Origin of the sequence: Leuconostoc sp. BM2, assembly GCF_002095565.1 — a bacterium.
Lineage (GTDB): Bacteria > Bacillota > Bacilli > Lactobacillales > Lactobacillaceae > Leuconostoc > Leuconostoc falkenbergense.
The window spans coordinates 1-110,665 of sequence record NZ_MOWQ01000003.1 but is presented as its reverse complement, the minus strand read 5'-3'; the positions used below and the strand labels follow the sequence as shown (position 1 = coordinate 110,665).

The following is a 110,665-nucleotide window of genomic DNA, read 5'->3' as shown; positions in this document are numbered from 1 at the left end:
ATAGAGGACACACCTGTTCCCATACCGAACACAGAAGTTAAGCTCTATAGCGCCGAAAGTAGTTGGAGGATCGCTTCCTGCGAGGATAGGACGATGCGGTGCCGTACATAAGAAGAACGAGAGCAGTCAATTTAATTTGATTGCTCTTTTTGCTATACTATAGTCAATGTACTTTAGTAAGTAAATACGGTATAATGGATGTATCTTATGAATTTTGAGGGCAACGATGTATGGTTACACTTTTTTCATCGCCTAGTTGCACCTCTTGCAGAAAAGCTAAGCAATGGTTAGAAGATCACAATATTCCCTATATTGAGAGAAACCTGAACAAAAACCCCATTAATGCTAATGAGGTGAAAGAAATGCTTCGTTTGACTGAAGATGGTACTGAAGAATTAATTTCGACCAGATCCAAAATTTTTTCAAAATTAGCGGTTAATTTGGATGATATATCAATTAATACATTAATTGATTTAATTGTGGCATACCCTTCACTTTTGAAAAGACCAATAATTATGGATGACCGAAGGATACAAGTAGGCTATAATGAAGATGAGATTCGCCGTTTCTTGCCTCGAGACGTTCGTCAACGTGAACTTTTTCGTGCAACCTACAAAGCGGATTTTGAAGAAGCAGCAAAAGATTTAGTTGTTGAGGAGAGTTAATGTCTATTTTCCTTAAAACTATTATTTAAAATTTTAATTAGAAAGGTAGTGTGAATATGGAACGAGAGCGTATCAATGAAAACACAATTCGTGTAATGATCAATAATTCTGATCTTGAAGATCGTGGTATTTCTGTAATGGAATTGCTTGGCAATCATGATAAAATCGAGTCCTTCTTTTACAACATTCTTTCTGAAGTTGATACAGAGCATGATTTTGATGATGATGATCAAGTTTCATTTCAGATATTACCCAATCGTAATGGACTGGAACTATTTATTTCCAGATTAGATTCCGAAAATCAAGTTGGTGATATTCTTAATAACATTATGGATTTTGCAAATAAGAAAAATTCAGACATTGATGATATTTCAGATGAGCGTCGCACTGAATTGCGTCAATCTGACGACGGAAGTGTTAAACACCCAGTGATACCCAAAAAATCGGTTACAAAAAGTTCTAACAGCTTTGAGAAAACAATTACGATTAAATTATTTAGTTTTGAATCAGCTATTGCAATTGCCAAAACTTTTGACGCTAAAAATTTCATATCAGATCTGTACCGATATGATAACACCTTTTTCTTACAATTAACGCCTAAAAACGATGACTTTAGCTGGGAAGAACTGAAAGATAAATTGGCAATTGTCTTTGAATATGGTAATTTAAGTGATGTTAATAATGACGTGCTTAAAGAACATGGTGAACCAGTCATGGTAAAGAATGCTGTAGATCAATTAAATCAGTTATTTTAATTAGGCGCTTGCGCCTTTTTTTGATACAATAGTATAAGATTGATTTAGAGGAAGTATTATGACGAATATTTTAATGATGATGGCAACCGTTGTTGTGTTATGGATTTTGTTTGCATTTGGTGGATGGTTTTGGGTATTTGTGTCAGCCAAACAAAATGGCAAACTTTTAAAGCCGGAAGACTTTGCTGCTAAAATTGATGCGGACAACGGTCAAATAATTGATGTTCGTGAGAGCGAGCCGTATAAGCGCTCTCATATTATGGGTGCGCGCAATATCAGTGCCATGAATTTTTTGCAGGGTAAATCCGGCTTACGGCAGGATCGTGATATTTTTCTTTATGACGATAATTTGCGAAATGTGGTTCGTGTTGCCAAGTCACTAAAAAAACAGGGCTATGATAAGGAAAAAATCTTCATACTACGTGGTGGCTTTAGCCGTTATGAGGGAAAAAAGACGAAATAAAAAGAACCGCTTGCTAAGCGCGGTTCTTTTTAGTAACGTGATTGATGCGCAGCAACGCTACGACGAATAGCAGCTTTTGACACTTGATTATATGTCTCTTCCGCTTTCTCCTGTGGCTTAATCACAGTTTGACGATATCCCAATGCTGTACCTGCGGCAACGATGGCAGAACCAATTACGCCAACAATAACACCTAATCTAAATGATTTCATATTCTAAACACTTCCTTAAATTCTTAAGACTTCTTAAATACTATTATCGACTATTTTCTTTAATTTGTAAATAAAAAAGATTGGATAAATGATGACAGAAATTATTGCACATCGTGGCTATCGTCTAGTCGCACCCGAAAATACACTCCCTGCCTTTGAGGCAGCCTTAGCTTTTCACCCTGATATGCTTGAAATGGATGTTCATAGAACGCTGGATGGTAAATTAGTGATTATTCATGATGAGAAGGTAGACAGAACAACTAATGGAACAGGTTATGTCAAGGATTTGACATTAGCCGAAATTAAGGCGCTAGATGCTGGTAGTTATAAAGAACCCAAAATGTCAAATGTAACTGTGCCAACTTTATTTGAGTTTTTGACTTTCTTGAAAGAACAACAATTTAATCAAACATTGTTACTAGAAGTTAAAACAGATCATGTGACGTATCCTGGCATTGAATCCGAAATTTTAGATATGGTCGAAATTTTCAAGCCGAATTATCCTATTATCTATCAGAGTTTTAATTTGGAATCATTGAAAATAATTAGAAAACTAAAACCTGATGCCGAAATAGCGGCACTTGTATTTTGGGTGACGCCTAAAGTTTTATGGTTAAAATTTCGTGGGGTTTTTGATTACATTCATCCTGACATTAGAATACTAAATAGGAAACCCGCTTTTTTTTGGCGAAAAAATGCGCACATCCGACCTTGGACTGTGGATAAAGAAAGTGATATGAGACGTGTTTTTGAGGCTAATATTCCGGGAATTATTACTAACCAAGTGGCCTTGGCAGTTAAAATGCGTAAGGAAATACAAGAGCATGAATAAAATAATAGTCATTACCGGCCCCACTGCTTCAGGCAAGACAGGCGTGGCAATTCAGATAGCAGAGCAATTTCATGGTGAAATAGTGTCAGCGGATTCAATGCAAATTTATCGTGGCTTGGATGTAGGAACTGCTAAACCAACTGTTCACGAACAAGAAAAAATGCCACATCATCTCATTGATGTCGTGAATATGACAGATAATTTTTCCGTAGCTGAATTTGTTGCCCTAGCGGACGAAATCATAGAAGATATTAGCAATCGTGGTAAGTTACCAATCATTGTTGGTGGTACTGGTTTTTATCTGAAAGCATTGCTTGGGTTACAAGCATTGGAATACAGTCCCAATGATCCTAATTTGTCATCTGAATTAGCCAACAAAACACTACCACAATTAGTTGATGAATTAACAGAAATAGATGATGTTCTTGCTAAACGCGTTGATTTGAATAATAGGCAACGTGTGATTCGCGCAATTCAAATAGCACATCAAGGACATAAACAACAGACAACAGTAAAGCGGCCGACATATGATGCGCTGATTGTTGGATTAGATTGGCCACGCGAGACATTGTATCAGCGAATTAACCAACGTGTCACTAATATGGTAAGTGAAGGTGTTTTAAATGAAGCACAAGCGGTTTTAAACGCCGGTGGAGAGACTTTGCAGGCAGGGAAGGCCATTGGGTACAAGGAGTTTTTTGGTTACCTAAACGGTGAGGAAAAACTTGACGAAGCCGTAAAACAATTACAGCAAGATTCCAGACGGTATGCTAAAAGGCAATTAACCTATTTACGCCATCAATTACCGGGATTAATTTGGATAAAAGGTGAAACTGCCACACCTGACTTAAAAAAAATGATTCGCAACTGGTTATAGACAGCTGTGAATCATTTTTCATTGATAAACTAATAGTATTGAAAGCGCTAGTAGGAAAACGTAAATCATATTTTGCCAGTTGCCAATACGCGCTTTAACAAACTGTAAAACGAAAGCAAACATGCTAAGTATAAAAATAACAATCGTCGTAGCACCAACATGGTGACTTAGCAAAGCAGCCCAAAAGAGGCCAATTGACAACAAACTAAGTTTTCTGCCATCTGGATTTGGCATAATGATTGGGGTGAAGTAAAAGAAAAAGGCAAAAAACATCGGTAATAATTGAATAATAAACTTCTGCGTTAAATAATTATTTTCACTGTAAAAAATAGCAATTGGAATGGTAAAAGTGGCCAAGACACTCAGCAAAATTAATCCCAAAATATTTTGTAAACCCAGCCACAACTGTTGGACTCCAATAAAAAAAGCAACTAAGATGAGTAATAATAACCAAATTTCGTGACGTGCTTGAATAAGTGAGTTAAATGTGAATAAAATACTGAAAGCAAAAAATAAATAGCTTAACAAACTACGAAAATTTTGTGTCATCATGAGAGCTATGCCAATAGCTATTGTGATTGTGTAGCCAAATAAAGGTGCTAATGCCCACGTTAAGTCTCCCTCAAGGTCTTGCGTATGCATTAGCGGTAAGCGCCACCAAACGAGGTTGAGGGAGATAACAATCACAATCAGAGGGACCCAAAAACGCCAATCTTTCAATTTTGCCGGTGAAAAGTTTTCGAGGCTTCTCTTGTCTCTGGCATCTGTGCTCAAACGTCGTGGTAAAATGGTGCCATCTGGCATTCGTTGAGATAGATTTTGTTGTTGGTAGTAGTCTTGATCCATAGCTAATATTGTACCGTAAAAATGGACAAATGACGTATCGTTTTTATGACAGAATTGTATCATTATCAGCCAACTAATCCGAAAGCACACGTAAATAACCTATAAGTCGGTTGAATTATACAAGGAAGTTTGTTACAATTATCAGTACAATTTAAAACAGCTATCAAGAGCAGGCGAGTGATACAGCACTTTGACCCTGCACCAACCGGCGGTAAATTTAACAATTTGCAGTGTACGGTGGTAATTCTGTACAGATAGTCGTCACGTTAGCGTGTTCGACGATGTCGAGCGCGCTTTTTAATTTCGGCTTTAGCTTTTTATTTTGCAAAACTGGTGGCGACCTTACGCAGGAGAATATCAATGACAAAATTTTTCACTTCAGAGTCTGTCTCAGCTGGACATCCTGATAAAATTGCAGATCAAATTGCGGATGCAATTTTGGACGCTGTTTTGGCGCAGGATCCTTATGCACGATCAGCTGTCGAGGTGACAACATCAACGGGAGATGTATCAATTTTTGGGGAACTATCTACTAACGCATATGTTAATATTCGCCAAATTGCCACAGACACAATTAGAGAAATCGGTTATGATAAAGCAGAATTAGGTTTTACAGCAGATTCTGTTAATGTTTCAAATAAGATTGTTGAGCAATCATCTGATATTGCGCAGGCAGTAAATAATGCTGATGATGATCCCGAGCAATTAGGCGCTGGCGATCAAGGCATGGTGTTTGGCTATGCGACTAATGAAACAGATAGTTATTTGCCATTGACTTTGGCATTGTCACATCGTTTAATGCGTCGTATTCGTGATGTACGCGAATCTAATCAGCTAAGTTACCTCCGTCCAGATGCGAAAGGTGAAGTAACTGTTGAATTAAATGATGACAACCAAGTGCAACGGATTGCTGCAGTGGTTATATCGACACAACACAATGACGCAGTATCACTTGAGACGCTTCGTAAAGATGTCCGTGAGTTGGTAATCGATAAGGTTTTGCCACAAGAATTAGTTGATGATCAGACAAAATATTATATCAATCCATCAGGTCGATTTGTTTTGGGTGGACCGCAAGCTGATTCTGGGTTAACAGGTCGTAAAATTATTGTTGACACATATGGTGGTGCGGCGCACCATGGTGGTGGTGCTTTTTCTGGAAAAGATGCGACAAAAGTGGATCGCTCGGCCGCTTATTTTGCCCGCTATGTGGCTAAAAACATGGTTGCCGCAGGTGTAGCTGATCGACTTGAATTACAAGTTGCATATGCAATTGGTGTAGCTGAACCTGTTTCACTTAATGTTGAAACATTTGGCACTGCTAAAATTAGTGACAATAAAATTACTGAAATTATCACACAATTATTTGATTTCAGACCATTAGCAATTATTAATCACTTAGATTTACGTCGTCCTATTTATAAGCAAACTGCTGCTTTTGGTCATTTTGGTAGAACGGATATTGATTTACCTTGGGAAGCTTTGGATAAAGTTGAAGAAATTAAAAGCTTGCTCTAATTCATGTTAAAATGATTGTATGGGTAAAAAACAATCAACAATTCAATTTTTGATATTTGGCATGGCTATTGGTGAAAGTATCGCGTCTTTGCCTGCTAATGATCAAGATAAGGTGTTAGATCAACAATTTGATAAACAGTTGGAGTGGGGAACACAGGTCAGCTTATCATTAGCAACAACGGCCAGTTTAACAAGAGGCTATCAGTTGGCAGATGTTATGGCTCACTTACAGAACTGGTACCAAATACGGCAGTATGCGCCTGTGGGGACACACCAAACCGTTGATGACGTCACAAAAAAAGCATTAGATAATTATATAAAAAATCGTGATATGCTATCTGCCGGTGTATCAGATGATGCAGCAGATAGTGATAACATTTTGGCACGTATGTTGCCGGTGGCACTTTACTTGCATCACCAATATGGCACTTCTTTTGTTAATGATGAAACAGCGATGATGCTACTTCATCGTATTGCCGGTTTAACGCACAATGATGAGGGCGCCTTAGTGACAGTGGGTATGATGAGCCTAATCCTGAGCCAAATTTTAGACGGCAATAATTTATCAGATGCTGTTGAAAATGGGTTAGCTTTTGGGTTTGAGTATTACTCAAGGCACCAAGTGTTTGTTGCTGAACTTTCTGCGTTTGATGAGCTTAATTTGCCGGATTTTAGAAATATTCCGGCCGAAAAAATAGTATTAGATGGCAAAGCCGCTTCTACCTTAGAGGCAGTCATTTGGAGTTTGCTGAATAGTCACAACTATACTGAAGCGATCAAAAACTCATTGGTTCATGGTCATGCTAATAGTGTAGTTCCAACCTTAGTTGCTGCCATGGCAGCTGTTTACTATCGTGATGAAATGGTAATCAACCTCAGTCAAAAATTCGTAGCACGCCGTTTATTGGCGACGATTGTGTCACAAGCTGAGCGCTCCGCTCGTTTTAATTGATATGTAAAAATTCCAAGTCGTGAGATGACATCTCATTGACTTGGAATTTTTTTATTCAAATCCAAAATGGATAATGTTCAAATTTTAATTGAAAATCGTAGCTACCATTGCCTAATTCCTCACCGTCAACTTGGCCGGGTTGAATGTCACGGACATGAATAGAAGCATTTTGTGACATTTTGATATGATGAACCTTTTTGAATTTGAGATGTCTGCCATTTCTTTTTAAAGCAAGAAACATTGCTACAAACTCAGCAAAACTCATTTTCTCTGCGATAACCAAATCTAATCCAAAGGTTGTGAGCTTAGCTTCAGGCAAAATTGCGATACCACCACCAAAATAAGCGTGGTTAGTTAGTGTCAGCAAAAAAACACGCGGAAAATTGAGGTAGTCATCTCCTGAATTAATCGTAACAGGAAAACTCTTTTGATTTGTAAATACCTTGAGAACAGAAAAAAGATAGCTCAATGAACCTAAACCAATTTTGTTGAGACGGGCTTTCCATTTATCATGATTGGTTTGTGAGACGACTGCTGCATCGAAACCAATGCCTAAATTATTGACAAAATACCTTGTTTGCTTTTTTGGTGCATCACCAACAATTTTGCCGACCGTCAGTAATTGTGAGGATCTAATTTTTGCTAGTCGTGACAAAGATTCATTGGCATCACCTAATTGTGCCGCACGAGCAAAGTCATTGCCAGATCCATTGGGTAGATAAGCAATGGGCAGTGGGTTTCGTCGTTTAAATTTGAGTAATCCGTTGAGGACTTCATTTAATGTACCGTCACCACCAATCGCCAATATGACATTGTCTGAAGGAATATCAGGCAAATCCTTAGCTAATTTTTTTGCAATACGGGTTGCTTGTCCTGCAAAAGTCGTGTCTTGCCATGAGACAAAGGTTAGTTGAGATTTAATTGTTGAGATTGTTTCTTGGTGGCGTCCACTGCCAGCAAGAGGATTGTTAATAACATAGAATTGTGGCATTGACACGCTCAAACTTTCAAACAAATTAATTTTATTGTAACAAAAAAAGCCCGTTAAGGCTATTTATCAAACGATAAGTACGGTTTTTAGGATGTTTTTTAACCAAGAAAATGGCGTAATTGGGCCATGCGATTAATGAGTGCTGTTACGGCAATTGGTGCACCGTCCTTAATTTGCACAACTTGTAGCGCAATTTCTGCATGCTGTTTTTCTTCTCTAGTTAGCGGTTGGAGTTCGAAACCAAAGATATCTTGCAAAATCAAAATATCTTCTTCCACTTCAGCCCAAGCTGGACTCTGAGTTTTTAAGATTTGTAGGGCATCCATGTTGACATAACGAGCCAATTCTCGGAAGTCCTGCTTCATACTTGGATAATGTCTCACAAAAACACCAAGATGGTCAGCATTAAGCTGTTTCAGGGCACGCCCGAAACCAATAAATTCAGGGGGAACACCAACAGAATAGAACGCACCTGTGAAGTTAATTGCCCGAGGCAATTCGATACCATCAACAGAACGCGAGTAGCCAAGAACACCAACGTGTTGACGACGATCACGACGCTTTGGAAACGCCTTGAAAATTGGTTGCATACTTGGCACTAAGTTATCTAGCGTATTTGAATAATATTTAGCTGAAATTTCAGCAACTTCGGCTAATATTTTTTGGTCTTCAGGGTTAATTTTGAGTGGTTCGGCAACTGGTAGTTCTGCTTTTAATTTGGCAATGGCGGATTGGACATCCTCCAATGGAAAATCATAACGGAAAGCTGATTGGACTGTCGCTGTTCTGACACCGGGAAATTCTTTGACATAGCGATCAATACGACGTGGTGATAGACCACCTCTAAAAATAGCCGATCCTGTTCCAGAAATAGGATAGATTTCAATGTTTTCTTGCTCAGCAAATTCATGTAATCTTGCAATTGCTAATTTGTTACCTGTAATCGAACTCATAAATCCGGCAGTCAAGGCTGAATCAGATCCTGCCAAGAACACACGTAAATACTTTGGTCGGAAACCAAAATGTTCTTCATGGAGTGTTAAGTATTCTTTTAAAATTTCCGGTGCATGTAATTGCGTATCAAAATCTTCAAATAACGGAATCATTTCGATATAAGGTGTGTTTTTATCTGAACGCGTGAACTCTGCTGTTTTGAAATTTGCTAATTTTTCAAATAAAAGTTGCATTTTTAAAATTTGGTCTGCACGCTGTGCCATTGGCAAGATGGCTTCAAATAAAGGCCGGGTGAAGCCAAGATCATGTGCAAAATCTTCGGAACTCAAAAAGGCGGTCATTGCTTGCATCAAGTTGTAACCTTTTTCTTCCCAAATATTTGGAAATCGGAATGTTAAAAACTTGTCTCGTCCAATTTGATTTTCCTTGAAATAGTCATACTCTGAGCTGAATAAGCGATCAATGACTGCGGCATCGGCATGTTTACCTTCCCAATCCCACATATATTCGTCAACATTTAATTCACTAAAGTTTTCAAATGCTTCGCTGGTCTCACGATAAGCGCTGATGAATGGTTGCTGAGAACTGTCCCAGAAAGGTGCATTAGCGTTATCGGGATGCTGTGTACCCATGATTGTAGGAATTTTACGTGTTGTCATGATAGCTCCTTAATGTTTTACTTACAGTATTGTAACATATTGCGTTCTAGGTGTTTTGAGAATATGCTAGTTTTTTTCCGAATAATTACGTATTTGTTTTTGTAATGTCTGTATTTTGTTATGATGGGACACATAATGTTTGGAGTTGGGCACAAAATAATAACAATAATATTCAAAAAAACAGTCAAAAACCACCAAATTATTAAAATTTAGTGGTTTTTATTACATCATAATTAACATAGGTAAAATCATTGGCTTTCGAGCAGTCTCTTTGTACAAAAAGCGTGATAATTCATCAATAACAGCTTGACGAATATCTGATTCACTTGCGTTGGCATTGTTCATTACACGACGAATTGTACCGAAAATAACACGACGACCTTCATTGATTAAGTCGCCAGATTCACGCATATAAACGAACCCACGTGATAAAATATCTGGACCGGAAAGGATTTCCTTTTTGCTGAGATTGATGGTTGCAGTGACGACGACTAACCCATCTTGTGATAGCTTTTGACGATCATGTAAGACAACCGACCCAATATCACCGATTCCAGATCCATCAATATAGGTATCCTCACCTGGAAAATGACCTGCAACACGGGCATTTTCGCCATCTAATGCCAGAACGTCACCGTTTTCAAGGATGAAAGTGTGATCATCGGGAATATCTAATTCATGCGCTAAAGAAGCGTGAACTTTTAACATACGATATTCACCGTGAACAGGCATGAAAAACTTGGGCTTCATTAGTGCTAGCATCAACTTTTCTTCTTCTTGACCACCGTGACCAGAAGTGTGAATGTTATTGACTTTACCATAAATAACATTTGCGCCACCTTCTTCTAATTTATTAATAACAGCGTTGACAGAAGCGGTATTACCAGGAATGGGTGACGATGAAAATATGACATTATCTTTAGGCTTCAGGCGAATTTGTTTATGAGTACCTTCAGCAATTCGCGCTAATGCAGCCATTGGTTCACCTTGAGAACCAGTTGATAAAATCAAAAGTTCGTCATCAGGAATATGTTTAATGTCTGATTGCTCAACGAGCATGTCATCAGGAATATTGAGATAACCCAGTGCACGGCCGTTTGTCACGGCAGATTCCATAGAACGACCAAATACTGCAATTTTGCGACCACGCGCAATAGCGGCATCTGTTGCCATTCGTACACGATTCATATTTGAGGCAAAAGTAGCAAAGATAATACGACCATGTTCAATTTTGTCAAAAATACGATTAACAGACTTTGCTACCCAAGCTTCTGATTTTGTCCATTCTGGACGCTCAGCATTGGTTGAGTCACTCATCATGAGCAAAACACCATTTTCACCAATGCGTGCCATTGACCAAAGGTTAGGTGGCTGCTTAGTAGTTGGGGTGAGATCAAATTTAAAGTCACCAGTTTCCACAATTGTGCCAACTGGTGTGTGCACCGCAACACCAAACACATCGGGAATTGAGTGAGTTGTTCGGAAAAATTCGACACTCATTTTATCAAATTCTAATACGGAACCATCGGTAATTTCGTGTAACTCGACACGGTTAAGTAGTTGTTTCTCTTCGAGTTTGTTTTTGATGAGTGCCATGGCTAATGGGCCAGCATAAACTGGTACATTAACAGCTTGTAAAAAGTAGGCGATAGCACCGATATGGTCTTCGTGTCCGTGAGTGATTACCAGTGCCTTAACGCGATCGATATTATCCACTAGGTAAGTATAGTCTGGGATAACATAGTCGATACCAAGTAATTCGTCTTCGGGGAACTTAATGCCTGCGTCGACGACAATGATTTCATCTTGATACTCAATACCGTACGTATTTTTACCGATTTCGCCTAAACCGCCTAGCGCATAAACTGCGACTTCATTAGGTTTAATATCTACTGAATATGTCATTAGAATGTTGTGATTTCGAAGTGAGGGTAGGCCTTTTCGTATGTTACAGCCTTATCTGACAATTCTTCGATATACTCCACGTTGTATTGCGTGTTTTCCTCAATTAACTCACGCGCTTGAGGTAAACTTTCAGCCTCTAAATACAGTGACTGTGTTGTTTCGCGCTTTGGATTGCGCTCAGGGTGTTCTTGATAGTAAACTTTAAAAATCATAAATGCCTCCAAAAAATAGTATTTTAATTTGTCACGAACGAAAACCTTAACTACTAGTTTACCACATGGACTGATTTTAAGATACTTCACTTGATTATTAATACTATAATTGGTAAATTGGTGTAAGGGATAAACAAATGACGATAAAGACAATTGGCGTTTTTTTGGGATCACAATTCGGTAGCAATCCCCAATTTAAGATGCAAACACAAGCGCTTGGTAAACAAATAGCCGATCGTGGGCTGCACCTTGTATATGGTGGCGGAAAAGATGGGCTAATGGGGACCTTGGCGACGAGTGTTATGGCTAATCATGGTGAGGTTTTAGGTATTTCACCACGGAATTTGGCTGAGGATGCCATTGATGCAGATAAAATAACGCAATTGATTGAAGTAGAATCAATGACAGAGCGGAAACAGCTACTAATTGATTATTCAGATGTATTTGTTGTTTTACCAGGTGGTCTTGGTACATTAGAAGAATTAGCGCAAGTTATTAGCTGGGGCAAGTTAGGATTGCACCACAAGCCACTTATTTTGTACAATATCAACGGTTTTTATGATTATTTTGAAAAGTGGTTGGATCAAATGGTTGACGATCATTTTGTTAACACTAGCGACATGAAATGGGTGCATGTTTACGATAATCTCGAAGAAGTGATGGCCATGATTGACAGCATGTGAGGAAATAAAATGAAAAATTCAGATCTATTGAGTGAGTTTGTAAGTGTTTATATGTCAGCAATTAAAAATCTAGAAAAATTAATTTCACAACCAGCTAATCCGTATGGTGCATCATTTGAACAATGGTTAATCATGGCAGCTGTTTCCCAAAGTGAGGAACCCTTGACTATGACCGAAATCGCTAAAGATCGTGGTGTAACTAAGGGAGCAATTGCCCGGCAACTCAAACCATTGTTTGACCGAGGTTATTTAAACCAAGAAAAAGATCCAGATGACCGGCGCCGTGTGCTGTTAGTCTTAACGCCTAAAGGCGTCGAAGTTGAAGCAATTATTGCACAAAGTGTTCGCCAACGTTTCAATAAGTGGTTAGATATTTTTGGTATATCTGAAGGAAAAGAATTCTTAAAAACGCTTCGTCGCCTAGACGCATTGATTGTGCAGCCGGAGCTAAATAGCAAAAAAGATTGAAAATAACATGTAAATGTGGTAAAATTTTTACTTGTTTGAAATCCCTACTATTAAGAGGGGATTTCTGTTATAATAATCATATTACTGAATAAAGAGGATACTAATCATGGCAATCGGCATGAATGACTTAAAGACGGGTTTGACAATCGAATATTCAAACTCAATTTGGCGCGTTTTGGATTTTCAACACGTTAAGCCTGGAAAAGGTGGTGCCTTTGTACGTTCAAAGTTAAAGAATTTGCGTACTGGTGCAGTTAACGAAGTGACATTCCGACCAGGTGATAAGTTTGAACAAGCAGACATCACGACACGTCCAATGTCATATTTGTACGCTGAAAATGACGGTCGTGTGTTCATGGATGTTGAATCTTACGAACAAGTGAACATTCCTGATGAACATTTGACTAATGCTTTGAAGTTTTTGCTTGAAGGTATGGAAGTTAAGATCACAATGTACGGTAACGAAATTTTGGGAGCTGAATTACCATCAACTGTTCAATTGAAAGTTACTGAAACACAACCAGGTATCAAAGGTGCAACTGCTACCGGTTCAGGTAAGCCTGCAACAGTTGAAACTGGTGCTACAATCACAGTTCCTGACTTCGTTAACGAAGGTGAAACAATTATTGTTAATACTGAAGACGGTTCATATAAGGGCCGCGCGTGATTACAGTTTAGTTCGAATGAATTGTCTTTTGATAGCATTAAGCAAGTGATTAAGTCAAAACACAGTCGTTACGATTAAATGCAACTGTACACGGTAACCCTGAAAGTTCCCTTGTGGAACTTTTTATTTTAAATAGCTTGTCGAGGAGTAACTATGGCCAGAGAAATCAAGCAAGGCAAAACGGCAAATAAAAATTTATTGTTAGCAACTAAAAGTGATGTGTCAGGTACGACACAAGTAACACCTGAAGTTGTTGAAATTATCGCGCAAATTGCTGCTCAGGAAGTTAGCGGTGTTTATTCGATGCGTGGTAAATTATCTGATCGCTTTACAAGCGTTTTTGGTTCTAATGCGCGTGGTAAAGGTGTTGAATTACAACAAACGACTGATGGATTGGTGATTGATGCCTATGTTTTCGTACAATATGGCGTGGCGGTGCCAAAAGTTGCTTTGAATATTCAGAATGCTATCAAATCACAAATTGCATCTATGACGGATTTGCATGTTGAAAGAATCAATGTTCACGTCAGCGGTATTGTACCAGAAAAAGCGGACAGTGCAATTGATCCCAATAATTTATTTGGTGACGAGGTATCTAATTAATGGCAAGTTTAACGCGACATGAGTCTCGCCAAGCTGCATTTCAAATTCTTTTTGCACTTGAAAAGGATCCGCAAGACAGCAAAATTGATGATTTATACGACATTGTTTTGAATGGTAAAACATTTGATGATTATTTGCCAAGATTAATTAATGGTGTGTTGGGATCAAAAAATGACTTGGATGAGCAAATTTCGGCTCATTTAGCTGATGGTTGGGCAATAAACCGAATCAACAAAGCTGATCTCGTTATACTACGTTTAGCCATTTATGAACTAGTTTCAATCAAAGCAACACCATATAAGGTTGCCATCGATGAGGCAGTGGAATTAACTAAGACGTTCGCTGATGATGATGATCGTAAGTTTGTTAATGGTGTACTAAAAAACTTCGCACCAACTAATTAAACCGCAAAAAGCGGTTTTTTTATTGACGTAGAACCATGATATACTTAGTATTAGCTTAAATAATAATTTGGAGGCCAAAATGGCAATTTATGATCCAACCAAGACACCGGCAGATAGTTACGATACACATACACATTTAAATGATGATAAATTATATCATGATGTAGACGCCTATATTGGGCGGGCAAACGAATTTCGAGTAATGGAAATGAATATTGTTGGTTATGATGCAGTTGCTAATCAACGTGCTTTGTCAATTGCGCAGTCGCATGAAAATGTATACGCCGTTTTAGGATTTCAACCAGAAGATACAGATGGCTTTGACGAGACAGCAGCCACTACGTTGGCGGAGCAGTTGCAACAGGACAAAGTCGTGGGTGTTGGTGAGACAGGCTTAGATTATTATTGGGAAAGTACTTCTCATGAAACTCAGAAAGAAACTTTTTTGACGCATTTGGCATTAGCAAAAAAATATGATTTACCTGTTATCATTCATAATCGAGATGCGTTTGAGGATGTTTATCAAATTCTAAAAGCGTCTGGTGTCACAAAAGGTGTGATGCATAGCTTTTCAGGCACACCAGAACAGGCGCTAGCTTTTGTTGATCTGGGAATGTCAATTTCGTTTAGTGGTGTTGTTAGCTTTAAAAAAGCTCAAGAAGTACGAGACGCCGCAAAGGTTGTACCATTAGACCGTATTTTAGTTGAAACTGACGCGCCTTATTTGGCGCCTACGCCTTATCGTGGCAAAACTAACGAACCGGCTTTTGTTAAGTATGTCATTGATAGTCTAGCAGAAACGTTAGACATGTCTCCAAAGGCGTTATCTGATTTAACACGTCAAAATGCGCATCGCTTGTTTTTAAATCATGATTAATAGACAACGCATCAATGAAGTTATTATTGTTGAAGGTCGTTCAGATACGCAAAACATTGCTCGGGCGGTGATTGCTGATACGATTGAAACTGGCGGGAGTGCCGTTAATCAAGATGCAATTGATAGGGCAAAATTAGCTGCCAAACAGCGAGGCGTCATTATTTTTACCGATCCTGATTTTAATGGACAGCGGATTCGCCATATTATGTCAGAAGCTATTCCAACGGCTAAACAAGCATACATCACACAAGATCAAGCTCGTGCGAGTCATGATAATCCTCACAAATCATTAGGCATTGAACATGCTAGTCCGGACGACATTATAAATGCTTTGCGACATATCATAACACCACGCTTGACTGTATCAAGTGACATTGATCAATCATTTTTATTGCAACAAGGCCTTTTAAGTGGGCCAAATGCGCGTGAACGTCGGGTTGTGGTAGGCGAAAAGCTACACATTGGTTATACAAATGGCAAACAGTTGATTAAACGTTTAAATGCCTTTGGTATCAAACGTACACAGGTCGAAGAAGTGTTGAAAGGACAAATGCAAAGTGGGAAAAACAATTGATATTGCCAATCCAACAAGAACACAAGCAATTTTAAATGAATATGGATTAAGGGCTAAGAAAAAATTTGGGCAAAATTTTTTGACTGATCTAAATGTATTGCATGGTATTGTGGCAGCCTCTGACATTACAGCTGAGGACAATGTGATTGAAATTGGGCCCGGTATCGGGGCCCTAACAGAACAACTAGCTAAATCAGCAAAAAAAGTGGTTGCATTTGAAATTGATCCTCAAATGGTCGCAGTTCTTTCGGATACGTTGTCGCCATATCAGAATATTCACGTCATTGAAAATGACATTTTAAAGGTAGATTTAAAACGTGTAATCGCAGAAGAATTTGGTGAAAATGCCGATGTGAAAATTGTTGCCAATTTACCTTACTATATTACAACACCAATTTTGATGCAGTTATTGCGAGCGGATATTTCTTGGGATAATATCGTGGTCATGATGCAACGTGAGGTGGCAGATCGTTTAAATGCTCAGGTAGGTACAAAAGAATATGGCGTTTTAACTTTGACCATACAGTATTTTGCGACTGCACAGTTAGCAATTAAAGTGCCAGCAACGTCGTTTAATCCTGCGCCAAATGTTGATAGTGCGGTTGTTAAATTAACACCCTCGATTCCTGACACACCTGTTGAACAGCCAAACCAACTTTTTGGGGTCATTAAAGGTACTTTTTCGCATAGACGCAAGAGTTTGTGGAACAATTTATTGCAAACTTATGGCAAAGAAGCTGAAACAAAAACCAAATTAGAACAGGCTTTGCTAGAAGCCAATATTGAACCTTCAATCAGAGCGGAACGACTGGATTTAGCTAATTTTACTGAACTATACTTGGCATTACGCACACAAAAATTAGTGAAATAGCCGAATATTTATACTAAAAAAAGCTGAAATATTCAGTTATCCTTGCAAAAAAGGGTTATTTGTAGTATAATAAAATAAGCTTTTACACGAAAGGTGGTATAAAAATGCCAAGTAGTTTGCAAGAGATTAAGGTTCAACTCGATTCACATGTTGGACAAGAAGTAACCGTAGTTGCCCAAGCTGGTAGAAAAAAAATTACGGAACGGTCAGGCATTTTAAGATCAACATTTCCATCACTATTCGTTGTTGAATTAGATGAAGATGCTAATTTTGAGCGTGCTTCTTATAGCTATACTGACATATTAACAAAAAATATCGACATTACATTTGCTGATTAATTGCCCGATTGTGGGCTTTTTTTGTATCAACAAATGGTTTTTGTCTGTTTTAAATCGTGTTATTATAGTATAGTACGTCCTAAAAAATACAGATTGTCAGCAGATGATAGGCATCTGCAATATGAAATAAATCACTATGAACAAACAAGTAATTTATGCTATTTTAACGATTCTTTTAATTCCAATCGGGATTTTTTTAGTGTTCGCTAATATGGCTGGTGAAACAAGCGTGCCTGATAGTAAGCCGGTTGTAATCACTACTGATAATATCGCATACCAGCAGATTGCAAAGGCTATTGCTGGTAAGCATGGCAAAACCGAGCTGATTTCGAATGTCACTGACACAGCGCAAAAAGCAAAATTCAAAAAGTCCGAATTGATTATCACTGATACTCATGAAAGCCAGCTATTAACACGGGCCAAGCAATGGCGCTTATCCGCGAGATTAGTGATTGCCAGCGACTATATTACTGATGGTAAAAGCTACCGCAATATTTATTTGAGCCCTCAAACGACTTTGAACATGGCGACCAAGATCACGGATCAACTGAGTGATATGGACCCACGTAATCGCAATAGTTATGTTGCCAATAAGCAAAATCTTTTGACAAAAACGGCTAAATTAGCAACAATATTTCAGAATTTGAAAAAAAATAAAAATGTAACCTATTTAGCTACTAATCAATCGCAAGAATTAATGATGACGCAGTTGGGTTATCAATCTGCAAGTAATGATGTTGACAAGCTTGACGATGCTGCCATAAGGTCATTAGAGAAAAAAATGAGCGACAAAAAAATTGATTTTGTATTGACGGCGACACAGGATCAGACAAGTCATGATAAACGACTAATCACAGCAGCAAAAAAAGATAATATACCCGTTGTAACATTTAATCAGGTTTTACCGCAAGACACTTATATTTGGTCTTGGCAATTATCACAATTACGACTAATACAAAAGGCGCTTGCACAATGAATGCAATTATAGATACACACCAACTAACAATCCGTTATGGCGATAAGGCCATTGCGTCTGAAATAAACGTTGATGTGCCAGCAGGCAGTTTTTACGCCATTTTGGGCGAAAACGGTGCTGGTAAAACAACGTTTGTGAAAACTCTGATTGGACAACATCATAATTATGTTGGTAATTTGAAAGTTAACACACAGGCTATTGGCTTCGTACCACAGTTTAGAGATATTTCGAGAGATTATCCACTCAGTATTGCTGAATTTGTTGGTCTGGCTTTTAACCGTGGCTGGCATTTATTTAACAATCAATTAGAAAAATCGGCCATTCATGACGCACTGGAAAAGATGGACTTAGTCGATATTGCTGATCAACGACTGGGTTTGGTGTCTGGTGGGCAAAGGCAAAGAGCATTTGTCGCACAAGCCTTAGTTAAGCGGCCAGAACTACTGATATTAGATGAATCAACAGCCAGTTTAGACCATGAACACAAGATACAATTGTTGACAACAATTGTACGGCTACAAAAAGAAACTGGATTAACTGTTTTATTCATCACACATGAGTTGAATTTAGTTGCTGACTTTGCTGATGGCTTTTTATTTTTTGCTAATGGTAGCGTAACGCAAGGAAATGCTCAAGCGTTAAAAAAACTAACTGTTGATATGACAGTTACACATCCTGAGAATGAGGTTCATTATGTTTGAGTATAGTTTTATGCAGAATGCTTTTGTCGCTGGTACAATTGTCAGTATTGTTGCTGGTGTTATTGGCACATTTGTGGTTGCCCGAAATTACGCTTTTTTAACCCATTCTCTCAGTGAAATTGGATTTGCCGGCGCTGCTTTTGGTCTGTGGATTGGATGGCCGGCTTTATTAGGCATGATGTTAACAACAGTTGCCTCGTCAGTTGCTATTGGTGCATTGGAGTCAACATATACTAAACGTGACAATGTGACAAGTGCCATTTCTGCATTAGCGATTGGCTTAGGTATTTTATTTCTAGCATTGGGGCACACGTCATCGAGCGCTGCAACAGGCATTTTATTTGGTTCAGTTTTAGGAATTAGTCATCGTGATTTGTATCTATTGTTGATGCTGGCTGCGGTTGTCTTAGTAACACTGTTATTTAATTACCGAACACTACGTCAGTTGTCTTTTGATGAACAGGGGATGTTCATGCAAACACAACGACAACAAGGGGTACGTTATGTATTTCTTGTCATGATTGCTTTGTCTGTTAGTATTTCATCTCAATTGGTAGGTTCGCTGTTAATATTTGTTTTGGTCACTTTACCAGCCGCCAGTGCAAAATACTATGCCACCACTACCGTACAACTAATGGGAATGGCAATCATTTTTGCGTTGTTTGGAACTTGGGTGGGTTTGAGTATCGCCTATCTAACAGAACTGCCCACAAGTTTTTTTATCGCAATTATTGAGGTCTTGATCTATTTAGGATCTGTATGGCAGTTTAAACGGAAGGCTTAATTTCCGAACTATTACTGGAAAACAATGCTATAATTATAGGTAATTATTAATAAAATTCAAGGAGGAAACGGACTAGTCTAGTACTTGAGTCCGTCACATATTATGAAAACACGTCGCTCAGATCGTTTGGTCGATATGGCGCGCTACATGCTTGAGCGCCCACGCAAGCTAATCTCACTATCTTATTTTGCTAAACGCTATGAATCTGCTAAGTCATCTATTTCTGAGGATTTATCCATTCTTAAAAGGACTTTTCAAGAGCGAGGCACTGGTTTGCTTGAAACAGTGCCTGGTGCTGCCGGAGGAGCACGTTTTGTGCCTTCAATGTCTGAAGCAGAAGCTAAAACATTTATTGAAGAAATAAGACAATTGGTCAACGATGAAACACGTGTTTTGCCTGGTGGGTATGTGTATTTGTCTGATTTGTTGGGAAGACCAGACATTCTACGTCAAGCTGGTCGTTTGATTGCGACACAGTATCTTCGCGATGATATTGATGCTGTTATGACAGCAGCCACAAAGGGTGTGCCACTAGCTCAAGCGGTTGCTGAACAGCTTAATGTACCATTTGTGATTGTGCGTGATGATGCCAAAGTTACGGAAGGACCAACAGTTTCTGTTAATTATTTGACTGGTTCTTCAAAGCGGGTTGAAAAAATGGAATTATCTCGTCGCTCGCTCAGAACTGGTTCGCGTGTTTTGGTGGTTGATGACTTCATGAAAGCCGGTGGAACAATTCAAGGGATGCAGACATTGGTCGGAGAATTCGACGGCACAGTTGTTGGTACAGCTGTTTTTGCTGAAGGTCGCTCAACTACAAGATTGTTAGATCATTTTACGTCATTATTGCATGTTGATACTAATCTAAAAAATGGCGACCCAATTCTAGTAACGGCGGGTAACTATTTAGAAGAAATCTATAGTCATAAGGATTAATTTGAACATGAGTAAAGATGAGATTAATGTACTAATACTAGCTGCTGGACAAGGTTCACGTATGAAATCTACCACGCCCAAAGTATTGCATCGGGTGGCAGGACAGACGATGATTGATTGGGTACTTGAGTCTGTCTCAGGACTGCATGCTAGTCAATTAATAACAGTAATTGGTGTCGGTGCGCAGCGCGTGCAAGAACATGTTGGTAATCGTAGTAAATTTGTTTTGCAAACGGAGCAATTGGGTACGGGTCACGCAGTGCAACAAGCACAAACAGAATTAAGAGATAGTGACGGTGTGACATTAATTATGTCAGGTGATACACCGCTGTTTCGTCGCGAAACGCTCTCAGAATTGGTCGTCGAGCATCAGCATAGCAATAATGCCGTGACCGTATTGACGGCAATTGCAGATGATCCAACTGGCTACGGCCGAATCGTGCGTGGTGATGACAATACTGTTGTTAAAATTGTTGAACAAAAAGATGCCAGTGTAACAGAACGACATATTAAAGAAATTAACACTGGTGTTTATGTTTTTAACAATCAATTATTGTTTGATGCTTTGTCAAAAGTAAAAAATAATAACGCCCAAGGGGAATATTATTTACCAGACACATTAGACATTTTGCGACATGATGGTCAGCAAATCGGCGCACACACTTTACATGATTTTACAGAGTCATTGGGTGTGAATGATCGTGTCGCTTTAGCTTCTGCTAATCAAATTATGCATGACCGTATTAATCATGATTTAATGGTTACAGGTGTTGAATTAATTGATCCTACGAGTACTTACATTGATAAAACAGTGAAAATTGCTGCAGATACAGTGATAGAGGGTGGCGTGACAATTCTAGGAGACACAGTTATTGGAACGCGGAACCTAATTACCCAAGGGTCACGAATTGAAAATAGCATTACTGGTGACAGTAATGTCATTACTGCCTCTCATTTGGAATCAGCGCGATTGGCAAATGGTGTTACTATTGGGCCATACGCTCATTTAAGACCACAAGCTGATTTGGCTGACAATGTTCATGTCGGTAACTTCGTTGAAGTGAAAGATGCTAAATTAGGACGCGGTACAAAGTCCGGTCATTTAACGTATATTGGCAATGCCACAGTTGGTGAAGATGTCAACATTGGTGCAGGAACAGTTTTTGTCAACTATGATGGTGTCAATAAGTTCTACACGTCAGTGGGAAATCATGCATTTATTGGATCAAACACAAAAATAGTAGCGCCTGTAACGATAGCCGATGAGGCGATTACTGCAGCGGGTTCAACAATTACAGAAGATGTCCCAAAACATGCAATGGCTATTGCGCGTGAAAGGCAGACGAATAAAGCTGATTTTTGGGCACGCATGCCACACAAACAATAAAAAAGAGCTCATGAGCTCTTTTTTATTTGAAATACTCCCTCAAAATATAAACTTTTGTGATTATTAGGTAATACATGAAGATAATTGAAGTATCTCGTTTTGACATAAAATGAATTTTAATCAGTAAATTGAGTAGATATGTTAATATTATACATGAGGAAATTTTATGCAAATAACAGGTGAACGTGCGTTGGCTAACATTGCTGATGCAACATTTTATAACAAATCAATAACTGTCGAAGATGGACAAACTGTGCCAATTGATGAGCTTATGAGCGAGTTAGCTCAGCATGTAGCTGATGAAAACTTTATGCAAATTACACTTAACATTAATGGCGGGATCGAAGCAGCTGGGACAACACTAAGTGTTGAAACAAATGTTATCAACTTACCTTTGCGTTATCAAAATCAGTTACGAAAAATGATTTTGCCAGACAGTGAAGCACTTGGTGTTAATCTATACATGATTGCTGAAAATCCATTTGTTAGTCAGTCAAAACTGAAAATTGCGTTAGTGAGTTCGGTTTCAACTTATGAGGATGATACTGACAGTGCACAGGCAAAGATTGCAAGTTGGTTTGATGAACAGTTAGCACATATTGTCTCAGAGCAAGCATCTGCAGAAACAGAAGCCCAAGCTGATGTTGAAATATAAACGGTGTCAGTCCACTATGGCGACTTCAGCCACAACTCGTCCAGTTTGCTCATTGTGACGATAAGTAAAGTCGAGAATATGATCGGCAACATTAAATTTTACACTGATAAGTTGCCCAAGGCTGTATGTCTCAATCACATAAGCAGCTAATGCTTTTTTGTCTTTGAAATCAGTATTTGAAACGAACAAATCATCTAAACTAGTGTTTTTAGGTGCAATGTGATGGTGGATGAAATGTTGCGTTATTTTAGTTATTTTTATCATGCCTATAAGTATAACGATTTCATAACTAACTGTAAATATTGCAGCATTAAGGACTTAAGATGATCATCTTAAGTTGACTATCATGAACATATTTGGTATCATTGAATTATGCGATGAGTCGAAGCGCTTGAAGAATTAGCGCCGAAGGCGGTCTGCCGTGTTAAGTCACAAATCTCGTATAGATGCAGATGATGAGTGTGTTGTGGAACTATCTCATCTCACCATGACTAACAGTGTTAACACTGAGGTGACGCGACTTTATTATTAGTGTGACAACTAGTAATCGCCCGTCAGAGCGCATCTGGCATGCCAAACTAAACAACTAGCCTTCAGGTTAGTTGTTTTTTTATGCATTTTTTCAGGTATAATTATTATATATAATCACTATGCACAATCGAGAGGTACCATGTCAGAAACAAATAATAAATATTTAACAGTAGCAGCGCTTTCTGCGTATTTAAAACGCAAGTTTGATGCGGATCCTTATCTCGCAAAAGTCTATGTTACAGGTGAGATTTCCAACATGGGACGACGACGTGGCCCGCATCTCTATTTCTCAATCAAAGATTCTGAGGGGAATGCGGTCATCAGTGCTTCCATGTTTGGTTATCAGAAGCGAATCAAATTTCAGCCTGAAGAGGGCATGAAAATTAACGCTGTGGGTCGTGTGGAACTTTATGAACCACGTGGTTCGTATTCCTTAATTTTGGAGTCAATGTCACCAGACGGTGTGGGAGAATTATTTTTAGCCTATGAACAATTGAAGAAACGATTGCAGGCAGAAGGATTATTTGATTTACCTAAAAAAGATATTCCATTATTTCCTAAAAAAATAGCAGTCGTCACATCACCGACTGGTGCAGTTATTGAAGACATTGCCCGTACAGTACAACGTCGATTTCCCACAGCACAAGTTATTTTATTTCCAGCAGTAGTGCAGGGAGATAAAGCTGCGCCAACAATTATTCGGCAGCTTAACAGAATTGATGATATGGCATTTGACACTATTATTGTGGGTCGTGGTGGTGGTTCCATTGAGGATTTGTGGGCCTTTAATGATGAACAGCTAGCACGTACTATTGCCGCACTTAAAACACCAGTTATTAGTTCTGTTGGACACGAGACAGATAATACGCTGGCTGACTTTGTGGCAGATCGCCGTGCGGCAACACCGACAGCGGCGGCTGAACTATCAACGCCCATTACACTTGCACAAATACAATCTCGATTACAAGAATTACAAGTACGCCAGTTGACAAGAATACAGCAAATCATCACCACCCAAAAGCAACGTTTAACTAGGATGACTGATCATGTCCTTTTCAAACAACCAGATCGATTATATACAGGATATAATCAACGTGTCGATCAAGCAGCTAGGTCATTAGTGCGACTCACGCATCAACGACTAACTAATGCACAACACGACTACACCACGATTGTGCAAAGACAGCAACAACTTCAAAAACATTTATTGCAACCGGCCCAAGAAAGGTTGCAGCTATTGAGTGCCAAGTTAGATCTTGTAAGCCCATTGAAAATTTTGACGCGTGGTTATACGATTGTGACTCAAAATGAAAAAGTAGTTCGGAGTGTAACGTTATTAGATAAAAACGATGAAATCAATGTACGCTTTGCTGACGGTAGTGTAGTTGCAAATATAACAGGAGTAAAACATGAGTGAACAATTGACATTTGAAGAAAAATTACAACAATTAGAAACAATCGTAAGTCAACTAGAAAAAGGTGATCGACCATTAGAAACTGCCTTGGTTGATTTTCAAACTGGTGTTGGTTTGGTTAAAGATTTGCAAAAAACGCTAAAAAATGCTGAAGAAACATTAGCTAAAGTAATGGATGATAATGGGGAATTATCGGATTTGGAATTAACAAATGACTAATTTAAAGGGATTTCAAAATGAATGGTTGCCAAAAATTAATGCGCAACTGGAAAATGACTTATCTCAAGCTAGCTCAGATGATGATTTAGTTGCGATGATGAAATATGCTGTGTTGAATGGTGGCAAACGTTTGAGACCATTAATAACCTTGATTGTTATAGATAGCTTTGAACAATTGATAACACCTAGCCAACTCAAAATTGCGACGGCAGTGGAATGGGTTCACTCATATTCATTAGTGCATGATGATCTACCGGCAATGGATAATGATTTGATAAGACGAGGTAAACCTAGTGTGCATGCCTTGTATGGCGAGGCAAATGCTATTTTGGTAGGGGATGCTTTGTTAACAGGTGCATTCAGCGTCATTCCGCGGGCGTTGACAGTGTCTGGCGCACCCACGATGGCGTCAATTGTGTCAATTACGCAGTATTTATCGGAAGCGGCAGGGGCAGATGGTATGGTGCTTGGCCAAATACATGATATGCAAAATCATGATGGTGCTGAGAGTGATTTTGACCAAGAAAGTCTATTATCATTAATTTATCAACCTAAAACCGCGGCTTTATTGCGTTACGCTGCGCAAGCAGGCGCGCTTTTGGTTAAAGGTAGCGCAAATGATGAGACTTTTAATCCTGACTTAGTAACGAAAATAGCTGACTTTGGAGAAAAGCTTGGATTGGCCTTTCAAATTCAGGATGATCTGGATGATTTTCAGCAAGATACAACTGAATCAGTCAATGCGTTACCACATCTAGTAGGTGTTAACGCAGCTGAGAGAATACGCGATAATTATCTGAATGATGCCCAGACGATTTTGAATGACATTGCACGGGAGAATCATCGTTTTCACCCAGAGTTGTTATCAGAATTAATCACTTTTATTGGAGATAAATCATGAGTGTTGATAAAGAACGTGTCGATGTATTATTAGTCCAACAAGGCCTCTTTGAGTCGCGCGAACAGGCAAAGCGTGCTGTTATGGCTGGCGAAATTCTTGGCGAAAATGAAGAACGTTTAGATAAAGCTGGACAAAAAATACCAGTGACAACTGAATTACATTTTAAGGGTGAGAAACTCAAGTATGTATCCCGAGGTGGTCTAAAATTAGAAAAAGCTTTGAACACCTATGAATTATCTGTAAAAGATAAGATTGTATTGGATATCGGTTCATCAACTGGTGGTTTCACGGATGTTGCGTTGCAAAATGGCGCTAAATTAGTTTATGCTTTGGACGTTGGTACAAATCAGTTGGTGTGGAAATTACGTCGTGATGCGCGTGTTAAAGTAATGGAGAATACCAACTTTCGTTATGCCAAACTAACTGATTTTACATTTGGGCAACCAACTTTTGCTACAATTGACGTTTCCTTTATTTCGTTGGGACTCATTTTACCACCTCTTGCTGACATTATTGCGAAGAACGGTCATGTTGTCGCACTCATTAAACCGCAATTTGAGGCTGGCCGTGAGCACGTGGGCAAAAATGGTATTATCAAGGACCCAGCAGTTCATCGCGAAGTGTTAAATCAGACAATTAACATGATGGTGCGTGAAGGATTTGCAGTTGAACAATTGACTTTTTCACCAATTAAGGGTGGTCAGGGAAATATCGAGTTTTTAGCTGTATTACAACGCGTAGAAGACCCAAAGATAGCTGATGATATTGATGTTGATCAACTGTTGACATCAACCTACCAACAGCTAAATCACACAGGAGATGCCAATGAATAAAAAAGCTCGCCAAAAAGCATTGGTTCAACTCATTCAAGAACATGCTATCGGTCGTCAAGAGGATATTGTTGCTCACTTTGAAACGTTAGGAGAAATGGTCACACAAGCGACTATTTCGCGTGATATTAATGAATTAGGGTTGATTAAGGTGCCAAATTCACATGGTGGTTTTTTATATCACTTGCCGAAACAAGATGATCGTCCTCATTTGCAACGATTACGTCGTATACTACAACAAGCTTTTTTAAGCCAAAGTGCGCAGCGTGGCATGGTCATGATAAAAGTACAACCCGGAAATGGCCAGTTGGTAGCCAATTTATTTGAACAGGTTCAGTTTCCAGAAATATTTGGAACTTTAAGCGATGATGGTTCTGTCCTCGTATTATTAAAGGACGGGGTGCCATCAATCCAAGTTACCAGCATGGTTCAAAAATTATTAGAAAAATAGTAGAAAGGAAATGTATCATCGATACAAATTAACTTATGCTAGAAGATCTTATTATTGAAAATTTTGCCATTATAGAAAAAATTGAATTACAGTTTGAGACTGGTATGAGTGTTTTGACCGGCGAAACAGGCGCCGGAAAATCAATTATTATTGATGCGCTGTCAATGCTAACCGGTGGCCGAGCAAGCTCTGAGATGGTGAGACATGGAAGTAAAAAAGCCACCTTACAAGCTGTATTTAGCTTGCCAAATAACGAACAGCTATACAAACTATTGACTGAAGCGGGCATTGATTTTGATGATAATGAATTAATTATTTATCGAGAATTAACGCAAAATGGTCGTAGCACGATTCGCGTTAACAGTGTTCTTGTCAACTTAAAAACATTGGCAATGATTGGTAGCTTTTTAGTTGATATCCAAGGTCAAAATGATACACAACAGTTGCTCAATCAAGATGAACATTTGCCATTATTGGATGCATTTGGCGGCGAAAAATTGTCTCAAGTACGATCAGATTATGGCCACACTTTTCAGGAGTTCAGAACAATTACGACGCGTATTCGAAAAATACAATCATCACAGCGTGAAATTACACAACGACTCGATTTATTAAAATTTCAACAAGATGAACTCCATGAAGCAAATCTACAACCTGATGAAGAAAATCAATTACTTGATTCACGAGGTAAATTGAACAATTTCAAAAAAATAGCCGATCATTTACAAAATGTTCAAACTGCACTTAATGACGAACAAGGTGGTGCAGTTGATTTATTGGCGGAAGCAATGCAACAGTTACAGGCTATTTCGGCATATGATGCTGTCTATGCAGAGCTATCTGAAACTATTTCAGATGCTTATTATACTGCACAAGAAGTTGCACGAGATGTGACAGAACAATTTAATGATTTAACTTATGATGAGTCTGAATTAATTCGGATAGATGATCGTTTGCAACTCATTCACACACTTGAGCGTAAATATGGTGCTACTGTCAGTGATGTGTTAGCATTTCAAGATAAAATTGAACAAGAACTAAGTGTTGTGAACGATGACGGTTACAATGTGGAACAATTGCAGATTAAACAAAATGATTTGCGCCAGGTCTTAAGACAGAAGGCAATAAAGCTTCACGAAGTTCGTCAGCAAACAGCCCGTCGATTAGAGCATGATGTCAACCAACAGTTACAAGATTTATTAATGAATGGGGCAGAATTTGCGGTTCATTTTGAGCCGATTGAAGGTTTTATTGCCTCTGGGAGTGACAAGGTTGCTTTTTATGTTCAAACCAATAAAGGCGAAGGCATGGCACCACTGGTCAAAATTGCATCTGGTGGTGAAGCTGCGCGGTTAATGCTAGCGTTGAAAACAACATTTACAAAACAACAGCGAATTGTTTCGATTGTATTTGACGAAGCTGATACCGGTGTTTCTGGTCGTGTTGCACAAGCCATTGCCAAGAAAATGCAAACAATTGCTCAAGGTTCACAAGTGTTAGCAATTACCCATTTGCCACAGGTAGCAGCGGCTGCAACTCACCATTTTTTGATTGCAAAAACAACAGAACAAAATCGCACGATTACACAGGTGACACCGCTCGATGAAGAGGGACGTATACATGCCATCGCAATGATGCTATCGGGAGATAACGTGACTGATACTGCCTTGGCTAATGCGCGCGACTTACGAGAGAAAATCTCAAATTAATTTTGGTAGCTGTCACATGAATTGAAAATAAAATATGAAAAAAGACCACCCTGTTAGATCTATTCATCTAACAGGGTGGTCTTTTAAATCGTTGTTAACTAGCAATAATAAGTAGGAAAGCAATGAAAATGACTGCTAAAATGTACATTAGTGGGTGAACTTTCTTAGCACGACCAGTTGCGATCATTGTAATAGGGTATAAGATAAATCCTAGTGCAATACCATCTGAAATCGAGTAAGTCAGTGGCATACCAATGACAATCAGAAATGCTGGTGCAGCAATCGCTAAGTCTTCCCAATCAATTTCTCTCAAATTTTCAGCCATTAACACACCGACAACAACCAAGGCTGGCGCAGTGACTTGTGAAGTGACCACAGAAAGCAATGGCGAAAATAGCAATGCAAACAAGAAAAATATGCCTGTAAATACAGATGTTAAACCTGATCGACCGCCTACGGCAATTCCGGCAGACGATTCAACATATGCTGAGGTAGGTGAGGTCCCAATGACTGCACCCACCGTCATACCAACGGCATCCGCCATTAAAGCACGACCAACGCGAGGCATTTTGTTATTTTCCATAAAGCCGGCTTGCGTTGCTAAACCAATCATTGTGCCGGCTGTGTCGAAAAATGTCACGAGTAGAAAAGTGATGACGACAGTAATTAACTGAATTGAATTGATATCACCAATATGCATGACACCTTCACCAAAAGTTGGTGCCAAAGATGGTGCTGGTGAGATAATAGCTGATGGTAATTTGATTAAGCCAGTTAAAATACCTGCAATTGAAGTTATAATCATACCAAAGAAAATTGCCGCAGGTGTTTTGCGACTCATTAAGACAAAAGTAACAATGATGCCAAAAATTGATAGCAATGATGTAGGTGCGGTCAAATGGCCTAAAGCAACCATAGTATCTTTATTGGCAACGATTAATCCAGCATCATGTAAACCAATAAAGGCAATGAACAGTCCAATACCAGAGGCAATGGCTAATTTTAGGTTTTTGGGAATAATATTAATAATTTTCTCGCGAATCTTGAATAATGTCAAAATAACAAAGATGATTGCTGCAACAAAGACACCTGCCATTGCAGTTTGCCATTTAATGCCCATACCAATTACAACTGAATAAGCAAAGAAGGCATTGACACCTAACCCGGGTGCTATTGCAATTGTATAAAGTGCAACAACACCCATGAAAATAGTTGCCACGGCTGACGCAATAGCAGTAGCTGTGAAAACTGCGCCTTTATCCATACCTGCAGCCCCCAAAACAGTGGGGTTGACGAATAAAATATAGGCCATGGACGCAAAAGTAGTGAGACCTGCGATGAATTCAGTACGGAAATTCGTATTGAGTTCATCAAACTTGAAATAATGTGCAATCGTTGACATGATTGCCTCCCAAATAATTAGTTACGTAAAACGTACTGTCTTATTCTAGCAGTCATTAGCGCACAATTAAAGTGTAAAAGACCATGAAATAATAAAAAAATCGCAACATTCTAAATAGAAAACAAATGAAAGCGCTTTTAAAACGAATGTTGTCAATTTATTGTTCGGAAATGATGATTTTTGTTTGTTGCTTTAAATTTTTAACGATTTTGCGATAGGCTGGAATCATAACGACCAGTGAACCCACCCAAGCCAAAACGTTTGCGAGACTAGCACCAAAGAAGCCAAATGGTCCTACTAGAACAACGGCGGCTACGGTGCGCATAATTAATTCTGCAATACCAGCGTAGGTGGGAGTTTTTGCATCGTTCAGGCCTTGCAATACATAGCGGATAATAAATAAAGCCGAGAGGATGTAATAAAAGGCACCATTTGCCCAGAAATATTGTTGCGCTAAGTTCAAAACTTCATGTTGCCCTGAACCAACAAACAACATTACTGCGAGATCACCAAATAGAATTTCAATGATACCCATGAACAGACCAAATCCCATACTCATGACTAAAGCTTGTTTAACACCAATTAAAATACGGTCAAACTGTCTAGCGCCGTAATTTTGAGCTGCAAAAGTTGCCATTGTAATACCAAAAGACATGAGCGGCAGCGTGGCTACTTGATCAATGCGCTGTGCGGCAGTTGTTGCGGCAACAGCATCTGTTCCCAAAGTATTGAGAGCACCTTGTAGTACGAGCGCGCCAATTGCAATGATGGAACTTTGAAAGCCCATGGGCAATCCTGCATGAAGATGAATACGAATATCTTTACTGTCCCACTTGAGATCAGAGCGTGTAACTTGTAGTAGTGGTGAGTACTTATAGATATGCCAAAAGCTAAATACCGTAGAAATTAATTGTGCTAAAACGGTAGCTAGTGCTGCGCCACCGACACCTAATTTAAGCCCCAAAATAAACCACAATTCTAAAATAATGTTAGCAACCATGCCAATAATTAGATAGATGAGAGGGGAACGCGAGTCGCCGACAGCGCGCAATGCGTTGGCAGTAACGTTATAGCCCATTGTGGCAAAAATACCTGCCAAAATAATAGCAACAAAAACAAAAGCTTGGTTCAAAATTTCTGCAGGCGTTTGCATTAACTTGAGTAAGGGATAAACAATCACCAAACTAGTAATAGTCACTACCACAGTTGTAATACCTGAAACTAGTAAAGTTGATGCCATGCTTTTTCGAACGCCAGCAATATCACGAGCCCCATAGCGTTGTGCTGTAATAATTGATAAACCAGCTGTGAATCCTTGTACGAATCCTAATATTAAAAACATGATTGAGCCAGTGGCACCAACGGCGGCTAAGGCTTTAACACCAAGTGTTTGACCAACAATTAGTGTGTCAGAAAAATTATAGAGTTGTTGAAACAGATTTCCAATAACCAAAGGAATTGTAAAAAATAAAATTTGTTTAGCTGGTGAGCCCTGTGTTAGATCTCTCATTCTAAATCACTCCAAAAAATTGATATATGTTCTGAATATCTATTCTAACGGAATCATTGTTTATTAGCTAGCATTTTGCACGTTGTTTTTTAATTTTTAACAGTGTTTATTTTACATTAAAAATAGATATAATATCAAAGGTTGAGCTTGGTAATATGGATAGCTGTGTAGCGACGTCAACTTAAAAACGTTATAATATAGAAAGCGCATAAAAAGGAGTTCAGGATGGTAGCTAAATTAGTGCTGGTACGCCACGGAGAATCAACGGCTAATCGTGATAATGAATTTACCGGTTGGACGGATGTACCACTAACTGAAAAAGGAAAACGTCAGGCACATCAAGTGGGGCATGTTCTGTCTCGTTATGATTTGACATTTGATAGTGTCTATACTTCTTATTTACAGCGAGCAATTATTACAGCTTATATCATCATGGATGAAATGCAGCAGGCGTGGGTACCGATTAACAAAACTTGGCGTTTGAATGAACGCCATTATGGTGCCTTACGTGGACTTAACAAAGACGCTGCGCGTGAAAAGTACGGTGTTAATCAGGTTGCTCTATGGCGGCGAAGCTATACGGCTGTTCCGCCACTATTAGAAAAAGTTAGTCCGAATCGCCGTTATCCAATAAATATCGAACCTCGCGGTGAAAGTTTGAAAATGGCTAGTGACCGCTTAATTCCTTACTGGACTTCCGAAATATTGCCACAACTTAAAAATGGTGAAAATGTTTTGATGGTAGCGCATGGTAGTACTTTACGAGCGCTGATTAAATATATTGAGCACATTAGTGACGACGATATTGATGGCTTAGAAATTGGTAATGGTGAGCCAATATTATATGAATATGAAACGAATTTTAGTGAAAGGCATTATCTCAAATGAAAACAGCAACATGGGAACGAATTAAAAAGTATACAGAATTACAAGGCACGTCTGGGCAAGAACACGCAATTAGAAAAGCGTTTCGAGCAGAATTGGCAACATTGGTTGACGAAATAGCGCAAGAAGGATTGGGCGGCATATACGGTGTTAAAAAAGGTGAAGGACCACGAGTTATGTTTGCGGCTCATTTAGATGAAGTCGGATTCATTGTAACTGAAATCCTGCCATCTGGTGCTCTAAAAGTTGCTGCAGTTGGTGGCTGGAATCCAGCAGTGATTAGTTCTCAACGTTTTACGCTGTTTACTGTCAAGGGACAATATCCGGTTGTTTCTAGTTCAGTATCGCCACATTTATTGCGTGGCAGTGCCAATGGTCCACAATTACCAACGGTTGATGATATTTTATTCGATGCTGGGTTTGTTGACGACAATGAAGCATTAGCGTTTGGTGTCCGCCCAGGTGATTTTATCGTACCACGTGTTGAGACAGTTATGGCTGCGAATCATAAACGAGTGATGTCAAAGTCATGGGATAATCGGTTTGGTGTGGTAACAGTTTTGGAGGCCTTGGAAGACTTAAGAAGTGTTCAGACACCAAACACATTAATTATGGGCGCAGATGTACAAGAAGAAGTTGGCCTGCGAGGCGCCCACGGTGCCGTTAATTTGATGAAGCCAGACATTTTCTTTGCAGTTGATTCTAGTGCTGCTGACGATGTAGCAGGTTCATTGGGACATCAGGGTGTATTGGATCAAGGGACTTTGTTACGGGTGTTTGATCCAACAGTTGTTATGCCACTGCGGTTAAAAGAGTTTTTGCTCTCTACTGCTGAAGACAATCACATTCCATATCAGTATTTTGTTTCTAAAGGTGGGACAGATGCAGCAGCTGCACAAAGCGAATTAAGCGGTATACCATCAGTTGCCTTGGGTGTCGCCTCACGATATATTCACACACATCAAACAGTATGGTCAATTAAAGATTTTGAAGCAGCTAAAGCGTTTGTTGTTGCAATAGCTCAAAATCTAGATGCAACTAACATGAAGACAATTATGGGCGATTGATGTTTAAAAAATTAAGACAATTAGATTATTGGATTGCTGTCCCATTTGGTATTTTAAGTGCGTTAGGTGTCGTGATGGTTTTTTCAGCGAGCTTAACTAATTCAGCAATGCTTAATTTTTATAAGCAATTAGTTTTTGTTATTATTGGCTGGATTGGTGCGTTTACATTATTTCATCTTAATCTTAATAATTGGCGTAGACCACAGTGGCTTAAAATACTGATGTATGGCATTATTGCGTTACTTGTCGTAGCTCGTATCATGCCAGCAGTCAATGGTGCGCACGGTTGGATTCCTTTAGGTTTTATGACATTACAACCGGCTGAATTTCTGAAACTGATTTTAATTTTATATTGTGCCCATATTCTGACACGAGTGGCTTGGCAAGCAGGGGTGAAAATTTCACGTCAGCCGTTAGCTCAGCTGAAAATATGGGGGCCACCTGTGCTATCTTTGATTTTGTTATTTTTTATGCCGGATAATGGTAATATGCTCATTGCGATTGCAATCGTTTTTGTGATGGTCTTAGCGTCCGGTGTTTCTCGGAAAATAATGGTTGTCTGGTTCATTGCTATCAGCGCGCTATTTGCGCTGTTGCAACCAATTATTAATCTTGTTAATAAAGTATTTCATCTTACTGGTAGCACGCATTACAGTATTTTGCGTCTAATTAATTTCGTAAATCCTTGGGCAGACCCAGATCAAAGTCGACAACTTTTGTATGGTTATTATGCTATTGCTCATGGGGGACTATTTGGCGTAGGATTGGGTAATTCACTCATTAAACCTTACTTACCTGAGTCAAACACCGACTTTATTATGGCTGTGATGACAGAAGAATTAGGGGCTGTTGTTACCGTTATTGTATTGATGTTAATTCTGATATTGGTAACGCGACTGATTCTCTTGGGTATTCGCCAAAAAAATCAGTATCAACGTTTGATTCTTTACGGTGTGGCAATGCTGTTATTTGTACAAGCATTCGTTAATTTAGGTGGTGTGATTGGTGTTTTGCCAATTACCGGAGTGGTTTTTCCTTTCATTTCTGGTGGTGGATCGTCTTATATTGCCTTTAGTGCAGCTATCGGGCTCACACTTAATATTGCTGCCCATCAGAAAAAGGCAATCGACATTCATCCAAATGATATGGTTGCTAGAAAGGATTATCAATGACATTTCAAATACAAGCTCGACGTGCTGTTTATGTTTATTTAAGCCATGTACGTCACGCACAACAACTTAAAAAGTTTGGCCAAATTACCTATGTTTCGAGAAAGATGTCTTTTGTCGGACTATATTTGAATGAAGAAAATGTTACTGAAGTTGTCAGTAAGTTACAACAATACCAATTTGTGAAGCATGTTGTTACGTCACCACGGCCAGATATTGATCCTGAACTAGGTGATATGCATGATGATATTTTCTTTGAAAATTATGATGAGGGAGGAATCACGGATGACGCACAACCAGTCCGTGACTGATAAATTATGCGAGTAATTTCAGGTAATTTTCGTGGCACACGACTAGATGCGGTTAGTGGTGATAAAACAAGACCCACAACAGATAAAGTCAAAGAGGCGATGTTTAGCATGTTGATGCCTTACCTAGATGAAGGGGAAGTTTTAGATCTGTATGCTGGTACTGGTGGATTAAGTATTGAAGCAGTATCACGTGGGATGACACATGCCACATTAGTTGACCGTCAGTATCAGGCTATCAAGATTATGACTGACAATGTCAAAAAAACACACCATGAAAATCAATTCACAATCTTAAAATTGCCAGCTCAACAAGCGCTGTCAAAATTTGATACTGAAAATAAACAATTTGATTTAGTTTTTTTGGATCCACCTTATGCCAAAGAAACGATTGCGTCTGATATGGCAAAAATGGTTGAGATGGGATTACTTAATACGGGTGCTGTTATTTTAGCTGAAAGCAATGATGCGGCCAACTTGCCAGAAGCAGATAAAAAGTTTAGAATTATTCAACAAAAGCATTATGGTATTACCGTCGTGACAATCTATCAATATGAGGGATAAGATATGAGTATCGCACTGTTTCCAGGTAGTTTTGATCCATTAACGAATGGACATTTGAACATCATTACAAGAGCAAGTTATTTATTTGAAAAAGTTGTCGTAGGAGTTGGCAACAATACTAGTAAGTCAGCATTGTTCACACCAGCAGAAAAAAAAGCCTTGATTACCGAGGCGGTCAAAGATTTACCCAATGTTGAAGTGGCTATTATGTCTGGATTAACGGTACAATTTATGGCTGAAATTGGTGCTAAATATATTGTTCGTGGTCTGCGTAATGGTAAAGATTTTGAGTATGAGCGTGACATTGCAGGTGTGAATAGTGCTTTAGCCGATGTCGAAACAGTGCTATTGTTAGCTAAGCCAGAAAACCAAAATATATCCAGCTCAATGGTCAAAGAGATTGGGAGTATGGGTGCCGAAAATATGGCAAAATTTGTGCCACCTGTTGTTGTGGCAGCTTTGAAGGAGCGACTGAATGCGCAAAAAGAATAAAATAATTGTTGCCGTCGTTTCTGTTCTAGTTTTAGCTGGTATTGTTGCCGGTGTGTGGCCATTGAATGGTTATATAGAGTCACCAGGTGAAGCAGATGATTTGTCTCGTTTTGTGACCATTGATGGCAAGAAAGATACAGCCAAAGGACAATATAGAATTACGTCGGTTTTCTTGACTCAAGCTAATGGTTTTAAGTTTTTACAAACCAAAATTAATCCGCATCTGTCATATGCAAGTGAAGCGGATGTGACAGGCGGTGAATCTTCTGCTACTTTCAGTAAAGTTCAGGATTTTTACATGCAAAGTGCGATAGCAAATGCTGAGCAAGTTGCTTTCAATAAAGCAAATAAGCCAATTACTACGCAATACCGTGGTATATATGTTTTGAGTGTATCAGACACATCACATTTCAAAAAAACGATCAAAGTTGGTGACACGATTACGGCAATTGATGGTCACCATTATGAAAATTCAGATGGTTTTATTAAGTATTTGGCTAATAAGAAAAAAGGCACAACCGTCACGGTTTCATATACGCGTGATGATAAAAGTGGTCAGGCAAAAGGCACCACAATCAAGCTTCCAGGTACCAAGACACCAGAATATCCTAACGGACGAGCTGGTATTGGCATTGTCCTAACTGACAACGTAGCTGTCACAACTACACCTAAAGTGAGTGTTGATCCTGGTCAAATCGGTGGACCATCTGGTGGTCTTATGTTCACGTTACAAATTTATGATCAGCTGACAGGTGATAAGTTGGCGAACGGTCGTAATATTTCTGGTACAGGTACAATGAACGCTAATGGTTATGTTGGCGAAATTGGCGGTATTGATAAGAAAATTATGGCTGCTAAGGCAGCAGGATCAATTGTTTTCTTTGCACCATACGTTAAACCCACTAAAGAATTGCTGAAATATGAAGAACAGCACAAAACCAATTACATGTTAGCACGTGATACAGCGAAAAAGTATGCACCAAAGTTGAAAGTTATTCCGGTTCAAACATTTGATGATGCTGTCAACTATCTTAAATCAGGTACAATTATCAAAACAACAGACAGTACTAATTAAAAGCTTAGTGTTCTTGGATGTTTACCAAGTTCATTAAGCTTTTTTATTTTGATTTAGTACTATAAAGTACGAGGTGAAAAATGTTAGATATATTCGACTTGATTAAGGGGAAAAGCACACTTGTTAAACAAATAGGTGCGGCCATTCTTATTATTGTGATAGGAGCAGTTTATTTACTGTGGCCACGACATGAACAGTCTGCGAAGGGAATTCAGAGCATTCCTAGCACTCAGACATCTCAGTCAATTCTGCACTCTGAGAGTCGAGAAAAATCGACGTGCAAACAAACATCAGCAGTTATTATGGTAGATGTCAAAGGTGCGGTTAATAAACCAGGTGTTTATCAGGTAGACACATCGGAAAGGGTACAAACTGCTATTTTAAAGGCTGGTGGTCAGCGGGCAGAAGCAGATATGAACCAGGTTAATTTGGCACAAAGATTGACTGATGGGCAGGTTTTGTATGTACCTGTTAAAGGAGAGCAAGTGCCGACAAACTATGGTACTGAGGCTTTGAGTTCAGGTCAAACTAAAATAGCTATTAATCTTAACACTGCAACTAAAGAAGAACTTCAAAACTTAGAAGGAATTGGCGAAAAGAAGGCTGATCAGATTCTTGATTATCGTCAGGAACATGGTGGGTTTAAATCGATTGAAGAGCTTAAATCAATTTCTGGTATTGGTGTAAAGCGTTTTGAAGCTATTAAAGATCAGCTGGCGATTTAATGAAAAATGCAAAGCTATTATTATTCTCGCTGATAGTGGCGGCTCTATCTGGGGTTATCTATCGACCATGTTTGGCAAGTTGGTCATTGTTTTTTGGTATTTTGATTATAATATTGTGGCAACGTCATGTACGTTTTTTTCTGATAGGCATTATTTTGATACTGCCTTTTATGATTTACTTTTTCAGTGATGTTACAGATTTGAAAAAGCAAGCAGCAATAGTCGACCAAAAAAACGTGCAATTAACAGGTATGATATTACCGGATAATGTTAGCATTGACGGTGATGGCTTAAGTGCGATTGCTACTTTAGATAATGGTATTATCGTTAAGTTGTATTGGACACTTCCTACTCAACAAATCAAGTGCGAGTGGCTCAAGCGTGTTAATGTTTTTAAGTTTAACGCGACAGGTGACCTTACACGTATTCGCTCAGCAACGAATTTTAATCAATTTGATTCGCAACAATTCTATGCAACAAAAAACATCACACACCAATTTAGTGTGACGTCTTGGCAGGTTGAAAATATAGTATCATCTGATATATTCAGTTGTATACGATATCAGCTTCATTCTTGGCACAGTCGGGCAATACATAACACTGATTTGTTGCCCAAGCCACTTCGTGAATATTCACAGGCATTGATTTTAGGCGTGACTCCACAAGCATTATATGATGATAACCCTGGTGTACAGACATTGGGATTAATTCATCTGTTTAGTGTTTCTGGGTTTCATGTATCATTTTTAATTATGATGATCATAGGTTTAGCAAAGCGGTTATGGATTCCACAAGAAGTTACGATTGTTTCCTTGTCGGGCATTTTAATTATTTATTTTATTTTTGCTGGCGAGCCATCTGTTTTGATACGCGCCATTGTTGCTGGTGAACTAATATTATGGCAAAAAATTCATTATAGTAAATTTAAATCGTATGATATTTGGGCGATTAGTTTATTAATTAGTTTGATTTTTTCACCGCAAATATTATTAACTTTGGGCGGACAACTTTCGTTTTTGCTCACTTTTTGTTTAGCTTTTGCAAAAAAATTATCTTTTTGGCAAACTAATCTTTTGATGAGCATCGTTAGTTTTCCTTTGATTATTCAGCAACAATTTACTTGGCATATATTGCAAACAGTTGTTAACATTTTGGCTATTCCTGTTTTTGGAACCATTATTGTACCATTAGTCATGTTAGGATATTTTGGACAGAGTTTCTCAATAATTGTAGATAGTGCCAATGCAATAATTCATTTTTTTGCAATGTTGATTGATTGGCTGGCAATTTTACCTGGTAATATTGTCATTGGAAAAATGCCAGAATGGATCGCAACATTATTAGTTGTGTTAGGCTTTTGCATGTTTTGTCGAGAGAAAATAATTGTTTCGCATGTGCGAATATTGTGGCTGCTATTATTAATATTGACGATTGTTAGCATCAGGAGACCATTCACGGGTGAATTTACGACGTTTGATATCGGTCAAGGTGACGCAGCTTTAATTCGAACACCATTTAACCATACGGTGACGATTATTGATACTGGGGGTCAGGTGATATTTGGTTCGAAACAATCCTGGCAAATCAAGCAATATGAAAGAACAAAAGGAGAAACTGTTATTGTTAATTATCTGCATAGCTTAGGAATTAATACGATTGATCATTTAGTATTAACACATCACGATCAAGACCACATTGGCGATGCTAAAGACATTTTACGTCTCATGCATGTCAAAAAAGTTTTGATGCCCGCAGGTATGCAATCGCAGCAAAGTTTTAAAACCCAAATTTTGCCATATCTAAAAAAAGCAAAGGTGATTGAGGTCACTGAAAAGAATCAAGTTAATGATTTACCGTTGAAAATATATCATCCTCTAACAGCAGGACAAGCTGCTAATGAAGATTCAGTTGCACTATACGGCGTTTTAGGTGGTATGAGCGTTCTAACTGCGGGGGATTTGGACAGGGCAGGTGAGCGATTACTTGCAGAAAGACATCCTGAAATGAAGGTTGATTTGATAAAACTAGGACATCATGGTTCCAAAACAGCGACCGATCCAATAACACTTTCCAAATGGCAACCAAGCATTGGCATTATTTCTGCTGGTAGAAATAATCGTTATCATCACCCACATCAGGAAACGTTAGATACATTGCAAAAAAACCAAATGTCAGTTTTTAATACCCAAATACATGGTATGATTAAGTATATTTATAAAGGTGAAAAAGGATATTTTAAGGTGAAATTACCGCATGAATTTTAAGCAGCTGCAACAACAAATTGACAATAACGCTATGGCAAATTTCTATGTTGTCACAGGAGAAGAAGAAATTCTGTTACGCAGGACGGCTTTTGCTTTTAAACAATTGGTAGCACCTGAAGATCGCGATATGAGTTATTCACAATTTGATTTATCTGATCAACCACTCGATATGGTTATCAATGACGCGATGTCGGCGCCTTTTTTTGGTGAACGTCGTGTTATTATTGTGAGTAAACTATTGTTTTTAACAGCAACAGGAAAAATATCTGATCATGACAGTGACCTATTATTGCAACTCCTTGAGAAGCCTTTGTCGGAGAACATTGTTGTTTTTTTTGCAAATAACATTAAGTTGGATAAACGAAAAAAAATAACAAAATCATTACTGAAAACGTCTGAATTGGTTGAATTACCTGTCCTAGATGAGCGGCAATCAAAACAAGCAGTCGTGGCTGAATTAACTCAGCGTGATTATCAAATTATGCCAGATGCACTTAATGAACTTGTCATGCGAACCAATGCCCATTATTCTGATATGCAAAATGAATTACCTAAGCTAATAGCGTATGCCAATAAGACTAAAAAAATAGATTTACAGGCGGTTAGCAGTCTTGTGCCAAATACGTTAACTGCAACGGCTTTTACATTAGTCGAGGCAGTCATAAAAAATCAACAAAAAGCAGCGGTTACAATATATCGGGAGCTGTTACAAAATAATGAAATACCTTTACGTATCAACGCTGTATTAATTGGTCAATTTCGATTATTATTGCAGGTCGCTGGTTTGTCTGGCAATGAGGCAACGATTGCCTCACAACTCAAAGTACACCCTTACCGTGTTAAATTAGCAAAGCAAATCTTAAAAAATCACCAATTAACAAATATACGCTCGGGTTATTTAGGTATGCTAAATATGGAAAGACTCTTGAAATCGACACAACAAGACCCAGAAATTTTGTTTGAACGTTTTGTGTTGAACTAAGCATAAAGATTGTACTAAATAAGCTGCAAGAACAAGTGTTCCCATGATAAAATATAGTCATGGTAGAGTTCTTGACAACAATTGATAAACGCAAAATATTGCATGTTGATTTGGATGCGTTCTATGCACAAATTGAAATGAGAGATCAGCCAGAATTGCGTTTCAAACCCTTAATCATTGCAAGAGATCCGACTCAAAATAACGGGCATGGTGTTGTTGCTACTGCAAACTATGCTGCACGTCAATTGGGAATTCACTCTGCAATGAGTGCTTTTGAAGCCAAGCGTTTAGCACCCAATGGTATATTCCTCTCACCAAATTTTACAAAATATAAAGTCGTTTCCGCACAAATCCATGATATCTTTCGGCGTTTTACCAATAAGGTTGAACCTGTTGCATTTGATGAAGCTTATTTGGATGTAACGTCAAATGTTTTAAGCGGTGCAACTTTGGCTGCTGAAATAAGGCACCAGATATTAAAAGAAACACATTTAACAAGTTCTATTGGGGTTTCTCATAATAAGTTATTAGCCAAATTAGGGTCAGAATACAATAAACCTAATGGTGTCACCGTAATTAATCATGAAAATCAATTGCAATTTTTAGACTGTTTATCCATAAGTGCTTTCCGTGGCGTTGGTAAAAAAACGAAAGAGAAGTTCGACAAATTAGGCATTACAAATGGTTTGGAGTTACGTCAGATGTCACGCGAAGAACTCAAAACTGAATTTGGTAAAATGGGCGAACATTTATATTGGCAGGCACGCGGCGTGCATTTTGGTGCAGTTGAATGGCAAAGACAGCGACAATCGGTTGGTAAAGAAGAAACTTTTGACCGTGCCTTGCGTGAAACTAATGCCGTTCAAATTGAATTTAAAAAGTTAGTAAATAGCTTAGTTATGAGCATGAATCGTCAAAAAATTGTTGGCCGTACTTTGAATATCAAAATTAGAGATGAGCAGTTTAACACGATAACACGTGCCATTACGCAAGATGATCCTTGGACACTGAATGAAGCAACACTTGTCATGGCTGCACAAACAATGTTTGATGACAATATTGGTCCCGACTTTTCAGTTCGATTGCTGGGGGTTTCAATGAGTAATTTACAATCTGCGACTTTTGAGGAAATGTCGCTATTTTAATGATACAATTGTAGGAAATAGTATTTGAGAAAGAATAGACATGGCAAGTATTGAAGAGCAAATATTAGAACAAATTAAACGTTACGAAACCATTATTATTCATCGGCATCAACGACCAGATCCCGATGCCTTTGGTTCACAATTAGGCCTGAAAGCTATATTACAAGCCAGTTTTCCTGAAAAAAAGATATATGCTGTTGGAAAATCTGTGCCAGGATTGGCTTGGATGAGTGAAACTGAGCCTTTTATGGATACAATTCCTGATGCCGCTTATAATAAAGCTTTGGTGATTGTTACGGATACAGCAAATGCGCCGCGTGTTGATGATCAACGTTGGCCCAATGGTTTGGAAATTATCAAAATTGATCATCATCCAAATGATGATCAGTATGGTGATTGGCAATGGGTTAAGGAAGGTCATTCTGCTACAAGCACGATGATTTATGAGTTCTACGAGTTGCTAAAGGACCAAGGACTTGTAATGACAAAAGAAGCGGCCAGATTATTATATATTGGCATTGTTGGTGATACTGGTCGCTTTATGTACGGCATGGATTCTGAAACGTTCCGCGTTGTATCCGAGTTATTTAAATATCATTTTGACTATGAGACTGTTCATCATCACATGGAGACGATTTCCGAAAATGCTGCAAAGTTGTCTGGTTATTTATTACAAAATTTGACCATTTTGCCTTCAGGTTTTGCTTATATTGTCATGACTAAAGAATTGGTTAAAAAATTTAATTTGCAAGAGTCAGGGACAGCTTTTGTCGTACCACTACCTTCAAAAATTGACCGCGTGAAGGCTTGGGCAATTTTTGAGGAACAAGATGAAGGCAATTTCCGAGTACGTTTAAGATCAAAAACGATTGTAATTAATCAAATCGCTAATCAATTTGATGGTGGTGGACATCCAATGGCCTCTGGTGCATGGGCTCAGGATAAAAATGATATTACGCGATTAGTGAAAATTTTAGATAATGCGCTTATAGAAAAATATGGTGTAGAAAAGGAAGATTGATGGCTGAAAAAGCAAACCAATTTGGACAATTTAATTTAAAACCCGAAATTATTACAGCATTAAGTGCGATTGGGTTTTACGAACCAACGCCAGTTCAGGCAAAGTTAATACCTGACGTGTTGCAAGGACGTGATGTTGTTGGACAATCACAAACAGGTTCTGGTAAAACACATACATTTTTGATTCCAATTCTCAACGCATTGGAACAGAAACAAAAATATGTTCAAGCTGTGATTACGACACCTTCGCGTGAATTAGCAGCTCAAATTACACAAGCAACAAAAACATTTGCTGAACAGTTTGATCCGGATATTACCATTTCTGAATTTGTGGGCGGTACTGATAAACAACGGCAAATTAAGCATTTAGAACATCAACAGCCACAAATTGTGATTGGGACACCCGGTCGTATTAAAGATTTGGTTGAATCAGGTGCATTAAAGTTACACGCGGTTCATACTTTAGTTGTTGATGAAGCAGACATGACGCTTGATATGGGTTTTTTGAGTGAGGTTGATTATATTGCGGGTGCAATGCCAGAATCATTGCAAACACTCGTTTTTAGTGCGACAATGCCAGAAAAACTAAAACCATTTTTAAAAAAGTATCTCGACAATCCACATTTTGAAGCTATCCCGGTTTCGACAGTAATTGCTGATACAATAGATAATTGGTTATTAGCGACAAAATCAAAAGATAAAAATGATGTATTGTTGCAAGTTCTCACGGTAGGTAATCCATATTTGGCATTAGTGTTTGCAAACACGAAAGAGCGCGCAAAGGAAATTGCAAGTTATTTGCGTGGACACGGTTTGAAAATAGCTGAAATTCATGGTGATATCGAACCACGTGAACGTCGCCGTGTAATGAAAGCCATTCAAAATTTAGAGTATCAGTATGTTGTAGCTACTGATTTGGCAGCTCGTGGCATTGATATCGAAGGTGTGTCGCATGTCATTAATGATGATATTCCAGATGAACTAGAATTTTTCGTCCATCGCGTTGGTCGTACTGGTCGAAATGGATTGCCTGGTTTGGCAATCACATTATATGGTCCAGATGAAGAAGATGAAGTAGCGGAGTTGGAGTCACTTGGCATCGACTTTAAAGCAAAACAAATTAAAGACAATGAAATTGTTGACGTGAAAGACCGTCGTGCCCGTACGCAACGTGTTGCAACCACAAAGAAATTAGATCCAACTATGGTTGGCATGGTTAAGAAAAAGAAAAAAATAGTTAAGCCTGGTTATAAAAGACGTATTAAAAATGCAATCAAGCGTCAAGATCAAATGGATCGGCGTATTGCACAGCGTCAAGAAATGCGTGCAACACGCAAAGCCAATAAAAAGCGTGGGGATGCACGTTAAACAAAGTAAAAAAGACATGACATTGAATAATGTCATGTCTTTTTTGACTGGTTGTTAATTACTTAACGTACTTAGCTAGACGTGACTTTTCACGTGAAGCCTTGTTCTTCTTAATCAAACCTTTTGAGTAGGCGTGATCAATTGCTGAAGAAGCAGCCTTATATAGTTCTGCCAAATTATCTGCTCCGGCAACTGAAGCTTTTTCAAACTTTTTAACAGCTGTACGGTAAGCACTGATTTGGGGTTCGTTACGATCATGTTGCTTTTTCGTAAGACGAACACGTTGAATTGCTGATTCAATAACAGGCATATGTCTTTTCTCCTTAAATTTGATACGAGGCTTTCAAGTAATCCGAAGATTAACGACGCAAGCCTAAGCGTTGGATTAATTCACGATAACGTTGAATATCAGTATTGCGGAGGTAACGTAATAAGTTACGACGACTACCAATTTTCTTCATCAAACCACGTTGTGAGTGGAAATCATGTTTGTGAGCTGCCATGTGTACGTTCAACTCGTTAATATCAGCAGTCAAAACTGCGATTTGTACTTCTGCTGAACCTGTATCGCCTTCGTGGCGGGCATATTCCTTAATGATTTCGTTCTTACGTTCTTGTGTAAGGGCCATAATCATATCCACCTTTCTAAAATGTCACCAAAAACTGTGTAAAACGACGGTGAGACGTCAAACAAAGTATTTGGTCGTGTTGTTTATACAACGTATTCAATTATACATGAAATGTCTTGAAATGCAAGGGCAATGACCTGATAGAGTATGGTAAAATAATACAGTATATAAATTTGGAAGGAACTATCTCACACATGGCTGAAACAACAATAACACGTGACGAAGTTGCTCATGTTGCCGGTCTAGCAAAATTAGCGTTTAACGACGCAGAACTAGATCAATTTACAACACAATTGAGTGACATTTTAAATATTTTTGATACCTTGAGCGAAGTTGGTACGGATAATGTCGATCCAACTTATTCTGTAACCGAGACAGTCAATCATTTGCGAGATGATGTCGCAGATAATTGGGGACAAAAGCAAGAACTATTGGATAATGCGCCTTTGGCAGCAGCTGGATTAATTAAAGTTCCAGCAATTCTAGATGGCGAGGGTGAGTAAATATGACATTTAATTATTTTGAGCATGATTTAGCATCATTGCATAATCAGTTGGTTAATAGAGAAATCACGGCAACGGAACTGACTGAAGCCACGATTGACAATATTGCCAACACGGACGAACAATTACAAGCGTTTATTTCAACTAACCCTGATGAGGCGTTAGCACAAGCAAAATTAATTGACGAAAAAGGTAATTTTGACAATGTGTTGACGGGCATTCCAGTTGGGTTAAAAGATAACTTAGCTACAAAAGGCATTCAAACAACGGGGGCTTCACATATTTTAGAAGGCTTTAAACCAATCTATAATGCCACAGTGGTTGAAAAGTTATCCAATAGTGGTGCGGTTTCAGTTGGTAAAACTAATATGGATGAGTTTGCGATGGGTGGCTCAACGGAAACTTCTTATTACAAAAAAACGACGAACGCATGGGACCACAGTAAGGTGCCTGGTGGTTCATCAGGTGGTTCTGCATCTGCTGTTGCGGGTGGACAAGTACCATTTGCTTTAGGCTCTGACACTGGTGGTTCAATTCGCCAGCCAGCTGCCTTTAATGGTATTGTTGGCATGAAACCAACTTATGGTCGTGTATCACGTTGGGGATTGTTTGCAATGGCATCATCGTTGGACCAAATTGGTCCTTTCACACGAACGGTTAAGGACAATGCTACTGTTTTGAGTGCAATTGCTGGTTTTGATGCGCACGATTCAACAGCATCTCAACGTGAAGTACCTGACTTTTCGGCGAAATTAACGGGTGATGTTAAGGGCTTGAAAATTGCTGTACCAAAAGAATATTTTGGAGAAGGTATTGATCCTAAAGTGGCAAAGCAGGTTAAAGCTGCCATCGCTCAATTGGAAGCTTTAGGTGCTACGGTGGATGAAGTCAGCCTGCCACACACAAAATATGGTGTTGCAGCCTATTATATTATTATGTCTTCAGAAGCTTCGTCTAACTTACAGCGCTATGATGGTGTACGTTATGGTTTCCGAGCTGATGATGTCAAAAATTTGGAAGATTTATATGTTAAAACACGTTCAGAAGGATTTGGGGACGAGGTGAAGCGCCGTATCATGTTAGGAACTTTCTCTCTGTCAGCTGGTGCTTATGACGCCTTCTTCAAAAAAGCTGCCAAGATTAGAACGTTATTAATTGAAGATTTTAACAAAGTCTTTGAAAAGTATGATGTTATCGTTGGACCAACTGCGCCAACTGTTGCCTATGGATTGGGTGAAGAAGTCGATGATCCAACAGCTATGTATTTGGCAGATGTGTTAACAATTCCGGTTAATTTAGCTGGATTGCCAGGGTTATCAGTCAATGCAGGTTTTGTTGATGGACTCCCAGTTGGTTTGCAAATCATTGGTAAGCCGTTTGACGAAGAGACTGTTTACCAAACAGGATATGCTTACGAGCAAGCAAGCCACTTGTTTGATCAGCATCCAGACATTGCAAAAAAGTATTAAAAAGGAGGGGCACACAAATGGGAACTGGAAATTTTGAAACAACAATTGGACTTGAAGTCCACGTTGAAATGCAAACAAACTCTAAGCTGTTGTCACCTTCGCCGGTGCATTATGGCGACGAGCCTAACGAAAATACAAATGTGATTGATTTTGGTTATCCCGGCGTTTTACCGGTCGCCAATAAAGGCGCACTTGAATATGGAATGCGCGTGGCATTGGCTTTGCACGCAACTGTTTCACCCTTTATTCGTTGGGACCGTAAGAACTATTTTTACCCTGATAATCCTAAGGCCTATCAGACAACACAATCACAAACGCCAATTGGCACGAATGGCTATTTGGATGTGACATTGGAAGATGGTACAGTGAAACGTGTTCGTATTAAAGAAATGCACGTTGAAGAAGATGCTGGTAAAAACACGCACGGTAGCGACGGTTATTCGTATGTCGATTTGAATCGTCAAGGCACACCGTTGATTGAAATTGTGTCTGAACCGGACATTGCCTCACCAGAAGAGGCATATGCTTACCTTGAACAATTACGTCAAGCCGTTTTGTTCACAGGGGTGTCTGAAGCCAAAATGCAAGAAGGGCAAATGCGTGCTGATGTCAATATCTCAATTCGACCATACGGATCAGATACTTTCGGAACCAAGGTTGAAATGAAAAATATCAACTCGTTTAACTATGTTCGCAACGCGTTGATATTTGAAGAAAAACGTCAAGCTGAAGTACTTCGCGCTGGTGGTGAAATTCGTCAAGAAACACGACGATATGATGAACCCACGAAGTCAACGATTTTAATGCGTGTCAAAGAAGGCGCTGATGATTACCGTTATTTTCCAGAACCTGATTTGTCACCAGTTGTTATCGATCAAACATGGATTGATGAAGTTGCAGCGAGTCTACCTAAATCAGCTGGGGATCGTCGTAATCATTACGTTAACGACCTTGGTATCGAACCATATGATGCTGAAGTATTGACACAGACACTCGCAATGGCTAATTTTTACGATGATACAATTGCTGCCGGTGCCGATCCTAAGCGTGCAGCAAATTATTTGATTGGTGATGTCAATGCGTATATGAACAAACACCAAGTAGAATTGCAAGATACAGAGCTGACACCTGAACATTTGGCAGGCATGGTGAAATTGATTGAAGATGGTACAATTTCAACCAAACAAGCTAAACAAGTTTTTGAAGCAATCATGACAGGGGAAGAACCTGAAACGTTCGCAAAAGCACATGGCCTCGTGCAGCTGAGCGACCCCGATGTATTGCTAGCGTGGATTACTGAAGTGTTGGATAATAATCCACAATCAATTGAAGACTTTAAGGGTGGAAAAGATCGTGCTACTGGTTATTTGATTGGTCAATTGATGAAAATGTCAAAAGGTCAAGCAAATCCTAGTGTTTTGAACAAATTGTTGTTAGCAGAGTTAAACAAACGCTAAACCAATTGTTAATTTAGTGAAGCAAATGCATTGCTTCATGTACATATATTTCTCAGAAAGGAAACATGTGACTGACGTTACTATGTCGGTTAACATGCTTAACTATGAAACGAGCAAGAATTATCTATAATCCAACTTCTGGTCGAGAAGCAATTAAACGTGAAATGCTTGATATTTTATCTGTCTACGAAAAGGCTGGTTACGAAACATCTGCTTTTGCGACAACACCTGAGCCAATGAGTGCTGCTAAAGAAGCTAAGCGGGCTGCCGAAGAAGGTTTTGATTTAATTGTTGCAGCTGGTGGTGACGGCACGATTAACGAGGTTGTTAATGGATTGTCACCTTTGAAGCAACGCCCTATGATGGCTGTCATTCCAGCGGGAACAACTAATGATTATGCACGTGCTTTAAAATTACCTCGTGACGAACCTCTAGAAGCCGCCAAGGTGATTTTACAAAATGAGACCATTAAAATGGATATTGGTCAAATTGATAAAGATGACAAAACCAAATATTTCATGAATATTGCCGCATTGGGGACCATTAGTGAAGTGACTTATGCAGTGCCATCATTGATGAAGTCTTTGTATGGTTATCTTGCTTATTTGGTCAAAGGTGCAGAATTGTTGACTCGCATCAAGCCGGTCAATGCGACGGTTCAATATGACGACGGTGAATATTCTGGTAGTATTTCCATGATTTTTTTGGCATTAACCAATTCGGTCGGTGGATTTGAATCAATTGTACCTGATGCACAACTCGACGATGGTCGGTTCACATTACTCATTATTAAAGAGTCCAATTTGGGACAAATACTACAAATGGTTGCCCAAATGATCAATGGTGGCAAGCATATTAACAACCCAAATTTGATTTACAAAAAGACCAATAAAGTTGAAATTTTGCCATTAAATAATGCACAAATGAAGGTCAATATTGATGGTGAATATGGTGGAGATGCACCAATGGTATTTACTGATTTGCAGCAACATATCGAGTTTGTGGCTAATCGTTCAGGCATGTCTGAGACAGTTGTTAGTGATGCCAAACGCAAGTTTGTTGAAGCTGCAGAAAAATTAGAGAATTGATTATTTAGCAAACGTGTTCCTGTTGCAATTTTATTTAAGTGCGTATCAAAAGACGCGAGAAAGTAGTTATTATCATGGCGAAAGCTAATCGAGTTTATCCAACAAAAGCACCAGTTAGTAAGAACCAAGAAGTTGAAGCGGAAGTGATTGATATCACCTATCAAGGAATGGGTGTCATCAAAATTGATAATTTTCCAATTTTTGTTGTTGACGCAATTCCTGGTGAAATTGTTCGTGTTATCATTACAAAAGTTTTAAAAAGTTATGCATTTGGACGTGTTACCAAACGTGTGACTATCTCACCTGATCGCATGTCCGATGTTGATCAAGTTGCGATTACCACAGGGATTGCACCATTAGCCAATTTAAAATATGACGCGCAACTTAAGTTTAAACAACATCAAATTGAACAATTATTCAAAAAGGTTAACGTACCAGTTACTGTTGCACCAACCATTGGGATGACCAATCCTACGGCTTATCGTAATAAGGCGCAGGTTCCGGTGCAAATGATTAATGGTCAACTGACAACCGGATTTTATCGTCGAGGGTCACATAAGCTTGTACCAGTCGACAATTTTTATATCCAAGATCCAAAAGTTGATGAAGCAGTTCGTGTCACACGAGATATTTTGCGAGACTACAATTTGTCTGCTTATGATGAACATACCAAAAAAGGTGTCGTCCGGCACATTATGGCTCGCCGTGGTTATTACTCACACGAATTGATGGTCGTTATTGTTACTAATACCAAACGTTTGCCTGAAGCCGAAGGAATTGCCGACAAATTACGAGCAAAGTTACCAGAACTAAAGAGTTTTATTCACAATATTAACAACCATGATACTAATGTGATTATGGGTGATTGGAATGAAACAATCTGGGGCGCGGATGATATTCATGATCAGTTAATGGGTAAAGATTTTGTGATTGGACCAAATTCATTTTATCAAGTGAACCCACAGACAACATCTGTACTTTATACATTAGCTGCAAAAAAAGCTGGATTAAAATCCACAGATACAGTAGTTGATGCTTACTCTGGTATTGGAACCATTACTTTGTCAGTTGCTGATCAGGTGAAAAAAGTTTATGGTGTTGAAGTGATTGAAGGTGCTGTTGCTGACGCAGAAAAGAATGCACATAATAATCACATTGATAATGTTGAGTTTGTGTTAGCCGATGCACCAGAGCAAATGGAGAAGTGGGCAGATGAGGGATTAAAACCCAACGTTGTGTTTGTTGATCCACCACGAAAAGGGCTAACTTCTGAGTTGATTGAAGCAGTTAGTACCATGGCACCTGAAACGTTTGTTTACATCAGTTGCAATCCAGCTACGTTGGCGCGTGATGCTGTCGAAATTTTAGCAAATGGTTACGTGATTGATGGTGACATTCAACCACTCGACCAATTTCCACAGACCACGCATATTGAGAGTGTTACTGTCTTTAAGCGCGGTGAAAAATCATAATTTGGCAAGATAGGTTAATCGTTCACGTGACATCATTTGGTGTATGTGAACGTTTTTATTAGCAAGTTGTAAAATAGCGTATGGTAAAATGATAAGTATGAAAAGAGGCATTGATTATGGGCAAAACCGCTGACACACCAATGATGGTACAGTATCACGAAATCAAAAAGCAATATCCCGACGCGTTCGTGTTTTATCGTTTGGGAGATTTTTACGAGTTGTTTGAAGATGATGCCATTTTAGGTGCAAAATTATTAGAATTAACATTGACGGCACGTAATAAAAATGCTGCAAATCCAGTGCCGATGGCTGGCATTCCCCATCATGCCGCACAAAATTATATTGATATTTTAGTAGACCAAGGCTATAAAGTTGCTATTGTTGAGCAAATGGAAGACCCAGCGGTTGCACAAGGCATGGTAAAACGTGATGTTGTCCAACTGATAACACCCGGTACTAAAATGCTTGGAGGTGCTGGAAATGACAAGCAAAATAATTATTTAGCAGCAATTTTGCCAGATGACAAACGCTTCAGTCTCAGCTATATTGATTTATCAACTGGTGAATTAAAAGTAACAACGATTAAGCGTTTTAGTAATGTAATTGATGAATTACGTTCTCTTGAAGTTAAAGAAGTGGTGCTGTTAAAAAATGATGAACAAACAATCACCTTACAGCTGGCTAATCAATTAGGTGAAGAAGGGTTGGTAGTATCAACTCAAGAATCGGCTGAAGCGAATGCTACTGTGAGCTTTTTAACTCAGGGATTAGCCAATGCAAGTGAGGCAAGCGTTACAGCACTTTTGTTGAACTACTTATTTGATACACAACGTCGTAATCTCGAACACATTGTTCCGGCTGAAAGTTACGAGCGTCTTGCTTACCTTAAATTCAATCAAGACACACGTACTAATCTTGATTTAGTCGAAAATGCTCGAACACATAAAAAATCTGGCTCACTATTAGGGTTGATTGATGAAACCAAAACGGCAATGGGCGGGCGATTGTTAAAACAATGGTTACTGAAGCCATTGCGTGATGTTGATGACATTAACCATCGATTAGATGTTGTTGCGGCCTTTCAATCTGCTTTTTTTGTTCGTGGTGCACTACAAGACCATTTAAAATCAGTTTATGATTTGGAACGGTTGGCGGCACGTGCGGCAATGGGAACAATGAATCCCCGTGAATTGGTGCAGTTGAAGCGATCGTTATCTGCTATTCCGGGGATGAAATCAGTTTTGGCTGAGGGTGATCGTATTTTGAGCGCAGCCGGTGGTGAATTAGATGCAATGGCTGACTTAGCAGGGTTAATTGATGAAGCGATCGTTGATGATCCGCCAGTTAGTGTTCGTGAGGGTGATCTGATTAACACAGGCTTTGACCAGAAGATTGATGAATATCGTCGTGTTTTAACAGAAAACCAACAATGGTTAGCACAGTTAGAAACTGATGAACGTGCTGCAACGGGTATTAACACACTAAAAGTGAAATACAATAAAAATTTTGGTTTTTTCATTGAAGTGTCGCGAGCCAACGTTGCCAAGCTACCTGAAGGGCGCTACGAACGGCGACAAACATTGACAAATGCAGAACGCTTTGTCACACCTGAATTAAAAGAACATGAAAGCCTGATTAATGAGGCTCAGCTCAAGCGAACGGAGCGCGAATACGAGTTGTTTGTCACGGTACGAGAACGGGTCAAGGCTAACATCAATCGCCTTCAGACCTTAGCGCGACACGTAGCGCGTTTAGATGTATTAGCAAGCTTAGCAGATGTGGCTGATGGTCATCGTTTTGTGCGGCCGACGTTTACGAATAACAATGTCATTGATATCAAACAAGGCCGTCATCCTGTCGTCGAATCGTTATTAGCTACTGGTGAATTTGTTGCTAACGATGTTTTTCTGGATCAAGATACCAGCATGCAATTAATTACAGGACCAAATATGGCCGGAAAATCAACGTACATGAGAGAATTAGCGTTAATTGTGATGTTAGCACAAATGGGGAGTTTCGTACCCGCAGATAGCGCGATATTGCCGGTGTTTGATCAAATCTTTACCCGAATTGGGGCCAACGATGATATGGCAATGGGGCAATCAACATTCATGGTGGAAATGGCAGAAGCAAATTTGGCGTTGCAAGAAGCCACTGCACATTCCTTGATTTTATTTGACGAGTTAGGTCGTGGCACTGCTACTTATGATGGTATGGCACTTGCGCAAGCAATTATTGAATATTTGGATGCTCATGTCCATGCCAAGACGCTTTTTTCTACTCATTATCATGAACTAACAGCATTAGCAAATCAACACGAAAGCATTGTTAATGTTCATGTTGGTGCGGTTGAAGATGAAACAGGTAATCTTCATTTTCTACATCAAATTCAAGCAGGACCAGCCGACAAATCCTACGGAATTCACGTGGCAGCTTTGGCTGGATTACCCGAAACATTGATTGCAAATGCGACCAACATTTTGGCTGATTTGGAGCAAGAAGGTAAAACTAAACATGCAATTGAAGAACCCACGAGTCAACAGGTGGCACTATTTAATGTGGACGCGGTAGATCAGAACACTGAAAAGTTGTTAGCAAAATTAGATCAGATTACAATTGCCACAATGACGCCACTAGACGCATTGAATTTGTTAGCAGATTTGAAGAAATTGAGGTCATAAATAATGGCACGAATACATGAATTATCTAATCTTTTAGCCAACCAAATTGCAGCGGGTGAAGTGATTGAGAGACCAGCTAGTGTTGTCAAAGAGCTGGTTGAAAATGCCATAGATGCGGGTGCCACTCAAATTGAAATTTTAGTGGCAGATGCTGGTGAATCAATGATTCGCGTCGTTGATAACGGTGATGGCATTGACCCTGAAGATGTGCCGCTGGCATTTACCAGACATGCAACGAGCAAAATTAATGATCGCCATGATTTATTTAATATTATGTCTTTGGGATTTAGAGGTGAAGCCTTACCATCAATTGCTGCAATTGCAGACGTTACATTGAATACAACCACTGCGACTTCAAACACTGGTCTGATGTATCATATCAAGGGCGGGAAGCAAGTATCAGCGACACCCGCAAATGGTCGTCGGGGAACTGTGGTAACGGTTAGAGATTTATTTTACAACACACCAGCGCGTTTAAAATATCTCAAGCGCCCGCAAACAGAAATGTCGCGGATTGCAGATATTATGAATCGTATTGCCTTGTCTTATGCCAATATTGCGTTCACTGTGACAGCTGATGGTCGGAATTTATTGCAAACGACTGGCAATGGTAACCAGCAACAGGTGGTTGCTGCTATTTATGGTCGTGATGTTGCGCAAAAAATGATAGAAATCAGTGGTGAAGATGATGATTTCAACGTGACTGGCTTCATTTCACTACCAGAATTGACACGAGGCTCACGAGATTATTTAACCATTTTAATAAATGGTCGATTCATTAAAAATTTTGCTGTTTCAAACGCTGTGATTCGCGGCTACGGTTCTAAATTAATGGTTGGTCGTTTTCCAATGGGTGTGGTTAATGTTAGTACTAGTCCGTTATTAATCGATGTTAACGTTCACCCGCAAAAATCCGAAGTACGATTATCAAAAGAGACCGAACTGGCTGATTTAATCATCAAAACGATTAAAGATCGACTGGCCGATGAAAATTTAATTCCCGATGCCTATGAAAATTTGTATGGTAAACCCCAAGAGACTCATCAGCCGGCGCCCAAAGCTAAACAATTAGCACCGTGGACGTCAAGTGAAAAGCCACCAGTAGTTGCACCAACAACAATAGATGAAGACGCGGTTGTGTCGGTAACGGATAAAGGTCAATTAGCTGATTCAGCAGTAAAGTCTTTTGCTAATAAGTATCAACATGAAGACGCGGTATCGGCCTTTGACAATGAACCAGTCAATCAGATTGCCGAAGAGATACCGAATTATCATGCCAAAATGATTGCTGACCAACAAATCCTAGATGTCGCGCCCAAAAACCAAAGTGGATTTCCAGAATTAGATTATATTGGACAAATGCACGGTACATTTCTATTTGCCCAAAGTAGTGAAGGCTTGTATCTTATTGATCAACATGCTGCTCAAGAGCGTGTTAAATATGAATATTATCGAGAAGAAATTGGGCTTGTGGGGCAGGATAAGCAACGTTTGTTAGTACCCATTACGATTACATATTCGGCAGCAGATATGTTGAAAATTGCTGATCATGAAGCCGATTTAGAACAGGTTGGATTACATCTAGAACCTTTTGGGGCGACAACAGTGATTATTCGTGAACATCCAACGTGGTTTGTCAAAGGTCAAGAAGAAGATACGATTAAAGAGATGGTAGACTGGATCTTAAGGGATGGTCATTTAACCGTTGCAGAATTTCGTGAACGAACAGCCATTATGATGAGTTGCAAACGTTCAATTCGGGCCAATATGCATCTGAGTGATTTGCAGGCACGTACACTTTTGCAATCATTGACGCAGACAGAGAACCCTTATAATTGCCCGCACGGACGTCCAGTATTGACAAGTTTCACATTAAATGAAATGGAAAAAATGTTTAAGCGCATTCAAGACGCGCATGAAGCTTGGGAAGAATATGATAATCATCCCTACTAATTTGGAGAAATGATGAATAACAACGATATTATTATTCGATTGCGGTACGCACTTAATATCAAAAATGCTGATATGATCACGATTTTTGATTTGGGCGGTGTCACAATTGATGAGCAACAATTACATGATTTGTTAACCAAACAGACACCAGAAACTAAGCGAGATGAAAAAGTTTCAATCATAATGTTGGAATCTTTTATGAATGGTTTAATCATTTCGCAGCGCGGTCATAAAACTGGTGCTGATTTGAAGCCAATTCCACCGACATTTGATATGACCAATGATGATCGTATTAATAATGTGGTCATTAAAAAACTGAAAATTGCAATGGGTTACACTAGCGATGATTTAATGAGCTTTATGAAGACGGCTGGCATTACTATTTCTAAAAGTGAATTAAGTGCCATATTGCGACGACCGGACCACCGTAATTACAAGGCGGCTGGTGATCGTTACTTGCGTAATTTGTTGAAGGGCATGGCAATGACATATCGCCCAGAAGATGTCAAGCGAACTGCCCGAAAGCATTGACTTGTAACCGCTTTATTTATTAGGTAAAATAGAAGTACAAGCTAATCAAAGGAGCTCACGATGACTGAACGAACATTTATGATGATTAAACCAGATGGTGTGAAACGCGCTAAAATCGGCGAAATTATTCGGCGAATTGAGAATAAAGGTTACCATATTACCAAAATGAAAATGGTATTGCCAGATGAAACGTTGTTAGCACAACATTATGCCGAACATGTTGGCAAGTCATTTTATCCATCTTTGTTACGCTATATGACCTCTGGACCGGTTATTGCAATGGTGGGTGAAGGCACGAACATCGTCGCTGGTTGGCGCACGCTGATGGGAACGACTAACCCAACAAAGGCCGCACCGGGAACGATTCGTGGTGATTTGGGTCGTGAATGGGATGTTGAAGCGATGATGAACATTGTCCATGGTTCTGATTCAGTTGAAGCTGCCGAGCGTGAAATTGCGCTATGGTTTGATGAAGATTAGCTAAAGTATTGTCAATAAAGGAGAAAAAGCATGGCAGAAGACAACAAATTACAAAACGCTACTGATAAATTGATTGGTAAAGCAAAAGAACTTGAAGGTCGGTTGACAGGTGATAAAGAGCGTGAAGTTGAAGGAAAGACACAGTCACTAAAAGGTCAAGCAAAAGATGATGTGCAAAAAGTACGCGATACGGCACATGACGCTGTTGATGCTGCCAAAGGTTTTGTTAAAGGCCTCAAGGGTGACAGTGACGACAAAGACGCCCAGTAATTAAGAGAAAATCACTTCTAACAAGTGATTTTTTTTATGGATTAAATAATTAATGTTATCAATTTCGTAAAAATGATTGAAAAATATGGTAAACAAATTCCGTCTACCATCGAAGAATGTCTTAAAGTTTGGTAAAATGGTATATATGGCCTTTGGAGACGAAAAAAACATGCATTTTGAGCAAATAGAAATACTAGAACAACAATCGCTGGCGCCTTATGCTTATACGCAAGCCGGAGGTGTTGTTGATTACCTCGCAGTACCAAAATCACAAAGTGATTTAAAAAAATTACTCGTTTGGGCAAAAAATAAATCAATTCCGGTGCAAGTGTTTGGTCGACTATCAAATTTAGTGGTTCGAGATGGTGGCCTACGTGGATTAACTATTTTATTGCACGATCTGCATGACATTGAGGTTAGTCATAATGTGATTATTGCGGATGCCGGTGCAGATCTTATTTGGGTCGCTGAACAGGCTTTTGAACATGGACTGACTGGTCTCGAATGGGGAGCAGGAATACCGGGTACTGTTGGTGGTGCAGTATTTATGAACGCTGGTGCGTATGGTGGGCAAACTGATATGGTCATAAGTTCAGTAGATGCTTTGTTACCTAGTGGCGAGATAAAGACATTTGGTAATGAAGCGATTGACTTTGATTACCGCCACTCGATTTTTCAAGATAATCATGGCATTATCTTACGAGCAACATTTACCCTGCAATCAGGGAAACCTGAAATGATTAAAGCTCGTATGGATGAGAATAATTTTAAGCGTGCGAACAAGCAACCCCTAAATTATCCATCCAATGGTTCGGTGTTCAAACGACCAACTGGATACTTTGCTGGGAAGCTAATCATGGATTCCGGTTTGCAAGGTGTCAGAGTTGGTGGTGTTGAAGTGTCGCAGAAACACGCAGGATTTATGGTCAATGTGGCGCATGGTACAGGCAACGACTACGAAGATTTGATTAAGCTTGTCCAGCAAACAGTGCGAGATAAATATGGTGTGACATTGGAAGCAGAAGTTAGAATTATGGGAGAAAGATAACACATGGCAATATTAGAATTAATCGTTATATTAATTATTGCTGTTACGGTTTCAAATGTTATCTCTCATTTTATTCCCGAAATCCCAGTTAGTTTGTTCCAAATTGTGATTGGGTTATTTTTGGCTTTTACATTTGGTATTTATGTTGATGTCGATTCGCATTGGTTTATGTTGTTATTTATTGCGCCATTGCTGTTTAATGATGCTTGGCGCTTCCCAAAACGGGAATTATGGGAATTACGTGGTCCAATTTTGGGCAATGCTATCATATTAGTTCTATTGACTACGTTAGTGGGTGGTTTCTTCATTCATTTATTAATTCCACAGTTTCCTAGATCGGTTGCCTTGGCATTAGCGGCAGTTGTATCACCAACTGATCCAGTTGCTGTGCAAGCTATTGCCAGACGTGTCAAATTACCAGCTAACGTGATGCATGTTGTTTCTGGGGAAAGTCTAATCAACGATGCCAGCGGTTTGGTGAGCTTCAACACCGCCATTAAAGCCACTGTTGCAGGTACTTTTTTAATTGGTAGTGCGATTGGTAACTTTTTCTGGATGACCATCGTTGGTTTGATTGTTGGTTTGGTGATTGGTAGTTTTGTAAGTTGGTTACGAGATTCATTTGATCGTGCTGGTTTAAATGATGTGGTTTTTCACACTGTTGTGACATTAGTAATGCCTTTTATTATTTATTGGATTGCAGAAGGTGTGTTTCATTCATCTGGGGTTATTGCTGTTGTAGCTGGTGGTGTCTTGTCCAAAATTTTAAGCGACCAGCATATTAATGCGCGGTCCCCAGAAATTAGCGTGGTAGCCGTTCGAACATGGGAAATTTTTGTTTATTTACTTAATGGCACAATCTTTGTGTTATTAGGAATTGAGTTACCAGCTGCTATGACTAGTATTTTTCGTAGTACCCAAATACATACCGGTATGGCAATTTTCTACGGTGTTACTGTCTGGTTTATTGTGTTTGCTATCAGGACGGTTTGGGCGTACGGAACGCAAATTACTTACCATTTACAACATAGAGAACGACGTGTTTCATTTCGAACAGCTGTCACGTCTGGTTTGACGGGCGTGCGTGGCGCCGTTACGATGGCAGCGGTGTTGACAGTGCCGTCCGTTATTGATGACGGTAGTGCATTTCCACAGCGTAATTTGCTCATTTTTGTGGCAGCAGTTGTTGTGATTATGAGTTTGTTAGTCGCCACTGTGATGCTTCCGATTGTGACTAAAGAGTGGGCAACTCATGATTTTACGCAACCTGAAATTGCTGAAGTTGAGCCAACCGCACCAAAAAAGAGTAAAGTTGATTTAACAGAAGCACAGGCTCGTATTTTTGCGATTCAAATTGGGATACAAGTGTTACGCGAACAACAAAATGATGATAATCGTACTATCGTTTACGAGCTGATTAGTCGCAAACAACAAACTATGGCACAAATCAGACGGCAGCTTGATAAGAAAAATCCATCCCACAATGTTGAAAATGACCGAGAACTACGTTTTGTGGCTTTAGAGGCACAGCGTGATCGTTTGCGGCAGTTATTGGCAGATGAAATGATTTCCGTGCTTACTTATTCTGCACAGACGAGACGATTAGATCGTCTGGAAAATTTAATTAATTCTGACCAACATTATCATATTTCAACGCAATGGTTATTGATTCTGATTAGACGTGGACTACGAAGCATTAGAATTTGGCTTTCAGATGAGTCAACTGACAAGTTTAGACAAGAAACATCGCTAGCCATCACAGAGACTTCTAAAGCAGCAATTAAGGCGTTATCTGAATACATGGAAAAGTATAACGGTGATACTGTTTCACATCGAATGGAACGGCAAGCTGCTTATAATTTAATTGTTGGTTATCGCAATCGGATTGAAAATGAAAAGCATGATGATACCCCTGAGCAGCGCGATTTGGACGATAAAAATCGTATGGAACTTGAAGTTAAAGCGTTGAATGTTCAGCGTGAAACAATCCAGCAACTTTATGAACAAGGTAGAATTACCCGTCAGGCGGGTATTAACATTCGTCAATTTATTAACTATGCTGAAACAGCAGCTTTAGCAGGAAGGGATGAAGAGTAACAACCATGGATATTTTATCTTATTTTACTTTGAATAATCTGATGCATCTTGTGGATATTGCCATCATTTGGTTTCTGCTCTATAAAGTAATTCAATTTGTTGAAGGCACGCGTGCGCTACAAATTTTATTTGGTGTCGGTGTCGTAATTTTAATTAAAGTTGTGAGTTGGTATATTGGCTTGACGACTTTGTCTTGGTTGATGGATCAACTCATTACGTGGGCACCAATTGCGTTGGTCGTTATTTTCCAGCAAGAAATTCGACGAGGGCTTGAGACTTTGGGACGACGTTTAACATGGCGTCGTCAGCATATTGATAATGCCAAGGAACAGCAACTTATCAAGAGCCTTGACGAAGCCTTACAGTATATGTCAAAGCGTCGAATTGGTGCACTAATCACGATTAAACGCGACACGAGTTTAGATGAATATATTAAAACTGGTATTAAGTTAGATGCTTATATTACCAGCCAACTCTTGATTAATACATTTATTCCTAACACTCCGTTGCATGATGGGGCGGTGATCATTGATGATGATCGTGTTGCCGTAGCAGCGGCTTATCTGCCACTTTCAGAAAGCACGCGTATTCCAAAAGAATTGGGAACGCGGCACCGTGCTGCCGTCGGCATTAGTGAGGCAAGTGATGCGATTACGGTAGTTGTTTCTGAAGAGACTGGTGAAATTTCCATTACAAAAGATGGTGATTTATTGCGACACATGGCACGTGATGCCTACATGAATTTCTTTGAGCGCCAGTTCATTGCACCGGTTAATGAGGCTGCTGCAAAACATTGGTGGCAAAGGAGTGGTAGGGGGTTAGCAAAATGAAAATGATTGGTCATTCAAAAACTGTTAACTTAGTGGTCTCTTTGGTCATGGCAATTCTTTTATCAGCCTACGTCTTAAGCACCCGTTCCGCAACAACGAATGGTAGTGGCTCAGGTAATTTTTCAACGCTCATCCCTGAAAAAAGAGCAACTTTGAGTGTTCCCCTTAATTTACAATTCAATTCCGACAAATATGTTGTGGTCGGCGCGCCATCAACAGTGAAGGTTGGTATTGAAGGTTCCATAGCGTTGGTGGCAGCTGCCCAAAATCGTAACGATATCCAAGCTAGCGCGGATTTAAGAGGGCTAGGTGTTGGTAAACATACTGTTAAATTAGCACTTCGCGGTGTTAACGCTTCTCTAACATCAACTGTGACACCCCAAACAATTACTGTCACAATTGCGCGACGGAAAACCGCCACCGTGCCAGTCAAAGTAACTTATGATCATACTAAAATTGCTACGGGTTATGCTGTTAGTGGGACATCAGTAGATCCCAAATCGGTCAAAATTTCAGGACCTAAAGCTAATGTTGAGGCGGTGACATCGGTTGAAGCTGCTGTCTCGTTAGATAATAATACTAAAAGTACGATTACTAAGTCTGCCAAACTCGTTGCACGTGATAAAAATGGTGCAGTAGTTGAAGTTAACATTGATGTTAGTTCTGCCAGTGTTACTTTAAATGTTGGACCTGAAGACAGTAAAAAATTGTCTCTTTCAGCTACTCTTAAAAATGCCAATGGGGCTAACTATACAGTCACTTTTGATCCCAAAACTGTGACAGCGTATGGGGCATCTGATATACTGAATTCGATTAGCACGTTATCTGTTCCGGTTGATGTGACTAATATTACGAGCAAAACAACTGTGTCGGTTGACTTACCTGATCAAACAGGAATTGATCATTATAGTGTGACCAAAGTACAGGCGACGGTGACACCTGCAACTGATAGCAGCACATCATCAAGTAGTAGTTCAAGCTCTTCTTCCGATTCCGCCAGCACTTCCTCATCAAGCAGTAGTTCTAGTGCCAGTAGCAGTCAAAGTAGCTCATCATCATAAAAGTAAAGGACGATAATTATGTCAGATATTAAATTAAAATATTTTGGAACAGACGGTGTTCGTGGCGTTGCTAATCAAAGTTTGACACCAGAATTAGCTTTTCGATTGGGTCGAACCGGCGGTGCAATTTTAACAAAACATGCACAAAATTCTGATAAGCGACCGGTAGTTATTGTCGGTCGTGACACACGTATTTCAGGTGAAATGTTGCAGCAAGCGATTGTAGCAGGATTTTTATCAGTGGGTATTGACGTCCTACGTTTGGGTGTTATTACAACGCCAGCGGTTGCCTTTTTAGTTGAAAACTTGGAAGCGGACGCGGGTGTTCAAATTACCGCTTCGCATAATCCGGCCGCTGATAATGGAATTAAATTTTTTGGTAATGATGGTTTTAAATTGTCTGATGAACTGGAATATGAGATTGAGCAACTACTTGATGCTCCTGAAGATAATTTACCTCGCCCTAGCGCTGCAGGTATCGGAATTGCTAACAATTATCCTGAAGGCGTACAAAAGTACTTGGAGTTTTTACAAAAGACAATTCCAAGTAATTTAGAAGGTATGCGCGTTGCATTGGATGGCGCTAATGGCGCAACTAGTGGCCTGTTGGCCAGATTATTTGCTGACTTAGGAACTGATTTTATTACACTGGGCACTGAGCCAAATGGCATTAATATTAATGATGGCGTTGGGTCAACACATCCAGAAGCATTAGCTGAACTGGTGAAAGCTAGTGAAGTTGATGCAGGATTGGCTTTTGATGGTGATGGTGATCGCTTGATTGCCGTAACAGAAGATGGTGAAATTGTGGATGGTGATAAAATCATGTTTATCACAGGAAAGTTTTTAAATGAACAAGGCCGGCTTAAGCATAACACGGTTGTGTCAACTGTAATGAGCAATATTGGTTTTTATAAAGCATTAGCTGAAAATGATATGCAAAGTGTTAAAACAGCAGTTGGTGATCGTTATGTTATGGCTGAAATGCTGGCAAATGATTATAATCTTGGCGGCGAGCAATCAGGTCATATTATTTTCAGAGACTGGGCTACCACCGGTGATGGCTTGCTGACTGCTTTGCAGTTGCTCTACGTGATGCACGAAACTGGTAAAAAGCTGTCTGAATTAGCTGCTGAGGTTTCAATTTATCCGCAGAAATTAGTGAATGTCAAAGTTGCTGATAAATTTGCGTTGCAACATGATGCTGATGTTGTCGCAAAAATTGCTGAAGTAGAAACACAAATGTCTGGCGATGGTCGTGTATTGGTGAGACCTTCTGGCACTGAACCATTACTACGTGTGATGGTTGAAGCGGCGACACCAGAGTTGGTCGAGCAATATACATCTGAAATTGTTGACGTTGTTCGTGAAAAAGCTGAGATTTAAAGTGAGTAGCGTGTTTATCGCATTATATTTTTTGACGACTGTAATTTATCAAATTATACAGTCGTTTTTTGATATAATAGACTGTATACTATGCTTTAAAAGGACGAGAACGTGTCACAAGACAGTTTTAAAAAACACATATTAACACAATATGGTATTCGTTTTAATGACGAATCACTATTAACCGAAGCGCTAACTCAGCACAATTATCTCAATGAACATCCAGAAGATAAAGGACATGACTATCAACGATTAGAATTTTTAGGTGATTCTGTCATGCAAGTGACAGTGGCAGAATATTTATTCAAACGCTATCCTAATTGGCATGAAGGCCAATTAACTGAAATGCGGATTGCAATGGTGCAAACACGATCTTTTGCACACTTTGCGCGCTTGGTTCATTTGAACGAAGGTATTCGGTTAGGTAAAGGCGAAGAAATGAGTGGCGCCCGCGATCGTGATTCATTACTGGAAGATATTTGGGAAGCATTTATCGGTGCCTTATACTTAGATCAAGGGCCAAAAGAAGTGAACCAATTTCTTGATAAAACATTGTTTGCAGCGATTGATACGGATTTCTTTGACAGATTCATTGACTTTAAAAGTCGATTGCAAGAACGTTTGCAAGTAAAAGGAACGGTCGATATTGCTTATCGCACTGAAAGGGAAGAACAGTTAGCAGACAATACACAATTATTTGAGGCGAGTGTATCTGTTGATGATAAAGAACTGGCGCGTGGAACTGGTAAGTCAATTAAAGATGCTGAAAAAGCAGCAGCGCGAACTGCCTTAAAATTATTGGAAGATAATGTCAGCCTATGAAATTAAAATCACTTGAGATTAGCGGATTTAAGTCATTCGCCGACAAAACAATGATTGAATTTATGCCAGGGATGACTGGTATTGTTGGTCCAAATGGATCGGGAAAATCAAACATTATTGAAGCAATTCGCTGGGTAATGGGAGAACAAAGTGCTAAAGATTTGCGTGGGACAAAAATGTCCGACGTTATTTTTGGTGGCACTAATAAGCGGGGTGCTCTCAACCGTGCCGAAGTAGCTATCACATTTGATAACAGTGATCATTACATTAATTCAGATTTTAACGAAATTCGTGTAGCTCGCAAATTATATAGAACTGGCGAAAGTGTTTACCAAATTAATGGTGTTGAAAGCCGCTTACGAGATATTCATGATTTGTTTATGGATACTGGGTTAGGGCGAGAGAGTTTCTCCATTATTTCTCAAGGTCGTGTGGAAAGCATTTTTAATGCCAAGCCAGAGGATCGTCGCGGCATCATTGAAGAAGTAGCTGGTGTATATAAATATAAACAAAATAAAGAAAAAGCCCAGAAAGAATTATCACAAACGAGTGATAATTTGTCACGCGTTGCTGATATTATCCACGAAATTGAGGATAGAATTGAGCCTTTAGCTGAACAATCTGCCCAAGCCACTGATTATTTATCTCAAAAAGAGCGGTTTGATACTTTAGATAAGGCGCGTTTAGCTTTAACGATTCACGATGTTGAAATGAAAGCTGAGCAGGTCAAAGCAAAATTTACAGATCAGCAGAAACAAGTGACAACTGAAAAATCAACGCTATCACACATCAACGAAGCATTATCACAGAAAAGGCAGGAACGCGTTAGTCAGCAGTTAAAACGCGATCAACTGCAAGCCGACATTTTGGCATTAACTCAAACACATGAGCGCATGGTTGGTGCTCAAAACTTGAGTCAACAACAAACTGCTACTTTGGAGCGCGATATTGACGAGGCGACAAGATCGACTGCTGAGGTAAATGAGAAAATATCAGCGTTAACATCACAAATTGCACCGCTACAACAACAAGAATCAGAGCTTAAACAACAAAAGTCAACACTAAAACAAAAATTGACACAGTTTGATGATTTGACACAATCAGAACTTAAATCCAAACTGCAAGCCGACATCGAAAAAAATCGTCACGCTTATATTCAAACAATGCAAGATATTGCGGCTTTGCACAATGCGAAAGTTAATGACGATAAGCAATTGGCTCAAATAACAAGTCGTTATCAGACATTATCTGAACGGTTAAAAAATGAGACAGAGATTATGTCGCAAGCCCAGCAAGAATTGGCGAATTACCAGCCCAATGTTTCGGCGCAACACGATGTCTCAGCATTGAAAACAGCAGTTGATAAAAGACAAGAACAGTTTGATCATGCTGCAAGAGCATATAAACAATCTGAAACGAATTGGTATAATACCTTAAATGACCTCAACAAAATTCGTAGTCAACATGATGCCTTAGCGGCGATGGATGACTATGCAGGCTTTTACCAAGGTGTTCGTGCCTTAATGAAACCGCAAGTTAGAAACCAATTTGTTGGTATTAAAGGTGTTGTGGCAGAATTACTGACAGTGCCAGCAGATTACACTTTAGCTATTGAGACGGTATTAGGCGGTATTTTGCAGCAAATTGTGGTTGATAATACCAGTACGGCGAAGGCAGTAATTGCTTACCTGACAAAAAATCGGGCTGGCCGCGTGACAATTTTACCGGTTGATATAATTAAGCCTCGTCATTTAAATGGTTTAGAACAAGCACGCAGAATGGCTGGATTTGTTGGCATTGCTGCCGATTTAGTGACCATGCCTGAAGAAATGACAGCCATTAAAGCAAACATTTTGGGACACATTGTTGTGGCTAAAGATTTGAGCAGTGCCACGGAAATTGCAAAAGCTAATCAGTATCGTTTCCGAATTGTGACGCTTGATGGGCAACTAGTCAATGCCGGTGGTTCAATGACAGGTGGTGCGACACAAAAAAGAGGCACAACAATTTTGAGCCGCCAAACGGAAATTGCAACACTGACGCAGAAAATCACTGATTTAACAGAATTATCAAAATCTCAAGAACTTGAGTTGCAATCACAACGACGTGATGGCGAAGTAATTAGAGAGTCTCTGGTTGAAGCGCAAACGAAACTAAAATCAGCTAACGATGAGACGCAAAAGGTTGACTATGAATTGCAACGCAAGCAAGATACATTGCAACAACAAAAACGCGTTGTTCAGGCACTTGAATTTGAGTTAAAAGATATTGTGACGCAACAAGAGGAATTAACAACACAACTAGAAAGTTGTGAGTCACAATTAAATGACAAGCAAGCACAAAAAAATGCGCAAGAACTTGAGTCTCAAGAATTGTCACGAGCGCTGGAATCGGCATCTAACAAAGCGCAAAGTCATAATGATGACAAAGTTGCCATTCAAACAGAATATGTGACACTAACTGGTAAGTTAGAAACAGTGACAAGTCAACTTGCTATTCTGAGACAGCAGCAAAAAGAGTTGGAATCTCAAGCTGCAGGTCTGACTGTTAAACGCAATGATTTACAGGCAAAATTAACGGCAACGCAAAATGACATTGCGACGCAACAGCAGGTTTCAGATATTGTTGAAAAACTTACGAGCGTGCAAAAAGAACATGATAATATTAGTCAATATTTAACAACTATCAGTGATGATTTATCTATTTTGGAAACACAGTTTGCAGCACAACAAGAAACCCTGCGCTCAGTTATGGCTTTAGAAAGCGATCTTGCGGCACAACAAGCTAGACTAACAACACAAAATGAGAACTTACTGGCACAACTAGCATCACAATATGATATTAGTGACAGCCAAGACCTTTATCAGAAACTGACCGATTTAAACTTAGAAACAGTCACTGATCAATTGAAACTTATCAAACGTAGCTTGGATGAAATTGGTAATGTTAATATTGGTGCCATTGAAGAATATGAAGCGGTTAAGCAACGTTTTGATTTTTTAACACAGCAGCGTGATGATTTATTATCTGCAAAAGATAATCTGCTACAAACAATTGATGAAATGGATGAGGAAGTTCAAATTCGCTTCAAACATACATTTGACGCTGTTGCGGAGCATTTTGGACGCATTTTCACACAAATGTTTGGGGGTGGTCGGGCAGAAATTAAACTAACGGATCCAGACCACCTCTTAACGACGGGAATTGACATTACAGCGCAACCACCAGGAAAAAAATTCCAACAAATGAGTTTACTGTCTGGTGGCGAAAAGGCGTTGACAGCTATTACGTTATTGTTTGCTATTTTGCAAGTCCGTCCAGTGCCGTTTGTAGTACTTGACGAGGCCGAAGCAGCGCTAGATGAAGCAAACGTAGCGAGATTTGCACGTTATTTGCACGAATTTTCTGGTGAAACACAATTTATTGTGATTACACATCGAAAAGGTACGATGATGAATGCTAACTTATTATATGGTGTGACCATGCAAGAAGCTGGCGTATCAAAAATGGTGGCTGTGGATTTGGATAATATGGCTGAAACGGCATCATAAATATGTCGTGATAATCTAATTACCAGCAATGAATAAAGGAGAAACAAATGGGATTATTTGATATTTTCCGTAAAAAGAAGAATAACGTTGAACCGGAATCAACGACTACTTCAGAGAGTTTGTCTGAATCGCAATCTGAAAGTTTATCACAATCAAACAGCGAAACAACGACGAGTAGTGCTTTAACACAACCGGTTATGGAACAAGTTGGTTTAGTTGATGAACATGAAGCTGATGAATGGTCAAAAGCGCTTGACAAAAAGAGTGAAGCGATTCATGATCTGCCAGAATCAGAATCAGAATCAGAATCAGAATCAGAATCAGAATCAGAATCAGAATCAGAATCAGAATCAGAATCAGAATCAGAATCAGAATCAGAATCAGAATCAGAATCAGAATCAGAATCAGAATCAGAATCAGAATCAGAATCAGAATCAGAGATTGAAGTTGAACGAAACGAGCAGCAGGTTTATGACGAAGGCTTGAAAAAATCACGAACAGGTTTTGCTGAAAGATTTAATCGCTTTTTAGCTAATTTTCGTACCGTAGATGAGGATTTTTTCGAAGATTTGGAAGAAACCTTAGTCGGAGCTGATGTTGGTTTTGATATGGCGATTAAAATCAGTGACGAATTACGGGAAGAAGTTAAATTAGCCAACGCCAAACGCAAAGAATATGTGCGTGATGTGATCATCAAAAAAATGGTTGATTTATACGAAGCAGATGGTGTGAATGAAGATACACAAATGCATTTTGCACCAAATGGTAGTACTACCGTGATTTTGTTTGTTGGTGTTAATGGTGTTGGTAAAACAACAACAATTGGTAAGCTTGCCAGCAAGTACCAACAAGCAGGGAAATCTGTTTTGCTGGCGGCTGCGGATACATTCCGAGCTGGCGCTACCAAGCAATTACAAGAGTGGGGCGAGCGAGTAAATGTGCCTGTGGTTGCTGGTAAAGAAAAAGCTGATCCGGCTTCTGTTGTCTTTGAAGCTGTTGCTAAAGCCCGTGATGAACATTATGACATTTTATTTGTCGACACGGCTGGCCGTTTGCAGAATAATGTCAATTTAATGCAAGAACTAGAAAAAATGAAGCGTATTATTCAACGCGAAATTCCTGACGCACCACATGAAGTTTTGTTAGTGCTTGACGCGACAACTGGTCAAAACGCATTACAACAAGCTAAATTATTCAAAGATTCGTCTGATGTGACTGGCATCGTTTTGACTAAAATGGATGGCACAGCAAAGGGTGGTATCGTCTTTGCCATTCGGAATGAAATGCATTTGCCAGTCAAATGGATTGGATTTGGTGAAAAAGCCAGTGACCTGCGCGAGTTTAAGCCAGACGAGTTTGTCTACGGATTGTTTAAAGAGTTGGTATCGTGATGGATTTAACCAAAAAAAATCATATTAATGCGCTATTTGGCTTTTATGATCAGTTGCTGACTGAAAAACAACAACAATATTTACAATATTATTTTGAAGATGATTTTTCAATTGTAGAAATTGCAAATGCAGAAGCTGTTAGTCGACAAGCGGTGTCCGATAACATCAATCGGGCAATTGAATTATTAGAAAAATATGAAAGTATTTTGCATCTACAAGCTAATTTTGAATCACGACAAGTGATTGAAAATGAAGTGCAACAATACATTAACACCCATTATCAAAGTGATGATGTGTTAAAATTATTGGTGCAGAAGCTTTTAAATACAGAAATGGATAACTAGAAGGGAAACGTGTCGCCTGTGAATATATCGCAGAAAGGACATACTCTAAAATTATGGCATTTGAAAATCTAACTGAACGCCTCTCAAAGGCGATGAAAAATTTAACCGGTCGCGGCCGTGTTAGTGAAGAAGATCTTCGTGCGACGATGCGCGAAATTCGTTTGGCGTTACTGGAAGCCGATGTCAACTACGACACAGTGAAAAAGTTTGTCGCTAATGTACGTGAAAAAGCCAGCGGTGCTGATATTATGTCAGGATTGGATTCAGCGCAACAAGTCGTTAAGATTGTTAATGATGAGTTGACCGCAACGATGGGTGATGAGGCGGTACCACTTAATAAGTCGCCTAAAATTCCAACCATCATCATGATGGCTGGCCTACAAGGTGCTGGTAAAACAACCACAGTTGCCAAGTTAGCTTATAAATTAAAGAATGAAGAAAAAGCGCGTCCACTCTTGATTGCAGCCGACATTTATCGACCAGCTGCCATTGATCAATTGGAAATTTTGGGGCGCGATCTTGAAATTCCCGTATTTTCAATGGGGACGGATGTTAATCCGCGCGATATTGTCCGCGCTGGCTTGGCTAAAGCGGCTGAAAATAAAAATGACTATGTCTTTATTGATACAGCTGGTCGTTTACAAATTGATGAAGAATTGATGCAAGAGTTGAAAGATATTGCAGAGATTGCTCAGCCAGATGAGATTTTGTTGACAGTTGATGCAATGACTGGACAAAATGCTGCTGAAACAGCTAAGGGATTTTCAGAGTCGCTTGACTTAACTGGTGTTGTCTTGACTAAACTTGATGGTGACACACGTGGTGGTGCTGCCTTGTCAATTCGTGACGTAACTGGCAAACCCATTAAGTTTGTTGGTCAAGGTGAAAAGCCAACTGATTTGGACGTTTTCTATCCTGACCGGATGGCATCTCGTATTTTGGGCATGGGCGATGTGTTAACGCTGATTGAAAAGGCACAACGTGACTTTGATGCTGAATCCCAAGAAAAGCAACTTGAAAAAATGCGACAAAATACGTTTGATTTCAACGATTTTGTGGCGCAACTCAAGCAAGTTCAAAGTATGGGACCAATGGAAGATTTGTTAAAAATGATTCCGGGAATCGCGAACAATCCAGCATTGGCGAATGTTAATATTGATGCCAAACAATTTGCCCATTTAGAGGCTATTGTTGGTTCAATGACACCTCAAGAACGTGAAAATCCTGATTTAATCAATCCTTCGCGCCGTCGTCGTTTGGCAGCGGGTGCAGGGCGTCCGATTGTTGAAGTAAATCGCATGATTAAACAATTTGATCAAATGCGTAAAATGATGAATCAAGCCACAAATGGTAATTTTGGCGGTATTGATAAAATGATGGGTGGTTCTGGTATGGATATGTCATCTATGATGGGTGGCATGGGCGGTGGCATGCCAAAAGGTAACTTTGGTCAGAAAGTTCAAAATTTTGCAATTAAGCAGGCGGCGCGCCGATTACAAAAAGCTAAAAAGAAGCGCGGTCGCAAGTAATGAAAAGTTTAGAGCGTATTTTACCAATTTTTGTGTTTGTAGTCATGTTAAGCGCTAACTTGCTTAATATGCCAAACAACCATTGGCAGTCAGTCATCATGGCTGTCATGTTAGCAGCAATTGCTGGTTTGATTGTGTTTGGACTCATCAGATTTTTGTGGTGGTGGGTACAACGATAAATGCGAAGTTAAAGCGATAGTCGACATTTTAAGGAGAAAAGTGAACATGACATTGAAATTAATTGCATCCGACCTTGACGCAACATTCTTGCGTGCCGATAAGACCTTCAACGAGCCACTTTTTCAGCAAGTGCTAGATATTATGTCTGAAAAAGACATGCAATTCGTTGTGGCAACAGGGAATCATATGCAAAAAGTAATGGCCTATTTTAAAAATTTTGCTGGTCAATATCAAACCATTGCCAACAACGGCGCTGAAGTCATGCTTAATGGTCGTGTTCAAAATGAAAAAGCTGTACCACCTGCTGCCCTAGAAACAATTGTGACAATTGCTAAAAGGTATCATGATCATATCTTTGTTGGTTTGGCTTTCACCGGTCAATCTCAAACATTTATGTTAAAATCTCAAGCAGCAATCGCTGATACGTTTAAATTAGCCTCAGCTTATTTTCAAGATATCCATCTAATTGATTCATTAGCTGAAATTGATGCACCAATTTTAAAAGTGTCTACGGTCATTTCTGATGTGGAAGATCAATTCATGCGTGAAGTCAAACAGGTTTTGGGTAACCAAGTGCATGTGACAACATCAGGATATGGTGCTGTTGATATTGTTAATCCCGAGGTTAACAAAGCAAACGCACTAACATTTATAGCGGACAGTTTGGATGTGTTGCCTGAAGAAATTATGGCATTTGGTGATGGTTTAAACGACTTAGAAATGTTAGAATACGTTGGTCACCCGGTGGCAATGAAGAATAGTGACACAGAATTGTTCAAACATGATTTTGATGTCACAGAAGATGACAATGATCATGATGGCGTTTTGAAAAAAATATTATCTGTTATTGATTAAAGCACGCTTTAGCGTGTTTTTTTGTTGACGTTTATGTTAAGATGAATGGCAAAAAGGAGTCCGGATAATGCAGAAAAAAGATGGCCACACGCATACGATGTACTCACATCATGGTAGTCAAGAGTCACTCGACAGGTATATTGAACGCGCAATTGCTTTAGGTTTTGACACTTATGCTGTTACAGAACATGCGCCTTTACCTGAGAAGTTTTTAGCTAATTTTGTGGGGCCTCAAGAATCGCGCGATAGTTCAGCTATGGCATTATCTGAACTTGATGATTATCAAGCTCAGGTGGCACATGTACAAGAAAAATATGGCAACCAAATAAACATTAAACGTGGTTTTGAAGTAGATTATTTGCTCGGATATGAACCGGAAATAAAACAATTTCTAAAACAACATATTGATTGGATTGATGAAATTGTACTGTCGGTTCACTTTTTACCAGATCGCTACGGTAATCTTATGCCAATTGACTACGAGCCAGAGACTCTGTCGCAATATTTTGCAACTGAATTGCAAACACCGCAAGCATTGTTTGCAAAATATTTTGATGTCGTCAAAAAGAGCGTTGGCTTTGACATGGAATTAGATATACCGGTGCGCATCGGACATATCACATTGATTCGCAAGTATCAAAAATATTTTGATTTGCCACCATTTGATGATAGCGTTCACCGTCAAATTACTGAGTTGTTGATATTGATTTTAGAAAAAGGCTATGAATTAGATTTTAATGCCGCTGGTTTTAGTAAACCTTTTAATGGCGAAAGCTATCCCACATTTGATATTGTAGCGGAAGCACATCAACTTGGATTGCCTTTGGTTTATGGTTCTGATGCACATAGTGTTGATGCTTTGGGTTTACATTTTTCTGAAATGGCAGAATTTTTAGAAAATATAAGTGTTGACAAATAAAAAAATGACGTTATAATTAAACTAATCTAATAAATAATTCGCTGAAGTTGGAAAAGTAATTAAATTTTCGCAGTACAGGAAGCGCTTAAGCTAACGCATTGAGATGAGCGCCTGTGACCTTAATGAAAACACACCAACGAGCTGAACAATCAAAAATTGTTCCGGAGATTTCCGATACCAAGTACACCTGTGATTGCAGGTGAATGAGTTCTTTTGTGTAAACAAAAGGAGAATCAAGGTGGGAACACGTGAAAGCGTCCTTGCAAACTAAAAACTTTTAGTTTGTAAGGGCGCTTTTTTAGCGAAGTGGTAGGAGTAAGATATGAATAAAGTATTAGCTGGCGGTTCACGTGATGAATTTGGTGAACGTCTTAAGCAAAAACAAAAAATTACATCAGTGATCAGTAATGTGCTAAATGAGAAAGGTTTTATGCCAATTAATACGCCCTACATTGAAAAAGAAAGCACTTTTGAACAATATCGTGATCAAAACATCTTTCATTTGTATGATCAAGCTGGTGATAATTTAATTCTAAGACCAGATTTGACCTTGCCGGTCGCACGATTTTTGTCTTCTCACCAGCAAGAAAATGATATGTCGCAATTATATTATATTGGTGATGTGTTTCGACGTACCGATTACCTATCGGGTGAGTACAATCAAGAAACGCAGGCAGGGACTGAATTAATTGGTGATGATAGCTTCGAAGCAGAAATTCAAGCACTAGATATTATGTTGAATTTTGCCAAAGAGTTCAATATCACTGATGTTCAAGTGGTGTTGAGTGATGCGCGCTTAATTGATATTATTTTGGACACGTTGCAGCTAGACGGTGAATTACATCAAGCACTTAAACGGGCCATTGAACAAAAAAATGTTTCCGAGTTTGAAAAGTTAAGAGCTGAGATTGTTGACTTTCCAGAATTTCTGAATGAGTGGCCGTTATCTTATGGCGAAGATGGTGAAAATGTGATGTGGCAATTACAACACATGACAGCAGTAGCAACGATTACGCAAGGCTGGTTACGCCTAGCTAATCATGCACATCAATACTATCCAAATGTCAAGCTTACTGTTGATTTAGCGGCGGCATCGCCACAACCCTATTATACGGGAACAATTATCCGTGGCTTTATCCCAACATTGGGCCGCTATTTGTTTAGTGGTGGCCGTTATGACCGTTTACTAGAAAACTTTCAAAAAAAATTATTACCAGCTGTCGGTATTGGTCTAAATATTGAAACTATTCAAGCTGATTGGGAGCAGAATGCGTACGATTTAGCTACAACACAACCAGTTGTGATGGTACTTGGCAAAGGACGGGTTGAAAAAGGTGTACGACCCTTATTGAAAGCTGCAGGTATTGATACAACCCCGTTAGATAACCCTGAACGAAAGCTCATCTTTGACACCGCTGATGGTCGATACCGTTTTATTTTAGTGAAACCCAATGATGTCGTTAAGTATTTGGATCGTGGGATTGGCGACGTTGGCATTGTTGGTTCAGACACCATTGCTGAACAACGACAAAATCATTATGATGTATTAGATTTGAAAACAGGACGCGCACAATTTGTCGTTGCAGCGCCGGCAAATTTTCAACTTAATTTGCAACGTCGACAACGTATCGCGACGAAATATCCCAAAGTTGCCACTAAGTATTTCACCGATCGTGGCGAAGACGTTGCCTTGATTAAACTAGAAGGCTCAGTCGAACTGGGACCATTAACAGGGTTAGCTGATGCCATTATTGATATTACGCAAACAGGTAATACGTTACGAGAAAACCATTTGCAAGTTCATGACGTTGTTGGCGATGTCTCAACACACATGCTAGTCAGAGCCGGCGCCTTGTTACGTTATCAAACAGAACTCACCCAAGTCATTCAAAATTTGACCAAACTATTGAAAGAAGCGACTAACAAATGAAAATTATTAAAAATGAATCTTTGTCAGCAATCAAAACACAAATTCGTCGACAAACGGCACAAACCACTAATCCGCAAGTGGCAATTAGTGTGGCAAACATTATATCTGACGTTCGCCAGCGGGGTGATGCGGCTTTAAGAGATTATAGTGTCCGTTTTGATGGAGTGGCATTGAATAATTTGAAAGTTTCTGAATCAGATATTGATTCTGCAATTGCTCAAGTTCCAGATGAAGTCATTGCAGCGCTAAAAAAAGCAGCTACCAATATTACATCATTTCATCAGTTAGAAGTAGCGCAGTCTTTTGAAGATACGACACGTTCTGGCGTGATTCGTGGTACTAAGGTCACGCCACTCTCAGCTGTGGGGATTTATGTGCCGGGTGGGACAGCTGCCTATCCATCTTCAGTCTTAATGAATGCCATTCCTGCTAAAATTGCCGGTGTTGCCAATATTGTCATGGTCACACCACCACAACCAGATGGTTTAAATCCTGCCGTTTTGGCGGCAGCTAAAATTGCTGGTGTTGACAATATTTACCAAATTGGTGGTGCACAAGCAATTGCTGCTTTAGCTTATGGTACTGAAACAGTACCACAAGTGGATAAAATTACCGGACCCGGCAATGCTTATGTTGCCGCAGCCAAACGAGCTGTTTATGGACAAGTTGACATAGATATGATTGCCGGTCCATCTGAAATTGGTATTTTGGCTGATGATACGGCACGAGCAGAAGACGTGGCTGCTGACTTATTGTCCCAAGCAGAACACGATGTGAATGCGAGAGCAATTTTGATTACAGACTCATCCAATTTGGCGACGGCAGTGTCGGCGGCTGTTGAACAGCAACTTGAAACTTTGCCACGTGAAGCGATTGCTAGAAGTGCCATTGACAAAAACGGATACATTTATCTTGTTGACACGATTGATGACATGATTGAATTGATGAATGCTGTCGCACCAGAACATTTGGAAATCCAATTGGCGAATGCTTATGATTATATGGCCAAAATACAAAACGCTGGTTCTGTCTTTTTAGGCAAATACGCATCAGAACCGCTCGGTGATTACCTTGCGGGACCAAATCATATTTTACCAACTGGCGGTACAGCTCGCTTCAGTTCTGCACTAGGTGTTTGGGATTTTCAAAAGCGAATTCAGTATCTACAATATAATGCTGCTGCATTGGCAGAGGACGCCAATGATGTGACAGCATTAGCACGAATTGAAGGATTGGAAGGTCACGCTAGAGCGATTGAAAGTCGAGGAAAATAACATGACAAGACAGGCTATGATAAAACGCGAAACATTTGAAACACAAATCGCTGTTAACCTTAATTTAGATGATCAATCAGTCATCAATATTGACACAGGTATTGGTTATCTTGATCACATGCTGACCTTATTTGCTAAACATGGTCGCTTCGGGTTGTCTGTCGACGCTAAAGGTGATTTAAATGTTGACAGTCATCATACAATCGAAGATATCGGTATTGTATTAGGCGAGGCTTTCGTCAAGGCACTTGGGAACAAAATTGGCATTGAACGTTATGGCGCCCAGTTTGTGCCGATGGATGAAACCTTATCTCGCGTTGTGATTGATTTATCCGGTCGTGCTTATCTTGTTTTTCAAGCAGAGTTAACAGCACCACGTCTAGGCGACTTTGAAACGGAAGTTGTTGAGGACTTCTGGCAGGGCTTTGCCAATGCGGCGCAAGCAAATGTGCATATTTCAGTTTTGTATGGTCGTAATACCCACCATAAAATCGAAAGTATTTTTAAAGCGGCTGGTCGGGCAATGCGACAAGCAGTGACAGTTAATCCTGACATTCAGGGCGTTAATTCGACTAAAGGTCGTATCTGAAAATTAAGACGACAAATAACGTCGTTAGGAGATGACAAATGACAATTATTATTATTGATTATGGCGCGGGCAATATTGCAAATGTGATGAAAGCAATTGCCAGCACAGGATTATCTGCTAAATTATCACATGACCCAGCTGAAATTTTATCAGCTGACGGGGTAGTCTTACCGGGGGTCGGTGCGTATGGTGCTGCTATGTCGGCTTTAAACGAACGGCAGTTAATTGGACCACTGCAAGCATACGCAAAATCAGGCAAACCGTTTCTAGGTGTTTGTTTGGGGATGCAACTATTATTTGAACGATCAACTGAATTTGGTGAAACAGCAGGACTTGGCATTATTCCGGGAGATGTCGTCACTTTACCCCAACAACAAGGTTATAAAGTCCCACAAATGGGTTGGAATCAAAACCAAGTTCGTCAGTTAAATCCGATCACGTCGACTTTAAACGATACTTACACTTACTTTGTTCATAGTTTCTATGTCCGAACAGCGCGCCAATATATTGCGGCAACGGTTGATTACGGTCAGATTGAAATTCCAAGTGTCGTTGTTAATGATTCGGGTAACGTTATTGGCGCGCAATTTCATCCAGAAAAATCGGGTAAAGACGGCCTGCTAGTGTGGCAGAGTTTTAAAGAAATGGTGGACGATAAATGATTTTTCCAGCAATTGATCTTAGAAATGGACAATCAGTGCGGCTTTATCAAGGAGATTACAATAAAGAGACAGTAATTAATTCAGATCCTATTTCACAAGCGCAACAAATTCAAGCAGCCGGCTTAACGCATTTACATTTGGTAGATTTGGATGGTGCTAAGTCAGGCAAACCTATTAATCTCGACATCATTACCGCCTTGCGACAAAATACCCAACTATTTATTGAACTCGGTGGTGGTATTCGAAGTTTGGCACAAATTAAACAATATTTATCATTAGGCATTAATCGTGCGATTATTGGTTCAGCGGCTTTGACTCATTCTGAATTAGTGACAGAAGCAGTGGCGCAATTCGGAGCGGAAAGCATTGTCGTTGGTGTTGATGGTCGTCAAGAACAAGTAGCAACAGACGGCTGGTTGACAGCATCAAGCACGACATTTTCTGAAATCATTCAGGCGATGCAAGCAGTTGGTGTGATTAATTTTATCGTGACAGACATTGAACGTGATGGCACGCTTAGTGGTCCAAACATTGCATTATTGTCACGATTACAACAAAAATTTCCTGAAACAAATATTATTGCTAGTGGCGGCATTAGTACGATAACGGACATAGAGGATTTGCAAACAGCCGGTATCAAAGATATTATTGTTGGTCGTGCGCTATATGACGGCAACGTGACACTCTCAGCACTCAAGGAGGTGATGAAATGACTTTAGCCAAACGAATTGTCCCAGCTTTAGACATTAAAAATGGACAAGTTGTTAAGGGTGTTCAATTTGAAAATCTACGCAGTGTTGGTGATCCAGTGACAGTTGCTAAAGCTTATGAACAAGCGGGTGCTGATGAACTGGTTTTGCTAGATATCACGGCTACTTTGGAAGAACGAGATACGATGATGACCATCGTCAATGCGATTTCGTCAGTAGTATTTATCCCCCTAACAGTAGGCGGTGGTATTCGTTCCACGCAAGATATGACGCGTCTCATCAAAGCAGGCGCTGATAAAATATTTGTCAATTCAGCAGCGGTTAAGCAACCTGAACTCATTACGAAGGGAGCAGCTATTTTTGGGTCACAGGCCATTGTAGGTGCCATTGACGTGAAATGGGAGCCTAAATCAAAATTTTATCAAGTTTACGTTGCAGGTGGAACACAACCTACTGGGTTAAATGCCATTTCATGGGCCAAAGAGATGGTGGCGCTTGGTGCCGGCGAACTATTAGTTACTAGCATGGATGCTGATGGTACAAAAAATGGTTATGATATTGATTTGTATCAACAATTAACTGAGGCTGTGTCAGTGCCAATTGTTGCTTCAGGTGGTGCTGGAAAAATTGAAGATTTTACGGCACTTTTAACACAAACCACGGTTGATGCAGCCTTAGCAGCTTCGGTTTTTCATCTCGGTGAAATTGCGTTACCGCAACTCAAGCAAACGTTAAAAAAAGAAGGAGTGGCAATACGTATATGACAATGATTGCACCAGATTTTAAGAAACAAGGGCAAGACGGTCTCGTTCCGGCAGTGGTGGTTGACATCAAAACTAAGGCTGTATTAATGTTGGCTTACATGAACGAAACGAGTTACCAATTAACTAAAACAACAATGGAAACATGGTTTTGGTCGCGTGAGCGCCAAACCCTGTGGCACAAAGGTGCGACGAGTGGCAATACACAGCGCGTTATCAGTATGTCATTGGATTGCGACAGAGATACACTATTAGTCGAGGTGGAACCAAACGGTCCAGCCTGTCATACTGGCGCGTATTCATGTTTTTTCAATCCGGTTGCAGATGTCAGCGTATAGTTGGAAAGGAATAGATTATGGCACAACAATCAATTGAAGCGCTCTACGCAGCAGCCTTGGCGCGTAAAAATAACCCACAAGAAGGTTCTTATACAGATTATTTATACCAAAAAGGACTCGATAAAATTTTAAAAAAAGTTGGTGAAGAATCAACAGAGGTCATTCTAGGCGCTAAAAATAACAACGATAAACTAATTTATGAAACGGCGGATTTATTTTTTCATCTAATGGTTCTCTTAGTTGAAAAAAATGTTACACTTGATGATATTAAGAACGAACTGGGGTCGCGCATTGGCCAACAATCTCAGTTACATGAACGCCAAGATTGGCGAGGAGATGAGCAAAAATGAAGGAAACAGTTAAAAAGTTAGCGGCTTATCAAGCGGAACTACCAGAAGAAGTGGTCAAAGCCAAGTATGGATTACAACATTTAGCACGTCTGTCGGCTAATGAATCAGTTTATGGACCATCACCAAAAGTCGGAGAGGCTGTGCGCGCAGTGTCTGATGATGTGTTAGGCTATTACCCTGATGGTCAAGCAACGCCTTTGCGTGAAGCAGTAGCAGACTTAACACAAGTTAATCCTGAAAATTTAGTATTTGGTGTAGGTGCTGACGAACTCATTCAGCTGTTGACGCGTACCATTTTGACGCCAGAATCTGAAATGATTGTGCCTGACCCAACATTTGGTGAGTATGCACTTCACGCCGAAATTGAACAAGCAAAAACAGTTAAAGTCCCAGTTAACCCAGCCGATGGGCATGTTGATTTTGAGGCCATGTTAGCTGCTATCACTGATCAAACAACGATGATTTGGTTGGCCAATCCAAATAATCCAACTGGTGTTTTTGAAAAAACTGCCGATATTGAAGCATTTTTGACAAAATTACCAAGTACGGTGACGCTAGTTGTTGATGAAGCTTATTATGATTTTGTGGATGAACCAGATGCCACAGTGGCACCACTTGTCTCACAATATAAAAATTTAGTTGTACTACGCACGTTGTCTAAAGCCTATGGATTAGCTAATTTGCGCATTGGCTATGGTATCATGCAGGATCCCCTATATACAGCGATGCAAGCTGTGCGTTTGCCATATAATTTGTCAACTTACCAAATTGTTGGCGGTACGGCTGCAATTTTGGATCAAGATTATTTGGCAAAAAACGTGGCGGCGTTTCAATCAGAACGTACCAAATTCCAAAACTTTTTACGTGATGAGGGGCTCACATTTTATGAGTCACAGGCCAATTTCATTTGGATTAAAGTGGGTGAGACTAAGAAAGTCGGTCAAGCGTTGTTGCAATCGGGCTATCAAGTTAACGATCGCTTAAATTCCGAGTGGATTCGTATTGCTTTAGGGACCCCGGATGATAATGAAGGGTTAAAAGAAGCCTTTCTAGCAGCATTAAAGAACTAACACAGGTTAGTTCTTTTTTAGTGCAAAAAGTAACGACTTTTAGGACATTCTTGTGTTTTGTAATGTAAACGCTTACAATTATAGTTAAATAGTGACTAAACATAGGAGAATTAAACATGACAGGATTAAAAATGCCAAAAGATTTTCTCTGGGGCGGTGCGATTGCTGCTCACCAAGCTGAGGGTGCTTGGGACGTTGATGGTAAAGGCGTTTCGATTGCCGATGTATTGACTGCCGGCAATGCCACGACGCCCCGAACCATAACTGATGGCGTGATTGCAGGGGAAAATTACCCCAATCATCACGGCATTTATTTTCATGACACTTACAAAGAAGATTTGGCATTGATGGCGGAAATGGGGTTCAAGGCTTTCCGAACATCTATTGCATGGACAAGAATCTTTCCAAATGGTGATGATGCAGAGCCCAATGAAGCTGGACTTCAGTTTTACGATGACATGTTTGATGAGATGAATCGTCTTGGTATTGAACCGGTCATTACACTCAACCACTTTGAAATGCCGTACCATTTGGTAACGGAATATGGCGGTTGGCGCAATCGTCGTTTGATCGATTTTTCCGTGAAATACTCAGAGACGGTTCTTAAGCGTTATCGCAATAAGGTTAAATATTGGATTACGCATAATGAAATATCCAACCAAGCTAATATTAGTGAAGCATCAACGGTACAAGATTTTCTTGTTTGGACAAATTCTGGTTTGCGGTATGACGAAACAGCCACAATCGCAGAACGTATGGCAGATATGTACCAAGCTGGCCATTATGAATTAGTAGCTAGTGCCAAAGTGGTACAACTTGCGCACCAAATTAATCCGGACTTCCAAATTGGTGCGATGCTAAATGTGTCACCAATTTATCCAGCTACGCCATTACCAGCAGATATGTTAGCAGCTCAAAAAGCTGAACAATTGCGCAAGTGGTTTAGTGATGTGCATATTCGTGGAGCATATCCATCAGAGTTGGAAGCTTTATTTGAGCGAACGGGTTATCGTCCAGATATTACAGATGAGGATCGACAAATTTTAAAAGAGGGTACTGTCGATTATTTGAGTATTTCATATTATGCAACGTTTGCGGTTAAAGCAGCTGATGGTAAAACACCGGCTTTAGATGATCCAAGTAGCATTGAAAGTGTCAAAAACACGCTGATTCCTGCGTCTGATTGGGGATGGACAATTGACCCTGAGGGATTGCGCTACACATTAAATCAACTGAATAATTTGTATCCAAATTTGCCTATTATGATCGTGGAAAATGGTTTTGGTGCCTATGATACCGTGACAGCAGACGGCAGTATTCATGATGATTATCGTATTGCTTATCTGAGTGCACATATCGCTGAAGCGGAAAAGGCTACCATTATTGATGGTGTGAACCTGATTGGCTACTTGTCATGGGGACCAATTGATATTGTCTCAGCTGGTACGGGTGAGATGAGTAAGCGCTATGGCTACATTTACGTCGATCTAGATGATGAGGGGCATGGTAGCGGTAAGCGCTTAAAGAAAGATAGTTTCAACTGGTATCAAAATGTAATTAAAACACAAGGGGAAAATTTATGACAACAATGCCGACCGGCTTTTTCTGGGGAAACTCGACATCTAGTATGCAAACTGAGGGCTTTCAAGGTGTGCGTGGTAAATCCACATATGACCTGAAAAAGGAGGCTACTTGGGAAAAGACGATTGACGAGTACCATCGTTATCCTGAAGACTTTGACCTCATGGCTGAAATGGGCGTCAATATGTATCGCTTTGAAATTTCTTGGGCGCGCGTCGTTCCAGATGGTGATGGTGAATTCAACGAGGCGGGCATTAAGTTTTATTCAGATATGATTGACGCCTTGCTGGCACGTGGGATTCAGCCAATGATAGCGCTGTACCATTTTGATATGCCACTGGCGCTCGCAGAGAAATATAATGGTTTTTTGAGTCGCCACGTTATCGACGCTTATGTGCGTTATGCCAAGGAAATCATTAGCCGTTTTGCTGATCGGGTGACGTATTGGCTGACATTTAATGAGCACAATCTATATTTTACAAATATGGCTTATGATATTGGTGGTGCCATCAATGCAGAACATTCGTTAGACAATCTCTATCAAATTTTTCATCATACGATGTTGGCGCATGCGCATGTTGCAAATTTTGTGCATGAACAGTTTGATCAATTACAAATTGGTGGTATGTTGGCGTATCAAGTGACGTATCCAGCCACATCTAAACCAACTGACGTTTTTGCAGCTCGTCGCGTTGACACATTTTTGAATGATAACTTACTAACGATGTTTACTGCTGGCCACTATTTGCCGGAAGTGTTAGCCTTTGTGGCAACGCACAATATTGATATGGACTATCAACCTAAGGATGACGCAGTATTATCAAAGCAAACCAGTGATTTTATAGCGTTTAGTTATTATCGAACAGACATGTTGAATGCGGATAAAATTCCAGATGGCACAGCACCAAATCGCTATTTAGATATTGCCAATTAAACAAACCCTTATTTAACAGCAAATGAATGGTCATGGACGATTGATCCTTTGGGCTTTAGAAACGCCTTAACATCAATTTATTCTCGCTATCAGTTACCGGTTTTTCCTGTTGAAAACGGTTTGGGTTGGCGTGAAGAAATGACTGGCAATCAAATGATTCAAGATGATTATCGTATTCAATATCACCGTGATCATATTGACGCGATGAAGCAAGCTATGATTGAAGATGGAACCGACGTTATCGTGCCGTTTACGTTAATCGAACTAATGAAGAGGAACGTGATATGCGCCGTTCAAAGAAAGCGTCGTTTGAGTACTTGCGTGACGTATTTAAGTCTAATGGTCTCAACAGTTAACTAATCATACACCATGGTCAATCACTTGCATTGTCAAATGAGGATCATGGTGTTATACTTACCTTAAAATGTAAGCGCTTACAAATTTTAAACGAGGAGAATCATTATGAATGATTTTATTAACAAAAAGTTGCTGCCACCAGTGATGAAGTTTGTTAATCTAAAACCAATGGTTGCCATCAAAAACGGTATGCTTTATCCAATTCCATTTATTGTGATTGGTGCCATATTCCTGATTTTAGGTAATTTTCCTTATACACCAATTGCTGATGCCATTTCAAAATCTGGTTTGGCTGCTATCTTTATGCAGGCCTATAATGGATCAATGGCTTTGATGGCGGTATTTGCTGTATTTGGTATTGCATATTCTTGGGTGCATGATGCTGGTTACGAAGGTGTTCCGGCAGGATTATTAGCAATTGTGGTTGATGTTATTTTGCAACCAGACACGGTGACCAATGTTACCAATTCAGCCGGCAAAACGTCTACGGCATGGGTTGCTAGTAATGTGATTGACAAAAACTGGCTCGGTGGTAAGGGCATGATTGTTGCCATTATTGTTGGTTTGTTAGTCGGTTGGATATACACTTGGTTTATGAAAAAAGGATTTACCATCAAGTTACCAGAACAAGTACCAGCCAACGTTGCGGCTTCATTTACGGCCTTAGTACCCGGTGCTGTGATTGTGTCAGGGGCCACAGCTGTTTATGCTTTCTTTAAATTGGGACTGAGCACAACATTTGTTGAGTGGATTTATAAAGTGATTCAAACGCCACTTCAACATGCCACTGACGGTCCAATGGGCGTTTTCATCGTTGCCTTTTTGCCAGTGTTCCTTTGGTTCTTCGGTGTACATGGCGCAACAATTATTGGTGGTATTATGACACCACTTTTGCTAGCCAATAATGCTGATAATAATGCTTTGTATAAAGCTGGTAAATTAACGATTGATAATGGCGCCCACATTGTGACGCAATCATTTATGGATCAATATATTACTGTGACAGGTTCTGGATTGACGATTGGTTTAGTTGTGTTCATGCTCTGGCGTGCCAAGTCAACTCAGATGAAGACACTTGGTAAATTGGAAATTGTGCCTGCGCTATTTAACATCAATGAGCCAATTTTATTTGGTGTTCCATTGGTGCTTAATCCATTGCTTGCAGTACCATTCATTTTGACACCGTTGCTTTCAGGAATTTTGACTTATTTGGTGATTAAATTTGGCATTATTCCGCCGTTTAATGGAATTTATGTTCCTTGGACAACCCCGCCTATTATTTCAGGATTGATTATTGGTGGCTGGCAAGGTGCTGTTTGGCAGGCTATCATGCTATTGATGACCATTGCAAGTTATTGGCCATTTGCTAAGAAGTATGATCAAATATTGCTGAAGCAAGAAAATAGTGACAGCACTGCAAAAGTTTTGCAATAACGTTTATTTATAATCGGCAGCTTCGGCTGCTTTTTCATTCGGAGGAAGACAACATGATTTTAACAATAGATATTGGTGGGACTAGTGTGAAATATGCCACAGTCATAGATGATAATTTGGGTGAAATTTCATCATTTGAGACACCCAAAACTTGGGATGAAATGGTGAGTAAATTGCTTGATATCACGCAAAATTTCACTAATATTGATGGTGTGGCAATCAGTGCTCCGGGGGTTGTGAAATTTAAAGATGGCTTCATTAGTGGCAACTCAGCAGTACCCTACATTCATCATTTTCCCATTGTCGACAGCTTGGAAAAGCTATTCAAAGCGCCTGTCACAATTGAAAATGATGCTAACGCCGCGGGCTTAGCAGAAGTCAAACATGGTGTTGCTGCTGGGGCAAATTCAGCAATATTTGTGGTCGTTGGTACAGGTGTGGGTGGTGCTGTTTACCTTAATGGACAACTCGTGCGCGGCGCACATGGCTATGGTGGCGAGTTTGGTTATAGCTTTTTTGATGGCGTTAACTCTCAGTGGAGTGTCAAAGCATCGGCGGTTGAAATGGCTAGACGTTACAACGTGAAACACGACACCTCACTATCTGGAAAAGATTTGTATGATTTGGCTAAGAAGGGTGATGGCGTGGCAAAAATAAACGTGTCGCGTCAATTAGACAGTCTGGCTCGTGGTATTTTTAATCTGATGTTCATTGTTGATCCAGAGATTATTGTGATTGGTGGTGGTCTTTCACAAAATGACGATATTTTAAATGAGTTGAATCAACGCGTTTCAATTTTGATTGCTGATGTCAAAGGACATATTACTGATATGCCTGTCAACATTAAAGCAGCCCAATTTGGCAATTCAGCAAATTTGATTGGCGCCTATGAAGTTTTCAAATCTTATTATCCTAATGTAAATGAAATGAAAACGAATCAATAACAACAAAATTATAACGTTTAATTACGATAATGATATTCAGTTGGAATAGTCAAACAACAAACACATTTACACCAAACAATTCACAATTAAATCCTTGTTAATTCACTGTTTTGCCACATTTATCCTGCATACTAAAAAAGTACATTAAGTCATTTCTTTCATAAGTTGTAACCGTTTACAAAAAAGTGTTGACATTTTCAAATAATGGGTTATGATATTAGTGTAACCGCTTACAAAAAGCGGAATTACGTAAACAGGGAGTTTACAAAAGGAGAAATACTTATGCAGAATAGTGCAAAGAGTAGTTGGGTAACCGACAAATTGATGCCACCTATCATGAAGTTTATCAACACTAAAGCAGTTACAGCGTTGAAAAATGGTATGGTGTATAGTTTGCCATTTATCATTATTGGATCTGTCTTTCTGATTTTGGCTAACGTACCGTATGTACCAGTTGCCACATGGCTGGCGGATCATGGTTGGTCGGCGGTGTTTGCTCAGGCTAACAATGCTAGCTTTGGTATGATTTCAATTTTCACAGTCGTTGGTATTGCGTATGTTTATGTACGTGATGAAGGACAAGAGGCCTTGCCTGCTGGGTTCACCGCATTAGTAGCATTCCTATTGCTACAAACCATGTCGGTGCCGAACCCTGTCAATGAAGCAGCCTACAAGAATATTGATAAGTTGCCACATGCTGTACAAGAATTGTTGAGCAGTCCAGTGGCCGGCGTTTTGAACACAGCCAACATGGGCGGACAAGGTATGATTGCTGCTATTATTGTTGGTTTGCTAGTTGGTTGGTCTTACTCAGCAATGATTAAGGCAGGTTGGAAGGTAACTTTGCCTGAACAAGTACCTGCAAACGTTGCTGGACAGTTCACAGCCATGATTCCAGCTTTTGTAGTCGTGACAGTATCTACTGCAATCTTTGCCATCTTCAAGTATGTATTCCATACAGATGCACTAGATTGGATTTATCAAGTTATTCAAACACCACTTCAGGGGATGTCAGATTCATTCCCGGCAGTTCTTTTGCTGGCATTCTTGGTCACATTCTTCTGGTTCTTTGGTGTCCATGGCGGTATTATCGTTGGTGCTATCTCAGGTGCTTTCTTAATTCCTAACTCATTTGACAACATGGTAGCACGTAAGGCTGGTGAATTGACATTGTCAAACCCATCAGTTCATATTGTTACGAACGAATTCTTGAATAATTTTATCAACATGACTGGATCTGGAATGACGATTGGTTTGGTGGTCTTCACACCGGTACGTGCTCGTTCAGTGCAATTGAAGACACTTGGAAAAATCGAATTAATTCCTGGATTATTCAATATTAACGAACCATTCTTGTTTGGTATTCCGATGGTCTTGAATCCATTCTTGGCTATTCCATTCTTCCTCACGCCAGTTATTGCTGCCGTTGGAACTTACGCAATTATCTACTTTGGTATTGTGCCACCACTAAATGGTGTCGGTGTACCTTGGACAACACCACCAATTATTTCTGGACTTTTGGCTGGTGGTTGGCAATTTGCCATCTGGCAAGCAATCTTAATTGCAATGTCAACAGCAATGTACTTCCCATTTGCTATAAAGTATGACAAGATGTTACAAAAGCAAGAGGCGGAAAATGATGCCGCTGCTGAAAAAGCTGCTACAAATTAAAAAAGTAAAGAATACCAAGCGCTAAGCTTGGTATTCTTTGTTGGTCGTGCGTGGTAAACTAGCAATATGACATTACAAACAGCTGATTTACTATTCATTCCAAACAATCATGAAGCACTTGATGAGGCAATAGCGACATCAACAGGCAACTATGTTCATGTCGCTATTGTGATTAATACGCACCAAATCATTGATGCCTCCCCAAAACATGGCGTAGCAATTCAACGAATACGTCATTTCTTCGAAGAAGTTAACGTTGCAGATATTTATCGAGCTAGCTTGACGGAAACGCAACAGTCACAAGTGATTTCACAGGCAATGTCCTATCAAAATCGACCCTATAATTTTTCGTTTTATCCTAATGATGATGGCTTATATTGTTCACAATTGGTGCAGTTAGCATTTGCAAATGTGTTGACGATACCGCAACAACCGATGAAATTTGGTGATGATCAACAGCCAATCTCAAATTATTGGCTAAACTATTACCAAAAGTTAGGTGTTGCAGTGCCCCTTAATCAACCTGGCACTAATCCACATGATCTATCAAAAACACCGCAACTCAATTACGTTGGGCAATTGCGTTACGGTGATCTATTAGTGGATTAATAAAACCATGTGTCGTAAATTGTGATTGGCTCATGACGTTTTTGTTGACTCGCCAAGTAAAGTGACTCAATTTGAGTAGCGTCTTTTTCAGAGACGTCTCGACCCTCCAAATAATTATCAATAGCCTGATAGCTGACACCTAATGCAACTTCATCTGGTAATTGTGGTCGGTCATCTTCCAAATCAGCGGTTGGCACTTTATCATATAGATGCGCTGGTGCGTTGAGGGCTACTAATAATTGGCGACCTTGTCGTTTGTTGAGACGCCAGAGAGGGTTGATATCTGTGCCGCCATCACCATATTTGGTGAAAAAACCTGCAAAGGCTTCAGCGGCGTGATCAGTTCCCACAACAATACCGTTGTGCTCACGAGCAACAGCATACTGTGCAATCATGCGCATTTTTGGCTTAATGGAACCTCGACTCATATCATCAACGGTGAGCCCACCAGCACGTAAAGCGGTAGTCATGGCGTCTGTGGCGGTTTGAATGTCAGTGGTGACAATGACATCAGGTTGGATAAATGTTAGGGCAGCTTGAGCATCATCTTCATCACGTTGCTTGCCATAAGGCTGGCGAATGGCGACAAATTTATAATCATCACCAGTTGTGTCACGCAGTTCTTGCACTGCCATTTGGGCTAATTTACCAGCAAGGGTTGAATCTTGACCACCGCTAATTGCCAATACAAGGCTTGTGTATATTGAATGGGTTAAATATTGTTTCAAAAAATCAACTGATCGACGAATCTCAGCGTCGGCGTCAATCATAGGTTGTACGTGCAATTCGGCAATGATTTTTGCTTGCAAAGGTCTCATTTTGACATCTCCTTAATGTGTTGGCGAGTTTTGTTGATTAAGTCAATTTTGGCGTCATATAAGCTTTGTGACAAATCAACTGGATAAGTTTCAGGATTGAGCACACGCTTATATTCATCCCACAAATTATCCAGCGACTGCTTCGCATAGGTTTTAACGGTCTTAATATCTGGTAAATCATAAATTAATTTGCCGTTAACAAAAATATCATGAAGCATAGGTTCAGCGTTAAAATCATGGACGTCTTTTGAAATAACAGGGTGATTAGGATCAAACATGTGTAAATCCGTTTGCTGACGCGGATCTTCATTTGAGAAAGTGAGATAATCGCCTTCGGATTTACCGTCTTGTCGATCTGTGATACGCCACACTTGTTTTTTGCCAGGGGTCGATACTTTTTCAACATTGTTGGAAATTTTGATCGTATTTTTGCCGTTGAAGCTAACCATTTTATAAACAGCGCCTAAAGCTGGTTGGTCAAAAGCAGTGATGAGTTTGGTGCCGACACCCCAAACATCTATTTTGGCACCTTGCATTTTCAAGTTTAAGATTGTATTTTCGTCCAAGTCATTGGACGCATATATTTTAGCTGATGTGAAACCAGCTTCGTCTAGCATTTTCCGAATGATTTTAGACAAATAAGCCATGTCACCTGAATCAATTCTGACACCTTGAAAATTGATTTGGTCGCCAAATTCTTGTGCTACTTTGATCGCGCTAGGGACACCGGACTTGAGCGTGTCAAAAGTGTCTACTAAGAAAACGACGTCTTTATGAGTTGATGCGTAAGCTTTAAACGCGTCATAATCATTTTGATAGGCTTGCACTAAAGCGTGCGCATGTGTGCCAGAAATTGGAATATTGAATAATTTGCCAGCGCGAACATTAGATGTTGCGTCAAATCCACCAATGTAGGCTGCACGTGTGCCCCACAGCGCAGCATCAATTTCTTGGGCACGTCGTGTGCCAAATTCCAGCAAGGGTTGACCATCAGTGACAGTAGCAATACGAGCGGCTTTGGTGGCAATCAATGTTTGAAAATTGACCACATTGAGCAAAAGCGTCTCTAATAACTGCGCGTCGACAAGTGGCCCTTCAACTTGGAAAAGTGGTTCGTTGTTAAACATCACTTCACCTTCGTAGGCTGAACGCAAAGTTGCTGTGAAATGCCAATTTTGCAGATAATCTAGGAAAGCATCATCATATAAATCTAAGCTACGAAGATAGTTAATGTCACTCTGACTGAAAGTGAGTTGCTTTAGAATAGTCACAATTCGCTCTAAACCGGCAAAAATAACGTAACCATTGTCAAACGGCATTTTTCTAAAGTACGCTTCAAAGACAACAGGTGATTGATCAATACCTTGCTGCCAATAGGTATAAATCATATTAATTTGATAGGCGTCTGTGTGTAATGTTAATGAATCATCTCGATACATGATAGCGGTCCTTTTAGTTGTTAAGTACCATTATACCAATTATCTCGTGCTATAATGAAAGAATGAAAGAATTTCTCACAAACAATTCACAGCAAACACAAGAATTGGCTCAAAAAGTAGCCCAACTGGTACGTCGCGGTATGGTATTAACTTTAAATGGCGACCTTGGTGCTGGCAAAACAACTTTCACACAAGGATTCGCTCGTGCTTTAGGTGTCGCTGGTCGTGTTAAGAGTCCGACATTTAATATCATGAATACGTATATGGCCGGTGAAACACCGATTTATCATTTTGATGCCTATACTTTGGAAACAATGGGTGCTGAAAATCAAGGGTTTGAAGATTTTATCGGGACAGACGGTATTACCTTGATTGAATGGCCACAATACATGGTTGATATTTTACCCAACGATCGTATTGATTTTAACTTTCAACGAACCAATGAAGATGATCAACGTCAAATTACCATTCATGGTATTGGGCAACTGGCTAATTTTGAGGACGCATTATGAACTTTGATATGAGTCAACCGATTGCATTTAGTTTGGAAGTGGCAGGGTTAGAAAACGCAGCACAATGGCAGGCACTCATTCAACAATTGATGACTGAAACGGATACGTTTTTGATAGCTAGTATGCGAGATGGCGAAGTAGTGCCGGAGGAAAACGTTGGGCCAGCTATCACTTTGTTACTGATGGCTGAACAAGGGGCGTTACGTTTGCCAGTAGGTATTGGCTCGATTGAAAATGGGGAAGTAGGTATGGCCATTTTATCTCAATTTCAAGGCGCTGGTTTAGGACAATCATTGATGACAGCATTACTGGATTGGGCACAAGCAAATGGGTTACAGCAGGTATGGTTAGATGTGCAAGTAGACAATTTGCCAGCTAGACACATTTACGAGAAGTTTGGTTTTATAATGGTAGGGAAGCAAGTGAATTTGACGTTGCCAAATGGGCGTCAGACGCAGTTGCAAAAAATGGTTTTGGAGTTAGAAATATGAATTTTGTTGCAATGGATTTTGAAACAGCCAATCATGAAAAGCACTCAGCAGTATCGATTGCATTAGCAGTTGTGAGAGATAATCAAATTGTTGACCAATTCTACTCATTAATAAAACCAGAAACGTCATTTAGTCACTATAATACGAAAATTCATGGTATTCACCAAATTGATGTGGCAAAAGCACCACAATTTCCTGATATTTGGCCAACGATTGCACCACTATTTACAGCAGATAAATTAGTGGTTGCGCACAATGCACCGTTTGATAACGGCGTATTGAAGGGAACGTTAGACTATTACGGACTACCGGAACCACATTATATGCTATTGGACACAGTTCAAACGAGCCGCAAGCTATTTCCAAATTTTCAAAATCATAAATTGAATACAGTGGCGGAAAACTTGGGTATTACGCTTGAACATCACCATAACGCCTTAGATGATGCGGTGGCTGCGGCAAATATTTTAATATATGAATCTCAGCAATTTGGTGATTCAGCACTAAAATCATTTGTGAAAAATAAATAAGCTATCCCAGATTGGATAGCTTAGAAAAAAATTGTGATGAGTGTATGACACCCGATTGCCAACGATAATCCCAGAATAACAGCGAGACTAAATCTAGAAACTGAAGCGGCTCTGCTGTTTTTTTTTGTGACGACGGCATCGTAAGTATAGTAAGCATGAATGTAGATATCGTCAACACGACTCACGTTTGGTCTCTTATCCATATTAACACCTCCACCAATAACTTAATTATATGTTAATAATGTGGCGATATTGGCACTAAATCATGAAGAAACCATGTTGTTTTTAAAGTAAATCAATTTCCAATTGAATTGGTGCGTGATCTTGTCTTTTACCAGTGTCTAGTACAGTTGACTGGGTGACTTTATCAGCAATTCTGTTGCTGACGAGATAATAATCAATGCGCCAACCCGAGTTGTTAATTTTGCTGGTCTTGCTAATTTGTGCCCACCAAGTGTAGATACTTGGGACATTTGGGTTGAGCGCTCTCAGCGTATCTGTGAAACCGGCACCCAATAATGCAGTAAACTTTTCCCGTTCCTGATCGGTAAATCCGGCTGAATGGCGATTAGTTTTAGGATTTTTCAGGTCAATTTCTTCATGGGCAACGTTCATGTCACCACTGAAAATCACTGGCTTCTTTTGGTCTAATGAACTGATATAGTGTCGGTATTGATCATCCCATAAACCACGATCATCTAAGCGCGCTAGTTCGCTGCCGGAATTAGGGGTATAAACAGTTGAAACATAAAAATTGGCGAATTCGAGTGTGATCACACGCCCCTCCATATCCATGTCGCCGGGCGCATCTATTTTTGGAAAATCAACTGATAGAGGTTCTTGACGGGACAATACCATGGTACCGGAATAGCCTGAACGTGCTAAACTCGGGTTGACAAAAACGTGATAGTCGGGGAATAGTTCAGCAATGGCATTAGCCTGCTTTTTGGTTAACCCGGTCGCTTTTAATTTGGTTTCTTGAATAGCAAACACATCAGGTGTGGCTTCAGCAATATTATTAAGAACTGACCAAGTCATTTCACCACGCGCACTTTTATGTTCAACAGCGGCGTTAATTGAGTCAATGTTCCATGAAATTAGTTTCAAAATGAATTCCTCCAAAAATCGTTAATTTCATTCTAACATATTCAATCATTTTTCTTGAAAGCGTCTGTGGAATTAACCGTTATTTTTGGGTTCTAAAATTATTTGGCATAACGCGACATAAATTCTGGTAATGCTGCGCTGATTTTAGTTGGTAGTGTGACATATTGATTTTTTGATAGTTCATCAGCAATGGCGGAATGGGCATAAACCGCTGCCATGATTGCCTCTGGAAAGCACAACATGAATTGCGCAGTAAAGCCAGCTATCATACCAGCCAGCGTGTCACCCATACCACCGGTAGCTTGATAAGGACCACCATTTGGTATTTCGAAAACTTGGTTAAGCGTATAAATTTGGGTATGGTGTTGTTTCAAAACAAGGATTGGCTGAACATTCATACGTTGCTGTGCTAACATATTGAAAGCCTCAAATGCCTGTTCATTGATTGTGACACCGCTTAATCGTTGCCATTCCATTTGATGTGGTGTAATAATAAGCTGCGATTGTGGCCAAGAAAGTTTATTTTCCGCAACTAAAGTTAATGCTGAACCATCCACAATCAAAATTTGGCGTGCCATGATGGCGTCAAAAGTGGCTTCAACGATATCAAGACGATTTCCCAGTCCAGAACCAATTAACACGACATCAGCATGTTGAATATCATCAGTTAAATCGTCATTAAAATCAATCACCATTGCTTCGGGTAAATGAGCGTGCAATGCAGTGAAGTTACTGGGATCTGTTGCAACAGAAACTAAGCCGGCCCCAGAATTGACAGCCGCTAGTGCATTCATGATAACAGCACCACCAAATTGCTGCGTACCACCAATAATTAAAACGCGACCATAAGTGCCTTTATGAGATTGTTCAGGTCTTTTTTTGATAACTTGGTAAAGGATATCTTCTGTCAGCTTTTTCATGTTTACTTCCTCACACTTATTCTAACTGATAAGGACAAATATTGCACGCCAAATCCTTGTGTTATCAGCGTTTATGACGGTGCATTTATATTATGTCATTTATATTTTTTCTGTTTTGAGGACGCATGATGTTACAATATGGCTATGATTAAAAATAGTTTCGTATTGGCTGACGGTGAACAATTTTCAGATGAACAAAATGATGTGATTCACCAAGCAGTAGCGTTCGCCAATCACAATTTAACCCAGTCGCAAACACGTGCTTTTGTGATAGAAGGTGGCGCTGGTGCTGGTAAGAGCGTTGTGCTATTTGAAATTTTCAAACAACTACAAGCCACGAAGCCACAATGGTGTAATTTTTTACTTGTTAATCACGCTGAGATGTGGAAAAGTTACCGTGAATTAGCCAGTTATCAGCCTGACCTCAAAAAGAATCAATTTCTTAAACCAACGACATTCATTAATCAAATGACTCGTCACAATCAAACAGCTGATGTTGTTTTAATTGATGAAGCCCATCTTTTACTAACAGCACCAGACCGGTACAATAAATTTCAGCAAGAAAATCAACTGGTTGAGATACTGAAACATGCGCGTGTGGTTATTCTAGTCTTTGATGCTCATCAGGTTTTGAAGTTAAAAAGTATGTGGCATCGCGAGCAGTTGCAGACTATTCTAGCACCGTTTAAACCTGAGGCAGTTCAATTAAGCGAGCAATATCGAATGGTTGATCAAAGCCAGTCAGTCGTTGAGTGGATTGATCAGCTAACCCAGCACAAAAAAATAATTGATGTGGCAACATCTCTATCATTTGATTTGCGCATTTATAATGATGCTAACCAGTTATATGCGGCGATTTGTCAAGAAAATCAGCGTGTCGGCATGTCGAGAATCTTGGCAACTACCGATTATCCCTACACGGTTAATCGTGGCAAATGGTATGTTACGTTGGACGATTTCAAATTACCCTGGGATCAGCTTGATACAGGTGCCACACCTTGGGCATTACGCCCTGAAACGATTAATGAAGTGGGGTCTGTTTATACGATTCAGGGCTTTGACTTGAATTATGCAGGCGTGATTATTGGGCCTGGTATTCGTTATGATAATCAAAAAGATCAGTTAATCATCGATCCAAGTCATTATGAAGATAAGGCAGCATTTAGAAGCGTTGGTGGCAAAAATTTGTCATTAGAGGATAAGCAATCAATCATGCTTAATGCTTTGAACATCCTACTAAAAAGGGGACGTCATGGTTTATTTATCGCAGTGGCTGATCCAGTTTTGCGTCAAAAATTGTTAGCTAGTGTACCAAAGCAATCACGATATTGAGCAAGATAAGTCATTAGGAAAAAAATCATCAAAAGCGTATAATCAAAGTATTAGATACAAGAAAGGTTAAAAAAACATGACAATTGATTGGAAACAAGAAACAGAAACGCGTAAAGAGGCGTTTATTGAGGATTTGAAGTCAATGCTAGCAGTTGAATCTGTACGTGATGACTCAAAAGCCACAGCAGATGCACCACTTGGTCCTGGGCCCAAAGATGCATTAGTTAAAGTACTGTCGATTGCAGAACGAGATGGTTTTACCACTAAAAACCTTGATAACTTGGCTGGTTATATTGAAATTGGTCCAAAGGATGCTGAGGAATATGTTGCTATCTTGGCCCACGTTGATGTCATGCCAGCAGGCGAAGGTTGGGAAACAGCACCATTTGAACCTGTTGTGACTGAAGATAAAATCATTGCCCGCGGGGCGTCAGATGATAAGGGACCGGGGATGGCTGCTTATTACGCTTTCAAAATTTTGTCTGATTTGAAAGTACCTTTGAAGCGTCGTGTACGATTGATTTTTGGTACCGATGAAGAAAACGACTGGACAGGCATGACACGTTATTTTGAAGTGGAACCTGAACCAGCATTTGGCTTCTCACCTGATGCTGAATATCCAATTATCAATGGTGAAAAGGGTAATGTCCAAATTTTGATTGACGGTGAAGCTACTAACAGTGGTTCTGCTAAGTTGGTATCGTTTGAATCTGGATTACGGACTAATATGGTGCCTGGAATTGCTCGTGCTACTGTGCAGTCAGCACAAGCAGAAAAAATTGTCACTGAATTCCAAGAATATTTGGTGGATAATCCACAGATTTCTGGTTCAACAGAAACAGATGGTGAAGTTGTCAACTTTGTTTTGAATGGTAAACAGGTTCACGGCGCAATGCCTGAAATTGGTGAGAACGCTGGTACGTACCTAGCTAACTTCTTGCAAGACTTTGATTTCGGTGGTACTGCTAAGTCATTCTTGACTTATCTTGGCACACCAGCACATGATGATACTATTGGTAAAAAGTTTGGTGTTAACTACACAGATCAAGTCATGGGACCTTTGTCAATGAACGTTGGTATTCAAAAGTTTGTTGACGGCGGCAAAGCCTTTATTAACTTCAACTTCCGTTATCCAAAAGGCATTACACCGGAAGAAATTGAAGCTGGTTTGGCCTCACAATTGAATGGTTGGGATGTCAAGCCAACCATTGGCGGACACGCGCAAGTGCCACATTACGTTGCACCAAGCGATCCTATTGTGGAAACATTGTTGCGTGTTTATCACGAACAAACTGGTTTGCCAGCACATGATCAAGTCATTGGTGGTGGTACTTATGGTCGTTTGATGAAGCGTGGTGTCGCCTTTGGGGCATTATTCCCAGATTCACCAGACACTATGCACCAAGTTAATGAATTTGCTTTGTTAGATGACTTGTATCGCTCAATCTCAATCTATGCACAAGCAATCGCTGAAATTACTAATTTGGATTAAATGTTGGTTTAATCTTTGGTCTGTATGATAGCAATAATCAAACAAATCAAAGGAGAAACATTATGGCATTAGTAATTGTAGCTGGTATTGTAATTATTGGATTCTCGTTCACTAAGGTGTTGCGTGTGACGCAACCGGTGAAAGTTAGAAATAAAAAATAGCGCTAACTGATTCTGAATTTTTAAATCACTAGAAATCTCAAAAACATATTAAACAATATGTTTTTGAGGTTTTTTGTTAACGCAATAATTGAATGGATTATGTTGCAAATATTAGACTAAAATACCCGAACGAACGTTTGCCTTGGCGGGCGTTTTTTGTTATGATAATTCTAATTGTATTATCATTAAAACGGAGGCAAATATGGAGAGTCAGGGGATAAAAGTCGATAATGACCGGCATATCGCGCAGATGGGTTTCTGGGATCAATTGGCAACATGGATTGGTGCGAATGCAAACAATGGTACGTGGTATATTGGCGGTGTTATTGCGGCGCTTGGTTTGAGTGGTGCTTTGGGTGTCATTTTAATTAGTGGGCCACTCGCTTATGTATTTTTGGCATTAGTTGGTTATATGGGCTACAAGGTGCGCGCCTCAACAATGAACTTGATGCGACCAGCATTTGGAGTTCGCGGTTCAATCGGACCATCGTTGATTAACGTGGTGCAATTTATGGGCTGGGCTGCGGTTAATACCTATATTGCAGCAATATCTGTTAGTTACTTATTGGCTGATATTTTTGGTTCGACCAATTTTAAGCCCGGTGGTATCAAAGGTATGGTCGTTGGTGTTGCGATTATGGGAATTTTACATTTGATTTCAATTTCTCTCGGTCAAAAATCCATTCGATTAATTGAACGAATTGGTATCATTTTGGTGATTGCCTTGGTCATTTGGGAGACTATCGTGGTCTTGCGAGAAGTATCATTACAACAAATTTTAGCTTGGCATGCACCAACTGCAGCACATCTATCATTTGGAACTGCTATTGACGTTTTTGCGGCTTTTAATTTGGCATGGGTGACGGCGGCAGCGGACTTTACGCGTTTTTCAAAAAATAAATCATCTGCAACCAAGGCGCCATTTATTGGTGCAACGCTTGGTCTGTATTGGTTTGCCATTGTTGGCTCATTAACTACGATTGCCGCTGCTGTCAGTACAAATGCGTTTAATCCAGATAGTTCTGATCCCTCAACTGTTGCGTCAAAGTTGGGACTGGGTGTCTTAGCATTGATTGTGATTATGCTGACGTCAACCACAGCAAATGCGGTTAATTTAATGGCAGCGGGGTCAGCGTTCAATAATATTTTGCCAAAAATTAAGCTGACACCATCGCTCTGGATTGTTACCATCATTGCCACGTTGATGAGCTTTATTCCATTTATTTTTGGTGGGTTTATCAACACGTTTATTTGGTTTTTAGATATGGTGGGGATGATTTTAGGACCTGAAATTGCTATTCTACTGGTTGATTTTTTCTGTGTCCGTAGTAAAAATTATGACACCCATCAATTTAGCAAAATAGATGGGAAATACTGGTATCAAGCTGGTTTCAATGTTCGGGCCTACATCACTTGGGTGATTAGTATTGCCGTGTATTTTGGTTTGCAACAAGTAACACTGGTCACAGACACAGTTGGTTCAACTTGGCTAACCATGCTATTTGCAGCTGGATTGTATGCTGTATTATCGTTAAAAAAAGCAATGTAACCTTAAATGGTAAAATTTAGATGCTTATTCACGACAAAATAGTTGTGATATTCGTAAATTTAGTCTAAAATTAGATAGTATTGAAAACTCGGAGGAAATAACATGTCTAAGTGGACACCAGCCGCGGATGAAAAAAACCAAGGCACATTAGAATTTGAAATCTCACGCGCAACAGTTGAAGAAGGTTTGGATAAAGCTTTCCAACGTAATAAAAATCAGGTTTCAATCCCTGGATTCCGTAAAGGAAAAGTGACAAAGCAACTCTTTTTCCAAAAGTTTGGTGAAGAAGCTTTGTATCAAGAAGCAATGGATATTGTTTTGCCAGCCGCTTATGAAGCAGCTGTTGACGAAGCTGGTGTGACACCAGTTGGTCGTCCAAATATCGAACCAGTCTCAATGAACAAGGGTGAAGCTTGGACTTTGAAAGCTGAAATTACAACTGCACCTGAAGTGAAGTTGGGTGACTATTTGAACCTTGAAGTTGCTGCTCAAGATGAAGAAGTGACTGACGCTGACGTTGATGCCGAAATCAAGCGTTTGCAAGAAGGACAAGCAGAACTTGTTTTGCAAGAAGAATCAGTTAAGGCAGAAAACGGCGATACTGTTGTTATTGACTTTGATGGTTCTGTTGATGGCGAACATTTTGATGGCGGTCAAGCTAACGACTTTTCATTGGCATTGGGCTCAGGTCAATTCATTCCTGGCTTTGAAGAACAATTGGTAGGTCACACAGCAGGTGAAGATGTGAACGTTAATGTTACGTTCCCTGAAGACTATCAAGCTGCTGATTTGGCTGGCAAGGAAGCCTTGTTTGAAGTTAAGATTCATGAATTGAAGCGCAAGGAATTGCCTGAATTGGACGACGAATTTGCCAAGGATGTCGATGAAGAAGTTGAAACATTGGCAGAATTGAAAGAAAAGACTGCTAAGAAGTTAGCTGAAACTAAAGCTGAAAGTGCTAAAGAAGCATTTGAAGACGCAGTCATCACTAAGGCAGTTGACAATGCTTCAATCGACGGTGACAAGATTCCAGATGCTATGATTGATGAAGATGTTCATCGTCAAATCGATCAATATTTGGGACAATTGCAACAACAAGGCATTTCTCGTGAAATGTTCTTCCAAATTTCAGGTCAAACTGAAGATGATTTGCACAAGCAATTCGAAGACGGCGCAGCAACTCGCGTTAAGACTAGCCTTGTACTTGAAGCAATTGTTAAAGCAGAAGGTATTGAACCATCAGAAGAACAAGTTACTGAAGAAATCAACAACTTGGCTTCACAATACAACATGGACGCTGCACAAGTACGTGCAACTTTGTCAGATTCATTGTTGAAGCATGACATTGCGATGCGTGAAGTCATTAAGAAAGTGACTGACTCTGCTAAAGCAGTATAAATGAGTTTGATTTTAAGAGCACTTCAGGTTGAGGTGCTTTTTTATTTTAGTAGAATTAAAGTTAGTATGGTTTGTAAGAAGACTATAAAATAGTATAATAGTATCATACTGTTTAACTAAAATATTATTGATATTAAAAGATCAATCAAAAAGGGAAAATAATGGCGAATACACCAAATTTTGAAGAAGAAGTACATTGCAGTTTTTGTGGTAAATCTGCCAGTGAAGTTAAAAATATTGTTGCGGGACCAAATGGTGTCTATATTTGTAACGAATGTGTCGCTTTGGCGCAAAACATTATTCAAGAAGAATTAACCACCTCGCAAGCGGCCCAAGTCTTATCATTGCCAACACCACATGAAATCGTGGCTGAGCTAAACGATTATGTCATCGGTCAAGAAGACGCTAAGAAGACGTTGGCTGTCGCCGTTTATAATCATTACAAGCGTATCAATGAAAATGTTGCACCAACCACGGACGTTGAATTACAAAAATCAAACATTGCCTTAATCGGACCAACTGGTTCAGGAAAAACATATTTGGCGCAGAGTTTGGCGCGTATTTTGAATGTGCCATTTGCCATTGCTGATGCCACCACTTTAACTGAGGCAGGGTATGTTGGTGAAGACGTTGAAAACATTATTTTGAAGTTGTTGCAAGCAGCTGATTTCAATGTCGAGGCAGCCGAACACGGCATCATTTACGTCGATGAAATTGACAAAATTGCCAAGAAATCTGAGAATGTTTCAATCACGCGTGACGTTTCTGGTGAAGGTGTCCAACAAGCGTTGCTTAAAATGCTAGAAGGAACCATTGCCAGCGTGCCACCCCAAGGTGGTCGTAAGCATCCGCAACAAGAGTTAATTCAGGTTGACACGACCAACATTTTGTTTATCGTTGGTGGTGCTTTCGCAGGTATCGACACGATTATCAAGGAACGTTTGGGTGAACGAGTCATCGGCTTCGGTTCAGACGCTAATGAAAACGCAGTTGCCCTCAATGACGAAAATATTCTTCGCCATGTGCAACCAGAGGATATGACCAAGTTTGGCTTAATTCCAGAATTTATTGGTCGTTTGCCAATTGTGACCGTGTTAGATGAATTAAAAGTGGCTGACTTGGCACGCATTTTGACAGAACCTAAAAACGCGCTCATTAAGCAATACACAGCACTTTTGGGCTTAGATGATGTTGAACTTGAGTTCCAACCAGATGCATTAGAAGCAATGGCCGAACTAGCCATCAAACGCCATACTGGCGCGCGTGGCCTACGCTCAATCATTGAAAACGTCATGAAGGATGTCATGTATGATATCCCAAGTCGTGATGATGTGGCGAAAGTCATTATCACCGAAGCAAGTGTTGAAAAAGGTGAGCAACCAGAGCTACAACTTAAAAGGGAGGCTTAACTGATGGACGTGCATAATGTTGAAATGGTGATGAGCGCCGTCTCAGCCACCCAATATCCAACTGATGGTAAACCTGAAATTGCCCTTGTTGGTCGCTCAAATGTCGGTAAATCGTCATTGACCAACACATTGATTAACCGCAAAAACTTTGCCAGAACATCATCACAACCGGGGAAGACGCAAACGTTGAACTTCTATAATGTGGAAGACCAATTATATTTCGTTGACGTGCCTGGTTATGGTTACGCGAAAGTATCAAAGAAGCAACGCGAAGCGTTCGGTCACATGATTGAAGAGTACATCACATCACGCAAGCAATTACGCGGTGTAATCAGCTTAGTTGACGCCCGCCATGATCCTAGTGATGATGACATATCTATGTACGAATGGTTGCATTATTACAATATTCCAATCTTGGTTGTTGCGACCAAATCAGACAAAATATCACGCAGTCGTTTTAATAAATATGAATCAAATATCAAGCGCACACTTGGTTTTGACGAAGAAGACAGTGATTTTCAATTTTTCTCATCGGAAACGAAATATGGTAAAGATGAAGTGTGGCAATGGATTGAGTCACATCTCAATCAAATATAATTTTAAAGATGCAAAAGGCCTAAAGTATATGACTTTAGGCCTTTTGTTACGTATTATAATATGATCGGTATTTTAGCCATTATTTTCAAGCGTCAAAATGACATCGTCTTTATCGACTAAGCTTCCGAGTGGTTTCTTTAATGTCAATGTGTCATCGGCACTAGAATTAGTGATGGTAACAATAACTGTATCATCATATCCAGCATCTTTAATAGCTTTATCCCAGAACTCAATGAGTAAATCACCACGCTTGACGTGTTGACCACGTTCAAAGTAAGTCACGAAGCCAGTACCTTGCATAGCTACCGTCCCAATACCAATGTGGATTAATGTTACGACACCAGTATCAGAGACAAGTCCAACAGCGTGTCGAGTAGAAAAGGCAATTCTAACGTTACCATCAAATGGTGCGTATACGCGACCATCAGAAGGCTTAATAGCAAATCCTTGACCAAGCGCGCCATTGGCAAATATAGGATCATTTACTGATGCTAAATCAACAAGCTCACCGGCGATTGGTGCGTTGTAGTCATGCGCACCAGCTTCAATTTTTGTTGATGTCGTGACAGGGTTTTCAGAATCATCAGCTAATTGCTTACCCCAAGTGCGTTCCAATTGATCAACAATTTCAGCGTGCTTCTTTTCTGTTAATGTGACCTTGCGATAGAATACATACGTACCAATTAAAATAATAACAATTGGCAAACCAAACATAATGAGTTTAAAAGTAACTTGACCTGAAGCGCTAACAGAAGCAGCAGTGGCACCAGTTGTCATACCAGCAGCAACAGCTGTTAAGCCTACGACACCGTTTGAAATGGCACCGGCTAGCTTGTCTAGCAATGGTCGAACTGACAATGTTAGTGATTCATCACGGTGGCCTAACTTAAGCTGACCATATTCAACAGAATCGGAAATGGTCATCAAGACAACCAAGAAGACTAGGGGCTGTGGAATAGCGAACAGTACAGCAGCGATTAAGACCATTGGCAATGATTGACCAGCAAATACAAACAAAACCAAGGCGATGATCATTGTCAAAATGCACCAGAAGAAGAGATTACGACGGTTAAGCTTATCAGCTAACTTTGGGAATAGTGAGACAGACAGCAAGCCAGTTACAATATTGAGACTAGCAAAAATTGAGAAAGCAGATGAATTACCCAAAATAAAAGTAAAGTAATACAGTTCCAGCGAGTTGACGAGTGTAACCCCAGTTGTGTAGAGCCCATAAGAGAGGGCAATCCACATCAATTGATCGTTATGAGTTAAAATGTGAATAACTTTTTTGAAAGTGGTTTTTTCTTTATTTTTACGAAGATCTGAATCGACTTCTTTGGTACCGATACCAACAGCTACGGCACTTAACCAAGCGATAGTTGCAACAATCACAGCAAACCAGAACCAGCCACGAGTATCACCCGTGCCACCATTTGAATTCAAAGAAAAGAAAAGAACAAGTGGCATGACGACTACACCAACTAAATTACCACCGATAGTTGACCCGATTCGAGCAAATGTGGCTGTTTTTTCACGTTCACGAGAATCAAATGTTAACGCAGGAATCATTGACCAAAATCCAATATCTTTGAATGAATAGAAAATATCCATAATGATGTATATAAAACCAAAGATGATTAAGTAAAGCAGTGGATTTGATTTGTTCAAACCGCCCATATTCGTGAACAAAATAATTAAGGCAATAGAACCGACAGTACCGCCAACAACCACCTAAGGCTTGAATTTACCCCAACGAGTGCTTGTATTATCAATTGCGTTACCAATAAATGGATCAATTGCCAATTCAACGAAACGCAATAGGAAGATAATCAACGTGATGTAACTAATCATTTTGTCATTCTGTGCAGCGTTACCACTATTAAACAAGTGTGTTGTCACAAACATAATGAAATAAGTTGACAATGTAGCGAAAAACATATCGTTACCGAATGCACCAAACGCATAGGAAACGCGAGAGGTCATCGATTGCTTGTTAGACTTCATAATTGTATTCTCCTTTTCGATATCAGCTAACACAGTTAATAGTAAGCGCTTTCAAAAGAAAAAGCAATACTTTTTACTAAATATTTAGTAAAAAGTATTTTATCGCAATTTGTTGTAAAATAATAAAAGAACCTTTACTGTGATAAAGACTGATATCACAACATTGACGAGTTGAGGAAGAATATATGGTTACAATAAAAGACATCGCGGCAGCAACAGATGTTTCGGCAAGTACGGTATCACGTGTCTTAAATCAAGATATGACGTTATCTGTATCAGACGAAACACGACGCAAGGTTATTGATACAGCACAGCGTCTTAATTATGTTAAGAAACCGAAAAAAGAAGTGACTGCTCAAACACTTCATATTGCAGTTTTGACGGTCTTTTCTGAAACACGCGAAGCAAATGATTCCTATTGGCGCCAAATTTATTTGAGTATTGTCCAAGGTGCTCATGAGCGTGGTATTGTGGTTGATGAAGTTATCCGTATCAATCAAGGATTGAAATTGGCTGAATTCGCCCATTACGATGCCATTATTGTACTTGGGGATATGACCCCCAGCGCAGTGAATCAACTAAAACAAATCAATAGCAGTATCGTTTTAGTTGATGCAAAAGACCACTACAATGATATTGATGCGGTTAATCCTGAATTGCGGTTAATGACAGTTAGAATTTTGAATGAGTTATATGAAGCGGGTCGACAAAAAATTGGCTTCATCGGTGGCATCAATGATTTGACAGCTCTTGACGGTACTACAACAACTAATCTGGAAGACGTACGTAGTGAGATATATGAGGAATGGTCCAAGAATCATGGTATTACCCCTCATTTTCATACTGGAACATGGCATGCAGAAACTGGCAGCTTGGGTGCAACAAAATTATTGGAAGAGGAGCCTCAATTGGATGCTTTGTTGGTGGCGTCAGATCCAATTGCATTAGGCGCTATTAATGCATTGAAGCTACAAGGCATTGAGCCCGGGAAAGACATTGATGTGGTGAGCTTTGATAATTTGGAGTTAGCTTCATATCTGGTGCCAGCGCTGACTACGGTTGAATTACATCCCAGCGCAATCGGCAAAACTGCTATAAGTCAAGCCTGTGAACTGGCTAGAGGAGAGAGAACTTGGCCAATTTGGGCAACAATTCCCAGTCAACTACATTATCGAGAAACGTTCAAAAAAAATAAGTAACCGTTTACATTTTAGTAAATAGGTGGTAAACTATGTTTGTAATTTAGTAAATATTTTCTTGGAGGAAGCAAATGTCTAATGCAAACATTTTTTTTGATGAACAACAACAAGTTTTTCATCTATCAAATCAGCAGGTGTCTTACTTGATTCAAATCGAAGATGGTGGGGTGTTGAGCCACTTGTACTTTGGCAAAAAGGTATCAGGCTATCATGGTTCTCGTCTTTATCAACGATTAGATCGCGGTTTTTCACCTAACTTAGCTGGAGAACCTCATCAAACAGACCGTCGTTTTTCAAAAGATACGTTGTTACAAGAGTATAGTGGTTATGATACAGGCGATTTTAGACAAGCTGCTATCAAATTACGGGGCGTAGATGGTGCCGAAGCTACTGATTTTCGCTTTAAATCGTACGCAATTGAAAAAGGTAAAACAAATTTAAGCGATTTACCACATGCTTACGTATTATCTGATGACGAGGCGCAAACTTTAGCAATTGTGTTGGAAGATGTTACTTTAAATGTCGAACTTACTTTATACTACACAATTTATGCGGACAGGCCAGTTGTAACACGCTGGAGCAACCTCAAAAACTTATCTAGCGAAAATGTGAAAATTGAAAAAATCGCGTCGCTCCAATTGGATTTACCTGCCAATGATTTGGAAGTTATCTCTTTGCCGGGTGCTCATGTTCGTGAGCGAAGCATTGAAAGGCAAGCATTGCGTCAAGGGTTAACGACGTTTGCAAGTCATCGTGGTACCAGTTCACACCACATGAACCCATTTATTGCTTTGGTTGCACCGACCACGACAGAAAATCAAGGCGAGGCGATCGGCATTCAGTTAGTTTACTCTGGCAATCATCAATTTACCGTAGAAAAAGATTATGTTGATCAGTTGCGCATTTTAGCTGGTATTAATGAAGAAGGCTTTTCTTGGGAACTCACACCAGAAGATAGTTTTCAAACACCAGAGACGCTGATGGTGTACTCGGATGAGGGCCTTAATGGTATGTCACAAGCTTATCATCACCTTTTGCGGGAACGTGTGGCTCGCGGACAATACCAGTACGCACAACGTCCCATTGTTATCAACAACTGGGAAGCAACTTATTTTGATTTCAATGCCGAAAAAATTGAAGAAATTTTAGATGAGGCTGCGCCACTAGGTGTTGAAATGTTTGTCTTAGATGACGGTTGGTTTGGTCATCGTGATGACGATGATAGTTCACTAGGTGATTGGTTTGAGTACACAGCCAAATTAAAAGATGGTGGTGGATTAAATGGTTTGTCACAAAAAGTGCATGACAAAGGAATGAAGTTCGGACTGTGGTTTGAACCAGAAATGATTTCTAAAAATTCTGACCTGTATCGCGCCCATCCAGAATACGTACTACATATTCCAGAGCGTGTCATGACACCCAGTCGAGATCAATATGTACTGGATTTTTCAAGACCAGAAGTCGTGGACAATATTTTTGATCAAATGGTGGCTATTTTGGACAATGTGCCAATTGATTACATTAAATGGGATATGAATCGTCATCTGACGGAAGTTTATTCGACTGCTTTGCCAGCTGATCGTCAAGGTGAAGTAGCACATCGCTATATGTTAGGTGTATATGATTTGGCTAATCGTTTGACCAGCCGATATCCTCAAATTTTGTTTGAAGGTTGCTCAGGTGGTGGCGGTCGTTTTGATGCCGGTATGCTGTATTATTTCCCACAGTCATGGACATCTGATAATACAGACCCTATTGAGCGTTTGAAAATTCAATATGGTACAACATTGAGTTATCCAGTTTCAAGCATGACCGCTCACGTTTCGGCATCTCCTAATCATCAAACTGGTCGCAAGACGAGTTTGAAAGTGCGTGGCGATGTTGCGACTGCGGGTGTGTTCGGATATGAATTAAACTTAGCTAAGTTAGCTAATGAAGAAAAAAGTGAGATTAAAGATCAAATTTCATTTTATAAGCAACAACGGCAGTTGATTCAATATGGTGATTTTTATCGCATTAAAAGTCCGTTTGAGGGCAACGAAACTGCTTGGGAATTTGTGAATGAAGATAAAACAGAGGCGCTTTTGTTTAATTATCGTGTGTTATCAACGGCGCAACCAGCGTTTAGCATTACAAATTTGAGCCACTTGCTGCCCGAGGCGCTCTATGTTGATCAAACCACACAAGAAAGTTTTTCTGGGGATGAGTTGATGTCAATTGGTTTATATAATGCGCCGATTGAGCAAGCAGATTTTACCTCATCAGTTAGATATTTTAAAGTCCAAGAAAACGAATTAAAGTAAGAAAGGTAGATTGAAATGTCTGATACTTACACAAAATTAACGCAGGTTTTTGAAAGTCAATTTCACCATTTGCCAAGTGATAAATTTTTTTCACCGGGTCGCATCAATTTAATCGGTGAACATACTGATTACAATGGCGGTCATGTCTTTCCAGCATCAATTACGCTAGGAACTTATGGCGTAGCGGCATTGCGATCAGATCGTGATGTCAAAATTTATTCAACTAATTTTCCAGAACAAGGTGTGATCACCTTTGATATTGATAATGAAGACAAATTACCTCACGCATCTTGGGGTAACTTTGTTAAAGGTGTATTACAGGCTCTTAGAGGGTATGGTAATCAGTTTGAAAATGGTTTTGAACTAGTCATCGAAGGTAATATTCCAAATGGTTCAGGTTTGTCATCGTCATCATCATTGGAATTATTGATTGGCGTTGTCGCTCAAAAATTGTACCAACTTAAGATTCCAAGGTTGCAATTGGTTGCCAGTGGTCAACGAGCAGAAAACGACTTTGTTGGCGTTAACACAGGCATTATGGATCAGTTTGCAATTGGTTTTGGTGAAAAGGATCGGGCAATTTACCTTGACACTAATACGATGATTTATGAGATGGTGCCTATTCATTTGGGTGATTATGTAGTTGTCATCATGAATACGAATAAACGTCGTGAATTAGCGGACTCAAAGTACAACGAGCGTGTTCGTGAAACACAAGAAGCTGTATATCAATTGCAAAAATATGTACCGATTCAATATTTAGGTGAACTCGATAGTGATACATTTGATAAATATGCTGATAATTTATCCTCCGAAACCTTGCGTAAGCGTGCACGGCATGCAGTTTATGAAAATGAACGCACCAAGGTGGCTGTAAAGGCACTAAAAAATGATGATCTTAAGGAATTTGGTGAATTGATGAATGCTTCGCACCAATCGTTAAAAGATGACTATGAAGTTACTGGTATCGAACTAGATACTTTGGCCGAAACAGCGCAACAGGTTGATGGTGTACTTGGCGCGCGCATGACTGGAGCAGGTTTTGGTGGCTGTGCGATTGCATTAGTTCATCGCGATGCTGTTGCGCAGCTGGAAGAAACAGTGGGACGCCAATATGAATTAGTTGTTGGCTATGCACCATCATTTTATGTCGCTAATATTGGCAATGGGGCACACTGGGTAGGTGAAGTAGCGGGAGAAGCATAATGGCGGAAATTGATTTATTCACAGCATTCGCAAAAAAAATCATTGCAGAATCTGATTATACAACTGATGACGAAATTTATTTGGTCAATCAAATTATGGGATTAGTTGGTGAAACAAATCATAATACGGCGCCTCGCTTGGTAGATGATGACAGTGTAACGACCCTAGCGTTACTAGATCAGCTGACAGCTGTTGCCGAAAAAAATGGGACATTAGCGTTGCGTCAAATGAACACTGATATATTAGGTGCGCAACTCATGAACTTTATCGTACCAAGGCCATCACAGGTTCGCAAAATGTTTTGGGAGCACTATCAGCAATCTCCGCGACAAGCAACTGATTATTTCTTTGATTTATCCCAACGCAGTAATTACATTAAAACACGTGAAATCAGTCAAAATATTTCTTATCCGGTAGACACACAATATGGTACACTGCAAATTACCATTAACTTATCCAAGCCAGAAAAGGATCCTAAAGCGATTGCGGCTGCTTTGAAAAATAAAAACCAACAACAATCACAATATCCCGTATCACAATTGGCAAAAGAAAATGAAGGATATTGGGGACGTCTTGATTATGCAGCGCGCACCAATCATCGGGTTATTCCGATAACATTGGGACACGAAAAATGGTATTTTCAGTATTCGCCTTATGCTTATTTCAATGAACATGCTATTGTGCTCTCTGAACATCTTCGCCCGATGCATGTTGATCGCGAAAATTTATCACGATTATTAGAGTTTGTGTCTAAATTTCCAGATTATTTCATTGGATCGAATGCGGATTTACCAATTGTCGGTGGCTCAATTTTATCACATGACCATTTTCAAGCTGGTCGTTATGAACTACCAATGGCAAAAGCAGTTATGAAAGAAAAAATTACTATTGCAGGTTGTGATTTACATGAAGCGGGTATTTTAAATTGGCCAATGACAACCATACGCTTAATCGACGATGATCGTGAAAAGTTACTAAATGCCGCTGATAAAATTATGATGGCTTGGCAAAATTATGATGATGCCTCTCTTTCAATTCGTGCGTATGGTGATGATGGTGAACGGCACCACACGGTAACGCCAATTGTTAGATTTCGAAGTGGCCACTATGAAGTGGATCTTGTATTACGTGATAATAACACATCTGACACTTTTCCAGACGGTATTTTTCATCCACATCCAGACGTCCAACATATTAAAAAAGAAAATATTGGTTTGATTGAGGTGATGGGGTTAGCGATTTTACCGCCACGTTTGAAAGCAGAATTAGCTGAAGTTACGCAATATTTATTAGGCAATGATAATAACATTGCAGAGAAACATCAAGCATGGGCAGATACTTTGAAGCAATCTGAAGTGATTAACGCGAATAATGTGACCCATATCGTGCAACAAAGTGTGGGACAGATTTTCAGTCGGGTACTTGAGGATGCAGGCATCTTCAAAAATGATCAATCTGGGCAAGATGGTCTGGAAAAGTTTATTAAGCAAATCGAAGTAGGGGAATAAATCAAAATGGCAGTATTAGTACTTGGTGGTGCAGGATATATTGGCTCACACATGGTGAAACGTTTGGTTGAAGCCGGACGCGACGTGGTGGTTGTGGACGCCTTGTTCACTGGACACCGCGCAGCAGTTAATC

Annotated in this window: 108 protein-coding genes, 1 rRNA gene, 2 pseudogenes and 1 riboswitch; of the genes and pseudogenes, 94 read left to right on the top strand and 17 right to left on the bottom strand. The window is 39.7% G+C overall.

The features are described from left to right. The 4 genes from rrf to BMG01_RS02250 all read left to right on the top strand — a co-directional run. Nucleotides 1–102, top strand: a 5S ribosomal RNA gene (rrf, locus tag BMG01_RS02265); the annotation flags it as partial. Nucleotides 103–230: 128 nt separating this feature from the next. Beyond that, nucleotides 231–665, top strand: a complete 435-nt coding sequence (spx, locus tag BMG01_RS02260; protein WP_036068072.1) for a transcriptional regulator Spx — start codon at nt 231–233, stop codon at nt 663–665. A gap of 56 nt (nt 666–721) precedes the next feature. Beyond that, on the top strand, nt 722–1,420 hold the full coding sequence (locus tag BMG01_RS02255; protein WP_036068070.1) for an adaptor protein MecA: 699 nt from the start codon (nt 722–724) through the stop codon (nt 1,418–1,420). 58 nt (nt 1,421–1,478) lie between these two features. Beyond that, a complete protein-coding gene (locus BMG01_RS02250; protein WP_036068068.1) occupies nt 1,479–1,883 on the top strand; it encodes a rhodanese-like domain-containing protein in 405 nt (134 codons plus the stop codon). 29 nt (nt 1,884–1,912) lie between these two features. On the opposite strand, the gene BMG01_RS02245 is transcribed toward BMG01_RS02250, so the two are convergent. Further along, nucleotides 1,913–2,095, bottom strand: a complete 183-nt coding sequence (locus BMG01_RS02245) for a DUF3042 family protein (RefSeq protein WP_036068066.1) — start codon at nt 2,093–2,095, stop codon at nt 1,913–1,915. 91 nt (nt 2,096–2,186) lie between these two features. On the opposite strand from BMG01_RS02245, the gene BMG01_RS02240 reads away from it, so the two are divergent. Both BMG01_RS02240 and miaA read left to right on the top strand, forming a co-directional pair. Then, the gene (locus BMG01_RS02240; RefSeq protein ID WP_143470301.1) at nt 2,187–2,927 is read left to right on the top strand and encodes a glycerophosphodiester phosphodiesterase family protein; all 741 of its coding nucleotides are present in this window, start codon (nt 2,187–2,189) and stop codon (nt 2,925–2,927) included. After that, a complete protein-coding gene (gene miaA / locus BMG01_RS02235; protein WP_036068063.1) occupies nt 2,920–3,804 on the top strand; it encodes a tRNA (adenosine(37)-N6)-dimethylallyltransferase MiaA in 885 nt (294 codons plus the stop codon). The genes BMG01_RS02240 and miaA overlap by 8 nt, the downstream gene beginning before the upstream one ends. Nucleotides 3,805–3,822: 18 nt before the next feature. On the opposite strand, the gene BMG01_RS02230 is transcribed toward miaA, so the two are convergent. Beyond that, on the bottom strand, nt 3,823–4,650 hold the full coding sequence (locus BMG01_RS02230) for a hypothetical protein (protein WP_036068061.1): 828 nt from the start codon (nt 4,648–4,650) through the stop codon (nt 3,823–3,825). A gap of 157 nt (nt 4,651–4,807) precedes the next feature. Continuing rightward, nucleotides 4,808–4,911: riboswitch (SAM riboswitch) on the top strand. Nucleotides 4,912–5,010: 99 nt separating this feature from the next. On the opposite strand from BMG01_RS02230, the gene metK reads away from it, so the two are divergent. Together metK and BMG01_RS02220 are read left to right on the top strand one after the other, a co-directional pair. Next, complete coding sequence (gene metK / locus BMG01_RS02225; RefSeq protein WP_036068058.1) at nt 5,011–6,168, top strand: methionine adenosyltransferase; 1,158 nt, start codon at nt 5,011–5,013, stop codon at nt 6,166–6,168. A 19-nt stretch (nt 6,169–6,187) separates the two neighbouring features. Next, on the top strand, nt 6,188–7,120 hold the full coding sequence (locus tag BMG01_RS02220) for an ADP-ribosylglycohydrolase family protein (protein ID WP_036068056.1): 933 nt from the start codon (nt 6,188–6,190) through the stop codon (nt 7,118–7,120). Between the two features lie 55 nt (nt 7,121–7,175). Here the strand turns inward: BMG01_RS02220 and BMG01_RS02215 are convergent, their stop codons facing one another. The 4 genes from BMG01_RS02215 to BMG01_RS02200 form a co-directional block, all read right to left on the bottom strand. Beyond that, complete coding sequence (locus BMG01_RS02215) at nt 7,176–8,111, bottom strand: diacylglycerol kinase family protein (protein WP_036068054.1); 936 nt, start codon at nt 8,109–8,111, stop codon at nt 7,176–7,178. 98 nt (nt 8,112–8,209) lie between these two features. Further along, nucleotides 8,210–9,724 carry a phosphoenolpyruvate carboxylase gene (gene ppcA, locus BMG01_RS02210; RefSeq protein WP_036068052.1) on the bottom strand — a complete coding sequence of 505 codons (1,515 nt, stop codon included), beginning with the start codon at nt 9,722–9,724 and terminating at the stop codon, nt 8,210–8,212. 222 nt (nt 9,725–9,946) lie between these two features. Further along, nucleotides 9,947–11,629, bottom strand: a complete 1,683-nt coding sequence (gene rnjA, locus BMG01_RS02205; protein ID WP_036068050.1) for a ribonuclease J1 — start codon at nt 11,627–11,629, stop codon at nt 9,947–9,949. Next, nucleotides 11,629–11,841 (bottom strand): DNA-dependent RNA polymerase subunit epsilon, encoded by a 213-nt coding sequence (locus BMG01_RS02200; protein WP_010275590.1) that lies wholly within the window; start codon nt 11,839–11,841, stop codon nt 11,629–11,631. The genes rnjA and BMG01_RS02200 overlap by 1 nt, the downstream gene beginning before the upstream one ends. A gap of 137 nt (nt 11,842–11,978) precedes the next feature. On the opposite strand from BMG01_RS02200, the gene BMG01_RS02195 reads away from it, so the two are divergent. The 15 genes from BMG01_RS02195 (at nt 11,979) to BMG01_RS02125 (ending at nt 22,765) form a co-directional block, all read left to right on the top strand. Further along, a complete protein-coding gene (locus tag BMG01_RS02195) occupies nt 11,979–12,524 on the top strand; it encodes a TIGR00730 family Rossman fold protein (RefSeq protein WP_036068048.1) in 546 nt (181 codons plus the stop codon). 9 nt (nt 12,525–12,533) lie between these two features. Then, a complete protein-coding gene (locus BMG01_RS02190; RefSeq protein WP_036068046.1) occupies nt 12,534–12,992 on the top strand; it encodes a MarR family winged helix-turn-helix transcriptional regulator in 459 nt (152 codons plus the stop codon). Between the two features lie 106 nt (nt 12,993–13,098). Next, entirely contained in the window at nt 13,099–13,659 is a 561-nt protein-coding gene (gene efp, locus BMG01_RS02185; RefSeq protein ID WP_036068044.1) for an elongation factor P, read from the top strand. A 153-nt stretch (nt 13,660–13,812) separates the two neighbouring features. Next, a complete protein-coding gene (locus BMG01_RS02180) occupies nt 13,813–14,262 on the top strand; it encodes an Asp23/Gls24 family envelope stress response protein (RefSeq protein WP_036068040.1) in 450 nt (149 codons plus the stop codon). Next, nucleotides 14,262–14,666 (top strand): transcription antitermination factor NusB, encoded by a 405-nt coding sequence (gene nusB / locus BMG01_RS02175; protein ID WP_010275609.1) that lies wholly within the window; start codon nt 14,262–14,264, stop codon nt 14,664–14,666. Before BMG01_RS02180 ends, nusB begins: the two co-directional genes overlap by 1 nt. Nucleotides 14,667–14,745: 79 nt before the next feature. Further along, complete coding sequence (locus BMG01_RS02170) at nt 14,746–15,543, top strand: TatD family hydrolase (protein WP_036068037.1); 798 nt, start codon at nt 14,746–14,748, stop codon at nt 15,541–15,543. Then, nucleotides 15,536–16,117, top strand: coding sequence for a ribonuclease M5 (gene rnmV, locus BMG01_RS02165; RefSeq protein ID WP_036068034.1), 582 nt, complete (start codon nt 15,536–15,538; stop codon nt 16,115–16,117). The genes BMG01_RS02170 and rnmV overlap by 8 nt, the downstream gene beginning before the upstream one ends. Then, on the top strand, nt 16,101–16,988 hold the full coding sequence (gene rsmA, locus BMG01_RS02160) for a 16S rRNA (adenine(1518)-N(6)/adenine(1519)-N(6))-dimethyltransferase RsmA (RefSeq protein WP_036068031.1): 888 nt from the start codon (nt 16,101–16,103) through the stop codon (nt 16,986–16,988). The genes rnmV and rsmA overlap by 17 nt, the downstream gene beginning before the upstream one ends. 104 nt (nt 16,989–17,092) lie before the next feature. Further along, nucleotides 17,093–17,326: a Veg family protein gene (locus BMG01_RS02155; protein WP_010275621.1), complete on the top strand. Its 234-nt coding sequence runs from the start codon at nt 17,093–17,095 to the stop codon at nt 17,324–17,326. Nucleotides 17,327–17,462: 136 nt separating this feature from the next. Continuing rightward, nucleotides 17,463–18,302: a metal ABC transporter solute-binding protein, Zn/Mn family gene (locus BMG01_RS02150; protein WP_036068030.1), complete on the top strand. Its 840-nt coding sequence runs from the start codon at nt 17,463–17,465 to the stop codon at nt 18,300–18,302. Further along, a complete protein-coding gene (locus BMG01_RS02145) occupies nt 18,299–19,003 on the top strand; it encodes an ATP-binding cassette domain-containing protein (RefSeq protein ID WP_036068028.1) in 705 nt (234 codons plus the stop codon). The genes BMG01_RS02150 and BMG01_RS02145 overlap by 4 nt, the downstream gene beginning before the upstream one ends. Beyond that, nucleotides 18,996–19,787: a metal ABC transporter permease gene (locus BMG01_RS02140; protein ID WP_036068027.1), complete on the top strand. Its 792-nt coding sequence runs from the start codon at nt 18,996–18,998 to the stop codon at nt 19,785–19,787. The genes BMG01_RS02145 and BMG01_RS02140 overlap by 8 nt, the downstream gene beginning before the upstream one ends. Before the next feature lie 102 nt (nt 19,788–19,889). Then, a complete protein-coding gene (gene purR / locus BMG01_RS02135) occupies nt 19,890–20,723 on the top strand; it encodes a pur operon repressor (protein WP_010275630.1) in 834 nt (277 codons plus the stop codon). A gap of 7 nt (nt 20,724–20,730) precedes the next feature. Then, nucleotides 20,731–22,110, top strand: coding sequence for a bifunctional UDP-N-acetylglucosamine diphosphorylase/glucosamine-1-phosphate N-acetyltransferase GlmU (gene glmU, locus BMG01_RS02130; RefSeq protein ID WP_036068022.1), 1,380 nt, complete (start codon nt 20,731–20,733; stop codon nt 22,108–22,110). A 166-nt stretch (nt 22,111–22,276) separates the two neighbouring features. Next, the gene (locus BMG01_RS02125; RefSeq protein ID WP_036068019.1) at nt 22,277–22,765 is read left to right on the top strand and encodes a hypothetical protein; all 489 of its coding nucleotides are present in this window, start codon (nt 22,277–22,279) and stop codon (nt 22,763–22,765) included. A 6-nt stretch (nt 22,766–22,771) separates the two neighbouring features. Here BMG01_RS02125 and BMG01_RS02120 read toward each other — a convergent pair whose 3' ends face one another. Beyond that, nucleotides 22,772–23,029: a hypothetical protein gene (locus BMG01_RS02120; protein ID WP_036068017.1), complete on the bottom strand. Its 258-nt coding sequence runs from the start codon at nt 23,027–23,029 to the stop codon at nt 22,772–22,774. A gap of 406 nt (nt 23,030–23,435) precedes the next feature. Between BMG01_RS02120 and xseA the strand changes: the two genes are divergently transcribed. Genes xseA through recN form a run of 6 tightly spaced genes read left to right on the top strand, consistent with a single transcriptional unit; the run spans nt 23,436 to nt 28,821 of the window. Beyond that, entirely contained in the window at nt 23,436–24,713 is a 1,278-nt protein-coding gene (gene xseA / locus BMG01_RS02115) for an exodeoxyribonuclease VII large subunit (protein WP_036068015.1), read from the top strand. After that, nucleotides 24,706–24,930 carry an exodeoxyribonuclease VII small subunit gene (locus BMG01_RS02110; RefSeq protein WP_036068013.1) on the top strand — a complete coding sequence of 75 codons (225 nt, stop codon included), beginning with the start codon at nt 24,706–24,708 and terminating at the stop codon, nt 24,928–24,930. Before xseA ends, BMG01_RS02110 begins: the two co-directional genes overlap by 8 nt. Further along, the gene (locus BMG01_RS02105; protein ID WP_036068011.1) at nt 24,923–25,831 is read left to right on the top strand and encodes a polyprenyl synthetase family protein; all 909 of its coding nucleotides are present in this window, start codon (nt 24,923–24,925) and stop codon (nt 25,829–25,831) included. The genes BMG01_RS02110 and BMG01_RS02105 overlap by 8 nt, the downstream gene beginning before the upstream one ends. Further along, a complete protein-coding gene (locus tag BMG01_RS02100) occupies nt 25,828–26,664 on the top strand; it encodes a TlyA family RNA methyltransferase (RefSeq protein WP_181809845.1) in 837 nt (278 codons plus the stop codon). Before BMG01_RS02105 ends, BMG01_RS02100 begins: the two co-directional genes overlap by 4 nt. After that, nucleotides 26,657–27,112: an arginine repressor gene (locus BMG01_RS02095; protein ID WP_036068007.1), complete on the top strand. Its 456-nt coding sequence runs from the start codon at nt 26,657–26,659 to the stop codon at nt 27,110–27,112. Before BMG01_RS02100 ends, BMG01_RS02095 begins: the two co-directional genes overlap by 8 nt. A gap of 35 nt (nt 27,113–27,147) precedes the next feature. Further along, nucleotides 27,148–28,821, top strand: a complete 1,674-nt coding sequence (gene recN / locus BMG01_RS02090; RefSeq protein ID WP_036068002.1) for a DNA repair protein RecN — start codon at nt 27,148–27,150, stop codon at nt 28,819–28,821. 94 nt (nt 28,822–28,915) lie between these two features. On the opposite strand, the gene BMG01_RS02085 is transcribed toward recN, so the two are convergent. Next, a complete protein-coding gene (locus BMG01_RS02085) occupies nt 28,916–30,223 on the bottom strand; it encodes an NCS2 family permease (RefSeq protein ID WP_036068000.1) in 1,308 nt (435 codons plus the stop codon). A 157-nt stretch (nt 30,224–30,380) separates the two neighbouring features. Next, the gene (locus tag BMG01_RS02080; protein ID WP_036067998.1) at nt 30,381–31,733 is read right to left on the bottom strand and encodes an MATE family efflux transporter; all 1,353 of its coding nucleotides are present in this window, start codon (nt 31,731–31,733) and stop codon (nt 30,381–30,383) included. Nucleotides 31,734–31,958: 225 nt separating this feature from the next. On the opposite strand from BMG01_RS02080, the gene BMG01_RS02075 reads away from it, so the two are divergent. The 13 genes from BMG01_RS02075 (at nt 31,959) to BMG01_RS02015 (ending at nt 44,797) form a co-directional block, all read left to right on the top strand. Further along, entirely contained in the window at nt 31,959–32,621 is a 663-nt protein-coding gene (locus BMG01_RS02075) for a 2,3-diphosphoglycerate-dependent phosphoglycerate mutase (RefSeq protein WP_036067995.1), read from the top strand. Next, nucleotides 32,618–33,685 (top strand): glutamyl aminopeptidase, encoded by a 1,068-nt coding sequence (gene pepA / locus BMG01_RS02070; RefSeq protein ID WP_036067991.1) that lies wholly within the window; start codon nt 32,618–32,620, stop codon nt 33,683–33,685. The genes BMG01_RS02075 and pepA overlap by 4 nt, the downstream gene beginning before the upstream one ends. Continuing rightward, nucleotides 33,685–34,857, top strand: coding sequence for an FtsW/RodA/SpoVE family cell cycle protein (locus BMG01_RS02065; RefSeq protein WP_036067989.1), 1,173 nt, complete (start codon nt 33,685–33,687; stop codon nt 34,855–34,857). Before pepA ends, BMG01_RS02065 begins: the two co-directional genes overlap by 1 nt. Continuing rightward, nucleotides 34,854–35,165, top strand: coding sequence for a YlbG family protein (locus BMG01_RS02060; RefSeq protein WP_036067986.1), 312 nt, complete (start codon nt 34,854–34,856; stop codon nt 35,163–35,165). The genes BMG01_RS02065 and BMG01_RS02060 overlap by 4 nt, the downstream gene beginning before the upstream one ends. A 6-nt stretch (nt 35,166–35,171) precedes the next feature. After that, nucleotides 35,172–35,726 (top strand): 16S rRNA (guanine(966)-N(2))-methyltransferase RsmD, encoded by a 555-nt coding sequence (rsmD, locus tag BMG01_RS02055; protein ID WP_036067984.1) that lies wholly within the window; start codon nt 35,172–35,174, stop codon nt 35,724–35,726. A 3-nt stretch (nt 35,727–35,729) separates the two neighbouring features. Then, nucleotides 35,730–36,218, top strand: coding sequence for a pantetheine-phosphate adenylyltransferase (gene coaD / locus BMG01_RS02050; RefSeq protein ID WP_036067981.1), 489 nt, complete (start codon nt 35,730–35,732; stop codon nt 36,216–36,218). After that, nucleotides 36,202–37,293 carry a SepM family pheromone-processing serine protease gene (locus BMG01_RS02045; protein WP_036067978.1) on the top strand — a complete coding sequence of 364 codons (1,092 nt, stop codon included), beginning with the start codon at nt 36,202–36,204 and terminating at the stop codon, nt 37,291–37,293. The genes coaD and BMG01_RS02045 overlap by 17 nt, the downstream gene beginning before the upstream one ends. 80 nt (nt 37,294–37,373) lie before the next feature. Next, a complete protein-coding gene (locus BMG01_RS02040; RefSeq protein ID WP_036067975.1) occupies nt 37,374–38,018 on the top strand; it encodes a helix-hairpin-helix domain-containing protein in 645 nt (214 codons plus the stop codon). Beyond that, nucleotides 38,018–40,282: a DNA internalization-related competence protein ComEC/Rec2 gene (locus tag BMG01_RS02035; protein WP_036067973.1), complete on the top strand. Its 2,265-nt coding sequence runs from the start codon at nt 38,018–38,020 to the stop codon at nt 40,280–40,282. Before BMG01_RS02040 ends, BMG01_RS02035 begins: the two co-directional genes overlap by 1 nt. Next, nucleotides 40,272–41,264: a DNA polymerase III subunit delta gene (holA, locus tag BMG01_RS02030; RefSeq protein WP_036067970.1), complete on the top strand. Its 993-nt coding sequence runs from the start codon at nt 40,272–40,274 to the stop codon at nt 41,262–41,264. Before BMG01_RS02035 ends, holA begins: the two co-directional genes overlap by 11 nt. A 59-nt stretch (nt 41,265–41,323) precedes the next feature. Then, on the top strand, nt 41,324–42,409 hold the full coding sequence (gene dinB, locus BMG01_RS02025; RefSeq protein ID WP_004910543.1) for a DNA polymerase IV: 1,086 nt from the start codon (nt 41,324–41,326) through the stop codon (nt 42,407–42,409). Nucleotides 42,410–42,449: 40 nt separating this feature from the next. Continuing rightward, entirely contained in the window at nt 42,450–43,430 is a 981-nt protein-coding gene (locus tag BMG01_RS02020; RefSeq protein WP_004910541.1) for a bifunctional oligoribonuclease/PAP phosphatase NrnA, read from the top strand. Further along, nucleotides 43,430–44,797: a DEAD/DEAH box helicase gene (locus BMG01_RS02015; protein ID WP_004910540.1), complete on the top strand. Its 1,368-nt coding sequence runs from the start codon at nt 43,430–43,432 to the stop codon at nt 44,795–44,797. Before BMG01_RS02020 ends, BMG01_RS02015 begins: the two co-directional genes overlap by 1 nt. A 58-nt stretch (nt 44,798–44,855) precedes the next feature. On the opposite strand, the gene rpsT is transcribed toward BMG01_RS02015, so the two are convergent. Beyond that, nucleotides 44,856–45,107: a 30S ribosomal protein S20 gene (rpsT, locus tag BMG01_RS02010; RefSeq protein ID WP_004910538.1), complete on the bottom strand. Its 252-nt coding sequence runs from the start codon at nt 45,105–45,107 to the stop codon at nt 44,856–44,858. Between the two features lie 49 nt (nt 45,108–45,156). After that, nucleotides 45,157–45,426, bottom strand: a complete 270-nt coding sequence (gene rpsO, locus BMG01_RS02005) for a 30S ribosomal protein S15 (RefSeq protein ID WP_004902545.1) — start codon at nt 45,424–45,426, stop codon at nt 45,157–45,159. A gap of 194 nt (nt 45,427–45,620) precedes the next feature. Here rpsO and gatC point away from each other — a divergent pair, with 194 nt between their 5' ends. The 38 genes and pseudogenes from gatC (at nt 45,621) to BMG01_RS01815 (ending at nt 88,557) form a co-directional block, all read left to right on the top strand. Next, nucleotides 45,621–45,929 carry an Asp-tRNA(Asn)/Glu-tRNA(Gln) amidotransferase subunit GatC gene (gene gatC, locus BMG01_RS02000; protein ID WP_004910536.1) on the top strand — a complete coding sequence of 103 codons (309 nt, stop codon included), beginning with the start codon at nt 45,621–45,623 and terminating at the stop codon, nt 45,927–45,929. Nucleotides 45,930–45,931: 2 nt separating this feature from the next. Further along, on the top strand, nt 45,932–47,398 hold the full coding sequence (gene gatA, locus BMG01_RS01995; RefSeq protein ID WP_004910535.1) for an Asp-tRNA(Asn)/Glu-tRNA(Gln) amidotransferase subunit GatA: 1,467 nt from the start codon (nt 45,932–45,934) through the stop codon (nt 47,396–47,398). A gap of 17 nt (nt 47,399–47,415) precedes the next feature. Then, nucleotides 47,416–48,855 (top strand): Asp-tRNA(Asn)/Glu-tRNA(Gln) amidotransferase subunit GatB, encoded by a 1,440-nt coding sequence (gatB, locus tag BMG01_RS01990; protein ID WP_036067968.1) that lies wholly within the window; start codon nt 47,416–47,418, stop codon nt 48,853–48,855. A gap of 104 nt (nt 48,856–48,959) precedes the next feature. Continuing rightward, nucleotides 48,960–49,943: a diacylglycerol kinase family lipid kinase gene (locus BMG01_RS01985; RefSeq protein WP_004910532.1), complete on the top strand. Its 984-nt coding sequence runs from the start codon at nt 48,960–48,962 to the stop codon at nt 49,941–49,943. 74 nt (nt 49,944–50,017) lie between these two features. Then, nucleotides 50,018–51,415 carry a 23S rRNA (uracil(1939)-C(5))-methyltransferase RlmD gene (rlmD, locus tag BMG01_RS01980; protein WP_004910530.1) on the top strand — a complete coding sequence of 466 codons (1,398 nt, stop codon included), beginning with the start codon at nt 50,018–50,020 and terminating at the stop codon, nt 51,413–51,415. Nucleotides 51,416–51,531: 116 nt separating this feature from the next. Continuing rightward, nucleotides 51,532–54,096 (top strand): DNA mismatch repair protein MutS, encoded by a 2,565-nt coding sequence (mutS, locus tag BMG01_RS01975; RefSeq protein ID WP_036067966.1) that lies wholly within the window; start codon nt 51,532–51,534, stop codon nt 54,094–54,096. Between the two features lie 3 nt (nt 54,097–54,099). Further along, nucleotides 54,100–56,049, top strand: a complete 1,950-nt coding sequence (gene mutL / locus BMG01_RS01970) for a DNA mismatch repair endonuclease MutL (RefSeq protein ID WP_036067964.1) — start codon at nt 54,100–54,102, stop codon at nt 56,047–56,049. Nucleotides 56,050–56,061: 12 nt separating this feature from the next. Next, nucleotides 56,062–56,580, top strand: coding sequence for a DUF1456 family protein (locus BMG01_RS01965; protein WP_004910524.1), 519 nt, complete (start codon nt 56,062–56,064; stop codon nt 56,578–56,580). Nucleotides 56,581–56,640: 60 nt separating this feature from the next. Further along, nucleotides 56,641–57,060, top strand: a complete 420-nt coding sequence (gene ndk, locus BMG01_RS01960; RefSeq protein ID WP_004910521.1) for a nucleoside-diphosphate kinase — start codon at nt 56,641–56,643, stop codon at nt 57,058–57,060. Between the two features lie 30 nt (nt 57,061–57,090). After that, entirely contained in the window at nt 57,091–57,330 is a 240-nt protein-coding gene (locus BMG01_RS01955; RefSeq protein WP_004910520.1) for a CsbD family protein, read from the top strand. Nucleotides 57,331–57,499: 169 nt separating this feature from the next. Beyond that, nucleotides 57,500–58,378 carry a UDP-N-acetylmuramate dehydrogenase gene (gene murB, locus BMG01_RS01950; RefSeq protein WP_004910518.1) on the top strand — a complete coding sequence of 293 codons (879 nt, stop codon included), beginning with the start codon at nt 57,500–57,502 and terminating at the stop codon, nt 58,376–58,378. 3 nt (nt 58,379–58,381) lie between these two features. Then, entirely contained in the window at nt 58,382–60,475 is a 2,094-nt protein-coding gene (locus BMG01_RS01945) for a Na+/H+ antiporter (RefSeq protein ID WP_004910515.1), read from the top strand. Between the two features lie 5 nt (nt 60,476–60,480). Next, the gene (gene cdaA, locus BMG01_RS01940; protein ID WP_036067962.1) at nt 60,481–61,305 is read left to right on the top strand and encodes a diadenylate cyclase CdaA; all 825 of its coding nucleotides are present in this window, start codon (nt 60,481–60,483) and stop codon (nt 61,303–61,305) included. Further along, a complete protein-coding gene (locus BMG01_RS01935; RefSeq protein WP_004910511.1) occupies nt 61,302–62,366 on the top strand; it encodes a YbbR-like domain-containing protein in 1,065 nt (354 codons plus the stop codon). Before cdaA ends, BMG01_RS01935 begins: the two co-directional genes overlap by 4 nt. Before the next feature lie 18 nt (nt 62,367–62,384). Continuing rightward, nucleotides 62,385–63,752: a phosphoglucosamine mutase gene (gene glmM / locus BMG01_RS01930; RefSeq protein ID WP_004910508.1), complete on the top strand. Its 1,368-nt coding sequence runs from the start codon at nt 62,385–62,387 to the stop codon at nt 63,750–63,752. Nucleotides 63,753–63,863: 111 nt separating this feature from the next. Then, the gene (rnc, locus tag BMG01_RS01925; RefSeq protein WP_004910505.1) at nt 63,864–64,574 is read left to right on the top strand and encodes a ribonuclease III; all 711 of its coding nucleotides are present in this window, start codon (nt 63,864–63,866) and stop codon (nt 64,572–64,574) included. Further along, a complete protein-coding gene (gene smc / locus BMG01_RS01920; RefSeq protein WP_036067959.1) occupies nt 64,571–68,125 on the top strand; it encodes a chromosome segregation protein SMC in 3,555 nt (1,184 codons plus the stop codon). The genes rnc and smc overlap by 4 nt, the downstream gene beginning before the upstream one ends. A gap of 47 nt (nt 68,126–68,172) precedes the next feature. Further along, nucleotides 68,173–69,516 carry a signal recognition particle-docking protein FtsY gene (gene ftsY, locus BMG01_RS01915; protein WP_084007060.1) on the top strand — a complete coding sequence of 448 codons (1,344 nt, stop codon included), beginning with the start codon at nt 68,173–68,175 and terminating at the stop codon, nt 69,514–69,516. Next, nucleotides 69,516–69,860, top strand: coding sequence for a YlxM family DNA-binding protein (gene ylxM / locus BMG01_RS01910; protein WP_004910500.1), 345 nt, complete (start codon nt 69,516–69,518; stop codon nt 69,858–69,860). Before ftsY ends, ylxM begins: the two co-directional genes overlap by 1 nt. Nucleotides 69,861–69,913: 53 nt before the next feature. Continuing rightward, nucleotides 69,914–71,389 carry a signal recognition particle protein gene (ffh, locus tag BMG01_RS01905; protein WP_004910498.1) on the top strand — a complete coding sequence of 492 codons (1,476 nt, stop codon included), beginning with the start codon at nt 69,914–69,916 and terminating at the stop codon, nt 71,387–71,389. After that, nucleotides 71,389–71,568, top strand: a complete 180-nt coding sequence (locus tag BMG01_RS01900) for a hypothetical protein (protein WP_004910496.1) — start codon at nt 71,389–71,391, stop codon at nt 71,566–71,568. The genes ffh and BMG01_RS01900 overlap by 1 nt, the downstream gene beginning before the upstream one ends. 46 nt (nt 71,569–71,614) lie before the next feature. After that, nucleotides 71,615–72,424, top strand: a complete 810-nt coding sequence (locus BMG01_RS01895) for a Cof-type HAD-IIB family hydrolase (RefSeq protein ID WP_004910495.1) — start codon at nt 71,615–71,617, stop codon at nt 72,422–72,424. Between the two features lie 67 nt (nt 72,425–72,491). Beyond that, nucleotides 72,492–73,343, top strand: a complete 852-nt coding sequence (gene hisJ / locus BMG01_RS01890) for a histidinol-phosphatase HisJ (RefSeq protein WP_004910493.1) — start codon at nt 72,492–72,494, stop codon at nt 73,341–73,343. Nucleotides 73,344–73,665: 322 nt separating this feature from the next. After that, nucleotides 73,666–75,273 carry an ATP phosphoribosyltransferase gene (hisG, locus tag BMG01_RS01885; RefSeq protein WP_080519650.1) on the top strand — a complete coding sequence of 536 codons (1,608 nt, stop codon included), beginning with the start codon at nt 73,666–73,668 and terminating at the stop codon, nt 75,271–75,273. Continuing rightward, nucleotides 75,270–76,547 carry a histidinol dehydrogenase gene (gene hisD / locus BMG01_RS01880; RefSeq protein WP_004910488.1) on the top strand — a complete coding sequence of 426 codons (1,278 nt, stop codon included), beginning with the start codon at nt 75,270–75,272 and terminating at the stop codon, nt 76,545–76,547. The genes hisG and hisD overlap by 4 nt, the downstream gene beginning before the upstream one ends. A gap of 1 nt (nt 76,548) precedes the next feature. Further along, nucleotides 76,549–77,136 (top strand): imidazoleglycerol-phosphate dehydratase HisB, encoded by a 588-nt coding sequence (gene hisB, locus BMG01_RS01875; RefSeq protein WP_004910485.1) that lies wholly within the window; start codon nt 76,549–76,551, stop codon nt 77,134–77,136. 38 nt (nt 77,137–77,174) lie between these two features. Beyond that, nucleotides 77,175–77,798 (top strand): imidazole glycerol phosphate synthase subunit HisH, encoded by a 624-nt coding sequence (hisH, locus tag BMG01_RS01870; protein WP_004910483.1) that lies wholly within the window; start codon nt 77,175–77,177, stop codon nt 77,796–77,798. Next, the gene (gene hisA / locus BMG01_RS01865; RefSeq protein ID WP_004910481.1) at nt 77,795–78,511 is read left to right on the top strand and encodes a 1-(5-phosphoribosyl)-5-[(5-phosphoribosylamino)methylideneamino]imidazole-4-carboxamide isomerase; all 717 of its coding nucleotides are present in this window, start codon (nt 77,795–77,797) and stop codon (nt 78,509–78,511) included. Before hisH ends, hisA begins: the two co-directional genes overlap by 4 nt. Further along, a complete protein-coding gene (hisF, locus tag BMG01_RS01860; protein ID WP_004910479.1) occupies nt 78,508–79,272 on the top strand; it encodes an imidazole glycerol phosphate synthase subunit HisF in 765 nt (254 codons plus the stop codon). Before hisA ends, hisF begins: the two co-directional genes overlap by 4 nt. Then, a complete protein-coding gene (hisI, locus tag BMG01_RS01855; RefSeq protein WP_004910477.1) occupies nt 79,269–79,607 on the top strand; it encodes a phosphoribosyl-AMP cyclohydrolase in 339 nt (112 codons plus the stop codon). Before hisF ends, hisI begins: the two co-directional genes overlap by 4 nt. Before the next feature lie 17 nt (nt 79,608–79,624). Next, nucleotides 79,625–79,957 carry a phosphoribosyl-ATP diphosphatase gene (hisE, locus tag BMG01_RS01850; RefSeq protein ID WP_036067953.1) on the top strand — a complete coding sequence of 111 codons (333 nt, stop codon included), beginning with the start codon at nt 79,625–79,627 and terminating at the stop codon, nt 79,955–79,957. Continuing rightward, complete coding sequence (gene hisC, locus BMG01_RS01845) at nt 79,954–81,027, top strand: histidinol-phosphate transaminase (protein WP_004910470.1); 1,074 nt, start codon at nt 79,954–79,956, stop codon at nt 81,025–81,027. The genes hisE and hisC overlap by 4 nt, the downstream gene beginning before the upstream one ends. Before the next feature lie 116 nt (nt 81,028–81,143). Beyond that, nucleotides 81,144–82,610 (top strand): 6-phospho-beta-glucosidase, encoded by a 1,467-nt coding sequence (locus BMG01_RS01840; protein ID WP_004910468.1) that lies wholly within the window; start codon nt 81,144–81,146, stop codon nt 82,608–82,610. Continuing rightward, nucleotides 82,607–83,898: pseudogene (locus BMG01_RS01835) on the top strand (glycoside hydrolase family 1 protein). The gene BMG01_RS01840 and the pseudogene BMG01_RS01835 overlap by 4 nt, the downstream one beginning before the upstream one ends. 106 nt (nt 83,899–84,004) lie before the next feature. Next, nucleotides 84,005–85,333 (top strand): PTS sugar transporter subunit IIC, encoded by a 1,329-nt coding sequence (locus BMG01_RS01830; protein ID WP_004910463.1) that lies wholly within the window; start codon nt 84,005–84,007, stop codon nt 85,331–85,333. A 53-nt stretch (nt 85,334–85,386) separates the two neighbouring features. Beyond that, nucleotides 85,387–86,277, top strand: a complete 891-nt coding sequence (locus BMG01_RS01825) for an ROK family protein (RefSeq protein WP_004910461.1) — start codon at nt 85,387–85,389, stop codon at nt 86,275–86,277. A 282-nt stretch (nt 86,278–86,559) separates the two neighbouring features. Continuing rightward, entirely contained in the window at nt 86,560–87,948 is a 1,389-nt protein-coding gene (locus BMG01_RS01820; protein ID WP_036067951.1) for a PTS sugar transporter subunit IIC, read from the top strand. A gap of 66 nt (nt 87,949–88,014) precedes the next feature. Beyond that, nucleotides 88,015–88,557: a YiiX/YebB-like N1pC/P60 family cysteine hydrolase gene (locus BMG01_RS01815; protein ID WP_004910458.1), complete on the top strand. Its 543-nt coding sequence runs from the start codon at nt 88,015–88,017 to the stop codon at nt 88,555–88,557. Here the strand turns inward: BMG01_RS01815 and nadE are convergent. Together nadE and BMG01_RS01805 are read right to left on the bottom strand one after the other, a co-directional pair. Next, nucleotides 88,554–89,375 carry an ammonia-dependent NAD(+) synthetase gene (nadE, locus tag BMG01_RS01810; RefSeq protein WP_004910456.1) on the bottom strand — a complete coding sequence of 274 codons (822 nt, stop codon included), beginning with the start codon at nt 89,373–89,375 and terminating at the stop codon, nt 88,554–88,556. The genes BMG01_RS01815 and nadE overlap by 4 nt on opposite strands. Further along, on the bottom strand, nt 89,372–90,814 hold the full coding sequence (locus BMG01_RS01805; protein WP_004910454.1) for a nicotinate phosphoribosyltransferase: 1,443 nt from the start codon (nt 90,812–90,814) through the stop codon (nt 89,372–89,374). Before BMG01_RS01805 ends, nadE begins: the two co-directional genes overlap by 4 nt. 62 nt (nt 90,815–90,876) lie before the next feature. Between BMG01_RS01805 and tsaE the strand changes: the two genes are divergently transcribed. The 3 genes from tsaE to BMG01_RS01790 are packed head-to-tail and all read left to right on the top strand — an operon-like array spanning nt 90,877 to nt 92,347. After that, complete coding sequence (tsaE, locus tag BMG01_RS01800; protein ID WP_036067950.1) at nt 90,877–91,326, top strand: tRNA (adenosine(37)-N6)-threonylcarbamoyltransferase complex ATPase subunit type 1 TsaE; 450 nt, start codon at nt 90,877–90,879, stop codon at nt 91,324–91,326. After that, nucleotides 91,323–91,817, top strand: a complete 495-nt coding sequence (locus BMG01_RS01795) for a GNAT family N-acetyltransferase (protein WP_036067949.1) — start codon at nt 91,323–91,325, stop codon at nt 91,815–91,817. Before tsaE ends, BMG01_RS01795 begins: the two co-directional genes overlap by 4 nt. After that, nucleotides 91,814–92,347 (top strand): 3'-5' exonuclease, encoded by a 534-nt coding sequence (locus BMG01_RS01790; RefSeq protein ID WP_004910447.1) that lies wholly within the window; start codon nt 91,814–91,816, stop codon nt 92,345–92,347. The genes BMG01_RS01795 and BMG01_RS01790 overlap by 4 nt, the downstream gene beginning before the upstream one ends. Nucleotides 92,348–92,367: 20 nt before the next feature. Here BMG01_RS01790 and BMG01_RS01785 read toward each other — a convergent pair whose 3' ends face one another. The 3 genes from BMG01_RS01785 to BMG01_RS01775 all read right to left on the bottom strand — a co-directional run bounded on the left by BMG01_RS01785 (nt 92,368) and on the right by BMG01_RS01775 (nt 94,374). Then, a complete protein-coding gene (locus BMG01_RS01785; RefSeq protein WP_036067947.1) occupies nt 92,368–92,550 on the bottom strand; it encodes a hypothetical protein in 183 nt (60 codons plus the stop codon). Between the two features lie 82 nt (nt 92,551–92,632). Continuing rightward, nucleotides 92,633–93,454, bottom strand: a complete 822-nt coding sequence (locus BMG01_RS01780; protein WP_004910444.1) for an exodeoxyribonuclease III — start codon at nt 93,452–93,454, stop codon at nt 92,633–92,635. 98 nt (nt 93,455–93,552) lie between these two features. Beyond that, on the bottom strand, nt 93,553–94,374 hold the full coding sequence (locus BMG01_RS01775; RefSeq protein ID WP_004910443.1) for an NAD(P)H-hydrate dehydratase: 822 nt from the start codon (nt 94,372–94,374) through the stop codon (nt 93,553–93,555). A gap of 138 nt (nt 94,375–94,512) precedes the next feature. On the opposite strand from BMG01_RS01775, the gene BMG01_RS01770 reads away from it, so the two are divergent. From BMG01_RS01770 to yihA, 6 genes are all read left to right on the top strand, one after another. Further along, complete coding sequence (locus BMG01_RS01770) at nt 94,513–95,706, top strand: DUF2075 domain-containing protein (RefSeq protein WP_004910440.1); 1,194 nt, start codon at nt 94,513–94,515, stop codon at nt 95,704–95,706. A gap of 76 nt (nt 95,707–95,782) precedes the next feature. Next, a complete protein-coding gene (gene pepV, locus BMG01_RS01765) occupies nt 95,783–97,198 on the top strand; it encodes a dipeptidase PepV (RefSeq protein ID WP_036067945.1) in 1,416 nt (471 codons plus the stop codon). Between the two features lie 363 nt (nt 97,199–97,561). Continuing rightward, entirely contained in the window at nt 97,562–98,908 is a 1,347-nt protein-coding gene (locus BMG01_RS01760) for a cytosine permease (RefSeq protein ID WP_004910436.1), read from the top strand. A 102-nt stretch (nt 98,909–99,010) separates the two neighbouring features. Continuing rightward, complete coding sequence (tig, locus tag BMG01_RS01755; RefSeq protein ID WP_004910434.1) at nt 99,011–100,306, top strand: trigger factor; 1,296 nt, start codon at nt 99,011–99,013, stop codon at nt 100,304–100,306. Between the two features lie 161 nt (nt 100,307–100,467). Next, nucleotides 100,468–101,715, top strand: a complete 1,248-nt coding sequence (gene clpX, locus BMG01_RS01750) for an ATP-dependent Clp protease ATP-binding subunit ClpX (RefSeq protein ID WP_010293087.1) — start codon at nt 100,468–100,470, stop codon at nt 101,713–101,715. Between the two features lie 3 nt (nt 101,716–101,718). Continuing rightward, the gene (gene yihA, locus BMG01_RS01745; RefSeq protein WP_004910429.1) at nt 101,719–102,312 is read left to right on the top strand and encodes a ribosome biogenesis GTP-binding protein YihA/YsxC; all 594 of its coding nucleotides are present in this window, start codon (nt 101,719–101,721) and stop codon (nt 102,310–102,312) included. A 72-nt stretch (nt 102,313–102,384) separates the two neighbouring features. Here the strand turns inward: yihA and BMG01_RS01740 are convergent. Then, nucleotides 102,385–104,316: pseudogene (locus BMG01_RS01740) on the bottom strand (glycoside-pentoside-hexuronide (GPH):cation symporter). A 185-nt stretch (nt 104,317–104,501) separates the two neighbouring features. Here BMG01_RS01740 and BMG01_RS01735 point away from each other — a divergent pair. From BMG01_RS01735 to BMG01_RS01715, 5 genes are all read left to right on the top strand, one after another. Beyond that, the gene (locus tag BMG01_RS01735; protein ID WP_036067941.1) at nt 104,502–105,515 is read left to right on the top strand and encodes a LacI family DNA-binding transcriptional regulator; all 1,014 of its coding nucleotides are present in this window, start codon (nt 104,502–104,504) and stop codon (nt 105,513–105,515) included. 71 nt (nt 105,516–105,586) lie between these two features. After that, the gene (locus BMG01_RS01730; RefSeq protein ID WP_036067939.1) at nt 105,587–107,818 is read left to right on the top strand and encodes an alpha-galactosidase; all 2,232 of its coding nucleotides are present in this window, start codon (nt 105,587–105,589) and stop codon (nt 107,816–107,818) included. Nucleotides 107,819–107,833: 15 nt separating this feature from the next. Beyond that, on the top strand, nt 107,834–109,024 hold the full coding sequence (locus BMG01_RS01725; protein ID WP_004910421.1) for a galactokinase: 1,191 nt from the start codon (nt 107,834–107,836) through the stop codon (nt 109,022–109,024). Then, nucleotides 109,024–110,532, top strand: coding sequence for a UDP-glucose--hexose-1-phosphate uridylyltransferase (galT, locus tag BMG01_RS01720; RefSeq protein ID WP_036067936.1), 1,509 nt, complete (start codon nt 109,024–109,026; stop codon nt 110,530–110,532). Before BMG01_RS01725 ends, galT begins: the two co-directional genes overlap by 1 nt. Before the next feature lie 6 nt (nt 110,533–110,538). After that, the coding region (locus BMG01_RS01715) for an NAD-dependent epimerase/dehydratase family protein (protein WP_142511317.1) at nt 110,539–110,665 on the top strand (127 nt) is incomplete at its 3' end.

What these genes read in the sequence shown, in the direction of transcription:
- spx (WP_036068072.1), top strand. Translation starts at nt 231, where the DNA reads ATGGTTACACTTTTTTCATCGCCTAGTTGCACCTCTTGCAGAAAAGCT.
- BMG01_RS02255 (WP_036068070.1), top strand. Translation starts at nt 722, where the DNA reads ATGGAACGAGAGCGTATCAATGAAAACACAATTCGTGTAATGATCAAT.
- BMG01_RS02250 (WP_036068068.1), top strand. Translation starts at nt 1,479, where the DNA reads ATGACGAATATTTTAATGATGATGGCAACCGTTGTTGTGTTATGGATT.
- BMG01_RS02245 (WP_036068066.1), bottom strand. Translation starts at nt 2,095, where the DNA reads ATGAAATCATTTAGATTAGGTGTTATTGTTGGCGTAATTGGTTCTGCC.
- BMG01_RS02240 (WP_143470301.1), top strand. Translation starts at nt 2,187, where the DNA reads ATGACAGAAATTATTGCACATCGTGGCTATCGTCTAGTCGCACCCGAA.
- miaA (WP_036068063.1), top strand. Translation starts at nt 2,920, where the DNA reads ATGAATAAAATAATAGTCATTACCGGCCCCACTGCTTCAGGCAAGACA.
- BMG01_RS02230 (WP_036068061.1), bottom strand. Translation starts at nt 4,650, where the DNA reads ATGGATCAAGACTACTACCAACAACAAAATCTATCTCAACGAATGCCA.
- metK (WP_036068058.1), top strand. Translation starts at nt 5,011, where the DNA reads ATGACAAAATTTTTCACTTCAGAGTCTGTCTCAGCTGGACATCCTGAT.
- BMG01_RS02220 (WP_036068056.1), top strand. Translation starts at nt 6,188, where the DNA reads ATGGGTAAAAAACAATCAACAATTCAATTTTTGATATTTGGCATGGCT.
- BMG01_RS02215 (WP_036068054.1), bottom strand. Translation starts at nt 8,111, where the DNA reads ATGCCACAATTCTATGTTATTAACAATCCTCTTGCTGGCAGTGGACGC.
- ppcA (WP_036068052.1), bottom strand. Translation starts at nt 9,724, where the DNA reads ATGACAACACGTAAAATTCCTACAATCATGGGTACACAGCATCCCGAT.
- rnjA (WP_036068050.1), bottom strand. Translation starts at nt 11,629, where the DNA reads ATGACATATTCAGTAGATATTAAACCTAATGAAGTCGCAGTTTATGCG.
- BMG01_RS02200 (WP_010275590.1), bottom strand. Translation starts at nt 11,841, where the DNA reads ATGATTTTTAAAGTTTACTATCAAGAACACCCTGAGCGCAATCCAAAG.
- BMG01_RS02195 (WP_036068048.1), top strand. Translation starts at nt 11,979, where the DNA reads ATGACGATAAAGACAATTGGCGTTTTTTTGGGATCACAATTCGGTAGC.
- BMG01_RS02190 (WP_036068046.1), top strand. Translation starts at nt 12,534, where the DNA reads ATGAAAAATTCAGATCTATTGAGTGAGTTTGTAAGTGTTTATATGTCA.
- efp (WP_036068044.1), top strand. Translation starts at nt 13,099, where the DNA reads ATGGCAATCGGCATGAATGACTTAAAGACGGGTTTGACAATCGAATAT.
- BMG01_RS02180 (WP_036068040.1), top strand. Translation starts at nt 13,813, where the DNA reads ATGGCCAGAGAAATCAAGCAAGGCAAAACGGCAAATAAAAATTTATTG.
- nusB (WP_010275609.1), top strand. Translation starts at nt 14,262, where the DNA reads ATGGCAAGTTTAACGCGACATGAGTCTCGCCAAGCTGCATTTCAAATT.
- BMG01_RS02170 (WP_036068037.1), top strand. Translation starts at nt 14,746, where the DNA reads ATGGCAATTTATGATCCAACCAAGACACCGGCAGATAGTTACGATACA.
- rnmV (WP_036068034.1), top strand. Translation starts at nt 15,536, where the DNA reads ATGATTAATAGACAACGCATCAATGAAGTTATTATTGTTGAAGGTCGT.
- BMG01_RS02155 (WP_010275621.1), top strand. Translation starts at nt 17,093, where the DNA reads ATGCCAAGTAGTTTGCAAGAGATTAAGGTTCAACTCGATTCACATGTT.
- BMG01_RS02150 (WP_036068030.1), top strand. Translation starts at nt 17,463, where the DNA reads ATGAACAAACAAGTAATTTATGCTATTTTAACGATTCTTTTAATTCCA.
- BMG01_RS02145 (WP_036068028.1), top strand. Translation starts at nt 18,299, where the DNA reads ATGAATGCAATTATAGATACACACCAACTAACAATCCGTTATGGCGAT.
- BMG01_RS02140 (WP_036068027.1), top strand. Translation starts at nt 18,996, where the DNA reads ATGTTTGAGTATAGTTTTATGCAGAATGCTTTTGTCGCTGGTACAATT.
- purR (WP_010275630.1), top strand. Translation starts at nt 19,890, where the DNA reads ATGAAAACACGTCGCTCAGATCGTTTGGTCGATATGGCGCGCTACATG.
- glmU (WP_036068022.1), top strand. Translation starts at nt 20,731, where the DNA reads ATGAGTAAAGATGAGATTAATGTACTAATACTAGCTGCTGGACAAGGT.
- BMG01_RS02125 (WP_036068019.1), top strand. Translation starts at nt 22,277, where the DNA reads ATGCAAATAACAGGTGAACGTGCGTTGGCTAACATTGCTGATGCAACA.
- BMG01_RS02120 (WP_036068017.1), bottom strand. Translation starts at nt 23,029, where the DNA reads ATGATAAAAATAACTAAAATAACGCAACATTTCATCCACCATCACATT.
- xseA (WP_036068015.1), top strand. Translation starts at nt 23,436, where the DNA reads ATGTCAGAAACAAATAATAAATATTTAACAGTAGCAGCGCTTTCTGCG.
- BMG01_RS02110 (WP_036068013.1), top strand. Translation starts at nt 24,706, where the DNA reads ATGAGTGAACAATTGACATTTGAAGAAAAATTACAACAATTAGAAACA.
- BMG01_RS02105 (WP_036068011.1), top strand. Translation starts at nt 24,923, where the DNA reads ATGACTAATTTAAAGGGATTTCAAAATGAATGGTTGCCAAAAATTAAT.
- BMG01_RS02100 (WP_181809845.1), top strand. Translation starts at nt 25,828, where the DNA reads ATGAGTGTTGATAAAGAACGTGTCGATGTATTATTAGTCCAACAAGGC.
- BMG01_RS02095 (WP_036068007.1), top strand. Translation starts at nt 26,657, where the DNA reads ATGAATAAAAAAGCTCGCCAAAAAGCATTGGTTCAACTCATTCAAGAA.
- recN (WP_036068002.1), top strand. Translation starts at nt 27,148, where the DNA reads ATGCTAGAAGATCTTATTATTGAAAATTTTGCCATTATAGAAAAAATT.
- BMG01_RS02085 (WP_036068000.1), bottom strand. Translation starts at nt 30,223, where the DNA reads ATGTCAACGATTGCACATTATTTCAAGTTTGATGAACTCAATACGAAT.
- BMG01_RS02080 (WP_036067998.1), bottom strand. Translation starts at nt 31,733, where the DNA reads ATGAGAGATCTAACACAGGGCTCACCAGCTAAACAAATTTTATTTTTT.
- BMG01_RS02075 (WP_036067995.1), top strand. Translation starts at nt 31,959, where the DNA reads ATGGTAGCTAAATTAGTGCTGGTACGCCACGGAGAATCAACGGCTAAT.
- pepA (WP_036067991.1), top strand. Translation starts at nt 32,618, where the DNA reads ATGAAAACAGCAACATGGGAACGAATTAAAAAGTATACAGAATTACAA.
- BMG01_RS02065 (WP_036067989.1), top strand. Translation starts at nt 33,685, where the DNA reads ATGTTTAAAAAATTAAGACAATTAGATTATTGGATTGCTGTCCCATTT.
- BMG01_RS02060 (WP_036067986.1), top strand. Translation starts at nt 34,854, where the DNA reads ATGACATTTCAAATACAAGCTCGACGTGCTGTTTATGTTTATTTAAGC.
- rsmD (WP_036067984.1), top strand. Translation starts at nt 35,172, where the DNA reads ATGCGAGTAATTTCAGGTAATTTTCGTGGCACACGACTAGATGCGGTT.
- coaD (WP_036067981.1), top strand. Translation starts at nt 35,730, where the DNA reads ATGAGTATCGCACTGTTTCCAGGTAGTTTTGATCCATTAACGAATGGA.
- BMG01_RS02045 (WP_036067978.1), top strand. Translation starts at nt 36,202, where the DNA reads ATGCGCAAAAAGAATAAAATAATTGTTGCCGTCGTTTCTGTTCTAGTT.
- BMG01_RS02040 (WP_036067975.1), top strand. Translation starts at nt 37,374, where the DNA reads ATGTTAGATATATTCGACTTGATTAAGGGGAAAAGCACACTTGTTAAA.
- BMG01_RS02035 (WP_036067973.1), top strand. Translation starts at nt 38,018, where the DNA reads ATGAAAAATGCAAAGCTATTATTATTCTCGCTGATAGTGGCGGCTCTA.
- holA (WP_036067970.1), top strand. Translation starts at nt 40,272, where the DNA reads ATGAATTTTAAGCAGCTGCAACAACAAATTGACAATAACGCTATGGCA.
- dinB (WP_004910543.1), top strand. Translation starts at nt 41,324, where the DNA reads ATGGTAGAGTTCTTGACAACAATTGATAAACGCAAAATATTGCATGTT.
- BMG01_RS02020 (WP_004910541.1), top strand. Translation starts at nt 42,450, where the DNA reads ATGGCAAGTATTGAAGAGCAAATATTAGAACAAATTAAACGTTACGAA.
- BMG01_RS02015 (WP_004910540.1), top strand. Translation starts at nt 43,430, where the DNA reads ATGGCTGAAAAAGCAAACCAATTTGGACAATTTAATTTAAAACCCGAA.
- rpsT (WP_004910538.1), bottom strand. Translation starts at nt 45,107, where the DNA reads ATGCCTGTTATTGAATCAGCAATTCAACGTGTTCGTCTTACGAAAAAG.
- rpsO (WP_004902545.1), bottom strand. Translation starts at nt 45,426, where the DNA reads ATGGCCCTTACACAAGAACGTAAGAACGAAATCATTAAGGAATATGCC.
- gatC (WP_004910536.1), top strand. Translation starts at nt 45,621, where the DNA reads ATGGCTGAAACAACAATAACACGTGACGAAGTTGCTCATGTTGCCGGT.
- gatA (WP_004910535.1), top strand. Translation starts at nt 45,932, where the DNA reads ATGACATTTAATTATTTTGAGCATGATTTAGCATCATTGCATAATCAG.
- gatB (WP_036067968.1), top strand. Translation starts at nt 47,416, where the DNA reads ATGGGAACTGGAAATTTTGAAACAACAATTGGACTTGAAGTCCACGTT.
- BMG01_RS01985 (WP_004910532.1), top strand. Translation starts at nt 48,960, where the DNA reads ATGAAACGAGCAAGAATTATCTATAATCCAACTTCTGGTCGAGAAGCA.
- rlmD (WP_004910530.1), top strand. Translation starts at nt 50,018, where the DNA reads ATGGCGAAAGCTAATCGAGTTTATCCAACAAAAGCACCAGTTAGTAAG.
- mutS (WP_036067966.1), top strand. Translation starts at nt 51,532, where the DNA reads ATGGGCAAAACCGCTGACACACCAATGATGGTACAGTATCACGAAATC.
- mutL (WP_036067964.1), top strand. Translation starts at nt 54,100, where the DNA reads ATGGCACGAATACATGAATTATCTAATCTTTTAGCCAACCAAATTGCA.
- BMG01_RS01965 (WP_004910524.1), top strand. Translation starts at nt 56,062, where the DNA reads ATGAATAACAACGATATTATTATTCGATTGCGGTACGCACTTAATATC.
- ndk (WP_004910521.1), top strand. Translation starts at nt 56,641, where the DNA reads ATGACTGAACGAACATTTATGATGATTAAACCAGATGGTGTGAAACGC.
- BMG01_RS01955 (WP_004910520.1), top strand. Translation starts at nt 57,091, where the DNA reads ATGGCAGAAGACAACAAATTACAAAACGCTACTGATAAATTGATTGGT.
- murB (WP_004910518.1), top strand. Translation starts at nt 57,500, where the DNA reads ATGCATTTTGAGCAAATAGAAATACTAGAACAACAATCGCTGGCGCCT.
- BMG01_RS01945 (WP_004910515.1), top strand. Translation starts at nt 58,382, where the DNA reads ATGGCAATATTAGAATTAATCGTTATATTAATTATTGCTGTTACGGTT.
- cdaA (WP_036067962.1), top strand. Translation starts at nt 60,481, where the DNA reads ATGGATATTTTATCTTATTTTACTTTGAATAATCTGATGCATCTTGTG.
- BMG01_RS01935 (WP_004910511.1), top strand. Translation starts at nt 61,302, where the DNA reads ATGAAAATGATTGGTCATTCAAAAACTGTTAACTTAGTGGTCTCTTTG.
- glmM (WP_004910508.1), top strand. Translation starts at nt 62,385, where the DNA reads ATGTCAGATATTAAATTAAAATATTTTGGAACAGACGGTGTTCGTGGC.
- smc (WP_036067959.1), top strand. Translation starts at nt 64,571, where the DNA reads ATGAAATTAAAATCACTTGAGATTAGCGGATTTAAGTCATTCGCCGAC.
- ftsY (WP_084007060.1), top strand. Translation starts at nt 68,173, where the DNA reads ATGGGATTATTTGATATTTTCCGTAAAAAGAAGAATAACGTTGAACCG.
- ylxM (WP_004910500.1), top strand. Translation starts at nt 69,516, where the DNA reads ATGGATTTAACCAAAAAAAATCATATTAATGCGCTATTTGGCTTTTAT.
- ffh (WP_004910498.1), top strand. Translation starts at nt 69,914, where the DNA reads ATGGCATTTGAAAATCTAACTGAACGCCTCTCAAAGGCGATGAAAAAT.
- BMG01_RS01900 (WP_004910496.1), top strand. Translation starts at nt 71,389, where the DNA reads ATGAAAAGTTTAGAGCGTATTTTACCAATTTTTGTGTTTGTAGTCATG.
- BMG01_RS01895 (WP_004910495.1), top strand. Translation starts at nt 71,615, where the DNA reads ATGACATTGAAATTAATTGCATCCGACCTTGACGCAACATTCTTGCGT.
- hisJ (WP_004910493.1), top strand. Translation starts at nt 72,492, where the DNA reads ATGCAGAAAAAAGATGGCCACACGCATACGATGTACTCACATCATGGT.
- hisG (WP_080519650.1), top strand. Translation starts at nt 73,666, where the DNA reads ATGAATAAAGTATTAGCTGGCGGTTCACGTGATGAATTTGGTGAACGT.
- hisD (WP_004910488.1), top strand. Translation starts at nt 75,270, where the DNA reads ATGAAAATTATTAAAAATGAATCTTTGTCAGCAATCAAAACACAAATT.
- hisB (WP_004910485.1), top strand. Translation starts at nt 76,549, where the DNA reads ATGACAAGACAGGCTATGATAAAACGCGAAACATTTGAAACACAAATC.
- hisH (WP_004910483.1), top strand. Translation starts at nt 77,175, where the DNA reads ATGACAATTATTATTATTGATTATGGCGCGGGCAATATTGCAAATGTG.
- hisA (WP_004910481.1), top strand. Translation starts at nt 77,795, where the DNA reads ATGATTTTTCCAGCAATTGATCTTAGAAATGGACAATCAGTGCGGCTT.
- hisF (WP_004910479.1), top strand. Translation starts at nt 78,508, where the DNA reads ATGACTTTAGCCAAACGAATTGTCCCAGCTTTAGACATTAAAAATGGA.
- hisI (WP_004910477.1), top strand. Translation starts at nt 79,269, where the DNA reads ATGACAATGATTGCACCAGATTTTAAGAAACAAGGGCAAGACGGTCTC.
- hisE (WP_036067953.1), top strand. Translation starts at nt 79,625, where the DNA reads ATGGCACAACAATCAATTGAAGCGCTCTACGCAGCAGCCTTGGCGCGT.
- hisC (WP_004910470.1), top strand. Translation starts at nt 79,954, where the DNA reads ATGAAGGAAACAGTTAAAAAGTTAGCGGCTTATCAAGCGGAACTACCA.
- BMG01_RS01840 (WP_004910468.1), top strand. Translation starts at nt 81,144, where the DNA reads ATGACAGGATTAAAAATGCCAAAAGATTTTCTCTGGGGCGGTGCGATT.
- BMG01_RS01830 (WP_004910463.1), top strand. Translation starts at nt 84,005, where the DNA reads ATGAATGATTTTATTAACAAAAAGTTGCTGCCACCAGTGATGAAGTTT.
- BMG01_RS01825 (WP_004910461.1), top strand. Translation starts at nt 85,387, where the DNA reads ATGATTTTAACAATAGATATTGGTGGGACTAGTGTGAAATATGCCACA.
- BMG01_RS01820 (WP_036067951.1), top strand. Translation starts at nt 86,560, where the DNA reads ATGCAGAATAGTGCAAAGAGTAGTTGGGTAACCGACAAATTGATGCCA.
- BMG01_RS01815 (WP_004910458.1), top strand. Translation starts at nt 88,015, where the DNA reads ATGACATTACAAACAGCTGATTTACTATTCATTCCAAACAATCATGAA.
- nadE (WP_004910456.1), bottom strand. Translation starts at nt 89,375, where the DNA reads ATGAGACCTTTGCAAGCAAAAATCATTGCCGAATTGCACGTACAACCT.
- BMG01_RS01805 (WP_004910454.1), bottom strand. Translation starts at nt 90,814, where the DNA reads ATGTATCGAGATGATTCATTAACATTACACACAGACGCCTATCAAATT.
- tsaE (WP_036067950.1), top strand. Translation starts at nt 90,877, where the DNA reads ATGAAAGAATTTCTCACAAACAATTCACAGCAAACACAAGAATTGGCT.
- BMG01_RS01795 (WP_036067949.1), top strand. Translation starts at nt 91,323, where the DNA reads ATGAACTTTGATATGAGTCAACCGATTGCATTTAGTTTGGAAGTGGCA.
- BMG01_RS01790 (WP_004910447.1), top strand. Translation starts at nt 91,814, where the DNA reads ATGAATTTTGTTGCAATGGATTTTGAAACAGCCAATCATGAAAAGCAC.
- BMG01_RS01785 (WP_036067947.1), bottom strand. Translation starts at nt 92,550, where the DNA reads ATGGATAAGAGACCAAACGTGAGTCGTGTTGACGATATCTACATTCAT.
- BMG01_RS01775 (WP_004910443.1), bottom strand. Translation starts at nt 94,374, where the DNA reads ATGAAAAAGCTGACAGAAGATATCCTTTACCAAGTTATCAAAAAAAGA.
- BMG01_RS01770 (WP_004910440.1), top strand. Translation starts at nt 94,513, where the DNA reads ATGGCTATGATTAAAAATAGTTTCGTATTGGCTGACGGTGAACAATTT.
- pepV (WP_036067945.1), top strand. Translation starts at nt 95,783, where the DNA reads ATGACAATTGATTGGAAACAAGAAACAGAAACGCGTAAAGAGGCGTTT.
- BMG01_RS01760 (WP_004910436.1), top strand. Translation starts at nt 97,562, where the DNA reads ATGGAGAGTCAGGGGATAAAAGTCGATAATGACCGGCATATCGCGCAG.
- tig (WP_004910434.1), top strand. Translation starts at nt 99,011, where the DNA reads ATGTCTAAGTGGACACCAGCCGCGGATGAAAAAAACCAAGGCACATTA.
- clpX (WP_010293087.1), top strand. Translation starts at nt 100,468, where the DNA reads ATGGCGAATACACCAAATTTTGAAGAAGAAGTACATTGCAGTTTTTGT.
- yihA (WP_004910429.1), top strand. Translation starts at nt 101,719, where the DNA reads ATGGACGTGCATAATGTTGAAATGGTGATGAGCGCCGTCTCAGCCACC.
- BMG01_RS01735 (WP_036067941.1), top strand. Translation starts at nt 104,502, where the DNA reads ATGGTTACAATAAAAGACATCGCGGCAGCAACAGATGTTTCGGCAAGT.
- BMG01_RS01730 (WP_036067939.1), top strand. Translation starts at nt 105,587, where the DNA reads ATGTCTAATGCAAACATTTTTTTTGATGAACAACAACAAGTTTTTCAT.
- BMG01_RS01725 (WP_004910421.1), top strand. Translation starts at nt 107,834, where the DNA reads ATGTCTGATACTTACACAAAATTAACGCAGGTTTTTGAAAGTCAATTT.
- galT (WP_036067936.1), top strand. Translation starts at nt 109,024, where the DNA reads ATGGCGGAAATTGATTTATTCACAGCATTCGCAAAAAAAATCATTGCA.